We start from the raw sequence: 110596 nt of genomic DNA on the forward strand, positions 1-110596 counted from the left end.
TACGAACCGAACCGCATTCGCATCTTTCGATGCTCATGTGTAAAGAATTTTCGAGAATCGTATGTGTTTCACTGTTTAGTTATCAAGGTTGCCTGTCTTTGTGACAGCTTGTTTATTTTATCATGTTGTTTTTAACTTGTCAAGAACTTTTTTAAGTTTTTTCAAATTATTTTTTCAACATGTTTGCTGTTCATCAGCAACTCGTTTACTTTATCATACGTATTCGAGTTTGTCAAGAACTTTTTTATTTATTTTTACATTTTTTTGTAAAAATAACGGAGAAGGAGGGATTTGAACCCTCGCGCCGCGTTAACGACCTATACCCTTAGCAGGGGCACCTCTTCGGCCTCTTGAGTACTTCTCCCGACTCCGAACTAATAGTCATATATTAAATTCGAATGCGCTTTTTCACAAGTGCATGTGTTATTATAAGTAAAAAAAAGTATTTTGTCAACAGTTTTTTTATCTTTTTTTATTTATTTTTTCAAAGACTTTTCTTTATTCATTATACTTTTCTTTTCACATCAAAAAACAGCCGGTTTCCCGACTGTTTTTTTGCTTATTCACCTTTGGGTTAATCCCACTTTCCAGATTTCTTAATAGTTTCTTCAATACGGGTTTTAACTTCCAAAGCCAGTTCTGTAGTTTTCATGTCTTTATATTCATCATAATACATCGGTTCCAGAAAATGCACCTGTACAACCATCTTTTCGATAGATCTGGTGTCAAAAGCTTTATAGGAATCTATGAGAGCTACCGGAACAATCGGACATCTGGACTTAGTGGCAGCCTTAAAGCTTCCACCTTTAAACTCATGAGGTCTGTTTTTATCTTTATTTCTGGTTCCTTCTGCAAAGATCAGATAATTTCTTCCCTCTTTCACTTCTTTGATTACCTGAAGGATAACCTGCATAGACTGCTTAATATCCTCCCTGTCAATCATAAGTGCTTTCATACACGCAAAAACCTGTTTAAGAAAAGGAACATCTGTAAGCTCTTTTTTGGCGACTACAGAAAAGGGAACCGGACACACCTGAAGGATTGCAAGTACGTCAAACAATCCCTGATGATTCGGAAAGAACATAAATCCATTTTCCTTTGGGATATTTTCCAGCCCATAAGCTTCTATCTTAATGTTTCCTCCACGTATTGCTCTGTTATCTATATATTGAAGCAATTCATATCTTTCTTTTTCACTGTATCTGTCTACATGAGCTGCACACCAGCACAGTTTAAACCATCCATAAGGAACCCATATGAGATTTCTAAATACCATTAATATTATTCTCTTCATTTTTGGTCCTCACTGCGATCAGCTTATTTTTCCTGAAATTTTATCTTCATAACCAGGATTTTTCTTTATAAACTTCTCATATGCCTTGGCATAATCTTTATAAACATCTTTTGTCATAAAATCTGCATAATCCGTTGCAGCCTGTGTTCTCATATCATCTGTAATCTGAGATGGTGGAAGAATATAATAGCTTTTATCCTTTTTACCAATCATATAAGTGCCAATACACGGATACTCCTGGTCATCCTCCAGAACCATATTATATGTAATATATACATAAGTATACTTATCATTTTCTGAAATGATATCGCATTCCTGTATATTTACCTTCTTTGTATTATGCGCCTGGAAATACTTTATGGTTGCCGTAATCTCAGATTGCAGGCTGTCTTCGGTATCCTTCTTTTCATTGTAACAGTCTTTTACCTTTTTCTCTTTGCCATTTGCATAAGCATTGATCAATTCTTCTGTTACCTTTTCCGGAGATTTATGACTGACACCACCGCACCCTGTCATGGAAAAAATAAGCAGAACTGTTACCCCAACAATGAAATACTTCATCCATCTTTTCATAATTATTCAGTTTCCCCTCTATTTTCCTCTGGTGTTTCCTGTGTTTCCTCGTTATCTGCTGCAGATTCTTTATTATCCTTCTCTTCTTTATCCCTTACTTTGGCAACACCTGCCACAGTTACACCTTCTGTAAGATTAATCAGTTTTACACCTGATGTAATTCTTCCAAGGACAGAGATGTCTGAGCATGCAATACGGATAATAATTCCTTCTGTGGTAATAAGCATTACTTCATTGTCTTCATTTACCGCTCTGGCACCAATGACATTTCCGGTTTTCTCTGTGATCTTATAACATTTCACACCTTTACCGCCACGGTTCTGACAGGTAAATTCACTCATTGAAGTTCTCTTTCCCATACCATTTGCAGACACGATCAGCAGACAGTCTCCCTGAGAATTCAGCTGCATGGCAACAATTTCATCATCTTCCAGATTCATTCCTCTTACACCCATAGAGGTACGGCCTGTACTTCTTACATCAGTTTCTTTGAATCGAATACACTGGCCATTCTTTGTAATCAGAATAATGTCTTTTTTATCATCTGTCAATTTTACTTCTATCAGCTGGTCATCATCTCTGAGCGTAATTGCCGCTAATCCGGTCTTACGCACATTTGCATAGTCACGAATCGGCGTTTTCTTTACCAATCCATTTCTTGTCGCCATCATCAGATAACCTGTCTCTTCAAATTTTCGGATTGGGATTACTGCTGTAACAGATTCGCCCGGCATAAGCTGTAAAAGGTTAATGATTGCTGTTCCTCTGGCAGTACGTCCTGCCTCTGGAATCTCATATGCCTTCAGACGATATACCCGCCCTGTATTTGTAAAGAACATCAGATAATGATGAGTGGTAGTCATCAGGAGTTCTTCAATATAATCATCCTCCAGAGTCTGCATACCCTTAATTCCACGACCGCCTCTGTTCTGGCTTCTGAAATTATCCACTGTCATTCTCTTGATATATCCACGTTTGGTCATTGTTATCACTGTATTTTCTCTTGGAATCAAATCCTCTGTAGAAATATCATACACATCATAACCAATGGAAGTCTGTCTGTCATCTCCATATTTCTCGGCAATTGCCAGGATTTCTTCTCGGATTACTCTGAGAAGGAGATTTCTGTCTGCAAGAATGGCTTCGTATTTACGTATTTTCTCCATAAGATCTGCATATTCTGCTTCCAGCTTCTCTCTTTCCAAACCTGTCAGAGCACGAAGACGCATGTCTACAATAGCCTGAGCCTGTACATCCGTTAATTCAAAACGCTCTATCAATTCCTGTTTGGCAATCTGTACATTCTGAGATGCCCTGATAATCCGGATAACCTCATCAATATTATCCAAAGCCTTTAACAGACCCTCTAAAATGTGAGCACGTTCTCTGGCTTTGTTTAAATCATATTTTGTTCTTCTTGTTACAACATCTTCCTGATGGGCCAGATAATACTCCAGCATCTCTTTCAGATTCAGGACTTTAGGCTCCAGACTTCCATGATTAGGGATCAGAGAAAGCATATTAACACCGAAAGTATCCTGTAGCTGTGTATGTTTATAGAGCAAATTCAATACTACATTTGCATTGGCATCTTTGCGCAGATCAATACAGATTCTCATACCTTCACGGCTGGAATGGTCATTCAGATCTGTAATTCCATCAATTTTTTTATCTCTTACCAGCTCCGCAATTTTGGAAATCAGACGCGCCTTATTTACCAGATAAGGAAGCTCTGTAACGATAATTCTTGATTTACCGTTTGGAAGTGTCTCAATCTCGGTTACCGCACGCACACGGATCTTACCCCGCCCTGTGCGGTACGCTTCCTCGATGCCTCTTCTGCCCAGAATTGTAGCTCCTGTTGGAAAATCCGGTCCTTTTACAATTTCCAGAATTTCCTCTATCGTAGTTTCTCTCTGCTCTTCAATTGTATTGTCAATGATCCTGACAACAGCATTAATAACTTCTCTCAGGTTATGAGGCGGAATATTGGTAGCCATACCTACCGCAATACCGGAAGTACCATTTACCAGCAGATTAGGATATCTGGATGGAAGCACAACCGGTTCTCTCTCTGTTTCATCAAAGTTTGGCTGGAAATCAACGGTATCCTTGTTGATATCTGCCAGCATTTCCATAGAAATTTTGCTGAGACGTGCCTCTGTATATCGCATAGCAGCCGCCCCATCACCATCTACAGATCCAAAGTTACCATGGCCATCTACCAATGGATATCTGGTAGACCATTCCTGTGCCATATTTACCAGTGCTCCATAAATTGAGCTGTCACCGTGAGGATGATATTTACCCATTGTATCACCGACAATACGCGCACATTTACGATGTGGCTTGTCAGGACCATTATTCAGCTCGATCATGGAATACAGAACACGACGCTGAACTGGTTTCAGACCATCTCTTACATCCGGCAATGCTCTGGAAGCAATAACGCTCATAGCATAGTCAATGTAGGAGTCTTTCATGGTTTTTTCCAGATCCACCTCGTGGACTTTGTCAAAAATATTATCTTCCATTCTCTATTCTCCCATTATCAGATATCCAAATTCTTCACAAATCTTGCGTTCTCTTCAATAAACTCACGTCTTGGCTCTACCTTATCTCCCATCAGTGTGGTAAACGTCAGATCTATTTCTGAAGTTGCCGCCTCATCCATAGTTACACGAAGCAGAATTCTCTTCTCCGGATCCATGGTTGTCTCCCAGAGCTGCTCAGCATCCATCTCACCCAGACCTTTGTAACGCTGTATTTTGTTATTACTATCACGACCGATCTCTGTAAGAATTCCATTCAGTTCATTATCATCATAAGCGTACCATACCTTTTTATTCTTCTCTACTTTATAAAGAGGTGGCTGAGCCAGATATACATATCCCTGTTTGATCAGTTCCGGCATAAAGCGATAGAGGAAAGTCAGCAGCAATGTAGCAATATGTGCGCCATCAACATCGGCATCTGTCATAATAATGATCTTATGATATCTTAATTTTGTAATATCAAAATCTTCATGAATCCCTGTTCCAAATGCTGTGATCATTGCTTTGATCTCTGCATTGGAATAAATTTTGTCCAGACGGGCCTTCTCTACATTTAAAATTTTACCTCTCAAAGGAAGTATTGCCTGTGTCACACGGTTTCTGGCAGTCTTGGCAGATCCACCGGCGGAATCTCCCTCAACAATATAGATTTCACAATTTTCAGGATTCTTATCTGAACAGTCAGCAAGCTTACCCGGCAGAGACATATTGTCAAGAGCAGATTTTCTTCTGGTAAGATCTCTGGCCTTACGTGCCGCTTCACGGGCTCTCTGGGCAAGAACAGATTTTTCCACGATTACCTTTGCTACAGATGGATTCTCCTCCAGAAAAATCTCCAGTTGCTTGCTTACCACATTATCTACAGCACCTCTGGCTTCACTGTTTCCAAGTTTCTGTTTTGTCTGTCCCTCAAACTGAGGTTCTTCGATTTTAACACTGACAATGGCAGTCAGTCCCTCCCTGATATCATCACCACTTAAATTTGGTTCACTTTCTTTGAGCAGCTTATTCTTATGGGCATAATCATTAAAGGTCTTGGTAAGTGCATTACGAAAACCTACAATATGGGTTCCTCCCTCAGGGGTATTGATATTATTTACAAATCCATAGCAATTCTCTGTATATGAATCATTATGCTGCATGGCAACTTCCACAGATACTCCGTTCTGCTGCCCTTCGCAATAAATAATTTCCGGATAAAGCGCTTCTTTGCTTCTGTTTAGATAACTTACGAATTCCCGGATACCACCCTCATAATGGAAGATTTTTTCTCTTTCCATTCCCTCTCTGCTGTCTTTGAGAATAATCTTTAATCCCTTAGTCAGAAATGCCATTTCACGGAGACGCTGTTTCAGAATATCATAATCATATACTGTTTCTTCAAAAACTTCGCTGTCCGGAAGAAATACAACTTTTGTTCCTGTCTGTTCAGGATCACACTCACCTACCATCTTCAGTGGATACATGGTTTTACCGCGTTCATATCTCTGCTGATATACTTTACCTTCACGGCAGATTGTTACCTCCAGCCAGGTGGAAAGTGCGTTTACAACTGACGCACCTACACCATGAAGACCACCTGATACCTTATATCCTCCACCGCCAAATTTACCGCCGGCATGCAGAATAGTAAAAACAACTTCTACTGCAGGAATTCCCGCTTTATGATTAATACCTACCGGAATTCCACGTCCGTTATCTATAACTGTGATTGAATTATCCTGATTAATGATTACCTGAATTTCCGTACAAAAACCAGCCAGTGCTTCATCTACCGCATTATCCACGATCTCGTAAACCAGATGATGAAGTCCTCGGCTGGATGTACTTCCGATATACATACCCGGCCTCTTACGTACAGCTTCCAGACCCTCCAGAATCTGGATCTGATCTGCGCCGTATTCCGTATTCTCTCCGCCCATGTTATTCCTCCTGTTTATATTTAATTAAAATGTAAGGCCAAACGATCTTTTGACCCTAATATCATAAAATCAAAATATATTTGAAAATCAAATCTGTAATTTGCAAATATATTCTGATCTTTGGACATAATAACACAAATTTATTATAGCACAAAAATTATCGTTTTACCATAAAAAAACTGCTGTAACGCGGATTTTATCTGCGTTACAGCAATCTATTTTCCTTACACAGTTATTTTCAATGACTGATCAGATACTGATAAATATCTCTCTTTGTCACTCCTCTGTCATTGGCCACAAGCTTCATTGCTTCTTTTCTGGAATAACCTTTTTCTTCATAAATTTTCATATGATCTTCAATCGTTATTTTTTCCCAGGATGCCTGCTGCTCCTCCTTCATCTCCTGATGACTTTTTCCCTCTACTACAAGTACACATTCTCCCAACGGTTTCTCTGTAGTATAAAAAGTAATCAGAGCCTCTATTGTGGTATGAAATGCAGTTTCATGCTTCTTTGTCAACTCTCTACACAAAGTCATTCTGCGATTTCCCAGAGCTTCCCTCAGTTCCTCCAATGTTCTCACCAGCCGGTGGGGTGCCTCATATATAATAATTGTCCTGGTTTCATTTTTCAGTTCTTCCAGGATCATCTTTCTCTCTTTCTTATCTGCCGGCAGAAAAGCTTCAAATGCAAAACGCCTGGTAGACAAGCCTGATAATGTAAGTGCTGTGATACATGCTGCCGGTCCCGGAAGAGAAGTAACTTCAATTCCTGCTTCACAGCACATAGCAGCCAGTTCCTCTCCAGGATCTGAAATCCCCGGAGTACCTGCATCTGTAATCAAGGCAATATTCTGTCCTTCTCTCATTTTATTGATAAGAACATAAGCTTTATCAATCTTATTATATTCATGATAACTGGTCATAGGAGTTTTGATATCAAAATGATTCAGCAGCTTAATACTATTTCTGGTATCTTCAGCAGCGATCAGATCCACTTCTTTCAATGTACGGAGAACTCTTAATGTAATATCCTCCAGATTACCTATGGGCGTAGCACACAAATACAATTTTCCGCTCATATCCATTCCTCCCTGACTTTATAATACCATAGTTTGTTTCCTGTCAATTTTTTGTAACTTTGTTCCACCTGATATTATATCATATCGTAAATTTTAAGAATATTTTCTGTATAGACTCCGGGCTCTTTATATACAATCAACGGCGGCTCCACTGTAATTCTGGAATTTCCACCCTTGAGAGCCTCTATCAAAACCATATTAGGTTCTCTGTCTATGTAAGGATATACCAGCTGCATTCTTTTGGGCTCCAGATGATATTTCGTCAGTACATTCATAATTTCTGCCAGTCTGAACGGTCTGTGAACCATATAAAATCTGCCTCTGTCTTTCAGTACTCTGGAAGCCTGGCTTATCACATCCTCCAGATTACAAAGCACCTCATGTCGTGCAATAGCTTTGGGCATATCCGGATTTCTCAATCCATGTTGTCCTATCATATATGGAGGATTACTTGTTACCACATCAAAAGAAGCCGCTCCAAAAATATCAGCAGCCTCTTTGATATCTCCCTGTACAATCTCCACATCTTCTTCCAAATGATTATACTTTACACTGCGACTGGCCATCTCTGCACATTCCTTCTGAATCTCCAGACCTGTAAAATGCTTTCCCTGAGTCTTTGCTTTCAGAAGAATCGGAATAATACCGGTTCCTGTACCCATGTCCAACGCAGTTTCACTCTTTTTTACTTTTGCAAAGCCAGAAAGAAGAACAGCATCCATACCAAAGCAGAATTTATCCGGATCCTGTATTACATAATAACCATTCTGCAGATCATCGACCCGCTCTTTTTCCCTGACCAGCTTCTCATCCATTTAATTTGGAATCTCCCTTTTTATCCTCTAGATCTCCAAGTTCCTTTAATTCTTTATCAGAAACCTTTACTTTTTTCCTGCGTGGTTTAAATTTTAATTCCTCCACAGGAAACTCCTGGATTTCTTTTTCATCATTAATATCTACAATAACCTTCACTCTCTGACGAAGCACATTTACACTTTGTACAGATCCCTGCAGTCCATCCGGAGTAGTAACCATATCTCCGATTCCCGGAAGTCTTTTATTTAATTCCTCATATGTTTCCTGTTCATTTTTTAAACAGCACATCAGTCTGCCGCAGACTCCCGAAATCTTTGTCTGATTCAGAGATAAATTCTGTTCCTTCGCCATTTTTATAGATACCGGAACAAATTCTGACAAATAGGTATGACAGCACAGACATCTGCCGCAAATGCCAATCCCACCCAGAATTTTTGTCTCGTCACGGACACCTATTTGGCGAAGCTCAATACGTGTTTTAAAAATAGATGCCAAATCCTTAACCAGCTGTCGAAAATCGATACGGCCATCTGCAGTAAAATAAAACAGTACCTTATTATTGTCAAAAGTATATTCAGCATCAATCAGTTTCATTTCCAGCCCATGCTCTCTGATTTTCTTCTGACAGATTTTAAAAGCATTTCTTTCCTTACTTCTGTTCTGAGCTTCTCTTTCATCATCATCTTTTGTTGCCACACGAAGTACTTCCTTAAGCGGATGTACCACACTGTCATCGCTTACCTCTCGTGGTGCCAGTACAACTTTTCCATATTCAATTCCACGGGCGGTTTCCACAATTACATGATCACCTGTTTTAATCTCATAATTCTTTGGACTGAAATAATAAATTTTACCAACATTACGAAATCTCACACCAACTACTTTTGTCATTCTATTTCTCCCTGATTGTCAGGAACAGCAATTCAAGAGCAAGCTCAAAATTAACATTTGCCTTCAGACGAACCTTTGTCTTCTGGATAGAATCCAGAATTTTCTCCAGATTCTCATAAGAACGCACCTTTGCCTGTTCCTTTATATAATTTATTTCCTGTTTAAATACCAGATTATCAATTTCCCTGGTGGCTTTGAACATCAGCACATCTCTGAACCAAAACTGAAAGATATCCAGATAATCATTAATATTCTGCTTTTCTGCTGAAAGATTTTTTATTGCATCAGACAGCTCATATACTTCCATGGTATTGGCATATTTCAGAATCCTTAATGCATTCTGCGTCATCTCTGCAAATTCCTGCGAAGTAGCCGCTTCCTTTGCCTTTCCAATGCTTCCCTGAGCAAAAGATGCATCAATTTCCGCCTGATAATCCGGCACATGAAGATGCTCCATAAGATATTTTTTTACCAGACCATCATTTACAACCTTCAGATCAAGGCGTACACATCTTGACTGAATAGTAGGCAGCAAACCACCTATATTATTGGTCAGAAGCATGATCACTGCATATTCCGGCGGCTCCTCGATTGTCTTGAGAAGTGCATTCTGAGCCTGGGGAGTCATCATATCTGCATCTGCTATAATATATATCTTGTAAGGACTATAGTATGGTCTGATGTCCACATCGTGGATCACCTGATCACGGATTTCATCAATTGTAATTGTTCCCGGTTTCTCATGGTTTACCATAATAATATCCGGATGATTCTTTCCCATCGCTTTCTTACAGGAATCACATTTCTGACAAGGTTCTGTACCGCCTGCCTCACATTGAAGCGTAGCCGCAAAGGTTCCTGCCAAAAGCTTTTTGCCAGATCCCTTTTCCCCCGTAAAAATATAAGAATGAGATATTTTGCCAGCTTCAATGGCATTCTTTAAATGCCTGATAATTTCTTCGTGCCCTATAATATTGTTAAATCCCATCATAAGAATCACCCCTTCAGTCCATTTTGTGATGATATTATATCATAAAAGACATTCTATTGCATAGATTTAATATAATTTACAATTTCTTTCACACAAATATCTAAATCTTTATTCTGGAATCTTTTCTCAATCCCTGCGCTCTGAATATTCTCCTCCGAAAAATCTGACTGATCAGCAATAAATCTTCTGCACATTTCCTCGTATTTGGGATTCTCCTGTTCTTTTTCCCTCTTTAATGCTCTGGAAAGCCGCTCGCCATCCTCCACCTGTATATAAACAGGACAGACTGCATTTTCTCCATAATACTTCTTCAGCTTCATAAAAGATTCCAGTGTACCTATTCCCAGATAATCCGATTCTGTCAGATTCACCTGACCGTCATCTGCTGTAAAATATGTCCAGATTCCATATACGGTATGATAAGAACGCTCTTCTATTACATTTCCATTTTTTCTAAATTCATTCAATTTTTCATCACTTACAAAATAATAATTTTTTCCGTTCTCTTCTCCATCTCTGATCGGCCGGGTAGTATATAAAACCAATGTTTTCAGTTTCAGTTCTCTCTGATCTTCCAGAAGAGAATATATCCTGTCTTTTCCGGAAGCACTTTTTCCCATAATATAAAAAATCTTTCCCATTACCTGCTATTCCTTTACCGGACTGTCTATAACTGCACAGATTGTTTCATTACTACTGTCACTGAGTCCCTGTAATTCCAGTCCCTGTTCCATGTATCTTCTCATATTTCGCACAAATTGTCCAGTAATCTGTTCTCCGGGCACAATAACAGGAATCCCCGGAGGATACAGATAAGCAAATTCACCACTTATTTTTCCAACACTTTCTTCCAGGTAAAATCTCTTCTGAGGTGCATCCATAGCCTGAGAAATTGTCATAAATGCTTTCATTTTTGCATAGGAAACATTCTTCTCCGTTTTCTCCTGAACAGTTTCCACCTGTGTATCAATATACTCAATTGCTTTACACAGTCTGTCTAATCCTTCTTTTGTGTCTCCCACAGAAGCAATTCCCAGGACATATTTTTCCGCTTCCATTTCCATTTCTATATGAAACTCATTTCTCAACCGTCTGTGTAGTTCTGTCCCATTAATAGAAGTTCCTACTGTAGAAAACAACAGTTTTGACCGGTCAAAGTCATACACACCGGTACTGTTTATCATTTCCGGAGTTATCAGCCTGATATGTCCGCATTTCATCAACCGCTGTCTGGCTTCCTCCAGCTGAGAAGTAAATTCTGCAAACATCTTCTTCCCTGTTGTATGATTCATTCTATCCATGCAGGCATCCATACTGGCCATAAGAATATAGGAAGGACTGCTGGTCTGATAGATACCCATAAATCTTTTTATTTTTCCCACATTTACTCTGTCACTACACACATGAAGAACTGCCGTCTGTGTAAGGGCCGGAAGTGTTTTATGAAAGCTCTGGACAACAATATCCGCTCCAAGCTCTGCTGCAGATACAGGAAAATAATCTGAAAAATGAAAATGCGCTCCATGTGCCTCATCTACAATCAAAGAAATTCCATATTTATGTACAAAACGGGCAATACTTTTTACGTCTGATACAACTCCGTCATAGGTAGGGGAGGTAATCAGAACTGCTTGTATATCCTGATTTTCTTCAATATATCTTTCCACACAAGAAGGTGAAATTCCTCCGTTTATCCCCAATCTGGAATCTTCATGTGGATAAATATATATGGGATGCAAGTCTCTTATATATAATCCATGATAAACAGCCTTATGACAATTTCGCGCCATAAGGATTTTGCCTCCTTTATCTACACAGGCACTGATTGCTGCCAGAAGTGCTGCCGTACTTCCATTTACACTAAAAAAACATCTCTGGGTTCCATAAATCTGTGCTGCATATTCCTGCGCATCTCTAATCACGCCTTTTGCATGATGAAGATTATCAAACCCATGAATTTCTGTAATATCCCAGTCAAAAGGAAATGAGGCTGCAGAAGAATCCATATTTCTCTTATGTCCGGGCATGTGAAAGGGATAATAATCTGACTTTCCGTATTCTTCCAGCTTTTTATATAATCTATCCATATTTTCCTTTCTGATTTTTCTTTGATCAGACCTTAAACCTGTAACCTACACCCCAGATTGTTTCAATATATTGAGGTTTGGCAGTATTAAATTCAATCTTCTCACGGATTTTTTTAATATGTACTGTTACTGTAGCAATATCTCCTACTGATTCCATATCCCAGATTTCCCTGAAAAGCTCCTCCTTAGTAAATACTCGGTTAGGATTTTCTGCCAGAAATGTAAGAAGATCATATTCTTTGGAAGTAAAAGTAGTCTCCTCCCCATTTACCCACACACGACGGGCAGTTTTATCAATTTTTATACCGCGAATCTCTATAATATCATTTTTCTTTACATTGGAACCGACCAGACGATTATATCTCTCCATATGTGCCTTTACTCTTGCCACCAGTTCACTTGGACTGAAAGGCTTAGTCATATAATCATCTGCTCCCAGTCCCAGACCACGGATTTTATCAATATCATCTTTTTTAGCCGACACCATAATGATCGGTATATTTTTGGTCTGACGTACCTGACGGCAGATATCAAATCCATCTACTTCCGGCAGCATCAGATCCAGGATGATCAGATCAAATTCCTCATTTAATGCTCTGACCAGTCCTGTATCCCCTCTGTTACATATCTCAACCTCAAATCCGGAAAGTTCCAGATAATCTTTCTCCAGATCTGCAATAGCCTCTTCATCTTCTATAATTAATATTCTGCTCATTTCATTGGTACCTCCTGATATTTTCTGAGAACAAAATACATAATTGTGCCGATTCCCAGCCTGCTGGTAGCCCATACCTTACCACCATGATCCTCCAGAATCTTCTTTACAATAGAAAGTCCGATACCACTTCCACCCTTGGAAGAATTTCTGGATACATCGGTTCTGTAAAATCGATCAAAAATATAAACAATATCCTTAGCAGCAATACCTTTTCCATTATCTTCGATTTCTACCTGGATAAAATCTCCTACATCCTTGATACGGATCTGAATAATTCCTTTGGGCTTGTCCATATATTTAATAGCATTACTGATAAGATTATGAATTACACGGCGGATCTGCTCTCCGTCTGCGATCACCTGCACACCACTTTCCACATAATTGGCATAAACCAGTTCAATTCCTCTGGTTTCCAGTTCCAGACCTACTTCTTCTGCACAATCACTAAAATAATCCTCTACGTTCAGCTTACTAAAAGTGTATGGAATACGATTTGTATCAATCTTGGAATAAAAAGTCAGTTCATTGATCAGATGATCCATTTCATTGGTTTTATTATAAATAGTTTTTACATAACGATCCATCTTTTCCGGAGTATCCGCCACACCATCCATGATTCCTTCCACATATCCCTTTACAGCTGTAATAGGCGTTTTCAGATCATGTGAGATATTACTGATCAGTTCTTTATTTTCTTTATCCAATATTATTTTTTCCTCTGCAGATTCCCTCAGACGCTTTCTCATTTCCTCAAAATCCTGACATAGTTCTGAAAATTCATCATTCCCCTCTACGTCCAATACAAAATCAAGATTTCCTTCTTTTATATTTTGAGTTGCTTTCTTTAATTTTACTAAAGGTGTTGCTATACTTCTGTATATCCATAAGCCTATGGACAAAGCTGTAAATACAAGAATTACTGTCGCTGTAAACAGAAGATCTCTGGCAATAAGTTTTACCTGCGTCTTGCTGTTGGCAGACACTCCCATGGAAATATCATAGACAATTTCTGAAGAATCTGAATTATGTTGTGCCAGTTTTGTATGACTTAATCCGTATAATGATGCAGAAAACAATAAAAGGGGCACTAATATGATCATGGCAAATCCAACTATGATCCTTGTTTTTAATTTCATTGAAACCATCCTTTTCTCTGAGCCAATTTTTTTCATAACAAGATTATACCATAAAGTCTGTTTTCAATATCTAAATTTTCTATAAAATGCTGACGCCAACGTCGAAAGTATATTCTGCCAAAGCACCCGGACAATAAAAAAACAAACAAACATCCCACACAAAAATATGCAGGATGATTGTTTGCTTTTGTTTAAAGATAACTTTTTCTCAATTATGCAAGATATTTTTTCAGATCATTTACCTTATCCAGATGTTCCCATGGAAGATCTACATCTGTACGTCCGAAATGTCCGTAAGCAGCTGTCTGTTTGTAGATTGGGCGTCTCAGATCAAGCATTTTAATAATTCCTGCCGGACGGAGATCAAAATTCTCACGGATAATCTCAACCAATTTGGTATCTGAAAGCTTACCTGTACCAAATGTTTCCACATGGATAGATGTAGGACGTGCAACACCAATCGCATAAGAAAGCTGAATTTCACACTTATCAGCCAGGCCTGCTGCTACAATATTTTTTGCAACATAACGTGCTGCATAAGCTGCAGAACGGTCTACCTTTGTGCAGTCCTTACCGGAGAAAGCTCCGCCGCCGTGACGACCGGCTCCGCCATAAGTATCTACAATGATCTTACGTCCTGTAAGTCCGCTGTCACCGTGAGGTCCGCCGATTACGAAACGTCCTGTAGGATTGATAAAATATTTTGTATTCTCATCCACCATATTTGCCGGAATAACCTCATCAAAAACATATTTTTTAATATCTTTATGAATCTGCTCCTGTGCAACATCAGGATCATGCTGAGTAGAGCATACAACTGCATCAATACGTACAGGTTTTCCAGCTTCATCATATTCTACAGTAACCTGTGTTTTTCCATCTGGTCTTAAATAGTTTAATGTACCATCTTTACGGATTTTTGTCAGCTGACGAGCAAGCTTATGGGACATATTAATAGCATATGGCATATATTCCTCTGTTTCGTTGGAAGCATAGCCAAACTGGATTCCCTGGTCTCCTGCACCGATAGCATCAATCTCGTCTTCTCCCATTTTAGCTTCCAGAGCTTTATCTACTCCGAGAGCAATGTCTGCAGACTGTTCATCAATTGCAGTGATTACCGCACAGGTATCTGCATCAAAACCATATTTACCACGTGTATATCCGATTTCACGTACTGTATCTCTTACAATCTTCTGAATATCCACATAAGCGTTTGTTGTAATCTCACCCATTACCATTACAAGACCTGTAGTTACAGCTGTTTCACATGCAACACGGCCCATTGGGTCTTTTTCCATAATTGCATCAAGAATCGCATCAGAAATAGCATCGCACATTTTGTCCGGATGGCCTTCAGTTACAGATTCAGAAGTAAATAAAATTTTCTCCATTTTGTTCTCCTTTTTTTCATTTCATAGTATATTTTTATACAGATAATAAAAAGAAACAGCCCGAAGTAATCGGACTGTCTGAATGAATGCTTCAACAATCCTCTTATTGTTCGATCACTCGCTCAGGTTGGCACCTTCCTCCGCATAAAAAGGGGTTGCCGTGGCTTCTCAGATCCTTTGTATCTCCACCACTCTGAATAAAAGGCTATTACTAATTATTAACTTTTCTGCACAACTTACAATATACTCAACCCTTTGTAATGTCAAGCATAAATTCTATTTTTATAGAAATTTTATAATCATCCAACTCTCAGACGGAACTTCTGAATTTCCTTTTCGCTGGAAACTCTTTCAATCTCAGCTCCCAAAGCTCTAAGCTTCTCTTCGAAATTCTCATATCCTCTCTGGATGTATACAATATCATCTACTACCGTAATACCATCAGCTGCCAGACCTGCAATTACAAGAGCAGCACCTGCCCGCAGATCAGGAGCACTGACTCTGGCACCTGTAAGCTTATTTACACCATCAATAATTGCAGAGTTGCCCTCTACTTTAATGTTGGCTCCCATACGTGACAGCTCATCTGCATATTTGAATCTGTTTTCAAAAATACTCTCTGTTACAATACTGGTTCCTTCTGCAAGAGCCAGGGTAACAGCAATCTGCGGCTGCATATCTGTAGGATATCCCGGATAGGGAAGAGTTTTTACATGAGTACGATGAAGTCTGCCTGTAGCACGTACACGTACCGCATCATCAAATTCCTCAACCTCACATCCAATTTCCTCAAGCTTGGCCGTAGTTGCTTCCAGATGTTTGGGGATTACATTCTTTACTGTAACATCTCCACCTGTTGCTGCTGCAGCAAACATAAAGGTACCAGCCTCAATCTGATCAGGAATAATAGAATATTCTGTTCGATGAAGCTTCTCTACACCTTTGATACGGATCACATCTGTTCCTGCACCCTTAATGTTGGCACCCATACTATTCAGGAAATTGGCTACATCTACTACATGCGGTTCTCTTGCTGCATTCTCAATAATTGTACGTCCAGGTGCAAGAGAAGCAGCCATCATAATATTGATTGTTGCTCCCACAGATACAACATCAAGGAAAATATGGCTTCCATGAAGATTCTTAGCCTTTGCTACAATAGCTCCATGTAAAATATCCACATCTGCCCCCAGCGCTCTGAATCCCTTCAGATGCTGGTCAATGGGACGGCTTCCAATATTGCAGCCTCCCGGAAGAGGTACTTCTGCATGCTTATATTTACCAAGAAGAGCTCCAAGCAGATAGTAAGAAGCTCTGATTTTCTTAATATACTCATAATCTACGCTTACATCACCAATGGTAGAGCCATTGATCTTAACTGTTGACTTATTAATACGGTCTACCTGTGCTCCAATGCCGGCGATTGCTTCAAGTAAAACATTAATGTCTCTTACATCAGGCAGATTCTCAATTAAAATAGTCTCATCAGTCATAATTGCTGCTGCAAGAATTGCCAGTGCTGCATTCTTTGCACCTGCGATTTCCACTTCACCTACTAAAGGATTTCCACCTTTTATTACATATTGTTCCATAAATACACCTCTGTAATTATTTTCACTCCCTGTGCGGAGACGAATAAATTATTCTCAAATGATCGTCTGTTTTTAAGTCAATTGTATATTATAGCATATATTTATCATTTGTAAACAAAAATATTATCTCACTGGTTACTATGCCCCGGTATTTATTATTTCCAAAACTGCAGCAAGACTCTCTTCCAAATCTTTCCCTTCTTCATCTACAACAATATCAGCGTATTTTTCATATAAGGGAACTCGCTCTTCATACAGATCTTTTAAAGTCTGTCCCTCTTTCAATAAAACACCCCGTCCCCTCAAATTGCCAAGACGTTTTGAAAGTGATTCCAATGATATTTTCAGATAAACTACTTTTCCTATAGATCTTAAATGTTTCATTGCTTCTTCGCAATAAATAACACTGCCTCCAGGAGCAATCACTGTTTCTGTCACATCTACAGAAGCATTAACCTTATTTTCTATTTCCTTGAATCTCTCCGGTCCTTCCTGAGCAATAATCTGTGAAAGCTTTCTTTTCTCCTGCTTCTGAATCACAAGATCAGTATCCAGAAACTGATATCCAAGTGCTTTTGCTAAAATTACTCCTATGGTGCTTTTTCCTGAACCAGGCATTCCTATTAACGTCACATTATTCATTGTTATTCCCTTCATTTTAGCATATATGATCATCAGGTGTAAATACTAACGTTTTTTCCCTGTTCCAAGATATTCTCCATGGGAATATACCAGCATTTTGGCATCATTCAAATGAAATTTCTTTTTTTCATCCATATATGCAGGATCCGCATGGACAGCCAGTACATCTGCCAGAAACATATGATGGGAACCTAATTCCAGCACCTGTTTTACCCTGCATTCAATACTGACCGGTGATTCCAGGATCATAGGCGCTTTCACAAAATCAGCCTTCTCCCGGGTAAGCTTCATTTCTTTAAATTTATCAACATCACGGCCGGAGCGCACTCCACAATAATCTGTTGCATATGCCAGTTTCTCTGTAGTCAGGTTGATTACAAATTCTCCTGTTTTCTTTATCATTTCATAGGAATACCGGGAAGGACGCACTGAAATAGACACCATTGGCGGATTTGTACATACGGTTCCAGCCCATGCAACTGTCAGTATATTATCATTTCCCTCTCCATCTGTAACACTGACCATCACTGCCGGCAGCGGATAAAGCATATTTCCGGCTTTCCAGGTTTCTTTTGCCATTTATTTCTTCCTGTCCTTAATTATAATCATTCTGTCCTGCCTGTGCAGCTTCCATAAGTGCCGGAATCAGCTGTTTCTTACGAGAAACTACACCCTTCAGATCAAATACACCATCCGTTGGTTCCATATGAAATGCTGTGCTGGCCATTTCTTCACTTCCCTCACCATAATAGAGAAGCTCTGTAGACTCCTCAATGATGTTCGTCAGCATAAAGAATACACGGGATACGCCGTGACGTCCACATTCACTTACCATAAACGGAATCAGACGTTCTTTGATTTCTGTCAGTTCATCGCTGTCCATGGAACTGATCTGACCAACACCAAAGCTGATCTCATCTTCAGCAATAAATTTTTTGTAATCCTGATAGAAAATCTCTTCCGGTGATTTATCCTTCAGATTACTTCCTGCCTTGAACATTTCCCTGGCAAACTGCTCAATATTAATTCCTGCAATAAGTGCCAATGCTCCTGCTGCCATTTTATCTGATAACGTGCAGGTAGGAGAACGGAACATCAATGTATCTGAAATAATTGCAGCACAGAGAAGTCCGGCAATATTTGGCGAAATTTCCAGTTTTTGCTCTCCATACATCTCGTACAAAATTGTAGCTGTACATCCAACCGGTTGATTTCTGAAGGAAATCGGACTTATGGTCTCCAATGAACCAAGTTTATGATGATCTATAATTTCTACAATCTCTGCTTTGTCGATATTATCAACTGCCTGATCTTTTTCATTGTGGTCTACAAGTGCTACTTTCTTTTTATGCATATCCAGAAAATTTCTTCGGGAAATTGTTCCGATACATTTTCCCTTTTTGTTAATTACAGGGAAGGCACGATGACGATGTTTGATCATCTCATTCTGAATATCATCTGTAAAATCTTCTGTACTGAATGTAACCAGATTATCTGTTTTCATAATATATCTTACAGGAATACTCTGGTTAATCAGTCTTGCAATCGTAAAAGTATCATAGGGAGACATAATAATTGCAATTTCTTTTTCATGAGCAAGCTTGATCACCTTCTCAGTTACTTCAATTCCCATTCCCACAATAATACAGCTTACATTCTGGGCAATTGCCTGAAGATGATCCTCTTCTCTGTCTCCCATAATAATAAGGTCATCCTCTTCAATATAGGCTTTAAGCATTTCCGGATTTGCAGTTCCCACCAAAACTTTTCCCTTTGTGAAATATCCATGCTCATTTCCCTCAATCACAGTACCTGCAATTGTTTCAGCAATTCTTCTGTACTGTGTTCTTGCTCTGGACAGAAGATAACTGTCAGTGGTATCCATGTAGGTCTTTGCAATATCCCCAATTGTAATAAGACCTTCCAGCTGGCCTTCCCTGTCTCTGATTGGAAGGGAAACGATACTTTTCTCCATCATCAGATCCCATGCATTTTTAAGAGACATACTTTTATCTGCATCAGGGCTCATACGGATATCCATATCCTTTACCTGGGTTCCAATATTAGACATATATCCCGGCGGCAGCATTCCAAAACGATTTAATACATATTCTGTTTCTTCATTGATCTGTCCCGCACGCTTAGGAATATATTTTACTTTCTGGGAAGTTCTGTTTTTAATGTCTGCATAGGCAATTGCTGAACAGATTGAATCTGTATCCGGATTTTTATGACCTATTACAAATATTCTTTCCTGATTTCTCATACAGTTTTTAACCTCATTAATCTAACTTAATATTTGCAAAAAGTGCACCTAACGATGTACTGGCTTCTTCCTTTGAATCCGGAAGTTCTATCACTTCTTCTTCGATTTCCTTTGCCATCATATCTGATGCTTCTTTGATACTGAGACTTAATTTTCCATCCTTTACTGCAGTTACCTTTACCTTAACCTGATCACCAACAGCAAGAACTTCTGAAGGCTTTTTAATTCTCTTTTCACAGATCTGTGAAATATGGACAAGTCCTGACAGGCCATTGCCCATATTTACAAAAGCACCATAAGGCTGAAGACTCTCAACAGTACCCTCTGTCACCAGTCCGACCTGTACATTGGACACTTTATTTTTTCTTTCTTCTTCTGCCTTTTCTCTTAATATTTCCTTTGCAGAAAGAATTAATCGGTTCTTTTCTTTATCTACATCTATTACCTGAACCTGAATTGGTTTGTTCAGATATTCATTTGTATCCTCTACATAAGTCAATGCAAGCTTGGAAGCCGGGACAAATCCACGGATTCCTTCTACATATACGATTACGCCTCCATTGACAACACCTTTTACTGTTACATCCAGAATTTCACCGGATTCTTTTAATTCTTTTAGTTTGTCCCAGGAAAGTACATCTGATGCTTCCACTCTTGATAACAGAATATTTCCGTTTCCGTCATCTTTTCTTACCACAGTTGCAGAAACCTCATCTCCCACTTTAACTTCCTCTTTCAGTGAAAATCCAGGCTCTCTGCTGTAATCTTCAGCAGGAATGATTCCTTCTGCATAATATTTAAGATCTATTACTACTTCTTTTTCATCTACACTGATCACAGTTCCTGTAAGGATATCCCCTTCTTCAATTTTCTTGAAAGAAGCTTCAAGCTCTGTCTCATAATCTTTCATTGATTCAGCCATATCTTTTTTATCTCCTTTATTTTTTTATTTTATTTTCACAACATAAAATTTCAGAATTAAAAATAATTTTTAAGAATAGCAACCATATTATATCACATCACCTATAATAATGGAAATCGCAATTTTCAAAAGAAGCTTTATATGCTATAATAAACTTGTACTTTTTTCATACAGAAAGGATATTATTCATGAATTATGATTCCGTTCCTTTGAGAGATTTCAAAGAAATTGATAACTGGGATACTGTTATGTTCGTATATCATTCTGCCCTGAAGCAGATTGAAACAAAAATAGACATTATGAACGATGAATTCCAGCACAGACATAAATATAACCCTATCGAGCATGTCAAATCCCGGATCAAAACTCCGGAAAGCATTGTCAAAAAGCTTAAACGCCATAATTACGAATCCAGCACAGAAAATATGATCCGCTATGTAAATGATATTGCCGGAATCCGAATCAGCTGTTCCTTTACTTCTGATATCTATCTGATTGCAGATATGATTTCCAAGCAAAATGACCTGACGATCCTGGCCAGAAGAGATTATATGAAAAATCCCAAAAAGAGCGGCTATCGCAGCTATCACATGCTGGTAACCACTCCTGTCTTTCTTTCTGACAGCATTATTGATACAAAAGTAGAGATTCAGATCCGTACTGTAGCACAGGATTTCTGGGCTACTCTGGAGCATAAAATGCATTACAAATTTGAAGGGGACGGCCCGGATTATATCACAAAAGAATTACGGGAATGTGCACGCTATGTTGCAGAACTGGATGAACGCATGCAGGAGCTAAACAATGCAATACAGAAATATGGAAAAAATCTTGAATAAGTTATAAAAAATAGTCCCGCAATTGCGGGACTATTTTTATCTCTAAAGCGAGGAGTGCCCCGGTAGTGGTTTACCGGGGCTATTATTATGAAAAAAATTTATGTGTAATGATAACACATTACAACGTCTTTCGTAGGTTCTTTCGAACTGTTTATATAATAGCAATTGGTTATGAACAAATCATGAACTCAAAATGAACTTTTCGTTTATTTGCACAATTTTTTTTATTTTTTTATTGTTTTTTTATAAATTTAACACATAGCTTTTTATTCTATTTTTCTACAGCTTTATCATTTTTGTACATTATCGTTTTAATTCATTAAAGTTTTTTTATTTAATCCTTTTAAAAGTAATACACTTAAAAATGATTACTCTAAAATATTTTTTGCAAATTCTATCAGTTTTTGAAGAATTCCCTTTACTTCCTTTTTTCCGATTCCCATTTCTTCCAGCTTATCGTATACCTTGTTTACAGTACTTCTCAGCTGTTCCTCATTAATATCAGCATTTTTGATTTCTTTTACAATATTTATAAGTTTATTTTCTTCCTCTTCTGTAAGTGTAACTCCTGCCGTCTCCTCTCCTGCCTGAATGATTTCTCTGATCTGCTCATCGGAAATATCCTGCTCTGCCACCTTGTCCTTTGCGTACATAATAATATCAACTACCTTATCAGGATCAGAAACCAGAGAATCAATCTCGTTATCTGTAATAATTTCCTGCACAGTTTCAGTTGCATCAGATGCCATGACTGTTGCTGCCGGTGATGTGCACATAAGTGTTCCTGCAATCATAAGTATTCCTATTTTCTTTATTTTCATGATCAATTACCTCCAGATTATTCTGCTAAAATCTGTTTTCTGTTACCGGGCTATTATAACATCTCCCCTCAACCGTCTGTAAAATAAATTTCCTTTTGGTTTCTAGTACTATATACCTTGGTTCTCTATGTCTTTATCTTCATAATTCTTTTGACATTTGTTCAATTTTTTTTCACATCTTAAACAAAATTCCATCATAATTTGCCTATATAATAAAATCATAAAAATAATAAATCAAACATTATTTTTATAATTTTCTTTTTCATATGTTGATTGTTTTAAAAACAATCGACTCTCCTTCCTTTTAAAAATAAATTTGAACGTAATGTAAAAAGCATCCGTCCAGCCATCGGATGCTTTTTATTTATAAAATTATTTATCCAATTCTCTGTCCCTTACTATCAGAAACCCTGTTTTTCAGAAAACATATTTGCCAGCTGTGCAAACTGCTCCAATGTCAGAGCCTCCCCCCTTATAGTCAGAGGTAATCCACAGGCAAGAATTGCTTTTTCAATAGTCTCTTTGTCAAATGAAAGCTCCTGTGAATTCTTCAGTCCGTTAACCAGCGTCTTTCTTCTCTGATTAAAAGACGCCCGGATCAGACGGAACATCAGCTTTTCATCCTTAACCTGAACCGGCGGCTTCTCATATCTCTCCAGTCTGATCACTGCACTTCCCACTTTGGGTCTTGGCATAAAACAATTTGGCGGAACATTTGCCACAATCTCCGGTCTGGCATAGTACTGGACCGCCAGCGATAAAGCTCCATAATCCTTAGTTCCCGGACCTACCTGCATTCTGTCCGCAACTTCCTTCTGAACCATAATGGTAATAGAATCAATAGGTACCTGATTTTCAAACAGTCCCATAATAATAGGGGTTGTAATATAGTATGGGAGATTGGCTACTACCTTAATAGGACATCCTTTATTTTTTTCCAGTGCCAGCTTTCGGATATCTACTTTCAGAATATCATCATTGATCACTGTTACATTATCCCAGTCCTTCAGCGTATCCTTCAGAATCGGAATCAAAGTATTATCAATCTCCACAGCAGCCACTTCTCTGGCTGCCTCTGCCAGATATTGGGTCATGGTTCCGATTCCCGGACCGATTTCCAATACAAAATCATCTTTCGTAATTTCTGCAGAAGCAATAATTTTCTCCAATACATGCGTATCTATAAGAAAATTCTGACCAAACCTTTTCTGGAATGCAAAATTATACTTCTGCAGCACTTCTATGGTATATTTTGGATTGCCGAGATAGGGTCTGGTCATAATCATTACTTCCTTTTCTTTTTATTTCTGTTTTATTATTTACTAAAATCTTTCTCATAAAGAACAATATAGCCGTCTCTGTCTATACGTTTCTTTGAAATGTTTCTCTTAAATTTACGGATTCCTCCCTGAGATTTAAGAATGGCGGTATCAATCAGATTCTTTACTGCCCCTATATTCATAGGCTGATCCTCTTTCTGATTAATTCCAATCAGATTATACAATGCGAGCATTCCCATCTGATCAATGGTATATCCGTTTTCTTTTGTATAAACTCTTGCAAAATTAACCAGTTCATCATTTGTAAAGACCGGAATGTTGATCATAGATGTAAATTTCTTCACAATTTTAGGATATCTGGCAATAAATTTGCGCATTCCTATTTTTTCATCCTCTATGATAACAGTCAGGCCATCTGTTTCCTTTTCCATTGCCTTATCCAGCATTTCCACTGTTTCCTGGGTCAGCTGGTTAGCATTCTCAATTACAAGAAAACCTCCGGAAAGCTTTTCAAAAATCTGATCTATCGGTTTACCATTGATCTGATCTGCAAATACATAAGCAACCTTTGAAGCTTCCAGATTCAGCTCTTTACATATTGCAGGAATCAAACCGGATATCAATCTGGTCTTACCGCACTCTTTTCCCCCCATAACAATAATATTGCCTGTCCTGGAGGTCTTATCTGCTGCTGCCTGTTGTACATCACACAGGGTATTGAGCAACTGTTCCCTCATACCCGGAATTTTTACAAAATATGTAAAAAGCTGCTTTTCATCATCATTCAGTATTTTTTCTCTTGGAATGATGTCTCTGGGATCTTTTTCATCCTTGGGCTGGATCGACTCTATAAATCTTTCCAGTTCTTCTTCCTCTGACAAATCTTCATTGTCTTTCGGATTCTGCAAAACATTAATGGTTTCTTCATCCTGGTCAGCAGGAGCATCCATATCTTCCAGATTATAATCTGCATTCAAATCTTTTTTTCCTGAAGGACCATGGAGAAATTCTTCCTCTGCACTCTTAAGATCCTCTTCTGTAACATCATCCTCTTCTTCAAATGGCATGATATTTGGAACCTTAAGGTCTCCGGCTTTTACCTCTATATGGTCACCAAAAGAATCACTGGTCAGAAAATCCGGCTTTTCCAGATCATCTGAAAGTTTTTTATCTTCTCTCTCTTTTTCCTCTGGTTTTTCTTCCTTTGTAGATTCTTCTTTTAAAGGTTCTTCCTTTGGAATTTCAATCCCCTGTGCACTTGCAGCTGCCAGAATCGTATCTTCAAGATTAAATTCCTTACCTGATTTTTCCATTTCTGCAAAATCAACCTTTTGAATATCCTCAATCTTAGGCGCACTGCTTGGCTCCATATTTTTCATGGAGTCAGGAATTTTCAATTCCGGAAGTTTCATCGTTTTTCCAAAATCTTCTTTTTCTTCCTGATTTTCGTTTACTTTCTGGCTTTCCGGCTGTTTATTAATAACAGGACTTTCTCCGGGTTTTGCTGGTTCTGCTTCCAGTTCCGGTACATTTTCAGGTTCTTTTTCTGTACTATCTGTCTTTATAATTTCTTCAGGAATCTGATCTTCTTCAGTTTCCGTCACTTCCTCTGAACTTTCTTTTTCTTCATTCAGTTCTTCATCCGCTTTCTTTCTGGCTCCTCCAAAAATATCCCGGATTCCTTTTGAAATTTTATCCTGAATGCTCTCAGCCCCATCGTTTTCTCTGCTATTCTTTTCGATTCTTATAATCTCCGGCTGTTCTTCCTCTTCTGTGGATTTTTCTGAAGTTTCTTTTTCCAGGTCTTTTTCTTCTTCAGAATCTTCTGGTCTATCCTGCTCTGCCTTTTTAATATTTCCGGCTTCTTCAGGTTTGATCAGCTTTGGAACAAACTGTTTCTCATATTTTGCCTTCTCTTCTCCTGTCAGTTCTCCCATACGCTGTTTCAGGTCATATGCTTTCATTACATATTTTCCTTCACTGAACCAGAGAATAATCTCATTACACAGCTCAAGACTCTTTTCTTTTTCCCCGGCTTTATAATATAATGCAGCCAGTTCATAAGACCATTTTTCTGTAAATTCGTGTTCCTTGTATTCTTCCAGGATTTTGATCTGTTCGTCCAGTGAAATATTCTTCACTCTGGCAATTTTATACTGAAGAATATATTGAGAGCTGTCATTTGGTGCCACCTGTTTATATTCCTCATAAAACTCAGTAGCCTCATCAACATTTTTCATTTTCAAAGAAATCTCAACCAGTCGATACAGGATATTTTTTCCAATAGATGCTTTATGATATGCCAGTAAAAATATTTCCTTACTATCCTCATATCTTCCATTGGCTGCATATATTTCGCCAACTACACATAAGGTACGGACATTCTTTACCCGACGCCAGTCTATACTGTCCACAATGTTCATCGCACCTTTATAATCCTTATTCTGAACCAGCTTATTTATCTCTTCAAGCTTGATTCGAAATTCTTCCTTGTCCAATGTTTTCACCAACTTTCCATAATTGTTTCCAGTGTAACATAAGCCTATAACCTTGTCAAAAACTTCATTCACAAATACTTCCGTTTACGACCTGAAATATTTTGTTTATATGAAATCTGTGACTTATAAAATCATCCAGTCCTGTACAGGTTATCATGGTCTGTATATCATGTATACTATCCAGCAGATAAGTCTGTCTGCTGCTGTCCAGTTCAGACAATACATCATCCAGAAGCAGAACCGGCGTATCTTTTATTGTTCTTTTTACAATATAAATCTCAGATAATTTAAGTGAAAGTGCTGCTGTTCGCTGCTGTCCCTGAGAACCATACCTGCGGATATCAATTCCATTGACCTCCATACACAGATCATCTCTGTGTGGGCCGACTGATGTTATCTTCATCCTCATATCTCTTTCCCTGTTTTCAGAAACAGTTTTCTCCAGTTCCTGCCCAGGACAGCTCGGCTCATAAATAACCCTTAGATTTTCTGTTCCCCCTGTAAGATTAAAATGAATATTCTGGATGATCTCATTCAGTTCTTCCACAAATCTTTTTCTCTTTTCAATAATGCGCCTGCCATATTCCACCATCTGCATATCCCAGATATCAAGAGTTCCCTTCAATCCCGGCTGCACATACATATCCTTCAATAATTTATTTCTCTGATTGACAATATGATTATAAGATGCCAGATCCTTCAGATATATTTTATCCAACTGACACAGTTCCATATCCAGAAAACGTCTTCTCTCTCCAGGTCCATTTTTGATAATATTCAAATCTTCGGGAGAAAAGAACACCATATTTACCACTCCAAATAATTCACTTGCCTTTTTGATGGGCAATCCATTTATGGCAACTCCCTTAGCTTTATTTTTTCTGAGATGCATATCTATTTTGTAATTAATCTGGTTTCTGTTTACCATCATCCGGATATGTGCTTCTTCTTCTCCGAACTTAACGATTTCCTTGTCCTTGCTTCCTCTGTGAGATTTGGTTGTTCCGCATAAATAGAGGGATTCCAGAATATTAGTTTTTCCCTGTGCATTATTCCCATAAAAAATATTGGTTCCTTTGTCAAAGGTAAGCTCCAGTGAATCATAATTTCTGAAATTTTTCAACTGAACAGATTCAATATACATTTATTCACCTGACTACTTTAATTTCTTTTCCGTCATAGGAAACAATATCTCCTTCATAAACCTTGCGTCCACGACGTTCATCAACTTCACCATTAACCTTTACCAGGCCATCTGTGATCACATACTTTGCCTCTACTCCATCTTCTACCATAGAAGCAAGCTTCAGTAATTGTCCCAGCTTTATAAATTCATCTCTTATTTTGATCTCTTCCATTTTCATTTACTCCCTATCTTGTCTGATTCTGGTTGATATTAACAGGCAGGATCAGATATGTGTAATTTTCATCATCATCCCGGATAAAACATGGTGCTTTTGGATTTACCAGGTAGATACTGATGGTTTCATCATCAATAACCTTAAGGGCATCAATCAGAAATCTTGGATTAAATCCAATCAGAATGTCCTTTCCTTCCTTGATGATATCAATATTTTCATCCATGGAACCCATTGCAGAATCGATGCGCAGCTCCATTGTATTATCTGAAATCTCAATAATGATTGGTTTCTTTTCTCCCTCACGTACCAGAAGGGTTGCACGGTCAATACAATCCAGAAATTCTTTTTTATTGATAGAAATTTTAGTTTCATAATCGCTGGATAACATCTGATCAATACGGAAGTATTCTCCTTCGATCAATCTGGATACCACGATTGTCTGATCAAATTCAAAGAGGATGTGATTCTTTGAAAAATAAATATTTACCAGATCATCAATTTCACCTGAAAGAATCTTGCTGATTTCATTTAAAGTTTTACCAGGCACTACAACCTTACGATCTGAATAATCTTTTTTAAGTTCCATTCGTCTTATAGCAATGCGGTGGCCATCCAGGGAGACAATTTTCAGACAATTATCCTTGATTTCAAACAGTTCACCAGTCATTAATTTGTTGGTTTCGTTAGCTGCAATTGAGAATATTGTCTGACGAATCATCTCCTTTAAAGTAAATTGAGAAACAGTAAGGCATTCTTCTCTTTCAATTATTGGGAGATATGCAAAATCTTCTCCGGATTTACCAGGAATCGTAAACTTTGCTTTTTCACATGTGATAAAAGCTGTAAGTTTATCGTCTGTTTTTATAGTAACATCGTTATCCGGAAGTCTTCGAATGATTTCATAGAGAATTTTAGCATCCAGAGCAATCATTCCTTTTTCTTCAATAGTACCTTCAACAATAGTTTCAATACCTAGTTCCATATCATTGGTAGTAAATTTAATTTGATTTGTAGTTGCATCTATAAGAATACATTCAAGAATAGGCATTGTTGTTTTAGAGGGTACTGCTTTCAGGGAGATACTTACACTTTTGAGTAAGCTGTTTTTGGAGCATATGATTTTCATAATGTGTATAACTTCCTTTCTGTTGAGTGTGTGTTTTTTATAGATAAATATTTAAAAGAAATCCGTCGTATCCGCCGTAGGGGATGTGAATATGTGAAAAACTATATTTAAGGCAGTAAATAAAAGGGTTTGAAGTATGGATAACTTCGTGTAAAAACAAGGTTGAAGTATGTGAATAACTTGTGTAAAACTCAAATCAAAAATCTGGCGAAAAAGTTTTACACATTTATACACATAACTTCAACATTTTATACACATTGTATTCCACAGGTTATCCCCATATAGTAACTTATTAAATTTATGTTTGTGGATTAATTTTTTTCTTTAAGGTTTCAATTGTGTTTTTAAGGTTATCGTCAGAGACAATTTCTTTTTCGATTTTGTCAATTCCATGCATGATTGTAGTATGATCACGGTTGCCGAGACATTTACCTATGGATTTAAGAGGTGTGGATATGATTTCCCGGCAAAGGTACATAGCAATCTGACGTGGCATTACAATTTTGGAATTTCGTTTATTTCCGTACAGGTCTTCTACAGAAACATCAAAGTGTTCTGCAACCATTGATATAATATATTCTGGTGTGATCACTTTCTTTTCGTTTGGAGATATGATGTCCTTCAGTGCCTGTTCTGCAAGTTCTAAGTTAACTTCCCGCTGCTCCAGTTTTGCAAAAGCCATAACCTTATTAATAGCTCCTTCCAGCTCACGGATGTTGGATTTAATATTATTGGCAATGTATTTGATGACTTCCTCATTGATATCATAGCCATCCATTTCTTCTTTTTTATGGAGGATAGCCATTCGGGTTTCATAATCAGGCAGTGTGATATCTACAATAAGACCCCATTCAAAACGTGAACGGAACCGCTCTTCCAGGATTTCCATATCCTTTGGTGGTTTATCTGAAGAAATAATGATCTGTTTTCCTGCACTGTGCAGACTGTTAAAGGTGTGGAAAAATTCCTCCTGTGTAGATTCCTTTCCTATAATAAATTGAATATCGTCAACCAGAAGAACGTCAATATTTCTGTATTTTTCACGGAATTTGGTCATTGCAGTATTGTTTCCGTTACGGATGGTCTCAATCAGTTCATTTGTAAATTCTTCACTGGTAACATAGAGAACCTTACTGTTTTCGTCATGATCTATAATAAAATGTGCAATGGAATGCATCAAATGGGTTTTTCCCAAACCTGCTCCACCATAGATAAAAAGTGGATTATAGGCATCCCCTGGTGATTCTGCTACAGCAAGAGCCGCAGCCTGGGCAAATTTATTATTGCTTCCCACAACAAAAGTATCAAAAGTATATTTGGGATTCAGATGAGCTTCTTCACATCTTGTATCCTGAGACTGAACCTTTGGTGCTGCGGCTTCCTTTTTGGGTACATCTTCCGGCAGGATAAAGTTTATTTCGCAATTTTCCATACCAGTGACTTCGCTGATAGTAACCTGAAGGGGTAATTTATATTTTTTACTGATATAGTTCAGTCCTACTTGTTCAGATGGAACGATAATAGTCACAATATTTCCTTCAACCTGATAAACAGTAAGGGGTTTCAGCCAGGTTTTGAAAGAAACATCGGACAGATCATGTTCTGTTTTGACGATTTGCAGGATTTCATCCCATTTTTCCACAACTTTGTTCATTTTTGGTTCTCCCGGTTCCTTCTAAATTATATATAATAATAAAAGATATTCTATAATCTCTAAAATGGACATAAATATCCATATATATATTATAATAGAATATTGGTTTTAGCAATGAATATTTGAGGGAATTGTGGAAAAAAAAGTTATCCCCAATTTTTATGTGGATTAGTGTGGATAACAGTGTATAAAAGTAATTTGGTTACCATAATGTGACAAAAGGATACAAAATTCTCCCTAAATATGTGTATAAGTTTATACACTGTCGAAAAAGGTATAAATAAAGGATTTTTATTTTGAGATGTGTAAAACACTGTCGAAAAAAGTGGATATATGTTGTGGTATTCCACAAGTTATCCACAAGTTATCCACAAAATGTGGATAATATTACGTAAACCAATTTAATAATCCACAATTTACTGAAAAACCTTAAAAATCTTTATAGAATTAGTACTTGACGAATTGGTGCTTTATGAATATAATTGAAATGATGTTCTAATAAGTAAAATTAATATGGAAAATAGATAAAGGAGGTGCTTTACCTATGAAAATGACATTTCAGCCGAAAAAAAGATCCAGAGCGAAAGTCCATGGTTTTAGAGCTCGTATGAGTACAAAGGGTGGACGCAAAGTTTTAGCTGCAAGAAGATTAAAAGGAAGAAAGCATTTATCAGCTTAAGAATAAGACCGCAGTTATTGTGGTCTTTTCTTCTATAAAAACGGGAGGATTCTATGAAAAACTCAGAGTCCTTAAAAAAGAATCAAGATTTTCAAAAAGTATATCGAAATGGAACATCAAAAGGTAATCGGTATCTGGTGATGTACGTACTGAAGAATCGGTACATGAAGAATCGTCTGGGAATATCAGTAAGTAAAAAAGTAGGGAATAGTGTGGTTCGCCACAGACTCACCAGGTTGATAAGAGAAAGTTATAGATTAAATGAAATGGAATTCGACAATAGTTTGGATATTGTGGTGGTGGCCAGGCCTCAGGCTAAGGACAGAAGCTATCAGGAGATAGAGAGTGCCCTTATGCATTTGGCAGAAAAGCATCACATAACAGGTAAGAACAATGATGAAAAAATTTCTGATCAGGATAATTAGGCTCTATCAAAAATATTTGTCACCGATGAAGAGAACAAAATGTCCTTATATTCCCACATGTTCTCAATATGGTTTAGAAGCAATTGAAAAATATGGTGCGTTAAAAGGGGGCCTCCTTGCGGTTTGGAGGATTCTGAGATGTAATCCTTTTTCTCATGGAGGCTATGACCCTGTACCATAAGGCAGGGTAAACCTGTCACCTATGGATTCTAGGAGGAAAGAAACTTGGAAATGATTTTAGCGACAAAGAGCGGTACTCCTATTATCGGTCAGCTTGCGACCGTCATGGGATGGATTATGGATGGTATTTACAAACTTCTGAATATATTTGGAATTCAGAACATTGGCCTTTGTATTATTATCTTCAGTATCCTTATTTATGCTCTTATGACTCCGCTGCAGATCAAACAGCAGAAATTTTCTAAATTAAGTGCTGTTATGCAGCCGGAACTTCAGAAGATTCAGAAGAAATATAAAGGAAAGAACTCAGATCAGGCTGCAATGCAGAAAATGCAGGAGGAAACACAGGCTGTATATCAGAAATATGGTGTTTCTCCTACCGGAAGCTGCGTACAGCTGGCAATTCAGTTTCCTATCCTGATGGCATTGTATCAGGTTATTTATAAAATTCCGGCATATGTAGGAAGTGTAAAAAATATTCTCTCAGCTGCAGTTACTAATATTACAGCTGTAAACGGATATACAGATATTTTACAGAATTTTATTAAAGATAATAAAATGACCAGAGTCCAGCTTATTATGGATGGAAGTAAGGCTACCAGTAATTCTGTGACAGACTTTTTGTATGCGCTGTCTCCTTCCCAGTGGAAGAGCCTTGCTGAGACAAGTCAGTTTTCAGGTTTTTCTGATACACTGAACAGCACAGCAAAAGAGATTTCACATGTGCAGGATTTTCTTGGACTTAATATTGCGGATCAGCCTCTTACTTATATAAAGGCGGCATTTGTAGGCGGATCTATTATTCTTGCTATTGTTGCGATTCTGATTCCGATTCTTGCATGGGCCACACAGATGCTTAACATCAAGCTGATGCCTCAGGCAGCGCAGCAGGGAAATGGAGAATCACAGCAGGATGCAATGATGAACTCTATGAAGACCATGAATATGGTAATGCCTCTGATGTCTGCAGTATTTTGTTTTACGTTCCCTGTAGGTCTTGGTATTTACTGGGTAGCCAGTGCAGCAGTGAGAAGTGTACAGCAGTTTGTCATTAACAAAAAAATGGACAAAATTGATATTCAGGTTCTGATCAATGAAAATATGAAAAAGATGGAAAAGAAGCGTGAAAAAGCAGGACTTCCACCTCAGAAGATTACGAATCAGGCTCATCAGAGTGTAAAAAATATCAACAAGATTGAAAAAGGCAGCAGCAATACAGATGTTCAGTCCAGAGCCAAGAAAGTAGAAGAAGCTTACCAGAAAGCTTCAAATGCAAAAGCAGACAGTATTACAGCCAAGGCAAATATGGTAAAAGCATTTGATGAGAGAAATAAGAAGAAGTAGCAAAGAACGGAGGGGTTGGCATGGAGGATTTTATCCAGTTTTCAGCGAAAACAAAAAGTGAAGCAATTACAAAAGCATGTATCGAGCTTGGCGTATCCAGTGACCAGCTTGAAATTCAGGTAGTAAGTGAAGGAAAAAGTGGTTTATTCGGAATTGGAAGCAAACCGGCTATCATTAAAGTAAGAAAATCCGAACCTGTTTCTGAAGAAGAGGAAATTAAGGAAATTGTAGAAACAGTAAAGATTGATTCTCTTAAAGAGGAAAAAGCCATTAAAGAAGAAATTTCCGTAAAAGAAGAAAAGAAACCAGAACAGGTAAAAAAAGCTCCGAAAGATGCTAAAAAAGAAGTAAAAGAGCCTAAGGCTGCAGCTCCAGAGCAGGATAAACCAAGACAGCCAAAGCCTGTAAAAGAGAGAAAAGAGAAAATCTCAAAAGAACCAAAGGAAACAGTAGAAAAGCCGGCAAAAGAAAAAGCTGTAAAAACAGGAAAGCCTGTTGAGATCATTACAGATTCTGAAGAAATCAAAGAAGTTGAAGACAGAGCAAGGGTTTTTCTGCATGATGTTTTTGCTTCTATGAATCTGGGTGAAGTAGAAATCACTTCGAAATATAATACTGCAGATGGAAGTCTGGAGGTAGATTTTGAAGGAGAAGATATGGGAATCCTTATTGGTAAAAGAGGACAGACTCTTGATTCCCTCCAGTATCTTACAAGCCTTGTGGTAAATAAAGGAAAAGCAAATTATATTCGTGTAAAGCTTGATACTGAAGATTACCGTAAACGCCGTAAAGAAACATTAGAGAATCTTGCCAGAGGGATTGCCTATAAGGTTAAGAAAACCAGAAAGACAGTTGTGCTTGAGCCGATGAATCCTTATGAGAGAAGAATCATTCATTCTGCTCTTCAGGGAAATAAGTTTGTAGAGACTGTCAGCGAAGGTGAAGAACCATATCGTCACGTAGTGGTTAAGTTAAAGAGAAACTGATAAGCCGTATTTATACAGGTTTAATCTTGAAATAAAAACTTTATATTATCATAAAAAAATGTTATTCTAGGTGAAAGCGTGAATAATACGTAAGGTACGTATATGCTTTTTTCGGAGTAACATTTTTTTTTAAGGAATTTTGAATTATTGGAGGAAATCAGATGGAAACAACAATTGCGGCGATTTCCACGGCAATGAGCGCATCTGGAATCGGAATTGTCCGTATCAGCGGAGAAGATGCCATGGAGGTAATTTCCCGTATTTATAGATCTAAGGGCGGAAAAAAAAGGATTAAAGAAGTTCCAAGCCATACCATACATTATGGATATATTTATGACGGAGAGGAATTGATCGATGAAGTTCTGGTGATGATCATGCGTGCACCTCGAACCTTTACAGGGGAGGATACAGTAGAGATTGACTGTCATGGTGGTGTTTTTGCCATGAAGAGAGTGCTGGAGACTGTGCTGAAAAATGGTGCAGAGATTGCCGGTCCTGGTGAGTTTACCAAAAGAGCCTTTCTTAATGGAAGAATGGATTTGTCCCAGGCAGAAGCAGTTATGGATGTGATACAGGCCAAAAATGAATATGCACTTCGAAGCTCCATAGACCAGTTAAAGGGATCGGTACAGAAAGCAATCTGTGATATAAGGGAAAAAATCATTTACCATATTGCATATATAGAGTCTGCGCTGGATGATCCGGAACATATCAGTCTGGAAGGTTATCCTCAGGAGCTGTTGGAAGTGGTGGATAAAGAGCAGCTGGAAATAAAGAAATTGTTGAAAAGTTCCTCTGATGGAAAAATGATACAGGAAGGAATACAGACGGTTATCCTTGGAAAGCCTAATGCCGGAAAATCTTCTCTATTAAATCTGCTTTTGGGAGAAAATCGTGCGATTGTTACTGATATAGCAGGAACTACCAGGGACATATTGGAAGAATATATCACTCTTCATGGGATTACCTTAAAAATTGTGGATACAGCAGGTATCCGTGAAACAGAGGATATTGTAGAAAAAATAGGTGTGGACAGAGCAAGAGAAATGGCACAGAAAGCAGATTTGATCCTCTATGTTGTGGATTCATCAGTTCCGCTGGATAGTAATGATGAAGAAATTATGTCCATGCTCAATGGAAAGAAGGCAATTATCCTGTATAATAAAACTGATCTGAAAGCCGCAATTGAAATAGATAGGTTAAGAGAAAAAGCGGGACACCCGGTAATTCCCATTTCAGCCAAAGAAGAGACTGGAATTACAGAGCTTGAGGAAAAAATAAAAGATATGTTTTTTGGCGGAGAACTTTCCTTTAATGATGAGGTCTATATTACGAATGAACGACATAAGGCTGCGCTGGAGGAAGCTGATAAAAGCCTGGATCTGGTGAGAAACAGTATTCTGGGAGGATTGCCGGAGGACTTCTTTTCCATAGATTTGATGAACGCTTATGAAAATCTGGGTAAGATCCTGGGAGAATCTGTAGGAGAGGATCTGGTGAATGAAATATTCAGCAAATTCTGTACTGGTAAATAACAGCTGATTTAACCGAATCAAGTAAGTCCCCTGCTTTAATTGCGAAAAGCAATAAGCAGTTATTCGGTTATGAGCAAGTAGCGAAGCGGATTGCGAATATCCGCTTGATTATAAAAAGGAGATCCAATGAAGAATTTAGTGAAGAATTATGACATTGTTGTAGTTGGAGCAGGTCATGCAGGATGTGAGGCTGCCCTTGCAGGTGCCCGTCTGGGACTGAAAACCATTATGTTTACAGTCAGTGTGGAAAGTATAGCATTGATGCCCTGTAATCCAAATGTAGGTGGAAGCTCTAAAGGTCATTTAGTAAGAGAGCTGGATGCACTTGGCGGAGAAATGGGGAAAAATATTGATAAGACCTTTATCCAGTCAAAGATGTTGAATTGTTCAAAAGGTCCTGCGGTTCATTCCCTTCGTGCACAGGCAGATAAGCGGGCATACAGTAATGCCATGCGGAAAACTCTGGAGAATACAGAAAATCTGACTATTAAACAGGGAGAAGTAACAAAGCTTCTGGTAGAAGATGGACATATAACAGGTGTAAAAACTTATTCAGGTGCCACATATAATTGTAAAGCAGTAGTTCTTTGTACAGGAACCTACTTAAAGGCAAGATGTATTTATGGAGATGTAAGTAATTATACAGGTCCTGACGGACTTCAGGCAGCAAATTATCTCACAGATTCTTTGAAAGAACTGGGGATTGAAATGTTCCGTTTTAAAACAGGAACTCCGGCACGAATTGCCGGAAATACCATTGATTACAGTAAAATGGAAGAGCAGTTTGGTGATGAGAGAGTAGTGCCGTTTTCTTTTTCCACAGATCCGGAGGATGTACAGATTGAGCAGAAATCTTGTTGGCTGACTTATACCAATGAAAAAACTCATGAGATCATCAGGGCAAATTTGGACAGATCGCCTCTTTATTCCGGTATGATTGAAGGAACAGGACCTAGATACTGCCCATCTATTGAAGATAAGGTGGTTCGTTTTGCAGATAAAAACCGCCATCAGGTATTTATTGAACCTGAAGGACTTTACACAAATGAAATGTATATTGGAGGAATGTCCAGCTCTCTGCCTGAGGATGTACAGGAAGAAATGTATCATTCCGTACCTGGACTGGAGAATGCAAAAATCGTAAAGAATGCTTATGCAATCGAATACGATTGCATTAATCCGCGGCAACTTTATCCTACTCTTGAATTTAAGAAAATTAAGGGATTATTCAGTGGCGGTCAGTTTAATGGAAGCTCCGGATATGAAGAAGCAGCGGCACAGGGTCTGATTGCAGGAATTAATGCAGCTTTGGAGATAAAAGGGCAGGAACAGCTGATCCTGGATCGTTCAGAGGCATACATCGGGGTGCTGATAGATGATCTTGTTACAAAGGAAAATCATGAACCATACAGAATGATGACCAGCCGCGCGGAGTACAGACTTCTTCTCCGTCAGGATAATGCAGATCTGAGATTGCGGAAAAAAGGCTATCAGGTGGGTCTGGTCAGTGAAGAAGATTATCAGAAGCTTCTGACAAAAGAGAAAGAGATTAAAGCAGAAATTGAACGTCTGGAGCACACGAACATTGGAAATACAGAACCTGTGCAGAAACTTCTGGAACAATATAAAAGTACACCGTTGAAGTCAGGGACCACATTGGCTGAGCTGATCCGGCGTCCGGAACTTTCCTATGAAGCGATAGAGTCTCTTGATAAAGAACGCCAGGAATTACCATGGGATGTAAAGGAACAGGTGGATATTAACATTAAATACGATGGTTACATCCGCAGACAGTTAAAGCAGGTAGAGCAGTTTAAAAAACTGGAATCCAGGAAAATACCGGAAGATCTTGACTATGAACAGATAGGCAGCCTGCGTATTGAAGCCAGGCAGAAACTGGAAGCCTATCGTCCTATCTCAATCGGTCAGGCATCACGGATTTCAGGAGTATCCCCGGCAGATATATCTGTATTACTGGTATATTTATCAAGTAAATAAGATAGGAAATGCAAAAAATTTTTAATATAAAAAACAGAGGAGAAGAAAAGTATGTCATACGATCTCACAACCCTGGAAAATGGATGTCAGGAATTAGGAATCCAATTAAATGGACAGCAAAAAGAACAGTTTATTAAATTTTATGAATATCTGATTGAAAAAAATAAAGTTATGAATCTGACAGGAATTACGGATTTTGAAGAAGTGCTTACCAAACATTTTCTGGACAGCCTCTCCTGTGTTAAAAGCATAGATATGACAAAGGTAAAAACAATGATAGATATAGGAACTGGAGCCGGATTTCCGGGAGTTCCGTTAAAAATCGCATTCCCACATTTACAGGCCTGTTTATTGGACTCTTTAAAAAAACGTGTGAATTTTCTGGAAGAGAGTTTCCAGCTTTTAGGACTTACAGATATTACAGCAATTCATGGAAGAGCTGAAGAATATGCCAGAAATAAAGAATATCGCGAGCAATATGATCTTTGTGTATCCAGAGCTGTTTCCAATCTGGCTACGTTGTCTGAATATTGTCTCCCCTATGTAAAAAAAGGAGGAAGTTTTATCTCCTATAAGTCCGGAACAGTTCAGGAAGAGACCAGACAGGCGGAAAAGGCTATAAAAATACTTGGTGGGGATTTGCAGGAAATCACTTATTTTAATCTTCCTGATACGGAAATATCTCGCTCCTTGATTCCTGTCAAAAAAATAAAATCAACTCCAAAGGCTTATCCGCGCAAAGCGGGTACACCACTAAAAACACCGCTTTCATAAAAAAATTCAGAAAAGAAATAAAAATATAGGATAGTTGAATAAAGTTATCCACATAAACATCACAAAATAAACACATTTTCAACCTATTTTCATCACAACTTCGTCATAAACTATTCTCCATAGAGATGTCCTCGGGTTCCCCCATTCTCTGTTTCACCTGAGGACATTCTCTATTTATTGAATAATAAGGAGGAGAGTAATTTGATTGAAGTAAACAATCTGGTCAAAAAATATGGCGACCATACGGCAGTTGACCACCTTTCTTTTAAAATAGAGAAAGGAAAAATCTACGGATTTCTGGGCCCTAACGGTGCAGGAAAATCAACTACAATGAATATGATCACAGGATACATTGCATCTACAGAAGGTACGGTTACTATTGATGGACATGATATACTGGATGAGCCTGAAGAGGCAAAAAAATGTATTGGTTACCTGCCGGAACAGCCACCTCTCTATTTCGATATGACCGTTCTGGAATATATGAAATTTGTGGCAGATCTTAAGAAAATTCCCAAAGATAAAAAAGCATCTATGATAGAAGAAGTAATGGATATGGTAAAAATATCTGACATGAGAAATCGTCTGATCAAAAACCTGTCCAAGGGTTACCGCCAGAGAGTGGGGCTGGCAGAGGCTATTATGGGATATCCAGAGGTGATTATTCTGGATGAACCTACAGTAGGTCTTGATCCTAAGCAGATCATAGAAATAAGAACATTGATTAAAAATTTGAAGAAAAAACATACTGTGATCCTTAGTTCACATATACTTTCAGAGGTAAGTGCAGTATGCGATTATGTATTGATCATTTCCCATGGAAAGCTTGTGGCAAGTGATACACCTGAGAATCTTGGCAAGCTTGCAGAAGGTTCCAATACCCTTGATATGCTCATTAAAGGTGATAAAACAGCTATTGAGCAGGGCTTAAAGGAGATAGAAGGAATTGATACAGTATCTCTGAAGCATGATGATAAACAAAATCTCTGGAATGTAAATATTTCTACAGAAGAGCAGAATGATGTGAGAGAAAGTGTCTTCTATAAGATGGCACAGCTGAATTGTCCTATTTATGAAATGAAGTCAAAGAAAGTATCTCTCGAGGAAATTTTCCTTGAGCTTACAGCATCTGATAAACCGGTATCTGAGGTGTCTGAAAGTGCGAAAGAGGAGATTCATAATTCAGGGGATGATGACAAAATAAAGACAGAAGCTGTGGAAAAAGATACACAGAAAAAAGATGAAGGGGGAAAAGAATCATGACAGCAATTTATAAAAGAGAGCTGAAAAGTTACCTGACATCAATGGTTGGATATCTGTTTATCTTTTTTATCCTGGTGTTGACGGGAATTTATTTTTCAGCATATCAGCTTTCTGCTGCATATCCTAAATTTGAATATACATTAAGTGCGGTTACATTTGTATTTTTGATCGGAGTACCGATCCTGACTATGCGTGTACTTGCTGAGGAAAGAAAACAGAAAACAGATCAGCTGCTTCTTACAGCTCCTGTTTCTGTAGGTAATATTGTAATTGGCAAGTATCTGGCGCTGGTAACGGTCTATGCAATTCCCATCCTTGTAATGTGTATTTATCCGTTAATTATGTCAAAATTTGGCACGGTAGCTTTTGGATCTGCTTATACGGCAATCCTTGGATTTTTCCTTCTGGGATGTGCGAATATTGCGATTGGTGTATTTATGTCAGCTCTGACAGAAAGCCAGGTCATTGCAGCAGTACTTACATTTGTACTTTTGTTTGCTTTTTATATGATGAATGGTATTTCTTCCTTTTTCTCCAAAACATCTATGTCTACCTGCGTTACTTTTGGATTGCTGATTCTGGCAGCAGCGATCATTCTTTATACGATGATCAAAAATGCACTGATTTCAGCAATTGCAGCTGTAATAGGAGAAGTAATTCTTGTTGTTATATATGTAGTTAAATCAAGCGTGTTCGAGGGTGGAATCCAGAAAGTATTAAATATATTTAACCTGAGTGGACACTTTGATAATTTCACAAGTAATATTTTTGATATTAAAGGTATTGTATATTTCCTTTCAGTGATTGCAATCTGCTTATTCCTTACAATGCAGTCTATATCAAAGAGACGTTGGAATTAGGAGGTGACAGGAATGAAACTGAAGGAAAAAATGAAAAACAAAAACCATAACAAATTTGATAAGAAGAAACTGATAGGAACGATCAGTAAAAAGCACATAAAAAATGGTTCGTATACCATGGTTATGTCTGTGATTTTTATTGCAGTTGTTATTGTTATAAACATGATTGTAAGCACGATTCCATCTAAATATTCAGAAATTGATATCAGCAGCCAGAAACTGTACAGTATCGGTGATGAGACCAAGAAAATGCTGAAGGACCTGGAGAAAGACGTAACGATTTATCAGATCGCACAGAGCGGATCTGAAGATGAAAATATCTCCAGTCTGCTGAAAAAATATGAAGATGAATCCAAGCATATTAAGGTAGAGCAGAAGGATCCGGTAGTAAATCCTAAATTTGTTTCACAGTATACCAGCGATGATCTTTCTGCTAACAGTCTTATTGTTGTTTGTGGAGATAGAAATAAGGTAATTGATTATAACAATATTTATGAGACATCTATTGATTATCAGACTTATAGCTCTCAGACTACAGGCTTTGATGGTGAAGGTCAGATCACAAGTGCAATAGGATATGTAACCTCAGAAAATCTGCCTGTTTTATATACAGTAGAAGGCCATGGTGAGAAAGATATGGATTCTTCTATTAAAGAGGATATTGAGAAGGCAAATATGGATATTAAATCCTTAAATCTGCTTACAGAGGGAAGTGTTCCGGATGATGCAGACTGTCTCTTTATTGACTCACCTTCTACAGATTTTTCCTCTGACGAGAAGGATGCGATTATTGAATATCTTGAAAACGGCGGAAAAGCAATAATTTTCTCCGATTATACAACAGAAGATATGCCAAATTTTGATGCAATCCTGGAAAACTATGGTGTACAGAGAACAGAGGGTGTGGTATTTGAGGGAGACAATCAGCATTATGCAATGCAGATGCCATATTATCTGGTTCCGACTATTAACAGTACAGATGCAAGCTCTGAGACTGCTTCTGCCGGTTACTATGTACTTGCACCATATGCGCAGGGCATTAAACAACTGGATGATGTACGTGATACAGTGAAAATAGAAAGTATACTGACAACTTCTGATCAGGCATATTCAAAAACTGATCTTAACAGTAATACCATTGAAAAAGAGGATGGAGATGTAGAAGGCCCATTTGATCTGGGTGTTAGTATTACAGAAAGTCTGGATGATGACAAAGAGACACAGATCGTCTACTATTCTACTTCTAATCTGATGGATTCGCAGACAAATCAGATGGTATCCGGCGGAAATGAGAAACTGATCATGGAGTCTTTGAAATGGATGACAGATACAGAGGAAAGCGCCAGTGTATCAATTCCTTCCAAGAGCCTGGAAGTATCTTACCTGACAATTACTGATTATGATGCAGCATTCTGGAAGATTTGCACCATTGCATTAATTCCTGGAATCTTCCTTGTTATTGGATTTGTTGTTTGGATAAAGAGGAGAAAGGCTTAAATGAAGAATAAAACTGTTAAAATGATCATTGCAGTTGCTGTTCTTGCTGTCTGCTGCGGCGGCTACGCAGGTGTTAAAACCTTCGTAGCCAAACAGGAGGCAAAAGAAGAATCAGAAGAGGAAAGCGAGAAAACAAGTGTTTTTACAGCATCAGCAGATGATATTAAATCTTTGGATTTCTTAGTGGATGAGAAAGAAACTACTTTTGAAAAAAAGGATGACGACTGGGTTAAAAAGGATGAAGAGGATTTTCCTGTAAACCAGACTACTCTGTCAGATGCAGCTTCTGCATTGACATCGATAGAATCAGACAGAGTGCTTAGTGATGTGGATGATCTGGCAGAATATGGTCTGGATTCACCCTCCAATACCATAAAGATTACCTGTGAATCAGAAAAATCAGAGGATAAAGAAACTGAGGAAAAGACAACTACGTTATATGTAGGTGATGAAAATTCATCCACAAGTCAATATTATGTATATAAGGATGATGATAAGAGTACAGTTTATATGGTGGAATCCTCTTGTATAGAGCCTTTTACAAAAACATTATATGATTACGCACAGATGGAAGATTTTCCGGTGATATCTGATACAGATAATATAAATAAAATCACTGTAAAAGGTGATAAGTCCTATGAACTTTCTAAAAATACGAATACAAATCTGTGGACAGTTAAAGGGGATGGAGATGAGGAAAAAGCAGATACAGCCACTGTTAGTTCTCTGACAACCTCTTTTGGAAGCATGGCATATAATTCTTTCGTAGATTACAAGTGTAAAGATAAGAGCACTTATGGATTGGATGATCCATATGCGGTTATCACAGTTGATTATACGGAAGAGCAGGAGGATGCAGATTCTTCTGATACATCAGCGGATAGTTCAACTGAAACAACAGATGAGACTCAGGGTGAGGCTGCGGATAGTGAAGATACATCAGATGATACAAATGCATCGGATTCTGAAGAGTCAGAAAAAAATGTAGAGAATAAGCAACTGGTGATTGCGGTGGGTAAAGAGGCAGATGACAGTAACAGATATGTGATGGTAAATGATAGTGATCAGGTTTACACTATGTCTGATGATACTTTATCTGCACTTACAGATAAAGCCGAGGAAGACTTCTGGGATATGACAGTAAATTATGTTTCAACCAATGATCTGAAAGAAGTGAAGGTAAATTATAAGGGCAGTGATTATGATGTAAATGTTTCACGTGAAACATCTGAAGATGATGATGGAAATGAAAAAGAGACTGTTACTTATAAACTGGATGGGTCAGAAGTGGATGAAACGCAGTTTACAACATTTTATAATAAACTGATTAATCTGGCTGCACAGAAGAGACTTACAGACGAATTTAAGCCTGAAACAGATCCGGAAATGACAGTTACATTTATAAAAGAAGACGGAAATAAACTGGAAGCAGAGTATTATAGCTATGATACGAATTATTATGCAGTAAAGGTAGACAGTAAGATATATCTGGTAAATAAGATGACAGTGAAAGAATTGTTTACAGCATTTGAAACACTGACAGGTACAGAAAATTAGAAAAAAAGATCCCCTGACAAATAAGTCAGAGGATCTTTTTTTAAAAGAAAATCAGAATCTGTTCCAGAAATTCTTCGGGATTTTCAATCTGAGGAATATGTTTGGATTCATTGATAATTGCAGTCTCAATTGCAGGATTATCTGTGAGATATTCATTCATAATTGATTTTCCATTTGGTTCGGATTCACCTTCCACGATATAAATACTGTTATCCAGAGATTTCACTGCATGACTGATATTTATATTCATATATTTAGAAATCATGCTAGAATAAAAATATTTGGCATAACAGCCACCGCTGTGAGATGCTTCATAATAAGCATCTTCCATCTGGGTATTTACATGAAATGGATTATAGTACATCTTTTCGACAAATAAATTGGCTACATTTTCCTTTGAGACAATCATATGGTAGATTAAAGTTCCAAAAACAGGAATCTCAAGAGCCAGTTTTAATAAATGATCTCTTCTTGTTGGCATCTGTCTCAGGCAATCAGGGCTTGGTGGATTTACAAGCATAATTTTGTTAAATAATTCTTTTTCGTTGTGACAAGCCATAATGACAAAGGAACTTGAAAAGCCACTGGCAATAATATCGGTTTTTTGCCCGATTATTTTTCTGATAAAGTCACAGATCATCTGCACATATACAAAATTAGTATAAGTGATTCCTGGTTTGTCAGAACGTCCGCAACCTAAAAGATCAACGGTATATACAGTATGATCTTCAGCCAGTTTTTCTTCGATTTCAGACCATTCGTAACCGGAGGCACCAGGTAATGTATCATGAATTAACAGAATTGGTTTACCATCACCTTTTTTTGTATAATAAATATTTCCAAAACGCCATTCAAAATATTTACTGTGGGTAATTCCGAGCAATTGTTTTAATTGTGCCGCAGCTGCAATTGTACGGTTTATAAAATGAATCACAATAGTGGCAACAGTCATAAGAGCAGCAAATGTTATAATTTTGTGCTTGTTTTTATTCATAGTCTGCCTCCTTTATATGGGCATTTGCTTTGTGTGACAAATATAAAAATATAAATATATTATACGCCAAAAACAAAGAATTTACAAGTTAATATAAGATTCTATGTGATGAAAAAATGTTACATTTATAAAAATTAAACTATATTTTTTATGTTTCACGTGAAACATTATGTGGCATGATTATAGTAAAAGTGTTATAATGAATCTGCATAATGTACAAAAGTATGTTATAACAATAACCTCATAAAGGAGGAATACAATTGGGAAGAATTATAGCAGTTGCCAATCAGAAAGGCGGAGTGGGAAAATCTACAACTGCAATTAATCTTTCAGCCTGCCTCGCAGAAAAGGGGAAAAAGGTACTTACAATTGATATAGATCCTCAGGGGAACACTACCAGTGGATTGGGTGTGGATAAAAATTCCCCAGAGAATACATTGTATGAACTTTTACTGGGAGAAGCAGAAGCAAAGAATACAATTATTAAAGATGTAGTAGAAAATGTAGATCTGATTCCGTCCAATGTTAATCTTTCCGGTGCAGAAATCGAATTGGTAGGCATTGATAACAAAGAGTACATATTAAAGGGGATTACGGATAAGCTAAGACGTAAATATGATTATATTATTTTAGATTGCCCGCCATCCTTGAATATGTTGACAATCAATGCTCTTACAGCAGCTACCTCCGTGTTAGTACCTATTCAGTGTGAATATTATGCATTAGAGGGACTTTCACAGCTTATTCATACCATAGATTTAGTGAAGGAAAGATTGAATAAGCGCCTGAAAATGGAAGGTGTTGTATTTACCATGTATGATGCCCGTACAAATCTGTCACTTCAGGTTGTTGAGAATGTGAAAGAAAATCTCAATCAGAATATTTACAAAACAATTATTCCTAGAAATGTCAGACTGGCGGAAGCTCCCAGTTATGGACAGCCTATAACAATTTATGATCCCAGATCATCAGGAGCAGAAAGTTATCGCCTTCTGGCAGAAGAAGTTATCAACAGGGAGGACGATTAATGGCAGGTAGAAAAAATGGGCTTGGCAGAGGCTTGGATGCATTATTTCCGGAAAAAACACCTGTCAGTAGAGAAAATGTAAGGAAACCAGTCACTAAACCCACTAAAAAAACAGAAATGTCTGTAAAAGCGGACCAGAAAAACGAATCATCAAATCAGAAAAAAACAGCAATGATGGTAAAGATATCAAATGTGGAACCAAACAGGGATCAACCACGGAAACAGTTTGATGAAGATGCATTATTGGAACTTTCAGAGTCCATTAAACAGTATGGGGTACTTCAACCACTACTAGTGTCCGATAAAAAAGACTATTATGAAATTATTGCAGGCGAAAGACGGTGGAGAGCTGCAAAGCTTGCCGGCTTGAAAGAAGTACCGGTTATAGTAAAAGAATTTTCTGCTCAGGAACTGGTTGAAATTTCTCTGATTGAAAATATACAGAGAGAGGATCTGAATCCTGTTGAAGAGGCAATGGCATATAAAAGGCTGATGGATGAATTTCATTTGAAACAGGATGAAATTGCTGACAGAGTAGGAAAGAGCCGTACAGCGGTTACTAATTCCATGCGTCTCTTGAAACTTAGTGCAAAAGTTCAGCAGATGTTGATAGATGAAATGATCACTGCCGGACATGCCAGGGCAATATTGGCTATTTCTGATAAAGAAAAGCAGGAAACAGTAGCAATGAGGGTGTTTGATGAAAAATTAAGTGTGCGTGAAACAGAATCATTGGTAAAACGCATTCTAAATCCTCAAAAAGAAAAGAAACAGAAAACAACTACTGCTGAAGATGCAATCTATGAAAGCCTGGAAGAAAAAATGAAGGGAATCATGGGAACCAGAGTGCTGATTCACAGAAAGAAAAATGATAAAGGCAAAATTGAGATTGAATATTATTCCAAGGATGAACTGGAAAGAATTATAGATCTGTTTGAGTCTATAAATTAAGGAGAGTCAGTGATATGAGTAGTATTTTTGACAACCTGGGGATTGATCCTGGAATTATTATTATCATACTGCTGGTTTTGACTATTTTTCTGCTGGTAAAAAGTGCAAGCAGCAGTATGAGGCTGAGCCGCCTGGAACGAAAATATAAAACGTTTATGAAGGGCAGTGATGCACAATCCCTGGAAAAAATATTTGTGAGAAAATTTGCCCAGATTGATAAGCTCTATGAGGCAAAGGAAGATCATGAACACGATATCCTTTTTATCAAGAAAAATCTGGAGAAAATGTTCAGTAAATATGGTGTGGAAAAGTATGATGCCTTTGATGATGTAGGGGGAAAACTAAGCTTTGCTCTTGCATTACTGGATAAGGATAATACGGGATTGATTTTGAATGCAGTCCACAGCCGTGATAACTGTTTCCTTTATCTGAAGGAAATTGTAAAAGGTGAGTCTTATGTTATGTTAAGCCAGGAAGAGGTAGAGGCACTTAGAAAAGCTGTAAACTTTGGCCTGGGAGACATGGAAGAGAATTGATATATTGTTTAAAAATAAGAAAAAAAGAAATAATAAATATGAATAGTTACATATTTACAGGAGGAACAAAATGTTAGATATCAAATTTGTGAGAGAAAATCCGGAGATTGTAAAACAGAATATCCGCAATAAATTTCAGGATAACAAGCTGGAGTTGGTAGATAAGGTTCTGGAACTGGATAAAGAAAACAGAGAGATTAAACAGGAAGTAGAGGCACTTCGCGCAGAGAGAAATAAAACTTCCAAACAGATTGGTGCATTAATGGCACAGGGAAAGAAAGAAGAAGCTGAAGAAGTAAAAAGACAGGTAGCTGCTTCCGGAAGCCGTATTGAAGAGCTTTCTGCCAGAGAGAAGGAAGTAGAAGAAGAACTTCTGAAGAATATGATGGTAATCCCGAACATTATTGATCCATCTGTACCGATTGGTAAGGATGACAGTGAAAATGTGGAAATTGAAAAATTTGGAGAGCCGGTAGTTCCGGATTTTGAAGTTCCCTATCATACAGAAATTATGGAAAACTTTGATGGCATTGATCTGGACAGTGCAAGACGTGTGGCTGGTAATGGATTCTATTACTTAATGGGAGATATTGCAAGACTTCATTCTGCTGTTATCTCTTATGCCCGTGACTTCATGATCAACAGAGGATTTACTTACTGTGTACCACCGTTTATGATCCGAAGCAATGTTGTAACAGGTGTTATGAGCTTTGCAGAGATGGATGCTATGATGTATAAAATTGAAGGAGAGGATTTATATCTGATCGGTACCAGTGAACATTCTATGATCGGTAAATTTATTGACCAGATTATTCCTGAGGAAGAACTTCCAAAGACTCTGACCAGCTATTCTCCTTGCTTCCGTAAGGAAAAAGGTGCTCATGGACTGGAGGAAAGAGGCGTTTACCGTATTCACCAGTTTGAAAAACAGGAAATGATCGTAGTCTGCAGACCAGAGGAGAGCCCAATGTGGTTTGATAAATTATGGCAGAATACAGTTGATCTGTTCCGTTCTCTGGACATTCCGGTACGTACACTGGAATGCTGCTCCGGTGACCTGGCAGACCTTAAAGTAAAATCTTTGGATGTAGAAGCATGGTCTCCACGTCAGAAGAAGTATTTTGAGGTAGGAAGCTGTTCTAACCTGGGTGATGCACAGGCTCGTCGTCTGAAAATCCGTGTAAATGGAAAAGATGGCAAGAAATATCTTGCTCACACATTAAATAATACAGTTGTAGCACCGCCAAGAATGCTGATCGCTTTCCTGGAAAACAATCTGAATGCAGATGGTTCTGTAAATATTCCTAAGGCACTTCAGCCATACATGGGCGGAATGACAAAAATTGAGAAAAAGACTCGTGCCTAATAAGAAGGAGCCTTTTGAGGAGGTGTTCTTATGCACAGTTACCTGAGAGCAATCGGCTTTTCTAAGATCACCAAAAGAAGCAGTATCAGGCAGATTATCATGGATGTAGTAGAAAACTACGATGAGAAAAAAGTAGTAGAAAATTATACGGATGGTATATTTGCCGAATTTAAAAAAAATTATGGATGTGATTGTGGAATTACAGTCTGTGGACAGTATGATGAGGATGATGTGTTCCACGTGGATTATTATTTTCCTTATTTCAGAGGATCAGGTATTACTACACAGGAAAGCGTATCTGTTGAAAAACATGCAGATAAAGAATCTTTTGCAGCTGCCTGTGATGATCTGAGAATAGGAGTCACATTAATTTTTTATCTTCAGAATGCTGCCGAATATATGCAGTGGCAATATGAAGGCAGTATGCTTCCCAACAGCCAGCCTTTAACCCTTTCCGGGCTGGCGAGGGAAGGAAAAATTCTGTTACCTGTGGAAAAAGATAAAGAAGCAGTAAAAATAGAACGGGAATTGACCAAAAACAGAAATCATCTCATTGCAGCAGCCAGAAATGGCGATGAGGAGGCTATGGAAAGTCTCACAATGGAGGATATGGATACATATTCTATGATTTCGCAGAGAATAGTCACAGATGATATTTTTACGATAGTGGATTCTTATTTTATGCCTTATGGGATGGTATGTGATCAATATAGTGTAATGGGTGAAATCCTGGATTATATGCCGTTTAAGAATATTATTACAGGAGAAGAAATATATCAGCTGACTCTGGATTGTAATGATATGCAATTTGATGTCTGCATTAACAAAGAAGATCTGTTGGGAGAACCACAGATTGGCCGGAGGTTTAAGGGCGTTATATGGCTGCAGGGAGAATTACATTTCTGAAAAAGTATCTGTAATGATTAAGTAAAAAACATAAATGTTTCACGTGAAACAATTCACCTGGAGATGTTTCACGTGAAACATCTTATAAAATATACTTGTAATTTATAAAAAAATATAGTAATATACTTTATGTGTCCTTTAGATAAATGAACACAAGAGTTTATAGTATGTGTCGTCATAGCTCAGCTGGATAGAGCACTCGCCTCCTAAGAGAACGAGGAGCGGACACCTTTTGGGGAGGACCCCACCTTAAAACTTCATATACGTCTCCGTAGCTCAGCAGGATAGAGCATCCGCCTCCTAAGGGGGGACCTGTACTGAGAACTATTGAAAAGTACTCAGGTGTCGATGGCAATTCGGTACTGAGAATTTTGATTAGAAAAGCCAAGTGCTACAGAGGACGCAAATAGCATTTTCGCCGAAAAAAATATCGGCTGAAAATAGAAAAAATCGGTCACCGATCCGGGAGGCCGAAAAGGCTGAAAAACCTTGATTTTAAGCCAAAAATCGTATGTCGGCATAGCTCAGCTGGATAGAGCATTCGCCTCCTAAGGTTACGTTACAACGCTCACCTTGGAAAAACCTTAGTTGGGAGCTGAGTCCGATAATTACGGAGGCTGACAAAAAAATTAAATACGTCCCAATAGCTCAGTTGGATAGAGCACACGCCTCCTAAGCGTGGGGTCGGAGGTTCAAGTCCTCTTTGGGACGCCAGCTAACAACGCCGAAAGCCTTTGTTTTCAAGGGTTTTCGGCTTTTTTTAACAAATTCCAGTGTGATTGCTGAGACGAAATAATGTTTTCAAATTTTACTTCAAATTCTGATTTTTGACAAGCCCTAAAAAATCGAACTGCTGTGATAAGACAAAAATTTCTGCTAATCATTAGCAGAAAAAGGGCCGTTTTTGCTAATGAAAATGCGCTTCCAGCTAATTAGGCGAAAAAACGTGCTAAAAACCTTGCTAATTCAAAAGGCGGATGTTCCGAGTGCTAAGCCGTTATAAGAAATAAAATTGAATACTACCATGTACATAGAGCGTCTATTTGCCCCTGTATCGGGGATGGATAGACGCTCTTTTTTTATGCCCAAAATTCATGGGTAAATCTGAAAGATTGGAGGTTTGATTTTTGAGTAAAATCGTCTATTCCCCAGACAAGCCAAACGACTGCCGCTACTGTCATTTTTGGAAAAACAATAAAACGGGCTGCTGTCTGGGCGAAGAAAATTGTTACTACTTAATCTCCGTATCCCCAAAGCCGAAGTCGGAATGTGAAGGTTGTCCTTATGGGCGGGATCATCCCTGCATCGGCTGGTGTACCAGGAAGATTATGAAGGAAGTGGGGGTGCGTTGATATGTATGAGTATGAACGCAATCGCCGTGACAAGCCGAAATGTTGCAAAGACTGCGAGTATTATCAACCCCGATGGAAGTACCGCTTCTGCTATTTTGTCAGATGTCCGTATAAACTGAAGGATACGACTTTCCGCAGAACCCCTCTGAAAAAAGAGTATTTCCCGCAGAAAGAGGTGGTGAGGATGAGTGACGTATGATTATTTCTATGGGCAGCAAGCGGAGATGTTCGCATTCTACCGTGTTCCGAAGGTGCTATTCACCGAGGATTGCTTCTGGAATGTATCAACCGATGCCAAGCTGCTTTACGGTATTCTGCTTGACCGCATGAACCTCTCAGCCCGGAACGGTTGGCTGGACGAGGAAGGCCGTGTCTATATCATCTTCACGATTGAAGAAATCAAAGGTGCGTTAGGCTGTGCTGAAAAGAAAGCGGTGAAGCTGCTGGATGAGCTGGAAAAGAAATGCGGTCTGATAGAACGCAAGCGACAGGGACTTGGGAAACCGAACCTGATCTATGTAAAGAACTTCATTTCCGGTTCTGTGGAAAGACAATTCTTGAATTGTCAAAAGGACAATTCTGGAGTTGTCAAAAACACAATTCAAGAACTGTCAAAAGCACAAGGTAATAATACTGATACTAATTATATTGATTTTAGTGATACAGATCCTTTCTTTCCTTCCGGTTTTTGTGGAAAGGAAGTCGATGAGACTGACGAATTTACCCGATATTATCAGTATTTTTATGAACAGCTTTCTATGGACTATCTGAAACAGGATTATCCGTATGACCATGAGATACTCGATCTAATTCTGCATTTGATTATTGAAGTCATGTGCAGTAATCGGAAGCAAATACGAATTGCCAGTGATGATAAGCCCATTGAAATTGTCAAAAGCAGTTTTATGAAGCTGGATTCTGAACACATCAGATTTGTAATGAGTTCTTTCAAAGAGAACACAACCGATGTTCGCAATATCAAGCAGTATTTACTTGCTTCGATATACAATGCCCCCTACACCATAAGCGCCCACTATGACGCAAAGGTCAGGCATGATATGGCTTCGGGGAAACTTGGAGGGAGGTGGTAATCAATGCAGTATACACAGAATAGAAAGCGAGGTAAAGATATTTGTCGAAAAAAGCAACCGTCATTGCCGTAGTCAACCAGAAAGGCGGCACGGGCAAGACCACAACCACGGAAAATTTGGGTGTGGGACTGGCGATGGAGGGCAAAAAGGTTCTGCTGGTAGACACAGACCCGCAGGCTTCTTTAACAGTCAGTCTGGGAAATCCGTACCCGGATACCTTATCTTCCACCCTTTCCGACATGATGGGAAAGATTATGATGGAAAAGCCGATTGCCCCCGGCGAAGGCATTCTTCATCACCCGGAAGGTGTGGACTTGATGCCCGCCAATATTGAACTGTCAGGCTTAGAGGTTTCCCTGGTCAATGCCATGAGCCGGGAGACCATTCTCCGTCAGTACCTGGATACGGTCAAGCAGAATTATGACTACATTCTTCTGGACTGTATGCCCTCTTTGGGTATGCTGACAGTCAATGCTTTGGCAGCTGCCGACAATGTGCTGATCCCTGTTCAGGCGGCATATCTTCCGGCAAAGGGCTTGGAACAGCTGCTGGAAACCATCAACAAGGTCAGACGACAAATCAACCCAAAATTGAAAATCGAGGGTATTCTTCTGACGATGGTGGACAGCAGAACCAATTATTCCAAGGACATCAGCAATCTGATCCGGGAAAGTTATGGAGGAAAGCTGAAAGTCTACAAGACAGACATTCCCCGTTCTGTTCGTGCAGAGGAAATCAGTGCCGAAGGAGCCAGTATCTTTAAGCACGATCCCAAAGGAAAAGTCGCTGATGCCTACCGGGTTCTGACAAAGGAGGTGTTAAAAAATGCAGAAAAAAGGCGCAAACATCAGCTTGAAGGGGTACGATGATATTTTCTCTACCGACCAGTCACGAGCCGAAGCCCAGCAGGAGCGGGTGCAGGAAATTCCGCTTTCTGAATTGCACCCCTTTGAGGGACATCCCTTCCGGGTGGTAGACGATGAAGATATGATGAAAACGGTTGAAAGCGTCCGTGACTTCGGTGTTCTCACCCCGGCGATTGTCCGTCCCGACCCGGATGGCGGTTATGAGATCATCTCCGGTCACAGGCGGCACCGTGCATCAGAGCTTGCCGGGAAAGAAACCATGCCCGTTATCGTCCGTGATATGGATGATGATGCCGCCATTATTTTGATGGTCGATGCGAATTTGCAGAGAGAAACCATTCTGCCGAGTGAAAGAGCCTATGCTTATAAAATGAAGTTAGATGCCCTGAAACATCAAGGTGCAAGAAGTGATTTAACTTCTGCCCAACTTGGGCAGAAGTCGTGGGCAGTAAATCAAGTTGCTGAACAGAGCGGCGATAGTCGTGTACAAGTGCAACGCTATATTCGTTTAACCGAGCTTATCCCCGAACTTCTGGATATGGTGGATAACGGTCAGATTAAATTTAATCCGGCGGTGGAACTTTCTTATCTGGCAAGAGAAGAACAGCAGGATTTTCTTTCTGCTATGGACTTTGCCCAGGCTGCGCCTTCTCTTTCACAGGCACAGAGAATCAAAAAACTGGCACAGGAGGGCGAGTGTACTCTGGATGCCATGTGCGAGATTATGAATGAGGTCAAAAAGGGCGAGCTGGACAGGGTGACATTCAAAACCGACTCCCTGCGGAAATACTTCCCGAAGTCCTACACCAGCAAGCAGATGGAGGATAAAATCATTCAGCTGCTGGAGCAATGGCAGAAGAAACGAGAGAAATCTATGGAAAGGTAAGGTGAATCCCGATGTTTAACGAAAGAGAAATGAGTAAAGCAATCGACTGGCTGTTTGAGCTGTTTTCCCCCGAAGATTATGAGGGGTATGATGAAGATGAGATCGGCTATGCCGGTGGTTTGTGTCTGCCGGAGGTTTGCACCGCATTGAGAGGTGCGGCACAGACGGTATATCAATATTCCGTAGCCGGCGGCTATGAGAAATGCTTCAATTACCGTGGCATGGAACTGTTTGACCAGCGTGCCTGCCTCATTATTTCCGATGTGGAGCAGGCGGTTTTGGATGAAATCAAAACCACCTATGAAACCGAACTGTGGCTTATGGAGGATATGAACTTTGCCATTGTCCGCTGTGTGTCAATGCTGATCGGCTCTGATGATACCGGCTATGTGACGGAGTACCGGGCTTTCAAAAAGATTTTGAAAAGTGCGGAGGATTTGTTCTTTTCCCCAGAGGAACTGATCGAGGAACTGGAATCTATGTGTGTCCCCCAGTGGGAACATGAAGCGACTATTTATGAACTGTAACAGGTTCGTGGATGGTCGCTTTTCTTATGTCTGACGAAATGGAGGTAATGAAGTTTGAAGGAATACGATGTAAAGATCACCGAGACACTGGAAAAGACGGTAACGGTGGAAGCCAAGTCCCGTGCTGATGCAGAAGAACAGGTCAGAACAGCCTACTACAATTCCGAGTACATTCTGGACTCCGAGAACTTTACCGGCGTTGAGTTTGGCACTACGGAGGAACGTGAGATTCAGCAGGAACAGGCAGAAACCATGACGGTGCTTCTGGTAAAGCCCTATATGTATCCCCAGCAGGTTCAGATCGGTTGCGATTTGGAGGATTTGCAGAAAGCTGTCGGTGGCGACATTGAAGCTGTTTATCCTTTTAATGAGCCTGTCGCATTGGTGATGCACGATGAGGGAAAAATCATGGGGAAAGACCTGAATCGTGCGTTGCGGGACGGAGACGGCGAGATCTACGACATCATCGCCGGTGACTTTCTGGTTGTCGGTTTGGGTGAGGAGGATTTTTCCTCCCTTTCCCCGGAGCTGATGAAGCAGTTTGAAGAACATTTCCATCAGCCTGAAACCTTCGTTCGCATGGGGCGCAGTATCATGGCTTTGCCGTTGCCCGATGATATGGTCAAAAAAGAAGATGCGCCTATCAAGGCTGACCCCACCCCACGCAAGAGCAGCCCTGATCGAGATACGCTGTAAGGAGGCATCATGGAAAGAAGCTCAACGATTGCAGAATTGATGGAACGCCGCAGGATACAGGCAGGAGCCAAGGAGTATCAGGGACACACCTATATGGACCTGGCAAGATTCGATGAAGCCACAAAGCATATGATTATCTTTGATGTGCTGACCAATGAATCTCCTGTTGGCTGGAAAGGCGAAAGAAACCGTCTGTATCTGAGCGAAGCCGGGTATCAGAAAGCTCTGGATAACCAGAAAGCCGGGAACATCAAGATTATCAGTCATGCCAATGTTGCCAGAGGAAATCTGTATTACGACCGCAGAGATATGGCACGATGACCCTCACTCTACTGCTTGCAGGAGGTGATGATTCATGCAGGAAGAAGTTGAAAACAGGACGATAAATCTGGCAATCAGCACGACAAGGCTGACTGCTCGAAGTATCATTGCCGGTATTCGCAAATATTTGCAGCACCGGGAAAAGGTCAAGGCGAGAAAAGGAACCAGAGATACGGCGGTTCACGGAAAACAATCCGTGAAACAGCTGCTGGGACAGAATCAGGGTGCCACCAATGTGGAAATTGATAAAGATGGCATCCGGGATTTTGAAAGGCTCGCCAGGAAATACGGTGTGGACTTTGCCGTGAGAAAAGATAAGTCCGTTGATCCTCCCCGTTATCTTGTCTTTGTCCGTTCCAAGGACGCAGATGCCCTGGATGCTATCTGCAAGGAACATCAGGCAAGGTCATTGACGAAGGATAAGAAACCGAGCGTTCTGGCACAGCTGAAGAAGTTCAAAGAAATGGTAGCAGCTATCCCCAGGAAGGTTCGGGAAAAGAAACAGGAGCGTGATTTGTGATGAGCAAAATCAATTTGAAAAAGCTCCTGATTCTGAACATCCCGTATATTCTGGTGGGATTGTTTGCAACGAATTTTGGAGAAGCATGGCGGTTGGCTGAGGGTACAGATTCTTCTGCAAAAATCCTCAGCTTTTTTTATGCCCTTCCGGTTGCCCTGGGCAATCCACTCCCCAGCTTTCATCCGCTGGATTTGCTGGTGGGAATTGCCTGTGGCGCAGGGCTTCGGCTTGCGGTTTATCTGAAAAGCAAAAACGCCAAGAAGTACCGGCACAATGTGGAGTATGGTTCTGCCCGTTGGGGTACAGCCAAAGACATTGAGCCGTTCACCGCTCCAAAGTTTGAGGACAATATTATCCTAACGAAAACGGAACGGCTGATGATGTCCAACCGACCGAAGAATCCTGCCAATGCCAGAAACAAGAATGTTCTGATTATCGGAGGTTCAGGTTCAGGAAAAACAAGGTTCTGGCTGAAACCGAATCTTCTCCAGATGCACTCCAGCTATGTTGTTACAGACCCGAAAGGCAGTATTGTCATCGAGTGCGGCAATGCTTTGTTGAAACATGGTTACAACATCAAGATTTTCAACACCATTAACTTTAAGAAGTCGATGCACTACAATCCGTTCGCCTATATCCATTCAGAAAAAGACATTCTGAAGCTGGTGACGACATTGATTGCCAATACCAAAGGCGACGGGAAAGCCGGTGACGAGTTCTGGACAAAAGCAGAGACCCTTCTGTACTGCGCCTTGATTGGGTATATCCACTATGAAGCGCCGGTTGAGGAACAGAACTTCTCCACTCTGATTGAGTTCTTAAACGCAATGGAGGTGCGTGAGGACGATGAGGAGTTCCAGAATCCGGTTGACCTGATGTTTGAAGCACTGGAAAAGAAAAAGCCAAATCATTTTGCGGTACGCCAGTATAAGAAATACAAGCTGGCGGCAGGCAAAACAGCTAAGAGTATTCTGATTTCCTGTGGTGCAAGGCTTGCTCCCTTCGATATTCAGGAAGTCCGGGATATTACAGCCTATGACGAATTGCAGTTAGATACTCTCGGAGACAAGAAAACAGCACTGTTCCTGATTATGTCGGATACGGATGCGACTTTTAATTTCCTAATCTCCATGATTTATACCCAGCTGTTCAATCTGCTTTGTGAGAAAGCAGATGATGTGTACGGCGGCAGACTTCCGGTTCATGTGCGCTGTCTGATTGACGAAGCGGCAAATATCGGTCAGATTCCCAATCTGGAAAAGCTGGTTGCGACCATCCGAAGCCGTGAAATATCTGCCTGCCTTGTCCTTCAGGCGCAGTCTCAGCTGAAAGCCATTTACAAGGACAATTCGGACACCATCATCGGCAATATGGATTCCCGTATTTTCCTCGGCGGTTCTGAGCCTACCACACTGAAAGAGCTGAATCAGGCGCTGGGGAAAGAGACCATCGACACCTACAACACCTCAAATACCAGAGGCAACAGCCCATCCTACGGCATGAATTATCAAAAGCTGGGGAAAGACCTTGCGACCGTGGATGAGCTGGCAGTTCTGGATGGTGGTAAGTGCATCTTGCAGCTGCGTGGTGTGAGACCGTTTCTGTCTGACAAGTACGATCTGACACAGCATCCGAACTATAAGTACACATCAGACTTCGACAAAAAGAATGAGTTCAACATCGAACAGTTTCTGAGCCGCAGATTGAAATTAAAGGCAGGTGATGAATTTGTAGTAGTCGATGCCGATTAAAGGAGGGCCTTAATGGAAAAAACTCCCCAATTCAATATTGAGGAAACATTCTGTGAATACCTGTCCAAGTATTACAGAGGTTCCAACAATCCGGTTTCAAGTAAAACGCTTGAAGCCGTTTTTCATGTAAAAGGGTCAGAAATCAGAAGAATCGTCAATTCCCTGCGAAGCAAAGGTGAACCTATTTGCAGCGATTATGATGGCTACTTCTATGCGGACAATCAGCATGAAATCAATGCAACGATTGCCCAGCTGACAAGCCGCATCCAGAAGATTGCAAAAGCAAGGGATGGTCTGGTGAATCGCACCGGCAAAGATGGTTGACCCTATTTCCCTTGAAAGGTGGTGGTGATAGATATGATTGCAGTTGAATAGTCTCGTTGTCTCTGCCCTCCGACCGGTTCTCCGGTATTGTGGAGGGCTTTTTTCATTTCAAAATCCATTTCAAATATCAGGAGGAAACGTATATGGCATTTTTCAACAGCGCAGTAACCGTTCTTCAGACTCTCGTTATCGCTCTCGGCGCAGGTCTCGGCATCTGGGGTGCAATCAACCTGCTTGAAGGCTACGGCAACGACAACCCCGGCGCAAAGTCTCAGGGTATGAAGCAGCTCATGGCTGGCGGCGGTGTCGCTCTCATCGGAACCACCCTTGTACCCCTGCTTTCCGGTCTCTTTGGTTAATCCGTAAAAAAGGAGGTAATCGCCTTTGGACAGCATACTCCAACAGATAACAGACTGGCTGAAAGAAATGCTCGTTTCAGCCATCATGGGAAATCTGTCGGGGATGTTTGAGTCCGTCAACAACCAGGTTGGCGAGATAGCAACCTCCGTTGGCATGACCCCGGCGAATTTCTCGCCGGGTGTCTTTGCCATGGTACGCAACATCTCCGAGTCAGTGATTATCCCGATAGCAGGCTTGATACTGACATTTATCGCCTGTTACGAGCTGATTCAAATGATTATCGACCACAACAATCTGGCGAATTTTGAGACATGGATTTTTTTCAAGTGGGTGTTCAAGACCTTCGTTGCGGTCGTGTTAATCACAAACACATTCAATATCACAATGGCTGTGTTTGATGTGGCACAGCACGTGATCAATGCCAGCGCCGGTATCATTGCGGGAGACACCGCCATAGATGCGGCGGCGCTTGAAACAATGGAAGATACGCTGATGGCAATGGATCTCGGTCCGCTATTAGGGCTGTTCCTGCAATCCCTGATTGTTCAGGTCACAATGTCGGCATTGGCAATCGTGATCTTCGTTATTGTTTACGGACGAATGATTGAGATTTATCTCATGGTCAGCCTTGCTCCGATTCCTTTTGCTACCTTCGGGAACAGAGAACAGAGCAGCGTTGGACAGAACTATCTGAGGTCACTCTTTGCAATCGGGTTCCAGGGTTTCCTGATTATGATCTGTGTCGGTATCTATGCGGTTCTGGTGCAGTCGGTCGCTTTCAGTGAGGACATTATCGCTTCAATCTGGGGTGTCATGGGATACACGGTTCTTTTGTGCTTCACCCTGTTCAAGACCGGTTCTCTTGCAAAGGGCGTGTTCTCTGCCCACTAAAGGAAGGAGGTTTTCAGTGGCAGCATATATCCCCGTACCCCGTGACCTGACGAGGGTAAAAACAAAGGTGTTCTTCAATCTGACAAAACGACAGCTGATCTGTTTCGGCTCTGCGGCACTCATTGGGGTGCCGATTTTCTTTTTGGTCAAAGGAACAGGAAATGTAAGCCTTGCGGCACTGACCATGATGATTGTCATGCTTCCCCTGTTCTTTCTGGCTATGTACGAAAAGGACGGTCAGCCGCTGGAAGTCATTGCAGGACATTTCATTCAGGCAAAATTTATTCGTCCCAAGGTTCGACCTTATCAGACGAACAACTATTACGACGCTCTGGTGCGTCAATATCAACTTGAAAAGGAGGTTGAGCGAATTGTTTTTCAAGAAGAAACCGCAGGCAAGGGAAATAAAAATGCCTGCAAATCTGAATCGAAAGCAGCAGAGAGAAATTAAGGCTGTTGTAGAACGGGCAAAGAAAGACAATGGGATTCCCCAGACCGCCCAGCAGTCCATTCCCTTTCAGAGAATGTTCCCGGACGGTATCTGCCGGGTCACAGACAGCTACTACACCAAAACCATTCAGTTTCAGGACATCAACTATCAGCTGGCACAGCAGGAGGATAAAACCGCCATTTTCGATGAGTGGTGCAGTTTCCTGAATTTCTTCGACAGCTCTGTTCAGTTTGAGCTGTCCTTTATGAACATGAGTACCGATGCGGAGAGCTTTGAAAAGAGCATCCGTATCCCGTTCCGAAAGGACAACTTCAATGCTTCCCGTGCCGAGTACAGTCAGATCCTGAAAAAGCAGCTTTCTCAGGGCAATAACGGTCTGACCAAGACCAAGTATCTGACCTTCGGCATCGAAGCAGAGTCCATGCGTCAGGCAAAACCGAGATTGAACCATATCGAGAATGACCTGCTCAACAACTTCCGCCGTTTGGGTGTGATGGCATCCACGATGAACGGCAAGGAACGGCTTCGTCTGATGCACTCCATGTTCCACATGGGTGACAATGATAAGTTCTTCTTTGACTGGAAGTATCTTGTGGAATCCGGTCTGTCCGTAAAGGACTTTATTGCGCCGACAGCGTTTGCCTTTCAGAACAGCCGTACCTTCCAGATGGGCAGCATCTACGGTTCGATGTCCTATCTGCAAATTATCGCTTCTGACCTTTCCGACCGTATGCTGGCTGACTTTCTGGATATGGAATCCAGCCAGATCGTGACCATGCACATCCAGTCGGTAGACCAGACGGCGGCAATCAAGACCATCAAGCGAACCATCACGGAGCTTGACCGTTCCAAGATTGAGGAACAGAAAAAGGCTGTCCGTTCCGGTTATGACATGGACATCATTCCCTCTGACCTTGCCACCTACGGCAAAGATGCAAAAGCACTTCTGAAAGAATTGCAGAGCCAGAACGAGCGGATGTTCATGCTGACCTTTCTTGTGATGAACACCGGCCGCACCGAACAGGAGTTGGAAAACAATGTGTTCCAGGCACAGAGTATCGCCCAGAAGCACAACTGCAATCTGCGCCGACTGGATTTCCAGCAGGAACAAGGCTTGATGAGCAGTCTGCCGCTGGCACAGAATCTGATTGAGATTCGTCGTGGCCTGACTACCAGTTCCACGGCTATTTTTGTGCCGTTCACCACACAGGAGCTGTTCCAGAATGGTGCCGAAAGCCTGTATTACGGTCTGAATGCCTTATCCAACAACCTGATTATGGTGGACAGAAAGAAACTGAAAAATCCCAATGGGCTTATCCTTGGTACGCCTGGTTCCGGTAAATCCTTCTCCGCAAAGCGTGAGATTACCAATGCGTTCCTCGTGACGGATGATGACATTATCATCTGCGACCCGGAAGCAGAATATGCGGCGCTGGTTCACAAGTTTGAAGGTCAGGTAATCAAGATCAGTTCTTCCAGTACCAACTATATCAATCCCATGGACATCAATATCAACTACTCTGAGGATGATAACCCTGTTGCCCTGAAAGCAGACTTCATTCTTTCCCTCTGCGAGTTGATCATGGGAAGTAAGGACGGCTTGCAGCCCATTGAAAAGACAGTTATTGACCGTTGTGTGCATCAGATTTACCAGAGATATTTTGACAATCCGGTTCCTGAAAATATGCCTGTCCTTGAGGACTTGTATAACGCACTTCTCAAACAGGACGAGAAAGAAGCCCATCATGTGGCGACTGCACTGGAAATCTATGTGAAGGGTTCTTTGAAGCTGTTCAACAATCGAACCAATGTGGACATCAATAACCGCCTGGTCTGCTATGACATCAAGGAGCTTGGCAATCAGCTGAAGAAAATCGGTATGCTGATTGTTCAGGATCAGGTTTGGGGTCGTGTGACAGCCAACCGAAGTGCCGGTAAATCCACCAGATACTACATTGACGAGTTCCATCTGCTTTTGAAGGAGGAGCAGACAGCAACCTATTCCGTAGAAATCTGGAAGCGATTCCGTAAATGGGGCGGCCTGCCCACCGGCATCACCCAGAATGTCAAAGACCTGCTTCGTTCCCCGGAGATTGCCAATATCCTCGAAAATTCCGACTTCATTTATATGCTGAATCAGGCAAGCGAGGACAGAGGGATTCTGGCGAAGCGTCTGAATATCTCTCCCCACCAGCTGTCCTATGTGACCAATTCCGGCGAGGGCGAAGGGCTTCTGTTTTATGGCAATGTGATCCTGCCGTTCATTGACCGGTTCCCGACCGATACGGAACTCTACCGCATTATGACCACGAAGCTGAATGAGGTGGTGGCAACAAAGGAGGCGTAAGGCATGGCGAAGAAACCGACACGACTCCGCTTCACCGAAGATGACCTTGCGGATTCTCAGGTGAAGAAAGCTGCTGACCGTGCGGATAAAGCGGCTGACAAAGCAGAAAAAGCGGTAGATAAGCTGGCTTCCAAAAAGAAGGCAACCAAGCTGCGTCAGGAAACGGATGCCGCCGGTTCCCGGAAGGCAAAGCTCCGTTTCGGCAAGGCGGACAACAGCGTGGCTACGGATCGCCCATCTTCGGCAAAACAGCTTGCTACCCGTGGTACGGCTGTGACCCTCACATCCAAGGTGCATCGGGCGGTATCGGAGTATGAAGATGATAATGTCGGTGTTCAGTCCGCACAGGAAACGACAAAGGCAGTGGAATCCACTGCCTACACCGTCGATCACGCCATCTACAGCCACAAACTGAAAGCCCATGATAAGGCCGATAAGTTGGTGCAAAAGTCAGACAAAGCCAATGTGGATGCCCTTTATGAAAAGTTCAAGAAGGATAATCCCAATGCAGGTTCCAACCCGTTTTCCCGCTGGCAGCAGAAACAGGCAATCAAGAAAGAATATGCAGCTGCCAAAGCCGGTAACAGTACGGCAAAGACAACAGCTGCCAAGGGTGCGGAAAAAGCAGCCCAGGGAGCCAAGACAATCACAGAAAGAGCCACGGAGTTTTGCACCACGCACTCCAAAGTCATTCTGCTTGTTCTGGCGGCGGGACTGCTTTTTATGCTTATTTGCAGTATGTTCTCGTCCTGCACTGCCATGTTTCAGGGAGGGACGCAGGTGATTCTGGGGACTTCCTTTACTGCCGAGGACGAGGACATCATCGGGGCAGACAATGATTATAAGGCGATGGAAGCTGCCCTGAGAAATCAGATCAACAACATCGAGCGCACTCACAGCGGTTACGATGAATACCGTTATGACCTTGATGAGATCAACCACAATCCCTATGAGCTGGCGGCATATCTGACTGTGAAGTTTGAGGATTACGCCCGTGAAGAAGTGCAAAGCACTCTGCGGTGGCTGTTCGATCAGCAGTATGAGTTAATTTTGACAGAAGAAGTGGAAATCCGAACCCGTACAGAGACCCGTACCGGCACCTCGACATCCACAGACCCGGAAACCGGCGAGACCACGACGGAGGAATACGAGTACGAAGTTGAGGTTGAGTATGAGTATTATATCCTGAATGTGAAGCTGGTAAACAAGGGATTGAACCGTGTGATCGGAAGCTCCGGTCTGACAGAGGATGAATTGGAGCGATACCGTGTACTCCTCCAGACAAGCGGGAACCGCCCGGACATCTTCGGGGACGACATTTATGCAGTCACCGGCGAATACACCGACTATGATATTCCGGGCGAAGCTCTGACGGATACCCGCTTTGCCAACATGATCCGGGAAGCTGAGAAGTATCTGGGATACCCGTATGTCTGGGGTGGAAGCAGTCCCTCCACTTCCTTTGACTGCTCCGGTTTTGTTTCGTGGGTCATCAATAACTGCGGCAATGGCTGGAGCGTTGGCAGATTGACCGCAAACGGTTTGATGGGTGTATGTGATATTATCCCTCGAAGCTCTGCAAGGCCGGGAGACCTCATCTTCTTCCAAGACACCTATGATACCTCCGGTGCATCGCATGTTGGTATTTATGTCGGCAATGGGATGATGATTCACTGTGGAAACCCGATCTCTTATGCTTCGATTGAAACAAGTTACTGGCAACAGCATTTTTACTGCTTCGGCAGAATCCAAAATTAAGGAGGACATTCTATTGGGTGCCAAATTAGACAGAATCGGTGCAGACCTTGAGAAAGCCCGCAGGAAACGGGCTGAATGGGATGCCAGAGTAAAAGACCTGGAACGCAGATACCGTGAGGAGGAAAACTCCGAAATCCATGAAATGGTTCACGCTGCGAACCTGACCCCTGACCAGCTTTCTGAGCTGCTCCGTATGTTTGCTGCGGATATGGCTCCGAAGCCTGAGACAATCAACGCTATGAACGAGGAGGAGATGCAGAATGAAGATTAAAAGACTGTGTGCCGCTTTTCTGGCGGCTGTGCTTTGCATGAGCGTGTTTTCGACAACCGCTTTCGCCTATACGGATGAGACAGCGGCTTCCAGTATCGAAACCGTGGAAACTGCCCCTGCGGAAACCACGGTTCAGACTGCGGAAGAGCTTCCTTACAGCGTATCCGTAGATGAAGATGGTACTGTGGTATTTTCTTTCAACGGCGAGGACTGGAAGTATGATGCCGGGAAAACCGAGGACGATGGCATGGGAACCGGCAAGGTGGTCACGAACGGTTCCCGGCTAAATGTGCGTACCGGTGCAGGCATGGATTATGAGATCATCGACCAGCTTCGTCCCGGCGAGGAAGTAAAGGTGATCGGGACCGAGGGAGACTGGTATGAAATCACCGTTCCCGAAAAGCATGGCTATGTACACGGTGACTATCTGGAGCTGATTGAGGAAGCCGAGCAGAACAGCGAAATGGATATGGCACTGCTTATGATGTTCATGAATATGTTCATGCAGAATATGGACACCGGGGCGGATGCCAGCGAATCTGCCCTCACTCCCGATGGCAACCTGACACTGGTTGATGATGTCGGCTCGCCTGACAAAACCGGCAAACAATTCATTACTGCGGTCACAAAGAACGGCAATTACTTTTATATCATCATCGACCGTGACGATGAAGGAAACGAGACCGTTCACTTCTTGAATCAGGTGGACGAAGCCGACCTTTTGATGCTGATGAGCGAGGAAGAAGCTGCCAAGTATACCGAACCTGTGGTTGGAACCACTCCAGAACCGACCGAGACGGAACCGGAGCCTGAGGTCACAGAGCCTGCGCCTGAGGAGAAGCCTAAGACGAATATGATTCCGGCTATCCTTGCTCTGCTTGCCCTTGCTGGCGGCGGTGGTTTCTTCGCCTTTAAGAAGTTACAGGAAAAGAAGAAAGAAAAAGAAGCTGCGAAGCCTGACCCTGATGCGGACTATGTAGACGATGATGAGGACTACGGCTACAGCGAGGAATTTGAGGACGACGATGATGTTGACTTTGCCACTGATGAGGAGGACAACGAACCGGTATAATCCGTAACAGGCATGATGCCTGGGGCAATCTTCGGATTGCCTTTACATAGCTCTTTTATTTGGGTTTGATATTGGGAGACAAACCGCTATAATAAAAGAAAGCATAGAATAATATGAGGTGCAAAGTCATGGAAAGGATAGAAAATGTAAAAAAGAAACATCATTTTGTTTTTCAAGCTTACTTATCAAAGTGGAAAGAAAACAATGCAGTATGGGTGCTGAGAGATAGAAAGAAGCTATTTCCGACTGGAACTGAAGCCATTGCCTTCAAAAATTCATTTTATACAATCAACAGCTTAAATTTAGACGAAAAAAAGCTATTGGATTGTTATTTGCAAACTATGAGTCCAGTTGTTCGTGGGCAGATGGAGTTTTTCATTGAGACTTATCTTCTCCCGATTGAAAATCAAAAAATTCTTGATGTAATGAAACAGGCTGCGATAAAGCGATTTGGAACGGAAAATAATATTCCTGATGATTTGCATCATGAAATCTCTAAGTGCGAACAGATTATCCGTGTTCAAAAGAATAACAATATGGAAGATTTTTATTGTGATATAGAGGGTGAATTAGTTCAGTATTTCAGAATAATAGATGAGCAGGGAATAGGATTCTACTATAATCTGGATAGAAATGACCGGTTCAACTTTTTGAGTGATATATGTATCCAGTATTTCAGAACATTGCCATTAAAAGAGCGCTGGATGAAGCAGTTTGGGGATTCAATCAAAAAACTCGATTTTGCAAAAGTCGGAATTGACTTAAGTAAGGTGAATTTAGAAAACCTGTCGATATTTTTCTTTTGGCATATTCAAACATCGTTGGCATATTCGTTGATGAGCAAAGAGACTACGATTGCACTGCTTAATAACAATACAGCAATCCCGTTTATCACATCGGATCAACCTATTATTAACCTCAAATGTGATTACGATAATGATTTAGCTGAGACAACTGAGCTGACATTTTTTTATCCTATATCACCTACAAAAGCACTGGTGATAAACGGAGATAATACAGAGAGACAGATTGATGTTTCGGAGGAAGCTGTAAGAGAATACAATTCTGCAATAGCCAGATCATCAAGTCATTTGATAATCGGAAACGAGAAAGAAATACTGAGACAATACATTAAATAAGTTTCATACATAGCAGTCATGCACTACGGTGTGTGGCTGCTTATTTTTTTGGAAAGGAGCAGATGCGAATGAAATTAGTATTGGCTGAGAAACCCTCAGTCGCCCAGAGTATCGCAAAGGTGCTTGGGGCAAACAAGCGTGAAGATGGCTACCTTGAAGGAAACGGCTATGTGGTCAGCTGGTGTGTCGGTCATCTGGTGGAGCTGGCACAACCCGAAGCCTACGATGTAAAATACAGCAAATGGGCGTATGCTGACCTGCCGATCTTCCCGGCGGACTGGCGGTATGAGGTTTCTTCCGGAACCAAGAAGCAGTTCGGTATCCTGAAAAAACTCATGGCCAGAGATGATGTCGCCAGCCTTGTGTGTGCGACAGATGCCGGTCGTGAGGGCGAACTGATCTTCCGACTGGTGTACCATAAAGCCGGGTGCAGAAAGCCCTTTGAGCGGCTTTGGATTTCTTCCATGGAAGATTCCGCTATCCGGGAGGGCTTTGAAAATCTCAGGTCTGGAACTGAATATGATGCTTTGTATGAAGCAGCCCTGTGTCGAGAGCGAGCTGACTGGATTGTTGGCATTAATGCTACTCGACTTTTTTCGACCCTTTATGGGCAGACCCTGAATGTTGGTCGAGTCATGACTCCCACCCTTGCAATGGCAGTCATGCGTGAAGCTGCCATTGCCGCTTTCAAACCGGAACCCTTCTATACGGTTCAGATTGGACTGGATGGGTTTACGGCAGCAAGCGAACGCTTCAAAAAGAAGTCGGATGCCGAAGCTGTCAGCAAAGATTGTTCTATTGCTGCGGTCACAAAGGCGGAACGCAAGGAGAAAAATGAAAAGCCACCTTCGCTTTACGATCTGACCAGTTTACAGAGAGATGCCAACCGTGTGTTTGGCTATACGGCACAGCAGACCTTGGATTACACCCAGAACCTCTATGAAAAGAAGCTGGTCACTTATCCTCGTACCGACAGCAGATACCTGACAGACGATATGGCACACAATCTGCCAGACCTCGTAAATATGGCTTTCCACACATTCCCCGCCCCAGGTGTGGATAAAGTACCTGTACATGCGGAGCAGGTTGTGGATAACAAAAAGGTCACAGACCACCATGCCATTATCCCTACCAGAGAATTGCAGAAATGCAATCTGAATGAGTTGCCCAAGGGCGAGCTTGCAATTTTGCAGTTGATTTCCACCCGCCTTTTCGTGGCTGTGGGAGATCCGCACCGATACGCAGAGACAGTCATTGAACTGGACTGCGGCGGCACAGCGTTCTCTGCCAAGGGAAAAACCATCCTGCATAATGGCTGGAAAGCACTTGCCAGAAAAAGTGGTTCGACAAAATCTGACGAAAAGGAACAGGTGCTCTCTTCCGTTTCCGTTGGCGATGAAATGGCTGTCATCAGCACGGAGATTAAGGAGGGAAAAACCTCTCCTCCGAAGCACTACACCGAAGATACGCTCCTGCAGAGCATGGAAACTGCCGGGGCGGACGAGATGCCCGATGAGGTGGAACGCAAAGGTCTGGGAACCCCTGCAACCCGTGCCGGTATCATCGAAAAACTGGTGCGTATCGGTTTCCTGGAACGGAAAGGCGATAAGAAAACTAAGCATCTGATTCCGACCCACAAGGGTACGGCTCTGGTAACAGTCATGCCCGAACAGATTCAGTCCCCGTCTATGACAGCGGATTGGGAGGAAAAGCTGTTGCTCATCGAGAAAGGCGAATACGCCAGCGAGGATTTTATGGATGAGATCAAAGATGTGATTGCCGGTCTGATTCGGAATTACGAGGTCATTCAGGACTCTGAAGTTCTGATGTCAAAGGAAAGCAATGCCGTGGGGAAATGCCCTGTCTGCGGCAGTTCTGTGGAAGAAAAGGCGAAAGCATTTTTCTGTTCCAACCGAAGCTGCAAGTTTGCCCTCTGGAAGAACAACCGCTACTTCGAGAGTATCGGCAAGAGCATGACCAGTGCCACGGCACAGAAACTGCTTGGCTCTGGGAAAATCAACCTGAAAGGCTGTAAATCAGCTAAGACCGGAAACACCTTTGATGCCACGGTCTATATGGAGGTATTCGAGGACGGAAAGACCAGGTTTAACATGGAATTTGATAACGGAGGAAAACGCAAATGAGGAATGAGTATAACCCGGACGGCAAGGACATCCGATTTATTGACAGCCACTATAAGGACTTGTTCCGTATTCCGGACGGTGGCTGTGTCCAGATTCACTATCCCGATGAAACTGTCGTGAAACCCTGCAAATTCATCGACGAGTACCATACCCAGGTTGGTTACAATGTGTTCCACATCTGCCAGTTCGCAGAAATCATGGAGCGCAACGGCGCAACCTATATGGCAGAGCCTGAAATCATGGGTGATGAAGCCGCATGGAAGGTCGGTCGGGACAGAATCCTGGCGGTGCAGACCTGTGAGGATGGCTACGATTACACTCTGTTGGATGAGAACTACAACGAGATAGATGGCGGTCAGCTGGATAACCCGGATTTAACTATGATCGAAGCCAGAAAAGAAATTCTGGAATCCTTTGGCCTGGAACGCAGGGAGCTTCGTGCCATGGTCTATGAAGATGTGATGGAACAGGCTTTTGAGGTTGGCAGGCAGGCGGTTGTGGTAGATTCCCCTGCAAGGAAAGAATCTGTTATGGAGAAATTGGCGCAGGCTACGGAAAAAATCGCCCCTGCAACGCCCTCGCATAAGTACAAGGAACCGCAACGATAAGGAGGTCGCCTATGAAAATTGAAAAATGGGATGATGTTCATGGAAATACCACTTCCGATGACAGAATGGTAGCGTTTCTGGAAAGCTCTACGGACTCTTACGCAGTCCTTCAGCTGAAACACATTGATGAGACCGACGAGTTTCGTTTTATGCCCTATTGGCACATTCAGAAGCTGGAAAATCAGCCGACCATTGACCATTATGAGGTGGTTTACAATGGTCCGATTGAGCAGTCCGCCGGTGCTGCCGAGCAGCTGGAAGCTCTTTATACCAGGTTCAATATTGACCACCCGGAGGACTTCCGTGGTCACAGTATGTCGGTCAGCGACATCGTGGCGCTCAAGGTCGCCGGTGAAGTATCCTGTTATTACGTTGATGCCTTCGGTTTCGTGGAGCTTCAGGACTTTATGAAACCCGAAAACTATCTGAAAAATGCAGAGATGGCTATGGAGGACGATTATGGGATGTTGGATGGCATCATTAACAACGGGAAGGCTCCCGCTGCGGAAGATCGACCTTCCGTGTTGGAACAGCTGAAAGAAATGTCGGTTTTCGATACACCCCACAAACCACCCAGAAGCCACCCGGAAAGGGATATGGAATGATGAATTTCACACAAGATGAACGGAACTTGATGATGCTTTACAGCCCTGGCACAAAGTCGGGGCTGTGCGAAGCACTCATACAGATGAAGGAGCAGCTTTCCGAGGAGGAAGCCGAGCTTAGTGCCCTGGCTGATTCTGTTCTCAATAAGTTGTCCGGTATGGATGATGAGACTTTTGATAGGCTGAATCTTTATCCTGATTTTTAAGGATTGGAGGGAAATGATGAACGCAAAAGAGCGATTTTATTCCGGGTTGGCAAGAGAGACCATCGGAAAAATCACATCGAACAAGGATAACTGGACTTCCTTTCTGGTAACGATGTCCCGAAACTATGAGTTCACTTATCCGGAACAGGTGATGATTTATGCCCAGCGCCCCAATGCCACCTTCTGTAAGCCTTATGACGAGTGGAACGACGAGAAGTACCGCAGATATGTCAGACGAGGTTCCACCGGCATCGCACTGTTTGTGACCAACAGGGATAAGCCCTATCTGCGGTATGTATTCGATGTGGCTGATACTGGTGTCCGCCGTTCATCCCCTGAACTGAAACCGTGGGAAGTCACAGAGGAAAACCGTGCGTATGTGATGGAAGCTATGGAGCGTTCCTTTGGCGTTGCCGCAGATGGACTGTTGGAGGCGCAGCTGGAGGAGATTGCGCTGTCTCTTTCTGCGGAGTATTGGGAGGATTACAAGAAGCCGATCCTCGACATCGTTGCCAATAGCTTCCTTGAGGAGTATGATGAACTTAACATCGAAGTGGCTTTCAAGAGAGCGGTTGCAAACAGCGTATCCTATGCGATGTACTGCCGACTGGTTGAGAACCCTGATAACTACTTCGAGCATGAGGACTTCCTGAATGTCTTTGATTTTAACACCCGCCAGACGGTAAACACCCTCGGCACGGCAGTCAATGCAATCAGTTCACGGATGTTTCAGGAGATCGAGAAAGCGATTGGTGAATACGAGCAGAACAGAGCTGCTGAAAGGAGCGCAGATTATGAGCGAAATGACTTACAGACAGGCCGGGGATTACAGAATCCCGAACATCAGGTTGGAGAACAAGGAAACAAGACCTTTGGGCAAATATGGCAGGATGCGCAGAGCGTTTCTGGAGCAGAACAATCCGATGCTCCTGAACGACATGATTCTGACGGAGAGCCTGTTCCCCCACCTGTGGGAGATCGAGGAGACGGCGAAAGCCAGAGTGGAACTTCTGATGAACCAGTATCTGAAGAACAACCCGGCACCGGAGAAAGAGACGGATCAGCTGGGCTGGGCAAGACACATGAGCAGCCTGAAAGCGCAGGCGGAGGAAATCGTGATGACGGAGCTTATCAACAGCTGACCCTGAACCTTTTCCTCACAGAAGAACAGCAAATCCGATTTATCGACGAAGCAGAGAGCCGAAAGCCCTCTGCTTTTTCTTTTTCTCAGGAAGAAATCGACCATTTTCTCCTGCTTGGCAGTAATACCGATGATGCAAGGAAAATCGTAGTGCTGGACTATATGAAGCAGAAGCCGGTGGAAGAAATCGCACAGACCTTGAAGCAGGTCTACCATGGTGGTTTTGGTCTGAAGGAGGACAGCGGCAATATTTCCGCATGGTATTCCGGGGACGGCATTCACCTTGCCAAAGGTTCCTCTGCCATTGACAGCCCCAGGGCGCAGATCATCCCATGGGAGGATGTCGCAAAGCGGATTGGAGAGTTGCTGGAAAACGGTCAGTACGCTACCAATGTGGAACTGGTGGAAGCTCCCGGCTTTGAGCGTGAAAAGATGGCTCAGTCCATTTGGTATCTTTACCATGACCTATCCGATGAAGCAAAGGCAATGGGATTCTTCCCCTCTTTGTCGGAAATCCGCAGCAATGGTTTTCCGGAAGAAACCGCATGGCTGGCAGAACAGCTCAAACAGCCTGAGTTTTTAGCGGCAATGAAAGAGGAGTATCGTGGGTTTATGATTGCCCATGATGCTGACCGTTCTCTGCTTCGCTTTCATTATCACAAGCTGGATGGCATTGAAAAGCGGTTGAATGAACTGGATGCCCCTGTCAGGGAATATCAGAGCGATATGATGCAGATGCCCCTTGTCCGTCAGTTCATTACCGATGATGAGGTCAATGCAGACCTGACCCGTGGCAGCGGCTTCGCCGGTGGAAAGCGCCGTATCTATGAATATTGGCAGGAAAATCATTCTGTTAAGGACAAAGCCGAGTTTCTGAAGCATGAATACGGCACCGGCGGTCATTCCCATGCCTGTTCCGGTGCAACCCACAGCGGTCAGGATCACGATGCCAAGGGCGTTCGCTACACCAAAAGCGGCTGCGATAAGGTGCAGATGTCCTGGACACAGGTGGCACAGAGAATTGATGCTCTGATGAAAAAAGGTCGCTTTCTTACCCCTGAGGAGGAAGCCGAGCGGCAGGCAATCGAAGATGCCAAAACAAATCCTCTGGAAGATGTCTATGAGCGTTTTGCTGTGGTCGATACCGAGGATGGCGAGTATGCCATCTGGGACGAACAGACCGGAACCTACTATGTAGACCATGAGGGCGTTACGGAATACTTCGACGATGAGTGGCTTGCCAATGACTACCTGGAGGAAGTCCGTCAGACTGTGGCGGCGATGGAAGCAGTACAGCCCGAAGAATCCGCAGATAATATCGCAGAGCCGGTTGAGGAAACACCGGTGTGGAATTATCAGGTTGGAGATACGGTCTATCTGGACGACACCGCTTTTCTTGTGGAGCAGATCACCGACCGGGAAGTGCAGCTGAGAGACCCCTCTCTGCTTTATCCGATCTTCCGTGCAGAAAGCCGTGAGAATTTCGAGCGTTTGCTTTCTCAGGACGAAAGAAACCATGCAGTAAGGGGTGATGCCTATACCGAAAAAAACTCCGTTACAGGGGAAAATCAGGGCGAAATCCGCACCGAAACAGCACAGCCGGAACGTCGTTATCTGGTTGCCGCTTATCATCACTTTGAAAACGGCTTTGATGATAAACTGGATTACTACACTCTGGAGGAAGCCGAAAAAGCTGCCCAGGGCTATGTAGACGGAACTATGGAGGATGACGGGTTCAAGTATGACGGTGCTGCCGTTTACGATCAGCAGGAGCATAAGTGCATCCGTATCTATGGTGACTATCCTGATGAAAAGGCACAGGCACAGGTATATGGCATTGCCGAACCGGTACAGCAGGAACACTTCATTGACCACTTCTATGTAGCAGAGGACATCCAGAAGCGTGGTGCGCTGGACATTAAGGAATACAGTTCCTTTGAAGATGCCCTGAGAGCCTATCACGCCCTCCCTTCCACCCAGGCAAAGGCTCTGGGTGCAATGAATACCGGGCGACCGTTACCGGGCAGTCTTGACCTCATTCATTGCAGGGACGGTCAGGACACCATCGTTCGGGACTATACCAAGGTGGACGGCTGGCAGAATCCTGAGGTCATCGACATCATCGCTCAGATTGAGCAGTCCATTACGACCAGAGAAGTTCCACCCGTTCCTGCGGTGAACTTCCACATCACAGATGACCACATCGATGAAGGTGGACCGAAACAGAAATTTGTAAGAAATATGGAAGCCATCAAGACCCTGTTCCAGCTGGAGAGCGAGAACCGAAACGCTACTCCCGAAGAACAGGAGATCTTGTCGAACTATGTCGGCTGGGGCGGTCTGGCAGATGCCTTTGACCCTGATAAGGGAAATTGGGCGCAGGAGTACACCACGCTGAAAAATCTGCTGTCCGAGGATGAATATGCTGCGGCAAGGGCTTCCACCCTGAATGCCCACTATACCAGTCCTACGGTCATTCGCTCCATCTACGATGCAGTCGGCCAGATGGGCTTTGAGACCGGCAACATTCTGGAACCTGCCATGGGTATCGGTAACTTCTTCGGTATGCTGCCCCCTGAGATGCAGAGCAGCCGTCTGTATGGTGTGGAGCTGGATTCCATCACCGGAAGAATCGCTCAGAAGCTCTATCCCAACGCAGAAATCAAAGTCGCCGGTTTTGAAACGACAGACCGCAGAGACTTCTACGATCTGGCTGTGGGCAATGTACCTTTCGGTAACTACAAGGTATCCGATAAGCCTTATGATAAGTTGGGATTCTCCATCCACAACTATTTCTTTGCCAAAGCTCTGGATCAGGTTCGTCCTGGCGGCGTGGTCGCTTTTGTAACAAGCCGTTATACCATGGATTCCAAGAACTCGGATGCAAGGCGGTATCTGGCACAGAGGGCGGAACTGCTTGGTGCCATTCGTCTGCCAAACGATGCCTTTAAGAAAAATGCCGGTACGGAAGTCGTGTCCGACATCATCTTCCTGCAAAAGCGTGACCATCCGATTGACATCGTTCCTGATTGGGTGCATCTGAACCGCACTGAAGAAGGACACACCATGAACAGCTACTTTGTCGATCACCCGGAAATGGTTCTGGGCGACACGGTTCTGGAAAGTACCCCTTACGGCAAGGATGATATTACCGTCCGTCCGATTCCGGGTGCGGAGCTGTCCGATCTTCTGAAAGAGGCGGTTTCCCACATTCAGGGAACCTATCAGGCCGTGGAGCTGCCGGTTGAAAACAGCAAGGGCAAGGAAGCGGAAACCATTCCAGCTACTCCAGATGTAAAGAACTATTCCTATGCCGTAGTGGACGGCGAAGTGTACTTCCGTGAAAACTCCATCATGCGCCATGTGGAGCTGAACGAGAAAGCAAAAGACCGTGTGAAAGGCATGGTGGAACTCCGTGGTATCGTCAATGAGCTGATCGAATATCAGCTGGAGGATTACCCGGATGAGATGATTTCTCAGAAGCAGGCAGAACTGAATGATGCCTACGATGCGTTTACCGCAAAGAACGGTCTCATCAACAACCGTGCAAATGGGCAGGCTTTCTCTGATGATTCCTCCTATTACCTTCTGTGTTCTCTGGAAAATGTGGATGAGGACGGCAACTTAAAGAGCAAGGCGGATATGTTCACCAAGAGAACGATCAAGCCGGAACGCAAAGTGACCAGCGTGGATACCCCATCGGAGGCTCTGGCAATCTCTATTGGTGAGCGTGGTAAAGTTGATCTTCCTTTCATGGCACAGCTTTTGGGAACCCAGGAGGATTACGAAGCCATTCAAACGGAACTGCGTGGGGTGATCTTCAAAGACCCGATGGCACCTGATGATGTGGAAGCTGGTTGGCAGACTGCGGACGAATACCTTTCTGGTGATGTGAGAAGCAAGCTGCGTATCGCACAGATGGCGGCGAACCGTGATTCCGCTTTCAATATCAATGTGGAGGCACTGCAAAAGGCACAGCCGAAGGATTTGGATGCGTCTGAGATTGATGTCCGTCTGGGTGCCACATGGATTGATGCAGACTATATTCAGCAGTTCATGGAGGAAACCTTTGAGACCCCATACTACCTGCGCCGTTCCATTGAGGTGAAATTCTCCGAAATGACCGCAGAGTGGCGTATCAATGGGAAAAGCTCTCCCAGCTACAATGATGTGGCGGCATATGTGACCTACGGTACTGACCGTGCCAATGCCTATCGGATTCTGGAAGAAACACTGAACCTGAAAGACATTCGTATCTATGACACCATCGAAGATGCGGACGGAAAGCAGAAGCGTGTCCTGAATAAAAAGGAAACCACTCTGGCACAGCAGAAACAGCAGGCAATCAAGGATGCGTTTCAGGATTGGGTTTGGAAAGACCCTCGCCGCCGGGAAGCACTGGTTACGAAGTACAATGAGCTTTTTAACTCCACCAGGCCCCGTGAGTATGATGGCAGCCATATCCGCTTCGGCGGTATGAACCCGGACATTACCCTCCGTGAACATCAGAGAAACGCTATCGCTCATGTGCTTTATGGTGGAAATACCCTGCTCGCACACGAAGTTGGTGCGGGCAAAACCTTTGAAATGGCAGCGTCAGCGATGGAGAGCAAACGACTTGGCCTGAGTCAGAAGTCCATGTTTGTGGTTCCGAACCACCTCACCTTGCAGTGGGCAAATGAGTTCCTCCACCTCTATCCGAGCGCCAAGCTCCTTGTTGCCACGAAGAAAGATTTTGAAACCGCAAACCGAAAGAAGTTCTGCGCTCGTATTGCAACCGGCGACTATGATGCCGTTATCATCGGTCACAGCCAGTTTGAGAAGATTCCGCTGTCTGCCGAGCGGCAGGAACGGCAGTTGCAGGAACAGATTGATGAGATCGAGGGTGCAATCGCAGAACTGAAATATCAGCGTGGCGAGAATTTTACCATCAAGCAGATGGAGAAAACCAGAAAATCTCTGGAAGCCAGACTGGATAAACTTCTTGCCGCCGACAGAAAGGATGATGTCATCACATTTGAACAGTTGGGTGTTGACCGGCTGTTCGTGGACGAGAGCCATGCGTTCAAAAACCTGTTCCTCTACACAAAAATGAGGAACGTGGCAGGTCTCTCCACCTCCGAAGCCCAGAAATCTTCGGATATGTTTATGAAATGCCGCTATATGGACGAGATCACCGGCGGTCGTGGCGTTATCTTCGCCACCGGCACTCCGGTCAGCAACTCCATGACTGAGCTTTACACGGTCATGCGCTATCTCCAGTACGGTACGCTCCAGAAGAAAAATCTGACTCATTTCGATTCCTGGGCATCCACCTTTGGCGAGACAACGACGGCCATTGAGCTGGCTCCTGAAGGAACCGGCTATCGTGCCAGAACCCGATTCGCCAAGTTCTTCAACCTTCCTGAACTGATGAATATGTTCAAGGAAGTAGCCGACATCAAGACCTCAGACCAGCTGCATCTTCCGGTTCCCGAAGCGAAATTTGAGACGATTGTGGTGCAGCCCTCTGAGTATCAGAAGGATATGGTTGCTTCCCTTTCCGAAAGAGCTGCGGATGTTCATGCCGGTATGATTGACCCGTCTGTGGACAATATGCTCAAGATTACCAGCGATGGACGGAAGCTGGGACTGGATCAGCGGCTGATGAACCCACTGTTGCCGGATGACCCGAACAGCAAGCTCAATGCCTGTGTGGGAAATGTCCTCCGTATCTGGCAGAAAGGTCAGGCAGACAAGCTGACACAGTTATTGTTCTGCGACCTTTCGACACCAAAAAACGATGGCACCTTCAATGTCTATGACGACATCAAAACCAAGCTGATGGCAAACGGTGTACCTGCCGAGGAAGTTGCCTTTATCCACGATGCGGATACTGAAGCAAAAAAGAAAGAACTCTTTGCCAAGGTTCGTACCGGACAGGTGCGTGTGCTGCTTGGCAGCACACAGAAAATGGGCGCAGGAACCAATGTGCAGGACAAACTGGTGGCGGTTCATCATCTGGATGTGGGCTGGCGTCCGTCCGATATGACCCAGAGAAACGGTCGTATCATCCGTCAGGGCAATCAGAATAAAGAGGTTCAGGTCTATCAGTATGTGACTGAGGGAACATTCGACGCATATCTGTATCAGACCCTGGAGAATAAGCAGAAATTTATCTCTCAGATCATGACCTCCAAATCTCCGGTTCGTTCCTGTGACGATGTGGATGAGCAGGCACTCTCCTATGCGGAGATCAAAGCACTGTGCGCCGGTAATCCGCTCATCAAGGAAAAGATGGACTTGGATATTGATGTAGCAAGGCTGAAAGTGCTGAAAGCTGACCACCAGAGCCAGCAGTACCGCATGGAGGATAAGCTCCTGAAATACTTCCCGGCTGAGATTGAAAAGCAGGCAGGCTATATCCATGGCTTTGAAGCGGACATCAAGACCGTGGAGGCACATCCGCAGATCTCCGAGGGATTCTGTGGTATGGAAATCATGGGCAGACATTATGCGGAAAAAGCCGATGCCGGTGAAATCATTCTTGCCGCCTGCAAGGAGACAAAAAGTGCTGATCCGGTTCCGTTGGGCAGCTACCGAGGTTTCCGGATGGAGCTTTCCTATGACAGCTTCCGAAGTGAGTTTGACATCGTTCTGAAAGGGGCTATGAGCCACCGTGTAGCACTTGGCACGGATGCCAGGGGAAATATCACCCGACTGGATAACGCACTTTCTGGCATTCCTGAGCGGTTGGAAAGAGCCAATGAACAACTGACCAATCTCTACAATCAGCAGGAAGCGGCAAAAGCAGAACTTGGAAAACCATTCCCCCAGGAAGCGGAACTTGTGGCAAAAAGTCAGCGGCTTGCGGAGCTGGATGCGGCACTCAATATGGAGGACACGGTGGAAAGCCGTGCTGAAAAAGGAGAAGCGGAACGCCCCTCTGTTCTGGCTGATCTGAAATCTAAGTCCGAGCATATCCCGCCGGCAAAACGCTCTGAGGGCTACGAGGAGGTGTTGTAATGGCAAAGCGAGACCAGGATGTTCATTTCCTGGCATCCAAGGAGGAGGTCGAGCGAATCCATCAGAAGATGGACGAGCTTGGTATCCGCAGTATGGGGGCATATCTGAGAAAAATGGCTCTGGACGGCTACTGTATCAATCTGGATTTGCAGGATGTGAAAGCACTGGTTTCGCTTCTGCGAATCTGTTCCAACAACCTGAATCAGTACGCAAAACGAGCCAATGAGACCGGCAACATCTATGAAGCCGACATTAAGGACTTGCAGGAACGTCTGGAAGAAATCTGGACGGACATGAAAGAAGTCCTTGTCAGGTTGTCCTCCATTCAGTAATCCGATAATTTGTCGGGAAGTCGCAGTTTTGACTGCGGCTTTACATAGGGAAAAACAACCGTGTTTAGCTGGTAGAATTATTCATATCCATGTGCTATAATCATGGCAAGTAGAGAACTTGATAGTTCGATCAATCGTTGTTTGGCAATTTGGTAAATCCCGATAAACTAATTTTATAGGGAACAGAAACTTTGAATTTTACGGTCAGTAAGGAATGAGTAAAGTTATATGATTGTATTATAAGCGATTTGTTAAATTCTTGTAACCACTTGTATTTGCCTGCGATTTATGGTATAATGTTTTGAAATTTAGAAAGAGGTGGAAAGATGATTAACTTTTCTTGCAAATAAAATCAAAATATGCGGTAGTGCTATACTTTGGCATTATTGTGTCTATTGCAAGAAAGTTATATGTCTATCTTACTCAATATAGTGCTGTTGCCACTTTTGCTTAGTGGTGTTATTATGCTATGACGAGCTGCAAGGATAAACTTTCTTGCGGCTCTTATTTTGTTTTGGAGGTGCTTTATGAATAGTGCAGAACAGATAGTTACACATGATTCACTCCGTATAGTGTCGGTTCCTTTTGGTGAAATCTATACGGAGTAAACATTCACCGAACCGACTTTGTATCGTATGACACGCAAAGGAGGATAATATTTATGTCAATGATTAAAATTGAAAACCTTACGTTTTCATATCCGACAAGTTATGATAATGTTTTTGAAAATGTCAGTTTCCAGGTTGATACCGATTGGAAGCTTGGTTTTGTGGGCAGAAACGGACGAGGTAAAACAACCTTTCTGAATCTTCTGCTTGGGAAATATGAGTATAGCGGAAAAATCCTATCATCCGTACAGTTTGATTATTTTCCTTATCCCGTTTCAGATAAGAATCGTATTACAGAGGATATATTGCAGGAGGTTTGCCCACTTGCGGAAGAATGGGAACTTATGCGAGAACTTTCTTATCTTGATGTTGATGTCGATGTGCTTTGGCGACCTTTTGAAACACTTTCCAACGGAGAGCAGACAAAGGTTTTGCTTGCCGCTCTTTTTCTTAATGAAGGGCATTTCCTACTGATTGATGAACCTACCAACCATTTGGATGCCAAAGCGAGAAAAAGTGTGGCGACATATCTGAAAAAGAAAAAGGGATTCATCTTAGTTTCTCACGATCGTCGCTTTCTTGACGATTGTGTTGACCATATTCTATCGATTAACCGAGCGAATATCGAAGTGCAAAGAGGAAACTTTTCATCATGGATGTCAAATTTTGAGCGACAGCAAGAATTTGAACTGGCTCAGAACGAACGTTTGCAAAAGGACATCAGACGATTACAGCAGTCGGCAAAACGCTCTGCAGTATGGTCTGAACGTGTAGAAGCTTCCAAAATTGGGGCAGCAGATAAAGGTTATGTCGGTCATAAAGCCGCCAAAATGATGAAGCGTTCAAAATCTATAGAAGCGAGACAACAACAGACAATCGAACAAAAATCAGCATTGCTGAAAAATATGGAAACCGCAGAAGCACTCAAGATACAACCGCTTAATTACCATACAGATTTGATTGCATCATTATCGAATGTAGTAGTTTGTTATGATGGCATTTCAGTTTGTGAACCCGTTTCGTTTGAAATAAGACAGGGAGAACGCATTGTGCTTGACGGGAAGAACGGCAGTGGCAAAAGTAGCCTATTAAAGTTGGTAGTCGGGCAGTCCATAGATTATACGGGTACAGTAACACTTGGCTCTGGGCTTGTAATTTCTTATGTGCCACAGGATACATCGTATTTATGTGGAACCCTTTCCGAGTTTGCAGAAGAAAACAACCTTGATGAAAGTCTGTTCAAGGCACTTCTTAGGAAAATGGACTTTGAGCGTGTACAGTTTGAAAAGGATATTAAAGACTTTTCTGGCGGGCAAAAGAAGAAAGTCCTAATTGCGAAAAGCCTTTGTGAAAAGGCACACTTGTATGTATGGGATGAACCGCTCAACTTTATTGATGTGTACTCACGTATGCAGATTGAACAGCTCATAACGGAGTTTGCCCCGACCATGCTCCTGGTAGAACATGATAATGTTTTTCGAGATACTGTGGCAAGTAATATTGTGAATATCTAAATTAATGTCTGCTGAATAATTGAAAAATCCTTGCAGTGCAAGCTGTTGAGGCTGATTCGTGATATAATAAGAGTATCGAAAAACGCAAGAATCAGGCAAAAGCCTTGCACTTGGAGGACAGCTATGTATCGTTACAGCAATGGTCAGATCAGCTTGGCGGATTTCAAACAGCCAGTGGGCATGAATCTAAAGGAAAGCAACCGTTGGGTAAAGAAAGCCCAGACGATCCCCTGGCTGGAGATTGAGAAGCGGTACGCCGCTCTGTTTACCAACCGCAAAGGTAATGTAGCCAAACCACTGCGGCTGGCCCTGGGCGCCTGCATCATTCAGGCGGAGTATGGCTACTCCGACGAGGAGACTGCACTTCAGATCCAGGAGAACCCGTATCTTCAGTACTTCTGTGGGTATCCCGGCTATGATGACGAAAAGCTGCCCTTTGATCCATCCCTGATGGTGTATTTCCGCAAGCGGTTGACGCCGGAAGTTCTGGGTGAGATCAATGAGATGATCGTGCGGGACGCAAAGGAGCGTCAGGCAAAAGATGCAGAATCCGAGGACGACAATGATGACTCTGATGACCACCCAGGAGCTGGCGGAAACAGCGGCACAATGATCGTGGACGCCACCTGTGCACCGTCCAATATCCGTTACCCCCAGGACGTTTCTCTGCTCAATGAGGCCAGAGAGAATGCCGAGAAGATTCTGGATGTTCTCCATGATCCCGCAGATGGGAAGAAGCCCCGGACTTACCGCCAGCGTGCCCGGAAGGATTACCTGAAATACACAAGATGCCGCAAGCATACCGTCAAGATGACCCGCAAAGCAATTGGAAAACAGCTGACTTATCTCCGACGTGACCTCGATGCCATAGATGGCAAACTGACCCTTGGGAAATCTCTGACCACGCGACAGATGGAACGTCTGGATACGATCCGCACCATCTATGAACAGCAGAAGTACATGTACGATAACCGCACCCACAGCGTGTCTGACCGAATTGTCAGTATAAGTCAGCCCTTCGTTCGTCCCATTGTACGGGGAAAAGTGGGAAAGCCAGTGGAGTTTGGTGCGAAGTTGGACATCAGTGTTGTGGATGGGTGGACACGGTTGGAATGCTGTTCCTTTGATGCTTACAATGAAGCCGGGAATCTGCAGGAGATGACGGAACGGTTCCGGGAGCGGGAAGGGCATTATCCCAGCCGCATTCTGGCGGACAAGATCTACCGAAACCGTGAGAATCTCAGTTATTGCAAGGAACACGGAATCCGGCTATCCGGTCCGGCACTGGGTCGCCCAAAGAAGGGCGAAACCAGAGATAAGGCGCAGGATTACCGGGATGAGTGTGAGCGTGTAGAAGTGGAGCGCAGATTTAGCTTGGCGAAGCGCAAATGCGGCATGGGGCTGGTGACCGCAAAACTGCGGGAAACCGCTGCCCATGTGATTGCTATGTCCGTTTTGGTGCTGAATCTCCGCAAGATTCAGTGCGTCTTTTTGAAGCTGCTTACATATCTGCTGGCTATTTTCGTGCCCGCCGAAAAATGGGCTATTGTTCAGTAGCCATTAAATTAAAATAATTGTATGGGTTAATTCCAGTTTTACAGAGACTCAAATTTCAGTTTGTCGAACTGAAAACAGATTGAACGGGACGCATTGGTTCACAAATAGCCAGTGCGCCCTTTTTTATGCTCAACGCTTTTTGGCTGTTACATAGGTGGTGACATCATTGCAGTTCGTCACTTCTCAATGTACAATATGGTCAAAAGAAAGGGGTTGTTCCTATGAAGATAGTATTGAAAGTATTGGCACTGCCGTTGTTGTTCATTGTAACTGTTGCTTGTATCCTCGGAAATCTGATCACCAACATTTCCTCTTATGTGATCGCTCTGTTGCTCCTGGTGATTGCAGGCTGCTCCATCTACTGCATCGTAAAGGCACTGTGGACTTCCCTGGCTATCCTTGCCGGTATGGGATTAGCGGCAATCCTTATAATCTTTCTGTTGGTATGGGCGGTTGTAAAACTTGAAACTTTGGGAAATCATATCAAGGAATTTATTTGTTATTAAGATGGGAGAAACGGATGGACAGAGGATTTATGGAGCATTACTTTGATGTTACTTTTAATGATGCCATCGGAGAGATTGCCGGAAATGATGAACGGTATGCAGAACTGCAAAGTGTGGCAGATGAAGCTGTTCATACTTTGGCTGGTATCGTGGGAAAATCGAATACAGCCCTTTGGGAACAATGCGAACACACCATAAACAGCCTGTATACCCTTCAGCTGCATCTGGTAAAACTGGCATATCTGCGTGGTGCGGAAGATCGGGAAAAGATGCTTAGATAATTTTGAGGAAGTCACCTACGGGTGGCTTTTTCTTTCGGAAAGGACGGTGAATGAATGGCAGCTACAAGGCTGATTGCACTCCATGTAAACAAAGGCAAATCGGTTGCTCAGTGTCTGGCTGATCGTACCGACTACTCCCAAAACGCAGCAAAGACCAACAACGGCGAATTTATCAGTTCCTATGAATGTGATCCCAAGACTGCTGATGAGGAATTTCTGCTTTCCAAACGGCAATATCAGCACATCACGGGCAGACAGCAGAAGAACAATATCATCGCTTATCAGATTCGCCAATCTTTTAAGCCCGAAGAAATAACACCGGAAGAAGCAAATCAGGTTGGCTATGAGACGGCGATGCGCTGGACGAAGGGTAAACACGCTTTTATTGTGGCAACCCACATTGACAAAGCCCATATACACAATCATATCATTTATAATTCTACTTCCGTTGATTGCTCCCGGAAGTTCAATAACTTCTTCCTTTCCGGGCTGGCAGTACAGAAACTGAGTGACCGTGTTTGTGCGGAGCATGGACTTTCCATTATCACGCCGAAGCCCTACCGGGAGCGTCAGAAACGGACGGTTTTCCCAAAAAAGCGAACCCAGCGTGACGAGCTTTGTGAAGCTATCGACTCGGTACTCAAAGAGAAGCCCAAGAGTTTTGAGAATTTCGTTCAGGCTCTTGCTGATATGGGATTCGAGTATAAGGATGGAAAGCAGCCAGCGTTTCGGGGAAAGGAACAGAAGCGGTTTATTCGTCTGCGTTCTCTTGGCGAGGGATACAGTGAAGAAGAACTCCGTGCCGTTATCTCCGGGAAAAGCCTGCACAAGTCTAAGGGTGGTTTCCGGGAGGCTCCTGAACAGAAGCAGTTCCACCTTCTCATTGATATTCAGTCCAAGATGGCGGAAGGAAAATCTGTTGGCTATGAGAAGTGGGCAAAGAAATACAACCGTAAAGAAGCTGCCAGGACAGTCTGCCTTCTGAAAGAAAAAGGTGTGGACAGCTATGAGGACTTGGTCGCTCTCACAGACAAGCTGACCACTCGATTCTCTGAACTTTCCGATTCCATTAAGGTGGCTGAGAAACGAATGGTTGAGATTGGAGCATTGCAGACCCACATCAACAATTACTCCAAGACCAGAAAGACCTACGAAGCGTATCGCAAGTCCGGGTACAGCAAAACGTTTTTTGAAGAACATCGTGATGAGCTGATGCTGCATAAAGCGGCGAAGCAAGCCTTTGACCAGCTGGATGGAAAAAAGGTTCCTTCCCGTCAGGTTCTGCATGAGGAGTTTAACCGGCTCCTGATTGAGAAAAAACAAGCCTATGCGGAGTACCGTCAGGTGAAGAAAGAAATGCAGGAATATCTGATCGCCAAGCAGACGGTTGAAACGATTCTGAATATCGACAAGAAAAAAGAACAGGAAAAAGAGGAAAAGAAACCTCTCCGGTAAATCAAAATGCCACGGTCTATGCTCCGATTGGAGTGTAGATCGTGGCGTCTTTTTGCTATTTTTGACAATATTCATTCCTTTTGGGACAGCCTTTTCACAGCGGAAGCAATATCCATGTTTATTAAAATGGACTGATTTTCAATTTGAGGAATCATCATATTTTCGAGATTGATGCTCGCATAAATTGCGTTCGGATTTTGCAGAGTCATACGCCAGAAGGGATATTTAATAATGGCTGGCGTATTATTCCCAACACCTAACTCCAGATACAAGATTTTTCCGCTCCTATGCTGCTTTACAAAGTCAGAATATCGTTCTGCGGCGGCATACCATCCCTCATCCTGTACGAAAGTATCATCGCATCTGAGATTCATTATCATTGGCGCTCCGCATACCGGACAATGGGGAATCAATTCTGACGGGATTTTCATATCCTGCTGCTGTTCTACCATCCGACGGACAGAAGATTCATTGTCATACGTTTTATTATGACAAGCCTTTGAGCATTGCCACAAGCCATAGTCTCCCTGTGTATAAAACAATCGCTGTTTGTCAAAGCCGGCTTTCTGAAACTGATGATCCACATTTGTGGTCAGCACAAAATAATCTTTGTTTTTCACCAGTGACAGAAGCACCTGATATACTGGTACAGGTGCATCCGCATAGCGGTTGTAAAAAATATGACGGCTCCACCATGCCCAATATTCTTCCAGCGTGTCATAAGGATAAAAACCGCCGGAGTACATATCAGTGATTCCATATCTCTGATGAAAATCCGAAAAATAGCGTTCAAAACGCTCTCCGCTATAAGTAAGTCCTGCGGAGGCAGATAACCCCGCACCGGCACCAATCAGGACAGCATCCGCTGTTCCCAGCACCTGCTTCAGACGGTCAATCTGTCTGGAGCAGTTCTCTGTAAATTCGTTCATCCTGTTCTTTGAAAACATTAAATATCACCTCGATCCTGCTTCCGGTTTTCTTCTTATATTCCCGCACAGTTCGCACAGCAATCTCCGCTGCCTTGTCATTTGGGAACATAAAAACACCGGTGGAGATACAGCAGAACGCAATACTACCCACGCCGTTTTTGTCCGCCAGTTCCAGACAGGAACGATAGCAGGAATTCAAAAGTTCACAGTGCTGCCGTGTCAATTCTCCCCGCACGATGGGACCTACCGTGTGAATGACATAATTGCAGGGAAGGTTATAAGCAGGCGTGATTTTGGCCTGTCCGGTGGGTTCTTCATAGCCCTGCTGTTCCATGATCTCAGCACATTTCAGGCGAAGTTGAAGCCCGGCATAGGTATGGATACAGTTGTCAATACAGTTGTGGCAGGGTTGGTAACAGCCAGTCATACCGCTGTTGGCCGCATTGACGATTGCTCCGCATTCCAGCAAGGTAATATCTCCACGCCAAAGGTAGATGCTATCCTGTATCGGTGACAGATCGGACAGCCGGGTAATTCCTTTTCTCTTTACTTCTTCCTGCAGATAGGCGTCCTGTACTTCCAGGAAGTGACGGCTGACAACGCTCGGCTGCCGGACATTCATTAGCCCACGCAACAGCATCTTCTGGAAGTCTGGTTCTTCCGGTATCTCCTGACGGCGGCAGGAAGGACGTTCTCGTAACAGTTCTTCAATTAAAAATCTTCTTCTATCGTCTTGATTCATGACATTATCCCCGTTTCACAATAGCTCTGGCTGGACAGATCTCATAGCAGTTACCGCAATGCAGGCAATTTTCCTGATGAATGACCGCAGGCTTTTCGGAAATATCAATGCACCTTTGAGGACATTTGGAATAGCAGAGCTTGCAACCGATACAGGCATCTGTGATAAAATAACCTTCCCGCACTTCCTCTGCGCTGCCAAAAGTAAAGCTGGCACGCTCAATCGGCTTTTTGGACAGGTCAAACCATTCCCCGCTTCCTTCGTAAATGACAAAAACGGTCAACGCATTTCTGGACGCTGCATCCGGATATATTTCATTCATATAGGGATTTTTTTCAAACAGTCTGGGAAGAAACTCACTGCCTAATTCCCGCACCTTTCCCCGAATAGAAAGCGCAGCGCAGTGCATGGTGTCTTCGCCCTTCATGCCGGTCAAAGCCAAAGCCCCACGCTTTTTCAGCCTGTCATAGAAACCCTTCCCCTTTGCGGTCAGAAAATAAACACCGTTTTCATCAGCATCCATCATATCAATCGCAGCTGTAACCGGCAAACCCGAATCATCTACTGTTGCGACTACGGTGGTGTGTATTTCTTCAACGAGATAGGACAAATATTTATTGCTTTCCATTTCGGACCCCTCCTTTCAGACCGCACCTTTTAACACTGGGCGCAGCCTTTTATAGACTAACATCGTAACAGAACTGATTACAAGCCCTTTCAGAAAATTGAAAGGGAACGCATTATAAAGAACCACATCCAGTTTGGTATGGATAAATGGAATAAATTCTCTAAAAGTAGCAATCAACTGTTCCAGAGGCATAAACTGTTCAAATAATGGAAGAAGAATAAAATAGTTTGCAGCAGCGGCTACGATTCCCATCACAATACTGCCGACAATCCCGGCAATCCATGCACCTTTTTTCCTTTTATGATATTGATAAATCAATCCGGCAGTAAAAACAAAAGATGCGCCCATGAGAAAGTTTGCAAATTCTCCGATTCCTCCTGTGGAGGTGGAAAGAAGCTGCAATGTATTCTTTACAAGCTCAATCAGTGTACCAACTATTGGCCCAAAAGCAAAGGCTCCGATCAAAGCTGGAAAATCAGAGAAATCCATTCGGGCAAAAGCTGGCGACAGAGGAATCGGGAACTCTACGAATGCAAGAATATAGGCAATCGCAGACAAGAGTGCAGTCATGGTAATGGTGCGAACAGAAATTTTGGCATTGGTAACGTTACGCATAATTCTCCTTGAGAGATATGATTTGGATTTAAGACAAAACCCCGCAGATGGATTTATCATCTGCGGGGTAAGCCTTATCACATCTTCTTTCATCCGGACTATACCGTCGGCTACGGAATGTCACCGCATCAGCGTTTCTGCTCGCAGGCTTTTACTGCCGGTCAGGAATTTCACCTTGCCCCGAAGATTATTGTTTTCGGTTCTTCTTAGAACTCGTAAGGAGGATTGCCGGAGAAGTCGGCAATCACGCCGTGGGGATCTTCCAGATAGAACACCTCGAAGATAGGGTTATCGGCAGTCTGGTACTGACCTTTGACAATCGGGTTGTTCATGCAGCCTTCCTTCACAGCCATGTTGTTTTCAAACACTGCCTTGCCACTCAGACGAATCCATTCATAGCTGGGACTGGATACAGAAACCTCCACATAGGGATTTTCCTGCATATCCTTGTAAACGTCCTTGGTGTTGTTGGTGCAGAACCACAGCTTTCCGTCCTGCTCAAAGCAGAACATGAAAGGACGGCATTTGGCCTTGCCATCACGACCAACGGTAGCAAGATACTGGACAGGGTTTGCCTGTAAAAATTCAACGACTTTGTTCATGGTGATTACCTCCTGAATGCTTTCTTTGGAAAGATTGCTTTTTTCTTTCGCTGATATTATAATAGCGCTGTAAGGATAATTCGTAAAGTAAGCACAATATTGTGCCGTAGTTACTAAAAGGAAACTATTGGAGGTAATACAATGGATGAGCAGAAAACGACCGTTTCTTTGGAAAAAGATTTGCCGGCTTGCCCGGTGGAAACAACTTTAACGCTGATCGGGGATAAATGGAAAGTTTTAATCCTGCGTGATCTGATGCCTGGTACCAAACGCTTTGGTGAATTAAAAAAATCAATCGGTCATGTATCTCAAAAGGTTCTGACTGCTCAGCTTCGAGATATGGAGGCAAGCGGACTGGTAAACCGAAAAGTTTATGCAGAAGTGCCGCCTCGTGTGGAGTATACATTAACCGAATTAGGGTACAGTCTAAAACCCATTCTGGATGCCATGTGGTCTTGGGGGGAAAACTACAAAGCACAATATAGATAGTATGGTTAAGAAAGAGCCACCGCTATTGCTCCATTAGATGTGAGTGACAGTCGTGGCTCTTTAACATTTATTCTTCATCTACAAGTTCGGCACTTTTGGCCATTTTGATAATTTCTGAATCATCAATTTTGCTTGGAGTGTATTCCAGAACATAAGTAACTTCTGGAGAATACGTCCAGCACAGAAATGCCGTGTCGCCCTTCTTATATAGAGCGCCGGGCCAGTCCTGAATCATCATTTCCTCACAGCTGTCCATACTGTCAACCGGGAAAAGCGCTCCCAGGGCTTCCGTATGTAATCCGGTGATTTCTGCCGGGTCTCCCTCGTAAAAGGTGGTTTTAAGGATACGGTAGTAAATGTTATTATCCTTGTCGTTTTGATCTCCGTAGGTAAGTGTGGCTGCGAGTTCTGTTTTGGAGACCTTCTTTACATCTTCTCCAAGAACTTCTTCTGCGCTCTTTTCAAAACGGTCAGCAAATTTATCGAAGTCCATTTCCTTTTTCTGATGTGAAGTCACAGCAATAATAATTCCAACTGCCACAACAATAATGACAGCAAATAAAATGGCTATTCGTTTCTTTTTATTCATGTTCTTCCTTTCCGAGAAAAATAATGCGAAAGTCAACGAGGTACATCTGGCAGATTCATAATCTTTGCCCCTGCCTTTTTTGCATATCGCATGGTCTGATAAGCTCCGCCAGAATCGTGTTCGACACAGAAAATAACCAAATCCGAACGGTCAACCAGGGACCGATTTCTGACTTGATGGGCGGACTTGAAGTGTTTTTCTGCGGATTCGACACAGATTTCGATTTCATCATAATACTCATGAAATGACTGTTCATTGTTCCGGTATTCTGCCGTCATATATGGCAGTACAAGAACGAGAGAACTGTTGTCATCCCGGATCGTTCGCTTGCATCTGCGGATCGTTGATGAAACAAGCTGGTCAAATTCTCCGTCTCGCCCTACAAGGAACTCGGCATATTCTTTGGCAAGAAGCAGCTCACGGATGATTGCTTCTAATTGTCGTTCAATCACAAACGGATCATCAACTTCTCTGTGTCCAAAGAAACTGACAGCGAATAAATTCATAAAAATCTCTCCTTTGGAGATACTTCATACTGGTATCGCCAATCAAAACCCGATATTGGTAATTATATCACCAATACAAGAAAGGATAAAGCGAAAATTCATTTTCTTGCTACCAACACTGCCTTCCAATTCATACTACAATAATTGAGGAAGGAGGGACAGAAGTGGCCAACACGCAGTATGATGAATTTATTCGTATCAGAATTACTGAACTGAGAATAGCAAAGAATATTTCCGAACACAAGATGAGTTTGGATTTGGACAAGAGTGGCTCATACATTCGTGGTATAACCAGCGGAGCGGCCTTGCCGTCTCTCAGGGAACTGTTCAATATCATCTCGTATTTTGATATGACACCGGCAGAATTTTTCGCTCCACTGGACGATGCAAAAACCCCGTATCGTGAATTATGCGAGAAGCTGAGAACCATGAATGAGGAGGATCTCGAAAAGGTCAGTACCTTTATTGGCTGGATTGAGAAGTAAGAATAATCAAATGGAATTAAGATTATAACCTGGATGCCAAATAATGAGGTGTGATAGCGATAGCGGCAAAAAGCTAATAAAATCAATGGTTTTGCGGACAGCGGATAGACAGGGAATGTGTTAAAAACTGAATACGCACACAAACGGCGTTACCTTAACCCCTTTGGGGGAGAAAGTAACGCCGTTTTTTTATGCCCGCAGGAAAGGAGGTGCAGCCGGAATGTATTTCACAAAGGGCAAGCAGCGGGCGTTTGAATTGCTCATGCAGCAGAAGCCGGGATTTGACCGCTATCAATCCGGTTGTGCCGGAGATGATGAAGATTGCGGCACTTGCCGTTTCTACCGCCCCGGGTGGAAATATGAGTTTTGCGTTTTCAAAGAGTGTCCCTATTGCCCCGGCAAAAGGACGCGGAAAACGCACGCCAGCATGGACAAATAGACGGGCAAAAGCCCTTGTGCCATGCGGCTTTGCAGACGCGAAAACGGCAAAGGGCATATTGCAATACCAAAACAGCCGAAAACGGCTTTCTAATTGTCCACGCATACCAAGAGAGGAAGTGAGGAAATATGGCAGTTTTCAGAGTGGAGCGAAATACGGGATATACCGTTATGAGCAACCACCACTTGCGAAACAAGGAATTGTCCTTAAAGGCAAAGGGCTTGTTGTCGCAAATGCTTTCGCTGCCCGAAGATTGGGATTATACCCTTGCGGGCTTATCCCATATCAACCGGGAGAAGATCGACGCAATCCGCGAAGCGGTAAAGGAACTCGAAAAAGCCGGATATATCGTGCGCAGCCGGGAGCGCGACGAAAAGGGACGCTTGCGGGGCGCAGATTACGTCATATACGAGCAGCCGCAGCCGCGAGAGCCGGAAGCAGCTACCAGCGGCGGACAGCCGCCTATATTGGATTTACCTACATTGGAAAATCCAACATTGGATAATCCAACGTTGGAAAAACCTACGCAGGAAAAACCTACGTTGGAAAATCCAACGCAATTAAATAAAGATATATTAAGTAAAGAACAATCAATTACTGATTTATCAAGTACCGATTCCATTCCTTTCCATTCCCTAAACCCCTTGCCCTTTGCGCATGGCGAAGCGGCTACGCCGCCGGAAAGGAAAAGAACGGAAGCGAAAAGCAATAGCGCAGTAGAGATTTACAGGGAGATTATCAAGGACAATATCGAATACGACCATCTCATTCAAAACTGCAAAATTGACAAAGACCGTTTGGACGAGATTGTTGACCTTATGCTGGAAACCGTCTGCACAGCCCGAAAGACAATCCGTATTGCCGGGGACGACTACCCCGCCGAATTGGTGAAATCCAAGTTTTTGAAGCTGAACAGCAGCCATATTGAGTTTGTTTTGGATTGCATGAGGGAGAACACAACCAAAGTGCGCAACATCAAGCAGTATCTAAAAGCGGTGCTGTTCAACGCGCCGAGTACCATTGACAGCTACTATACCGCCCTTGTCAATCACGACTTATACGGCGGCGAATGAGCATAGCCGCACTTTACCGGGAAAGGAGTTGATACCTTGCAGGAGGAAGTAACCCAAAAAACGATTGCCCTATACGTCAAAGTGGGAAAAGGCGCGGCGCGGCTTACCGAACAGGCGTTACAGAAAGCAATCCAAAAGTTTTTGGAGCAGAAAAGCAAACCCGCGCATGGGAAACAGACCATGCGGCAGCTTATGAAGCAGAACGCGGGTGTTTCCAACATCGAGATCACCGACAGCAATATTAAAGCCTTTGAGAGTACGGCGAAGAAATACAACATAGATTTTTCGCTAAAAAAGGTTAAGGGCGAGCAGACCCGTTACCTTGTGTTTTTCAAAGGCCGGGACGCGGACGTTATGACCGCAGCGTTTCAAGAGTTTTCCGCAAAGAAGCTGAACCGGGAGAAAAAGCCCTCTATCCGCAAAGCCCTTGCCGCTGCAAAGGACAAGGCGAAGCAGCTTAACGCCGCCCGCGACAAGGTAAAGAAAATGGACAGGGGGCGCGAGATATGAAGCAGATCAACTACAAAAAGCTGATACTTCCGAATATCCCCTATGTGTTCTTTGTCTATCTCTTTGATAAAGTCGGACAGGCGGTGCGGCTTGCCCCCGGCGCGGATATTTCTGCAAAGATACTGAATATCACACAAGGATTTTCCGCAGCCTTTGAAAACGCCTTGCCGAGCGTTTACCCGTTGGATTTGCTTGTCGGCATTGTCGGTGCGGTGATTATCCGCTTGATAGTCTATGTCAAAGGGAAAAACGCGAAGAAATACCGCAAGGGCGCGGAGTACGGCTCTGCCCGATGGAGTGCATAATCTTAAGTGTAAAGAACTCTACATGGACGCACAGGAGGATATGCACATGAATGATTACAACAAAATCACAGCCCTTTACTCCCGCCTTTCCGTAGGCGACGAGGACAGGGACGGCGGCGAAAGCAACTCCATACAGAACCAGAAGAAGTTTTTGGAAAGCTACGCCAGACAGCTAAAATTGACGAATATCCGGCACTACATTGACGACGATGAAAGCGGCAGATTTTTCGACCGCTCCGCCTACTCCCGCATGATAGAGGACGTAGAAAACGGTAAAATCGGCGTGTGTATTATGAAAGACATGACCCGCTGGGGGCGCGACTATCTCCAAGTCGGCAACGCTATGGAGATATTCAGACGGAACAATGTGCGCTTTATCGCGGTCAACAACGGGATAGACAGCGAGAAGCCCGACACATTGGAGTTTGCGCCCTTTATCAACATCATGTCGGAGTGGTACGCAAAGGACATCAGCAAGAAAGTAAAGACCGGCATTAAGACGAAGGGCATGAGTGGAAAGCCGATTGCCACCGAAGCTCTCTATGGCTATGTCAAATCCCCGGACAACAAGGATTTTTGGATAATCGACGAGGAAGCCGCCGGAGTTGTCCGTTTGATTTTTCGCCTGTTTCTGGACGGGAAAAACCGCAACCAAATCGCCGTATATCTGACGCAGGCGCAAATCCCAACGCCCACATTCTACATGAAAGAGCGCGGGCGGGGAACGTGCAAAAACAGGGCGCTCAATGAGGATAACCGTTACAAGTGGAACAAAGCCACTTTGACCCATATCCTTACACGGCAGGAGTATTGCGGCGATGTAGTCAACTTCAAGACTACAAAGCATTTCCGGGACAAGCGGAACCACTATGTAGACCGGAGCCAATGGCAGATAACCGAAAATGTGCATGAGCCGATTATTGACCGCGCCGACTTTGAAACCGCACAGCGGATTTTGGAAAACGCGCCCGTCAGACGCCCCAACGGGGACGGGGAAATCCACCCTTTGTCGGGCTTGCTTTTCTGTAAGGATTGCGGCGCAAAATGCACATCCGCATAGATTACAGAAACGGCGGCAAGCGGCACGTTGCCTATTGCAGCGAGTACCACAAGGGAAAAGCCAAAAACCCCAAATGCCATTCCCCGCACATCATTGACGCGGACTTGCTCATGCAGACCGTCGCGGAAGTGCTGAAGAAAATCGAGGACTATTCTATCAGCAACCGGGCGGAGTTTGAAGCCTTAGTGAAAAAGAACCTTGCCATGCAGCAGACCGACCAGACCAAAAAGCAGCAGAAGCGTATCCCACAAATCACGACGCGCCTTGAACAGATCGACAAGGTGCTGAACAAGCTCTATGAGGACAACGCCCTCGGCACTATCCCGCAAGACCGCTACGAGCAAATGTCGCAGAAGTATTCAGAAGAATACTACGCATTGAAAACGGAGCTTTCCATACTCCAAGAGCAGCTATCCGCTTATGAGAACGCGGGAGGACGGGCGCAGAAGTTTTTGAAGCTGACGGAACGCCATGCCGCCTTTACTGACCTCACCCCCGCCATTCTCAACGAGTTTATCAGCAGGATTGAAGTGCATGAGCGCGACCAGAAAAGGGCGAGATACGCAATCCAGCACATCAGCATATATTTCAACTATATCGGCAGATTTGAGAACGAAGTAACGCAGCTTGCAGAGCCGACAGAGCAGGAAATCCGGCAAATGCGGGAAGAAATCGAAGAAGCCAAAAAGGAAAAGAGCCGCGCCTACCACCGGAAGTATTCAAGGGAGTACCGGGCGCGAAACCTTGAAAAGCAGCGGGAGTATGAGCGTATCAAGGCGCGGGAATACCGGGCAAGGAGAAAGGCGCAGACCGCCGCCGCACAGCCCGCACAGTAAAACAGAATAACCGACAACCAAGAGGGATTTTCCGGCTACGGGAAGTCCCTCTTTTGTGCCCGGAGAAAGGAGCTGCCTATGGCAGAACAGACCCCCGACAGTATCATCACGACGCAGAGAAACGGGCAGACTATTGTTGCGGAGTTATTTTTCAATCACAGCAGCACAGAAACATTCCGCGACAAGCTGCTCAAGACGATACTTGCCGACAGTTCGTGTTTATCTGCGTCTGACGGTCAAGAGCCGGAAAAATCGGAAATCTTGCGATAACAGCCGCCCCGACGATACATTCCACGTCCGGGCGGTTTTTATCGTCAAAAACGCCGTTTTCTCCAAGTCAAGAGCCGGAGAAAACACCCGAAAAATGCCCCTATTGCGTAACAGGGGCACAGAAAGGAGTTTGCATGAGAACAGGGCTTACCAAGCAGGAAAAGACCACCGATATTTGGTTTGACGAGAAAGACCCCCTTATCCATATCCGCACCCACAACACCGCCTTGAAAAAGCGTCTGCTTGCATACAGCCGCCGTTATCCGGCGATCTGCCAGCAGACTGACGCAGACCCGGAAACGGGCTGCATGGAGTTTGACATTGAGAAAGGCCGCTTCTCTTTCCGTCTGACCGCCCCATACAGCGAGGAACGGCGGGAAGCGGCGCGGCGGTATGCCAGAGAGAGCAACGTCGCCGACAGGCTGAAATAGAGTTGAAATGTTCATAGTTTTGTGCTATACTTTTTCTAAAAGCAGAGTAATACTGCGGAATTGATTGGAGGACAACACAATGGTTACATTTATGAGATTAAGATAAAACCGCGAGTTATGTTGCGGTTATCCGTATGGCATAACTCGCTTATTGAAGCAGAGATGTAATTACGGAGGAAAAACAAATGAATAATAATTTATCACGCTTTGCAGACAGCAAGGTTTATTTTCAATGCCCAATTTGCACAAAATCAATGGATATACAAGGCAATAGCCTAATTTGTAGACATGGACATTGCTTTGATATTTCAAGATATGGGTATGTAAATTTGTTGTTAAAATCATCGCCCAAAACCAACTACAGCAAGCGGTCTTTTGACAACCGGCACCAAATTTTGGAGTATGGCATGTATGATGTTGTGTTGGAGAAAATCATACAGTTTATTTCTGATACGCCATCTATAAGAAACATTTTAGATGTTGGTTGCGGCGAGGGTTTCTATGCAAGGCAGATACAGCAAAGAACAGAACGAAACATCTTTGCCTTTGACTTGTCAAGGGAGGCAATACAGATTGCATCAAAAAAAGACAAGCGCAAAGCAGTGAAGTGGTTTGTTACTGACTTATCAAAAATCCCTTTGAAAGACGGAAGTATGGATTGTATTTTAGACATATTTTCGCCTGCACACTACAAAGAATTTCAGCGATTGCTATCTCCTAACGGATATGTTGTGAAAGTAATTCCTACGAAAAATCATTTGAGGGAAATCAGGACTAAAGTGCAAGCACACTTGAAAAATCCAGATTATTCAAATGAGTCTGTCGTTGAATATTTTGAGAAATATCTTAAAACCATTTCAAGAGAAACGGTTTCAGCCACCGTACAGTTGTCATCAGAACAAAGAATGTCGTTTATTGAAATGACGCCGCTTCTCTTTTGCGTTGAAAAAGATTGCGTTGATTGGCGTACTCTCACACATTTGACAATCGAAGCTGATGTTTTAATAGGAATGTATTAAAGGGCGTATTGATATTTAATATTCCCATTTATTGAGCAGAACGGAGTAAACCAAACACCCTAATCAAAAGGACAGCCGAGGAAATCGACTGTCCTTTTTCTATGCCGACAGGTAGAAAGGAGTGACCACCCATGACGAAACCGAGAGAAAAAAAACGCGAGGAATTGCAAGCCGAGATTGAGGACGGGAAGAAGAAAATCCGGCAGCTTGAAAATCGGGAAAAGGTGTTGCGGCAAAAGTTATCCCAAGAGGAACGCCGGACGCGCAGCCACCGGCTGGTCGTCCGAGGCGCAGTCTTTGAGAGCATTGTGCCGGAAGCCAAGACCATGACCGATGAGGAAGCCGCCGCCTTTCTCCGGCTTGCCCTGACGAGCGAGGAAGCGCGGGCTTATCTGAAAAAACGCACCGAGGGCGGGAAAAGCGAATAATCCCTTTGGAACAAAGGGCGCACTTATACACCCTTGCGGGCGTGTGCGCTCTGCCGAGGGCGTATCTCCGCACAGGGAACTTTCCCCGCGCTCCGATATGGCGGCTTTGCCGCAACAAGGGGCTGCACCCCTTGCGCCGCTTACGCGGCTATCCCTGCACACCCACAAAAACAGTACACCCGCCGTTGGCGTCTGTACCATTTTTGCGGGTTTGGTTATCCTATCCGGGAGGTGATACCCATAGCCATTTACCATTGTAACATCGGCATTGTGAGCCGAGGAAAAGGCAAGTCAGCCGTTGCCGCAGCCGCCTATCGAAGCGGCGAGAAAATCACAAACGAGTGGGACGGAATGACCCATGACTACACCCGCAAGCGCGGCGTTGTCCATACGGAAATCCTACTGCCGCCCCATGCCCCGCCCTCTTTCTCTGACCGTTCAACCTTGTGGAACAGCGTGGAGCTTTACGAGAAAGCCGGGAACGCCCAGCTTGCCAGAGAGATTGACGCAGCACTCCCCATAGAATTATCCAGAGAGGAACAGATCCGGCTTGTCCGTGAATACTGTTCCTCTCAATTTGTTTCAAGAGGAATGTGCGTTGATTTTGCCATTCACGACACCGACAGCGGCAACCCCCATTGTCATATCATGCTTACCATGCGCCCCCTTGACGAGCGCGGCGCATGGGCGGCGAAGTCCAAAAAGGAATATGACCTTGACGAGAACGGCGAGCGCATACGCTTACCAAGCGGCAGATACAAGACACACAAAGTTGACCTCACAGGCTGGAACGACAAGGGCAACGCGCTTTTATGGCGCAAGGCATGGGCGGATATTTCAAACGCCTACCTTGAACGCGCCGGACACCCGGAGCGTATCGACTACCGCAGCAACGCCGAGCGCGGCATTGACGAGCTGCCCACCGTCCACATGGGCGTAGCGGCCTGTCAAATGGAGAAGAAAGGCATAGCCACCGAGAAAGGCGAGCTGAACCGGAATATCCGAAAGGCAAACCGCCTTATCCGGGAAATCAGGGCGCAGATTGGAAAGCTCAAAGAATGGATTGGCGAACTGTTCAAGGCGCGGGAAACCGCCCCGGAGCAGCCCCCGCAATCCCCCGGCCTTGCAAATCTGCTGATGAAGTATTTAAGCGTTCAGAGAGAAAAGAGCCGGAAGTATTCGCAGAGTTGGCAAAGGCAGCACGCCGCCGATGAACTGAAAACCGTTGCAAAGGCGGTCAACTATCTTTCCGAGCATGGTATTTCTACCCTTGCGGAGCTGGACGCTGCCCTTTCCTCTGTCAGCGACCAAGCCGACGCTATCCGGGAGGGCATGAAAACCGCCGAGAAGCGCATGAAAGAATTGCAGAAATTGATTGAATACGGGAAGAACTACACCGAGTACAAGCCCATTCACGACGAGCTGAAAAAGCTGAAAAATGGCTGGACGAGCAAGCGTGACAAGTACGAGGAAGCCCACCGCGCCGAGCTTACGCTATGGAACGCAGCGAGCCGCTATCTCCATGCAAATCTGCCGAAAGGGACAAAGACCTTGCCTATCTCTGAATGGGAAAAAGAGTACGCCACTCTCAGCGGGCAGAGAACAGCGGAATATACCAAGCTGAAAGAAACCCGCGCCGAGGTTGCCGAGCTGCACAATATCCGCAAGTGCGTTGATATTGCACTGAAAGCCGACCAGCCGGAGCAGACCCGCGCCAAGCGGCACGACTTAGAACGATGAATGGAGTTGAGATTTTTGTACTACACCCAAGAACAGATAGACCGGGCGAATCAAGCCGACCTTGTTTCTTTCCTGCAATCACAGGGCGAGCAGCTTACCCGCGCCGGGAATGAATACCGCTGGAAACGGCACGACAGCTTGACCGTCCGGGGAAACAAATGGTACAGGCACAGCCAGAGCAAGGGCGGCGGCCCCGTTGATTTTGTTATAGAGTTTTTCGGCAAGAGCTTCACCGAAGCCGTGGAACTTCTCACAGGAGAAAAGGGAGCCGCACCGCCGCCGGACAGACCTTGCCCCGCGTCCCTTTCCGACTTCCGGCTACCACCCCCAAACAGCGACAACCGAACAGCGAGGAACTACCTCACAGCAGCCCGCCGCATTGATGAAGATGTGACGGGCTTTTTCTTTGCCCGCGGCGATATTTACGAGGACGCAGCCCACCACAACGCCGTATTTGTGGGGCGGGACGAGGACGGAATACCGCGCTACGCCCACAGCAAGGGAACGGCGGGAAACTTCCGGCTCGATGTGAAAGGCAGCGACAAAGCCTTTAATTTCTGTTACCGGGGCGAGGGCGACAGGCTTTTTGCCTTTGAAGCCCCCGTTGACCTGCTCTCTTTCCTCTGCCTGTTCAAAAAGGAATGGCAGAAGCAGAGCTATTTGTCATTGGGCGGCGTGGGAGAAAAAGCCCTATTGCGTTTCCTTTCTGACCGTCCGAACATCAAGACCGTTTACCTCTGCCTTGACAGCGACCAAGCCGGAAACGACGCTTGTAGCCGCCTTGCGGAGCTTGTGCCGGAGGGCTTGACCGTCCACCGCCTTGTGCCGCTGTTTAAGGACTGGAACGAGGTATTGCAGCACCGGGCAGAAATCACAGACGGGAAGTATATCCAGGAAGCAGTTTACGGCCTGAAAGAGCCGCCGCAGGAAGAAACCGTCGAGATTATCCGCATGAGCGAGGTTGACACGCAGACCGTTGAATGGCTATGGGAGCCGTATATCCCTTTCGGGAAAGTAACCATTGTGCAAGGCAACCCCGGCGAGGGCAAGACCACCTTTGCCCTACGCCTTGCCGCTGCCTGCACCACCGGGGGAACGCTGCCGGGAATGAAGCCCCTGCCGCCATTCCAAGTGATTTACCAGACCGCCGAGGACGGGCTGGGCGATACCGTCAAGCCCCGCTTGATAGAAGCCGAAGCCGACCTTGACCGCGTGCTTGTGATTGATGAAGCCAAGCGGGAGCTTACCCTCTCCGACGAGCGCATAGAAAAGGCAATCACGCAGAACGGGGCGCGGTTGATTATCCTTGACCCAATACAGGCGTACATGGGCGAAAAGACCGACATGAACCGGGCAAACGAAGTGCGCCCCATGTTCCGCCGTCTTGCCGATGTTGCCGAGCGTACCGGGTGCGCCGTTATCCTTATCGGACACTTGAACAAAGCTGCCGGAGGGCAGAGCGCATACCGGGGCTTAGGTTCTATCGACTTCCGCGCCGCAGCAAGGAGCGTCCTGCTGATCGGGCGCGTGAAGCGGGAGCCGAATGTGCGTGTTATCGTCCATGACAAATCTTCCCTGGCGCCGGAGGGCAAGCCCGTTGCCTTTTGCCTTGACCCGGAAACAGGCTTTTCATGGATAGGCGAATACGACATAACCGCCGACGAGCTGCTATCCGGCGCGGGCGGGAACACCGCCACCAAGACCGAACAAGCCGAGAAGCTGATACTTGACCTGCTTGCAGACGGGAAAGAGCTTGCCAGCGAGGACATTGTAAAGGCCGCAGCCGAAGCCGGAATATCCGAGAGGACGGTACAGAACGCCAAGCGCAACATGGGCAGCATTTTGGGCGCAAGGCGTGTCGGCGGTCAATGGTATAACTTCATCAAGAAGAAGCAGCCGCCCGAACCCGCAAGCTGAAAGTGCAAAACGCAGACCCTTTGCACTTTGCACTTTCACAAGAATTTGCGTCAATAACTCAAAAAAGCACTTGACAAAACGCTTCATGGGGAAACGCCGAAGATATAAAGCCCTACATAGACCCGGATTTCCAAAACAACATCATTTTGACGCAGACGGAACGGCTTACCATGAACAGCCGCCCGAAGCAGCCGAAGTACGCGAGAAATAAGAACGTCGTCGTGATCGGCGGCAGCGGCAGCGGAAAAACAAGATTTTTTGTCAAACCTAATCTAATGCAGCTTCATTCCTCTTACGTCTTAACCGACCCGAAAGGTACGGTTTTGATTGAGTGCGGGAAGCTGCTGCAACGGGCGGGCTACCGCATTAAGGTACTGAATACGATTAACTTCAAAAAATCTATGCACTACAACCCCTTTGTGTATATCCGCAGCGAGAAAGATATTTTGAAGCTGGTAAATACGTTGATAGCGAATACCAAAGGTGAGGGAGAAAAAAGCGCGGAGGATTTTTGGGTAAAGGCAGAACGGCTTTTGTATTGCGCGTTGGTGGGCTACATCTGGTACGAAGCCCCCGCCGAGGAAATGAACTTTATTACCCTGTTGGAACTTATCAACGCCAGCGAAGCCCGCGAGGACGACGAGGAATATCAAAGCCCCGTCGATTTGCTGTTTGCCGACTTGGAAGAACGCGACCCCGACCATTTCGCGGTGAAGCAGTACCGAAAATATAAATTGGCGGCGGGCAAAACCGCAAAATCAATCCTCATTTCTTGCGGTGCGAGGCTCGCTCCTTTTGATATAAAGGAATTGCGCGATCTTATGTCCTACGACGAATTAGAACTTGACACGTTAGGCGACAGAAAAACAGCTTTGTTTTTGATTATGAGCGATACGGACAGCACGTTTAATTTTGTTATCGCTATGCTGCAATCGCAGTTATTTAATCTCTTGTGCGACAAGGCCGACGACGAATACGGCGGCAAGCTGCCGGTTCATGTTCGCTGCCTGTTAGACGAGTTTGCAAACATTGGACAAATCCCGCAGTTTGAAAAATTGATTGCCACAATCCGCAGCCGGGAAATCTCGGCTTCTATCATTCTGCAATCGCAGAGCCAGCTAAAAGCCATTTACAAGGACGCGGCAGAAATCATACTTGACAATGCCGACAGCACCTTGTTTTTGGGAGGGCGCGGGAAAAATGCAAAGGATATTTCGGAGAACTTGGGACGTGAAACAATCGACAGTTTCAACACTTCCGAAAATCGCGGCACGCAGGTTTCTCATGGCCTCAATTATCAGAAATTGGGAAAGGAGTTGATGACACAGGACGAAATCGCAGTTATGGACGGAGGAAAATGTATTTTGCAGTTGCGCGGCGTGCGCCCCTTTTTCAGCGATAAGTACGATATAACGCAGCACCCGAACTACAAATACCTTTCCGACTTCGACAAGAAAAACGCTTTTGACGTTGAACGGTATATGTCCACCCGTCCGGCAATCGTAAAGCCCGACGAACCCTTTGACATATACGAAATAGATTTGTCCGACGAGGACGCAGCCGCCGAATAAAAACGGCGGCATTTTTATTTCCAACAACATTTTTTGAGCCGTTTTAGCGGCAGAAAGCGAGGTTTATATGGATTTTTTCAACAGCGCAGTTGACGTATTGCAGACTTTGGTAATCGCGCTTGGCGCAGGACTTGGCATTTGGGGCGGCATTAACCTCATGGAGGGGTACGGCAACGATAACCCCGGCGCGAAGTCGCAGGGCATGAAACAGTTGATGGCGGGCGGCGGCGTTGCCCTTATCGGCCTTACCCTTGTCCCGCTGCTCTCCGGCCTGTTTGGATAATGCCACAAACTAACACTACCCGCCGCGCTCTCCCGCTTCACGCGGGAGGGCGCGGGAAAGGAGGGATTAGCTTTTGATATGGCAGATGATTGAAGATTGGTTTCGCGGCATTTTGACAGACGGAATACTCTCTAATCTCTCCGGGCTGTTCGACAGCGTAAATACAGAGGTTGGAGAAATCGCAACGCAAGTCGGCACAACCCCCGCCGGGTGGAACGCGGGCATATTCAATATGATACGCAGCCTATCGGAAAACGTCATTGTGCCGATTGCGGGCGTTATCATTACCTTTAGGTCAGTTTACAAGGAACTACACGCAGACCGTGAAACGGGCTGCTGACAACAAACGGCGCTATGCTCCCGGCTGGGTGCATAGCACCTGTTTGTTGCGGGGGTTTCCAAAGGGGGCAGCGCCCCATTTGGCACACGACTTTGCGGAGCAAAGTGTAGTGTGTTATACGCTCTGTCGGCGTTGCCCTGAAAATACCGTTGCCGCCGGGGAGGGCAAGGGCATTTGACGCGGCAGGAAAGCAGGGCTTTGTTTGGGGCTGGTAAGCCGGAAACAAAGGGCTGATTTCAGCAGCAGACAGGGCGTATTATGAAAGCCCCCGTCCCTCGTCCTCCGCCCCCGGCCTATGGGACAAAAAGTCCCAAAGCTCTGGACACCGTGACCAGATGTGTGGCCACACTCCGGGAAAAGTAGCAGGACGGCAGGAAACCGTCAAGGCTGAAATGAATGGGCTGACGCCCGGCCTTGACCGTTCCCCGCCGCCCCGCTGGATGGGTGGACAAGGTGGCCAATCCCTAAAAGTGTTTGGCCGCACTCGTTCATTTTGGGGCCTTTCTTCTCCCAAAATTGAAATGGGCGGGAAAGCCCTAAAATGGCTTTCCCGCCTTGATTACCCATTAGCAAAGACGGGCGAGACTGTCAACGGCGGCGCTGAAAGCGCCGTTCATCTTGACCGTTGACTGGCTCGCCTGGCTTTGCTACTGCCCGTAAGAGATGGAAAAACAAGATGGAAAACAAGGTTAAAAATGGTTGACAAGTCTATCGGATGTGTGTTATACTGTGCGACAGTTTGAGATTGGAAGGAGGCTTACGTGTGTTAATTTGTGTACGCTAATAAGCAATAAAAAGTAGAAGTACCTTTCCACATGATGGTGGGCTTTTTTTGCGTGCGTATGCAAAGGAACACGTAGGTTTGACACGAGCAGTCTTTGAACTGTATCGTGGTGTTTTTTCGTGCTTTGTTGTTATGCAGGCGTCTGCCCTCTCTGTGGGACAACGCCTGCTTTTTATTGCAGAAACAAAGGAACAATGCAATAAAAAAGGAGGTTCGCATTATGACCCAAAACAACAATTCATGGAGAAAAACTTATTTTACACTTCTTGCCGGACAAGCAATATCCTTTATTAGCAGCGGTATTTTGCAAATGGCCATTATCTTTTATTTGGTTGCGAAAACTAATTCTGCAATCATATTGACGGCGGCAACACTGATTGGATTTTTGCCGCAAGCCTGTTTAGGCCCGTTTGCAGGTGCTTTTGTTGACCGGCACAGCCGTAAAAGCGTAATGATTGGTGCGGATTTGATAATTGCCGCCGCTGGCGGTATTCTGGCGCTGGTGGCGTTTTACATGGAATTGCCCGTATGGTCTATTATGGTTGTCCTGTTAATCCGAAGTGCGGGAACTGCTTTTCATTCTCCAGCATTCAGCGCAGCAACACCTATGATTGTGCCAAAAGAGGAACTTACAAAATGCGCTGGTTACACGCAGACCATGCAAGCAGTAAGTGCGATTATCAGTCCAGCTGCCGCAGCGTTTTTATATGCTGTTTGGCCTCTTAATGCAATTATATTGTTAGATATTGTGGGTGCAATCCTTGCCTGTGTGACTGTTGCGATTTCGTCCATACCAACGCCTGAACTATGTCCAGAAACGAAAAGACAACAGTTTTTACAGGATATGAAAGAGGGGTATGTGGTATTAAAGCAAAACAGGGGCCTCTTTGCTCTGCTCTGGATTGGTGTAATTTATATGTTCTTTTATATGCCAATCAGTACGCTTTTTCCTCTCATCTGTATGTCATACTTCAAAGGAACACCGGCCCATGCCTCTGCCGCTGAAATTGCTTTTGCGGTTGGTATGCTGCTTGGCGGAGTCATTCTGAGCATTTGGGGCGGTTTTAAGAAACGGCGGTACACCATCGGTCTTTCCGTTCTCCTGATGGGCGTTAGCAATATGCTCTCCGGGCTTTTGCCGCCAGACGCATTTCTTGTCTTTGTTGTGTGCTGTACTGTTATGGGAATTTCCGCTCCATTTTACGGTGTGCAAAATGCGATTTTTCAAGAAACGGTCAAACCAGAATATCTGGGGAGAGTTTTTTCTCTACTGACAAGCGCCGCTTCCCTCGCCATGCCGTTTGGCCTTGTCATTTCCGGGCCTCTGGCGGAGCGGCTGGGAGTTGAGAAATGGTTTGTCATTTGCGGAATTGGCATTATCATCGTTGCGCTTGCCGTATTTTTACTACCCGGTTTGAGAGAGATTGACAATACGCAATATATTGGATAAAATGTCCGATTTGTAACGGAAAGACGAGAGTTCAAGTATTTCATAATACTGTATTAAAAGATTTTCCTCTTTTCTGCCCTAAATGCAAATTGACGCATATCATTGATGTAGAAAAATTAGAGATTGTAATCAAAAATACAGAAAAACAAACTTTTATTATTTAGAAGAAAGGATATAAAAATGAAACGTTTACCTAAATATACGCCTGCGGAAGTACGGAATGATCCATACGGATTTACTTACAAAGAAATGTCGGAAGTTATTGGCGAGAATGAAGCAAAAGCCTTATATGAAGAATTATATAAGCAATTACCACGCAAAAAAAATCTATCAATGTTGGTAAAAAATATTTGCAAAAGCAGTGATACTGAAAAGTATGTTTACGAACTGAAAGACAACAAATACATTGAAACGGTTTTTATCAAGCGGCGAGATGGTGGAACTGTTTGCGTGAGCACACAAGTCGGTTGTCCTGTTGGTTGTATTTTTTGTGAGTCCGGGCGAAATGGCTTTGTTCGTAATCTAACATCGTCAGAAATCGTACAACAGATTATATTGTTGCGTCGAAAAGTAAACCGTATCGTTTTTATGGGTATGGGAGAGCCTTTATTCAATTATGACAACTTGATAAAAGCAATCCATATTCTCCGAGATAGATATGGGCTCAACTTTCCAACCGACGGCATTACCATATCAACAGTTGGTCCGGTCGATCAATTAAAAAAATTGCGCGAGGAACATCTTAAAATTCAGTTGACAATATCTTTACACGCAGCAACACAATCTGCAAGAAATCGTATTATTCCTCACATGCGCATATATGCTATTGAAGATGTTGTTAAGCAAGCCTTATCCTATTCTGAAAGGCATAATCGCAAAATTGTCTTTGCGTATTTGCTTTTACCGGGTATAAATGACCGGCCCTCAGATGTAAGACAACTTGCAAAATGGTTTCGGGGCAAAAAAGTTATGATTAACGTGTTACAATACAACCCAACAAGCAATTCAAGAATTAAAGCACCACAGAAACGGGAAATAGTTGCATTCAAACATCAATTAGAGCAAGCAGGACTTGAAGTTACTATGAGAGTTTCTCATGGCAGAGAGATTAACGCGGCTTGTGGACAGTTAGCTAACACATATAATAAATTCAAAAAAAATGATTAAAAGTGCCAGACGCATAGACGCAGAGCCGATAACGCATTAGGTCAAAAAACCTATGTGTTATCGGCTTTTTTATTTAATATTGCGCAAAAGCCGCTGTTCCCTATTATAGAATGGATTGCGGGTAGTGTATTAAAGTCGCCCTTTTTTAAGGATACGGCGGTATCGGGGAGGTATCGCCGTGTCCATTTTTATTTACTGTAACCCGCCTAATGCTTTGCGGTCAAAAAAAGCTATGCTCCGCAAGCGGGATATTCCGGCTATGAATGTGAACTGTCAATACATTTAGCTACTGCTTACATTTCCTTTGCGCCCGTCCGCGTCTTGCGGACGGGCGCATTTTGCTTTTTTCAACTTTTTTCTGAAAAGCGCACTCAAGAGCCATCTCCCGAACGGGTACGGAGCGAAAGGGGCAGAGAGGACAAGCCCTTAACTCCCGTCCTCTACTCCACGCGGGAAGGAGGTGAACTCTATGGAGCTATCTTCTTCCGACAAGGAAAGAATACAACATCAGTACGACGCATTAGCAAAGAAAACTTTGGTCGGCGAAGCGAAAAGCCACCGCCGCACTCTTGCGAAACGCGCAGCACGCGAAGTTACTTTTTCGGATTTGAGCGAAAGCGAACTCGCGCAGCTTTTCACAACGGACGAATACGAAAGCGATTATTTCCGTTTTCAAGTGTCCGGCTTTGATGTACTCGTCAAAAATGAACTGCTTGCCGAAGCCCTTAACGCTTTGCCCGAAAGGAAACGCGACATTATCCTTTTGTCCTACTTCTTGGATATGAGCGACGCGGAAATTGGCGAACTGCTGAATGTTGTACGCACGACGGTTTTCCGGCACAGGAAATCCGCGCTTGCGAAAATCAAACAGTATTTGGAGGGAAAAGCAGATGATGAATACCGTTAGGAAGTCTGAAAATCTGTTGCCGTTCCCTGTCATTTCCGCAGCGGCAAACGGCGACACAACCGCCATGTGCGCGATCTTGAAGCACTACGAGGGTTACATAGCGAAACTTTGTACCCGCACGCTGAAAGACGACGCGGGCAATACCTATTCCTATGTGGACGAGGAAATGCGTAACAGGCTGCAAGTGCGCCTTATTACCCGCACCCTTGCTTTTCATGTAGGATAATCTTTTAGCCCATGCGGGGAGCGTGTCCCCTTTCCACGCTTCCCGTTATGGGCTATTTGTCGTTCCGCAAAAGCATATCCGCTGTTGATGTGCTTTTGCAGGCCGACAAAGCCTATTGTTCTTTGACAAAGAAAGCGGCCTTTGGTGCGCAGCATAACAGGCAAACGGGTACATTCCGTCTGTACCGAGCCAGTCGGCGGGTACGCCATGACAGCTTTTCCCCATAGGGGAAAAGCCGAGCGAGAACTACCGCGCCGTAAAACAGGTTTAGCAGCTTGTGGGCGACGACATACAAGGCGGCACAATGATACTCCCGCGTTGAACACCCTCAAAGTATTGCGCGGCGCACCCATAAGCATGGGCCGGGGTGAAACTCCCGTGAGGTTGCAGCTAACAACCGCCCGTTTTTGCCTTTTGACGAATATAGTTTATCCATACAGGAAAAGGAGGTTTTTCTAATGGATAAAAAACAGACAATTACAACCGAACGCAAAATAGGGAAAATCACCTATCTTGTTCAAGCGTTGCCGAGTGAAAAGGCAACCGATACAATCCATAAAAAGATTGAGAAACTCATTGTAAAGGATTTGCAGAAAAAGCCCGGAAATCCGGGATTTTTAGCGTCCGAGTAGTGCATTAGGCGGCGGGATATGGTATAATGATAGCAACACATTATACCTGTTTATTCGGCTGTCGGAAAGGAGGACTAATGTTACAGTCGAATAAAATCACCGCCCTTTACTGCCGTTTAAGTCAAGAGGATATGCAAGCCGGAGAAAGCGGAAGCATACAGCACCAAAAAATGATACTTCAACGCTATGCGGACGAACACCATTTTTTGAACACAAAGTTTTTGTGGACGACGGATTTTCCGGCGTGAGTTTTGAGCGCGAGGGGCTGCAAGCGATGTTGCAGGAAGTGGAAGCCGGACGAGTGGCGACGGTCATTACCAAAGACCTTTCCCGTCTTGGCAGAAACTATCTGAAAACGGGCGAACTCATAGAGATTGTATTTCCCGAAAACGGAGTACGCTATATCGCGATCAACGACGGAGTTGACACAGCGCGGGAGGATAACGAGTTTACCCCCTTGCGGAACTGGTTTAACGAGTTTTACGCCCGCGACACAAGCAAGAAAATCCGCGCAGTTAAACAGGCACAGGCGCAAAAAGGCGAGCGCGTCAACGGGGAATATCCATACGGCTATATCCCAGACCCGAACAACCGCCACCACCTTATACCCGACCCGGAAACCGCGCCGATTGTCAAACAGGTTTTCGCTATGTTTGTTAGCGGCGTGCGTATGTGCGAAATCCAAAAATGGCTTGCGGAAAACAAAGTCTTGACGATTGGAGCGTTGCGCTATCAGCGTACAGGACAGGCGCGGTATCAGCGGGCAATGATCGCCCCCTATACTTGGCCGGACAAAACGCTCTATGACATATTAGCAAGGCAGGAATATTTAGGGCATACCATAACCGCGAAAACTCACAAGGTATCCTACAAGTCGAAAAAGACCCGGAAGAACGAAGAAGAACAACGCTATTTCTTCCCAAACACCCATGAGCCGCTTGTTGACGAGGAAACCTTTGAACTTGCGCAAAAGCGGATTGCTACCCGCCACCGCCCGACAAAAGCAGCGGAGATTGATATTTTTTCCGGCTTGCTGTTTTGCGCTGGTTGCAGACATAAGATGTATTACCAACAGGGCGTAAATATCGAGCCGCGCAAGTTTTCCTATTCTTGCGGCGCATGGCGCAACAGGGCAAGGACAGGCAGCGAGTGTACCTCTCATTATATCCGCAAAAACGTACTTCTTGATTTAGTGCTGGAAGATATGCGGCGGGTTTTGCGGTATGTTAAGGAACACGAACAGGACTTTATCTGTAAAGCTACCGAGTACGGCGACATGGAAGCGAGAAAGGCATTAGCGCAGCAGCAAAAGGAACTTTTCAAAGCACAGGCGCGTATGACCGAACTTGACACGCTTTTCCGCAAGCTGTATGAGGACAACGCATTAGGCAGACTGACAGATGAACGGTTTGTGTTTCTAACTTCCGGCTATGAGGACGAAAAGAAATCCCTTGCCGCAAGGATAGACGAGTTACAACAGCAGATCGCAACCGTTACCGAGCGAAAAAGGGATATATCAAGGTTTATTCAGATTGTCGGGAAATACAGCGACATACAGGAATTGACCTATGAAAACGTCCATGAGTTTATCGACCGTATTTTGATACATGAATTAGACCGGGAAACCAACACCCGGAAAATCGAAATCCATTATAGCTTTGTCGGACAGGTTGATACCGAGCAGGAGCCGACGCAAGTTGTCAACCATGACCGCCGCAACATGGTAGATGTAAAAAGTATCGCTATCTAACCCCAGCAAATGGTAGTCCAGGTTTTTTCTTTCTCCAGAAAGCGTTCAGAATGAACGAGTAGCCGGTATCGCAGATACCGTTCAAAGGGGATTGGGGATGCTTCTCCAACAAGCAAATTTGCGAAGATTGCACCGGAGGGAAAATCGAGAAAATAAGTGAACCTGTACAGGTTTACACTGCTTGCCAATTTGTGAGACTTCAAAAAACTCTTTCTCCTGCTCAATTTAGGCCAAATATGCCGTTGCATTCAAAAAATACAAAAATAACTTTGAAGTAGAAAATAAAAATGTAGTTATAACTCACTTCTGCATTGAATTTGTCGAAGAAAATGATATAATTTAGATAGAGTTACCTCGCAGACGGGAAGTTTGTATGAAAGGATTGGTGAAGTGATGGCTGTCAGCTATAAAAGACTTTGGAAATTGTTGATTGATCGAGATATGAAGAAAAAGGATTTGGCTGAGAAAGCAAATCTCAGCAATTATACAATCAACAAAATGAATCGTGGAGATAATGTGACTACGGACACACTTGTGAAAATTTGCACCGTCCTCGGTTGTACATTTGACGATATTATGGAAATGGTTCCAGACGAAAAATGATGTCCGTTTTATGGGACAGCGCTCTTGATATACTGCATACTGAGAGAACATAGGGAGAATTGGGAATGGAGCTAATTAACAATACAACAAAAACACTTCGAGATGATTTGGCTGCTGAGATCAAGCAAGGAAGTAAACTTTCTATCGCAGCGGCTTGTTTCTCAATTTACGCTTTTCAAGAATTAAAGAAAGAACTTCAGGGCATAGATGAGCTGAGATTTATTTTCACGTCGCCCACCTTTACAACAGAAAAGACGAAAAAGGAAAGACGAGAGTTTTACATCCCTCGTCTCAATAGAGAGCGCAGTTTATATGGAACAGAGTTTGAAGTTAAACTTAGAAATGAACTGACGCAGAAAGCTATTGCAAAAGAATGTGCGGAATGGATTCGTCAGAAAGTTACTTTCAAGTCGAATGTAACTAACGAAAACATGATGGGCTTTATCAATCTGGACGATAAAAACTATATGCCTATCATTGGCTTCACTACGGTAGATTTGGGTTGTGAGCGTGGTAATAATGCCTATAACATGGTTCAGAAAACCGGAACCCCATTTGCTACAGCATACATTGCGAGTGTGAAATGAGAGAAAACTATGAATAAGAAAACCTATAAAACCATTGCAATCATTGCATTGGTAGTATCCATAATTGGATTAGTGTCTTTTGTTGGGGGTATCAAGCCTGTCAACATTGGTGCGTTTGTTTTCCCTCTGTTAGTTAGTGGTATTTTCTTTTGGCTTTACAAAAAGAAGTAAGCCAATTCCAATTAGTTGAGGTGTTATCGTGTATAGAGAATTGATTGAAAAATTGATAGAAGGACATAGTTGGGCGAAGTTACAAGCTCCTTGCTCCGAAAAGGATATTACAAAGGCAGAAAAATTTGTAGGTTTTTCATTTCCAGAAGAATTGAAAGCCTTGTTGCGAGAAACAAATGGAGACCGTAATTTTCTGCTTTCAGCAGAAGAAATCATCAGTAACACAAAGAACAACAGAGAGATTTTTCCCGAATTTCTTGAAGCAGAAGAATATGAAGAAAAGGTAAATCGGTTTGTTTTCTTTGCAACAAATGGTTGTGGTGATTATTACTGCTATCGTGTTCTTGCGAACGGAGAAACAGACGCATCGGCAATCTACATTTGGGAACACGAACTGTTTGAAATTCGTGAGGTTGCAAAAGACATTGCTGAATTGATAACCAAGTATTATAACAACGAAGTATAATAGATAAATTCGTAACAGTTAAACAAATCGGAATTGAACAAAATCGCTGCGCGATGGCCTGCCGAGGCTGTGGCGCAGCTTTCTTTTCTCAATAATAAAATAGGCAATGGCAATTCTTACCATC

Annotated in this window: 107 protein-coding genes, 2 tRNA genes, 3 pseudogenes and 2 riboswitches; of the genes and pseudogenes, 77 read left to right on the forward strand and 35 right to left on the reverse strand. The window is 43.3% G+C overall.

The features are described 5' to 3' along the window. Positions 1-276: 276 nt before the first annotated feature. The 19 genes from ACTNC6_RS11840 to ACTNC6_RS11930 form a co-directional block, all read right to left on the reverse strand. Positions 277-364, reverse strand: a tRNA-Ser gene (locus tag ACTNC6_RS11840). 210 nt (positions 365-574) lie between these two features. Beyond that, a complete protein-coding gene (locus tag ACTNC6_RS11845) occupies positions 575-1294 on the reverse strand; it encodes a lysophospholipid acyltransferase family protein (RefSeq protein ID WP_303243312.1) in 720 nt (239 codons plus the stop codon). 18 nt (positions 1295-1312) lie between these two features. Continuing rightward, a complete protein-coding gene (locus tag ACTNC6_RS11850; protein WP_441036009.1) occupies positions 1313-1867 on the reverse strand; it encodes a hypothetical protein in 555 nt (184 codons plus the stop codon). A 2-nt stretch (positions 1868-1869) separates the two neighbouring features. Then, complete coding sequence (gyrA, locus tag ACTNC6_RS11855) at positions 1870-4401, reverse strand: DNA gyrase subunit A (RefSeq protein ID WP_441044200.1); 2532 nt, start codon at positions 4399-4401, stop codon at positions 1870-1872. Between the two features lie 17 nt (positions 4402-4418). Beyond that, entirely contained in the window at positions 4419-6344 is a 1926-nt protein-coding gene (gene gyrB / locus ACTNC6_RS11860; RefSeq protein WP_441036006.1) for a DNA topoisomerase (ATP-hydrolyzing) subunit B, read from the reverse strand. Positions 6345-6582: 238 nt separating this feature from the next. After that, positions 6583-7425 carry a 16S rRNA (cytidine(1402)-2'-O)-methyltransferase gene (gene rsmI, locus ACTNC6_RS11865; protein WP_441036005.1) on the reverse strand — a complete coding sequence of 281 codons (843 nt, stop codon included), beginning with the start codon at positions 7423-7425 and terminating at the stop codon, positions 6583-6585. A 74-nt stretch (positions 7426-7499) separates the two neighbouring features. Continuing rightward, positions 7500-8240: a tRNA1(Val) (adenine(37)-N6)-methyltransferase gene (locus tag ACTNC6_RS11870; protein ID WP_441044201.1), complete on the reverse strand. Its 741-nt coding sequence runs from the start codon at positions 8238-8240 to the stop codon at positions 7500-7502. Further along, on the reverse strand, positions 8233-9132 hold the full coding sequence (locus ACTNC6_RS11875; protein WP_441036003.1) for a PSP1 domain-containing protein: 900 nt from the start codon (positions 9130-9132) through the stop codon (positions 8233-8235). Before ACTNC6_RS11875 ends, ACTNC6_RS11870 begins: the two co-directional genes overlap by 8 nt. A 1-nt stretch (position 9133) precedes the next feature. Next, the gene (gene holB, locus ACTNC6_RS11880) at positions 9134-10123 is read right to left on the reverse strand and encodes a DNA polymerase III subunit delta' (RefSeq protein ID WP_441036001.1); all 990 of its coding nucleotides are present in this window, start codon (positions 10121-10123) and stop codon (positions 9134-9136) included. 53 nt (positions 10124-10176) lie between these two features. Then, positions 10177-10764, reverse strand: coding sequence for a guanylate kinase (locus ACTNC6_RS11885; protein ID WP_173743906.1), 588 nt, complete (start codon positions 10762-10764; stop codon positions 10177-10179). Positions 10765-10770: 6 nt separating this feature from the next. Next, positions 10771-12210 carry an aminotransferase class I/II-fold pyridoxal phosphate-dependent enzyme gene (locus ACTNC6_RS11890; RefSeq protein WP_441044202.1) on the reverse strand — a complete coding sequence of 480 codons (1440 nt, stop codon included), beginning with the start codon at positions 12208-12210 and terminating at the stop codon, positions 10771-10773. 25 nt (positions 12211-12235) lie between these two features. Next, on the reverse strand, positions 12236-12925 hold the full coding sequence (locus tag ACTNC6_RS11895) for a response regulator transcription factor (RefSeq protein ID WP_173743904.1): 690 nt from the start codon (positions 12923-12925) through the stop codon (positions 12236-12238). Beyond that, the gene (locus tag ACTNC6_RS11900) at positions 12922-14073 is read right to left on the reverse strand and encodes a sensor histidine kinase (protein WP_441035997.1); all 1152 of its coding nucleotides are present in this window, start codon (positions 14071-14073) and stop codon (positions 12922-12924) included. Before ACTNC6_RS11900 ends, ACTNC6_RS11895 begins: the two co-directional genes overlap by 4 nt. Positions 14074-14276: 203 nt before the next feature. Then, positions 14277-15458 (reverse strand): methionine adenosyltransferase, encoded by a 1182-nt coding sequence (gene metK, locus ACTNC6_RS11905; RefSeq protein ID WP_441035995.1) that lies wholly within the window; start codon positions 15456-15458, stop codon positions 14277-14279. A 100-nt stretch (positions 15459-15558) separates the two neighbouring features. Next, positions 15559-15662: riboswitch (SAM riboswitch) on the reverse strand. Positions 15663-15757: 95 nt separating this feature from the next. Then, positions 15758-17050, reverse strand: coding sequence for a UDP-N-acetylglucosamine 1-carboxyvinyltransferase (locus ACTNC6_RS11910; RefSeq protein ID WP_173743901.1), 1293 nt, complete (start codon positions 17048-17050; stop codon positions 15758-15760). Positions 17051-17188: 138 nt separating this feature from the next. After that, on the reverse strand, positions 17189-17692 hold the full coding sequence (locus ACTNC6_RS11915; protein ID WP_026077108.1) for a shikimate kinase: 504 nt from the start codon (positions 17690-17692) through the stop codon (positions 17189-17191). Between the two features lie 45 nt (positions 17693-17737). After that, positions 17738-18271, reverse strand: coding sequence for a flavin reductase family protein (locus ACTNC6_RS11920; protein WP_441044203.1), 534 nt, complete (start codon positions 18269-18271; stop codon positions 17738-17740). A 16-nt stretch (positions 18272-18287) separates the two neighbouring features. Next, positions 18288-19958, reverse strand: a complete 1671-nt coding sequence (locus ACTNC6_RS11925; protein WP_441035992.1) for a putative manganese-dependent inorganic diphosphatase — start codon at positions 19956-19958, stop codon at positions 18288-18290. 16 nt (positions 19959-19974) lie between these two features. Then, the gene (locus ACTNC6_RS11930; protein ID WP_173743897.1) at positions 19975-20880 is read right to left on the reverse strand and encodes a 30S ribosomal protein S1; all 906 of its coding nucleotides are present in this window, start codon (positions 20878-20880) and stop codon (positions 19975-19977) included. Between the two features lie 188 nt (positions 20881-21068). On the opposite strand from ACTNC6_RS11930, the gene ACTNC6_RS11935 reads away from it, so the two are divergent. Then, positions 21069-21719, forward strand: coding sequence for a GTP pyrophosphokinase (locus ACTNC6_RS11935; RefSeq protein WP_019163350.1), 651 nt, complete (start codon positions 21069-21071; stop codon positions 21717-21719). 368 nt (positions 21720-22087) lie between these two features. Here the strand turns inward: ACTNC6_RS11935 and ACTNC6_RS11940 are convergent, their stop codons facing one another. From ACTNC6_RS11940 to dnaA, 7 genes are all read right to left on the reverse strand, one after another. After that, on the reverse strand, positions 22088-22540 hold the full coding sequence (locus ACTNC6_RS11940) for a DUF1002 domain-containing protein (protein ID WP_441035990.1): 453 nt from the start codon (positions 22538-22540) through the stop codon (positions 22088-22090). Between the two features lie 401 nt (positions 22541-22941). Further along, the gene (gene rsmA, locus ACTNC6_RS11945; protein WP_303243320.1) at positions 22942-23820 is read right to left on the reverse strand and encodes a 16S rRNA (adenine(1518)-N(6)/adenine(1519)-N(6))-dimethyltransferase RsmA; all 879 of its coding nucleotides are present in this window, start codon (positions 23818-23820) and stop codon (positions 22942-22944) included. Between the two features lie 35 nt (positions 23821-23855). Continuing rightward, complete coding sequence (locus ACTNC6_RS11950; RefSeq protein WP_441044204.1) at positions 23856-26390, reverse strand: tetratricopeptide repeat protein; 2535 nt, start codon at positions 26388-26390, stop codon at positions 23856-23858. Continuing rightward, positions 26383-27462, reverse strand: a complete 1080-nt coding sequence (gene recF / locus ACTNC6_RS11955) for a DNA replication/repair protein RecF (RefSeq protein ID WP_441035986.1) — start codon at positions 27460-27462, stop codon at positions 26383-26385. The genes ACTNC6_RS11950 and recF overlap by 8 nt, the downstream gene beginning before the upstream one ends. Positions 27463-27466: 4 nt before the next feature. After that, the gene (locus ACTNC6_RS11960) at positions 27467-27676 is read right to left on the reverse strand and encodes an RNA-binding S4 domain-containing protein (protein ID WP_019163345.1); all 210 of its coding nucleotides are present in this window, start codon (positions 27674-27676) and stop codon (positions 27467-27469) included. A gap of 13 nt (positions 27677-27689) precedes the next feature. Next, positions 27690-28805: a DNA polymerase III subunit beta gene (dnaN, locus tag ACTNC6_RS11965; RefSeq protein WP_303243322.1), complete on the reverse strand. Its 1116-nt coding sequence runs from the start codon at positions 28803-28805 to the stop codon at positions 27690-27692. Positions 28806-29103: 298 nt separating this feature from the next. Then, positions 29104-30459 carry a chromosomal replication initiator protein DnaA gene (gene dnaA, locus ACTNC6_RS11970; protein WP_019163343.1) on the reverse strand — a complete coding sequence of 452 codons (1356 nt, stop codon included), beginning with the start codon at positions 30457-30459 and terminating at the stop codon, positions 29104-29106. Between the two features lie 544 nt (positions 30460-31003). Between dnaA and rpmH the strand changes: the two genes are divergently transcribed. From rpmH to ACTNC6_RS12030, 12 genes are all read left to right on the forward strand, one after another. After that, positions 31004-31138, forward strand: a complete 135-nt coding sequence (gene rpmH / locus ACTNC6_RS11975) for a 50S ribosomal protein L34 (protein ID WP_008708004.1) — start codon at positions 31004-31006, stop codon at positions 31136-31138. Between the two features lie 53 nt (positions 31139-31191). Further along, complete coding sequence (gene rnpA / locus ACTNC6_RS11980) at positions 31192-31563, forward strand: ribonuclease P protein component (protein ID WP_173743892.1); 372 nt, start codon at positions 31192-31194, stop codon at positions 31561-31563. Next, positions 31535-31744, forward strand: coding sequence for a membrane protein insertion efficiency factor YidD (gene yidD / locus ACTNC6_RS11985; protein WP_081584418.1), 210 nt, complete (start codon positions 31535-31537; stop codon positions 31742-31744). The genes rnpA and yidD overlap by 29 nt, the downstream gene beginning before the upstream one ends. 50 nt (positions 31745-31794) lie before the next feature. After that, positions 31795-33087 carry a membrane protein insertase YidC gene (yidC, locus tag ACTNC6_RS11990; RefSeq protein ID WP_303243336.1) on the forward strand — a complete coding sequence of 431 codons (1293 nt, stop codon included), beginning with the start codon at positions 31795-31797 and terminating at the stop codon, positions 33085-33087. 20 nt (positions 33088-33107) lie between these two features. Further along, on the forward strand, positions 33108-34073 hold the full coding sequence (gene jag / locus ACTNC6_RS11995) for an RNA-binding cell elongation regulator Jag/EloR (RefSeq protein WP_441044205.1): 966 nt from the start codon (positions 33108-33110) through the stop codon (positions 34071-34073). A gap of 161 nt (positions 34074-34234) precedes the next feature. Further along, positions 34235-35608, forward strand: a complete 1374-nt coding sequence (gene mnmE, locus ACTNC6_RS12000; protein WP_441044206.1) for a tRNA uridine-5-carboxymethylaminomethyl(34) synthesis GTPase MnmE — start codon at positions 34235-34237, stop codon at positions 35606-35608. A 126-nt stretch (positions 35609-35734) separates the two neighbouring features. After that, a complete protein-coding gene (mnmG, locus tag ACTNC6_RS12005; protein ID WP_441035978.1) occupies positions 35735-37606 on the forward strand; it encodes a tRNA uridine-5-carboxymethylaminomethyl(34) synthesis enzyme MnmG in 1872 nt (623 codons plus the stop codon). Between the two features lie 51 nt (positions 37607-37657). Continuing rightward, on the forward strand, positions 37658-38380 hold the full coding sequence (rsmG, locus tag ACTNC6_RS12010) for a 16S rRNA (guanine(527)-N(7))-methyltransferase RsmG (RefSeq protein WP_303243326.1): 723 nt from the start codon (positions 37658-37660) through the stop codon (positions 38378-38380). A 201-nt stretch (positions 38381-38581) separates the two neighbouring features. After that, the gene (locus ACTNC6_RS12015) at positions 38582-39643 is read left to right on the forward strand and encodes an ABC transporter ATP-binding protein (RefSeq protein ID WP_441035976.1); all 1062 of its coding nucleotides are present in this window, start codon (positions 38582-38584) and stop codon (positions 39641-39643) included. Further along, positions 39640-40503 (forward strand): ABC transporter permease, encoded by an 864-nt coding sequence (locus ACTNC6_RS12020; protein ID WP_441035975.1) that lies wholly within the window; start codon positions 39640-39642, stop codon positions 40501-40503. The genes ACTNC6_RS12015 and ACTNC6_RS12020 overlap by 4 nt, the downstream gene beginning before the upstream one ends. Before the next feature lie 12 nt (positions 40504-40515). Then, a complete protein-coding gene (locus ACTNC6_RS12025) occupies positions 40516-42000 on the forward strand; it encodes a GldG family protein (protein ID WP_441035973.1) in 1485 nt (494 codons plus the stop codon). Further along, a complete protein-coding gene (locus ACTNC6_RS12030; protein WP_441044207.1) occupies positions 42001-43557 on the forward strand; it encodes a DUF4340 domain-containing protein in 1557 nt (518 codons plus the stop codon). Between the two features lie 40 nt (positions 43558-43597). Here ACTNC6_RS12030 and ACTNC6_RS12035 read toward each other — a convergent pair whose 3' ends face one another. Beyond that, the gene (locus tag ACTNC6_RS12035) at positions 43598-44551 is read right to left on the reverse strand and encodes an alpha/beta fold hydrolase (protein ID WP_303243331.1); all 954 of its coding nucleotides are present in this window, start codon (positions 44549-44551) and stop codon (positions 43598-43600) included. Positions 44552-44811: 260 nt separating this feature from the next. Here ACTNC6_RS12035 and ACTNC6_RS12040 point away from each other — a divergent pair, with 260 nt between their 5' ends. The 29 genes from ACTNC6_RS12040 (at position 44812) to ACTNC6_RS12180 (ending at position 69523) form a co-directional block, all read left to right on the forward strand. Next, positions 44812-45579 carry a ParA family protein gene (locus ACTNC6_RS12040; protein WP_173743882.1) on the forward strand — a complete coding sequence of 256 codons (768 nt, stop codon included), beginning with the start codon at positions 44812-44814 and terminating at the stop codon, positions 45577-45579. Then, complete coding sequence (locus tag ACTNC6_RS12045; protein ID WP_441044208.1) at positions 45579-46529, forward strand: ParB/RepB/Spo0J family partition protein; 951 nt, start codon at positions 45579-45581, stop codon at positions 46527-46529. The genes ACTNC6_RS12040 and ACTNC6_RS12045 overlap by 1 nt, the downstream gene beginning before the upstream one ends. 14 nt (positions 46530-46543) lie before the next feature. Further along, positions 46544-47065, forward strand: coding sequence for a DUF4446 family protein (locus tag ACTNC6_RS12050; protein ID WP_441035968.1), 522 nt, complete (start codon positions 46544-46546; stop codon positions 47063-47065). 70 nt (positions 47066-47135) lie between these two features. Beyond that, positions 47136-48431: a serine--tRNA ligase gene (gene serS, locus ACTNC6_RS12055; protein ID WP_173743880.1), complete on the forward strand. Its 1296-nt coding sequence runs from the start codon at positions 47136-47138 to the stop codon at positions 48429-48431. 30 nt (positions 48432-48461) lie between these two features. After that, positions 48462-49337 carry a DUF3881 family protein gene (locus ACTNC6_RS12060; RefSeq protein WP_019163326.1) on the forward strand — a complete coding sequence of 292 codons (876 nt, stop codon included), beginning with the start codon at positions 48462-48464 and terminating at the stop codon, positions 49335-49337. Positions 49338-49974: 637 nt separating this feature from the next. Further along, positions 49975-50051 (forward strand) — tRNA-Arg (locus tag ACTNC6_RS12065). A 413-nt stretch (positions 50052-50464) separates the two neighbouring features. Then, positions 50465-50689, forward strand: a complete 225-nt coding sequence (locus ACTNC6_RS12070; RefSeq protein WP_075671634.1) for a hypothetical protein — start codon at positions 50465-50467, stop codon at positions 50687-50689. Between the two features lies 1 nt (position 50690). Beyond that, positions 50691-50888 carry a hypothetical protein gene (locus ACTNC6_RS12075; protein WP_075671632.1) on the forward strand — a complete coding sequence of 66 codons (198 nt, stop codon included), beginning with the start codon at positions 50691-50693 and terminating at the stop codon, positions 50886-50888. Beyond that, positions 50878-51780, forward strand: coding sequence for a DUF6017 domain-containing protein (locus ACTNC6_RS12080; RefSeq protein ID WP_112116316.1), 903 nt, complete (start codon positions 50878-50880; stop codon positions 51778-51780). The genes ACTNC6_RS12075 and ACTNC6_RS12080 overlap by 11 nt, the downstream gene beginning before the upstream one ends. Before the next feature lie 41 nt (positions 51781-51821). Continuing rightward, on the forward strand, positions 51822-52649 hold the full coding sequence (locus tag ACTNC6_RS12085) for a ParA family protein (protein WP_441044209.1): 828 nt from the start codon (positions 51822-51824) through the stop codon (positions 52647-52649). Beyond that, the gene (locus tag ACTNC6_RS12090) at positions 52606-53532 is read left to right on the forward strand and encodes a ParB/RepB/Spo0J family partition protein (RefSeq protein WP_112116313.1); all 927 of its coding nucleotides are present in this window, start codon (positions 52606-52608) and stop codon (positions 53530-53532) included. The genes ACTNC6_RS12085 and ACTNC6_RS12090 overlap by 44 nt, the downstream gene beginning before the upstream one ends. An 11-nt stretch (positions 53533-53543) precedes the next feature. After that, complete coding sequence (locus tag ACTNC6_RS12095) at positions 53544-54059, forward strand: hypothetical protein (protein WP_087016723.1); 516 nt, start codon at positions 53544-53546, stop codon at positions 54057-54059. A gap of 54 nt (positions 54060-54113) precedes the next feature. Beyond that, the gene (locus ACTNC6_RS12100) at positions 54114-54755 is read left to right on the forward strand and encodes a DUF3846 domain-containing protein (RefSeq protein WP_441044210.1); all 642 of its coding nucleotides are present in this window, start codon (positions 54114-54116) and stop codon (positions 54753-54755) included. Between the two features lie 9 nt (positions 54756-54764). Continuing rightward, complete coding sequence (locus tag ACTNC6_RS12105; protein WP_112116307.1) at positions 54765-55076, forward strand: DUF5720 family protein; 312 nt, start codon at positions 54765-54767, stop codon at positions 55074-55076. A gap of 34 nt (positions 55077-55110) precedes the next feature. Next, entirely contained in the window at positions 55111-55596 is a 486-nt protein-coding gene (locus tag ACTNC6_RS12110) for a PcfB family protein (RefSeq protein WP_112116305.1), read from the forward strand. After that, the gene (locus ACTNC6_RS12115; RefSeq protein ID WP_441044212.1) at positions 55596-57347 is read left to right on the forward strand and encodes a VirD4-like conjugal transfer protein, CD1115 family; all 1752 of its coding nucleotides are present in this window, start codon (positions 55596-55598) and stop codon (positions 57345-57347) included. The genes ACTNC6_RS12110 and ACTNC6_RS12115 overlap by 1 nt, the downstream gene beginning before the upstream one ends. A gap of 12 nt (positions 57348-57359) precedes the next feature. Beyond that, entirely contained in the window at positions 57360-57671 is a 312-nt protein-coding gene (locus ACTNC6_RS12120; protein ID WP_441044213.1) for a hypothetical protein, read from the forward strand. 143 nt (positions 57672-57814) lie between these two features. Beyond that, positions 57815-58030, forward strand: a complete 216-nt coding sequence (locus tag ACTNC6_RS12125; RefSeq protein WP_002576404.1) for a Maff2 family mobile element protein — start codon at positions 57815-57817, stop codon at positions 58028-58030. A gap of 25 nt (positions 58031-58055) precedes the next feature. Then, positions 58056-58922 (forward strand): VirB6/TrbL-like conjugal transfer protein, CD1112 family, encoded by an 867-nt coding sequence (locus ACTNC6_RS12130; protein WP_441044214.1) that lies wholly within the window; start codon positions 58056-58058, stop codon positions 58920-58922. 16 nt (positions 58923-58938) lie between these two features. Further along, positions 58939-59373 (forward strand): PrgI family protein, encoded by a 435-nt coding sequence (locus ACTNC6_RS12135; protein WP_168934192.1) that lies wholly within the window; start codon positions 58939-58941, stop codon positions 59371-59373. Next, positions 59333-61720, forward strand: coding sequence for a VirB4-like conjugal transfer ATPase, CD1110 family (locus ACTNC6_RS12140; protein WP_441044229.1), 2388 nt, complete (start codon positions 59333-59335; stop codon positions 61718-61720). The genes ACTNC6_RS12135 and ACTNC6_RS12140 overlap by 41 nt, the downstream gene beginning before the upstream one ends. A 3-nt stretch (positions 61721-61723) precedes the next feature. After that, positions 61724-63478 (forward strand): C40 family peptidase, encoded by a 1755-nt coding sequence (locus tag ACTNC6_RS12145; protein WP_441044215.1) that lies wholly within the window; start codon positions 61724-61726, stop codon positions 63476-63478. Positions 63479-63491: 13 nt separating this feature from the next. Then, a complete protein-coding gene (locus ACTNC6_RS12150; protein WP_168934190.1) occupies positions 63492-63749 on the forward strand; it encodes a DUF4315 family protein in 258 nt (85 codons plus the stop codon). Then, on the forward strand, positions 63739-64821 hold the full coding sequence (locus ACTNC6_RS12155) for a CD1107 family mobile element protein (protein WP_441044216.1): 1083 nt from the start codon (positions 63739-63741) through the stop codon (positions 64819-64821). The genes ACTNC6_RS12150 and ACTNC6_RS12155 overlap by 11 nt, the downstream gene beginning before the upstream one ends. 128 nt (positions 64822-64949) lie before the next feature. Further along, on the forward strand, positions 64950-65960 hold the full coding sequence (locus ACTNC6_RS12160) for a DUF4238 domain-containing protein (protein WP_441044217.1): 1011 nt from the start codon (positions 64950-64952) through the stop codon (positions 65958-65960). A gap of 68 nt (positions 65961-66028) precedes the next feature. Continuing rightward, positions 66029-68104, forward strand: coding sequence for a DNA topoisomerase 3 (locus ACTNC6_RS12165; protein WP_441044218.1), 2076 nt, complete (start codon positions 66029-66031; stop codon positions 68102-68104). Beyond that, positions 68101-68712 (forward strand): LPD16 domain-containing protein, encoded by a 612-nt coding sequence (locus tag ACTNC6_RS12170; RefSeq protein WP_441044219.1) that lies wholly within the window; start codon positions 68101-68103, stop codon positions 68710-68712. Before ACTNC6_RS12165 ends, ACTNC6_RS12170 begins: the two co-directional genes overlap by 4 nt. Positions 68713-68723: 11 nt before the next feature. Then, positions 68724-69317 carry a YodL domain-containing protein gene (locus tag ACTNC6_RS12175; RefSeq protein ID WP_173876994.1) on the forward strand — a complete coding sequence of 198 codons (594 nt, stop codon included), beginning with the start codon at positions 68724-68726 and terminating at the stop codon, positions 69315-69317. Next, positions 69314-69523, forward strand: coding sequence for a transposon-transfer assisting family protein (locus tag ACTNC6_RS12180; RefSeq protein ID WP_321041360.1), 210 nt, complete (start codon positions 69314-69316; stop codon positions 69521-69523). The genes ACTNC6_RS12175 and ACTNC6_RS12180 overlap by 4 nt, the downstream gene beginning before the upstream one ends. Before the next feature lie 328 nt (positions 69524-69851). Here the strand turns inward: ACTNC6_RS12180 and ACTNC6_RS12185 are convergent, their stop codons facing one another. After that, complete coding sequence (locus ACTNC6_RS12185; RefSeq protein WP_321041359.1) at positions 69852-70163, reverse strand: hypothetical protein; 312 nt, start codon at positions 70161-70163, stop codon at positions 69852-69854. A 163-nt stretch (positions 70164-70326) separates the two neighbouring features. On the opposite strand from ACTNC6_RS12185, the gene ACTNC6_RS12190 reads away from it, so the two are divergent. The 8 genes from ACTNC6_RS12190 to ACTNC6_RS12225 all read left to right on the forward strand — a co-directional run bounded on the left by ACTNC6_RS12190 (position 70327) and on the right by ACTNC6_RS12225 (position 83922). Beyond that, positions 70327-70665: a TnpV protein gene (locus tag ACTNC6_RS12190; protein ID WP_441044230.1), complete on the forward strand. Its 339-nt coding sequence runs from the start codon at positions 70327-70329 to the stop codon at positions 70663-70665. Positions 70666-71672: 1007 nt separating this feature from the next. Further along, on the forward strand, positions 71673-77669 hold the full coding sequence (locus tag ACTNC6_RS12195) for an SNF2-related protein (RefSeq protein WP_441044231.1): 5997 nt from the start codon (positions 71673-71675) through the stop codon (positions 77667-77669). Beyond that, positions 77669-78001, forward strand: a complete 333-nt coding sequence (locus tag ACTNC6_RS12200) for a plasmid mobilization protein (RefSeq protein WP_441044220.1) — start codon at positions 77669-77671, stop codon at positions 77999-78001. The genes ACTNC6_RS12195 and ACTNC6_RS12200 overlap by 1 nt, the downstream gene beginning before the upstream one ends. Before the next feature lie 661 nt (positions 78002-78662). Continuing rightward, complete coding sequence (locus ACTNC6_RS12205; RefSeq protein ID WP_441044221.1) at positions 78663-80123, forward strand: Lsa family ABC-F type ribosomal protection protein; 1461 nt, start codon at positions 78663-78665, stop codon at positions 80121-80123. A 123-nt stretch (positions 80124-80246) separates the two neighbouring features. Continuing rightward, entirely contained in the window at positions 80247-81680 is a 1434-nt protein-coding gene (locus tag ACTNC6_RS12210) for an IS5 family transposase (RefSeq protein ID WP_441044222.1), read from the forward strand. Between the two features lie 221 nt (positions 81681-81901). Further along, positions 81902-82186, forward strand: a complete 285-nt coding sequence (locus ACTNC6_RS12215) for a hypothetical protein (RefSeq protein ID WP_177968901.1) — start codon at positions 81902-81904, stop codon at positions 82184-82186. 14 nt (positions 82187-82200) lie between these two features. After that, the gene (locus ACTNC6_RS12220; protein WP_441044223.1) at positions 82201-82467 is read left to right on the forward strand and encodes a hypothetical protein; all 267 of its coding nucleotides are present in this window, start codon (positions 82201-82203) and stop codon (positions 82465-82467) included. A gap of 54 nt (positions 82468-82521) precedes the next feature. After that, positions 82522-83922: a relaxase/mobilization nuclease domain-containing protein gene (locus ACTNC6_RS12225; protein ID WP_441044224.1), complete on the forward strand. Its 1401-nt coding sequence runs from the start codon at positions 82522-82524 to the stop codon at positions 83920-83922. Positions 83923-83993: 71 nt separating this feature from the next. On the opposite strand, the gene ACTNC6_RS12230 is transcribed toward ACTNC6_RS12225, so the two are convergent. The 5 genes from ACTNC6_RS12230 to ACTNC6_RS12250 form a co-directional block, all read right to left on the reverse strand. Then, positions 83994-84869, reverse strand: coding sequence for a Sir2 silent information regulator family NAD-dependent deacetylase (locus ACTNC6_RS12230; RefSeq protein WP_320865033.1), 876 nt, complete (start codon positions 84867-84869; stop codon positions 83994-83996). Beyond that, positions 84814-85593, reverse strand: coding sequence for a protein-ADP-ribose hydrolase (locus ACTNC6_RS12235; RefSeq protein ID WP_320865032.1), 780 nt, complete (start codon positions 85591-85593; stop codon positions 84814-84816). The genes ACTNC6_RS12230 and ACTNC6_RS12235 overlap by 56 nt, the downstream gene beginning before the upstream one ends. 4 nt (positions 85594-85597) lie before the next feature. Further along, a complete protein-coding gene (locus tag ACTNC6_RS12240) occupies positions 85598-86221 on the reverse strand; it encodes a 4Fe-4S binding protein (RefSeq protein WP_320865031.1) in 624 nt (207 codons plus the stop codon). 15 nt (positions 86222-86236) lie between these two features. Further along, the gene (locus ACTNC6_RS12245; RefSeq protein ID WP_320865030.1) at positions 86237-86836 is read right to left on the reverse strand and encodes an ECF transporter S component; all 600 of its coding nucleotides are present in this window, start codon (positions 86834-86836) and stop codon (positions 86237-86239) included. Between the two features lie 77 nt (positions 86837-86913). Beyond that, positions 86914-87028, reverse strand: a riboswitch (FMN riboswitch). 14 nt (positions 87029-87042) lie between these two features. Continuing rightward, on the reverse strand, positions 87043-87438 hold the full coding sequence (locus ACTNC6_RS12250) for a pyridoxamine 5'-phosphate oxidase family protein (RefSeq protein WP_320865029.1): 396 nt from the start codon (positions 87436-87438) through the stop codon (positions 87043-87045). A 141-nt stretch (positions 87439-87579) separates the two neighbouring features. On the opposite strand from ACTNC6_RS12250, the gene ACTNC6_RS12255 reads away from it, so the two are divergent. After that, complete coding sequence (locus ACTNC6_RS12255) at positions 87580-87927, forward strand: winged helix-turn-helix transcriptional regulator (RefSeq protein ID WP_320865028.1); 348 nt, start codon at positions 87580-87582, stop codon at positions 87925-87927. A gap of 67 nt (positions 87928-87994) precedes the next feature. Here ACTNC6_RS12255 and ACTNC6_RS12260 read toward each other — a convergent pair whose 3' ends face one another. Next, positions 87995-88516, reverse strand: a complete 522-nt coding sequence (locus ACTNC6_RS12260; protein ID WP_320865027.1) for a DUF4367 domain-containing protein — start codon at positions 88514-88516, stop codon at positions 87995-87997. Positions 88517-88548: 32 nt separating this feature from the next. Beyond that, a complete protein-coding gene (locus ACTNC6_RS12265; RefSeq protein ID WP_320865026.1) occupies positions 88549-89022 on the reverse strand; it encodes a hypothetical protein in 474 nt (157 codons plus the stop codon). A gap of 164 nt (positions 89023-89186) precedes the next feature. Between ACTNC6_RS12265 and ACTNC6_RS12270 the strand changes: the two genes are divergently transcribed. From ACTNC6_RS12270 to ACTNC6_RS12395, 26 genes and pseudogenes are all read left to right on the forward strand, one after another. Then, positions 89187-89507 (forward strand): helix-turn-helix domain-containing protein, encoded by a 321-nt coding sequence (locus ACTNC6_RS12270; protein ID WP_441044225.1) that lies wholly within the window; start codon positions 89187-89189, stop codon positions 89505-89507. 220 nt (positions 89508-89727) lie between these two features. Further along, positions 89728-89946 (forward strand): hypothetical protein, encoded by a 219-nt coding sequence (locus ACTNC6_RS12275; RefSeq protein ID WP_002604486.1) that lies wholly within the window; start codon positions 89728-89730, stop codon positions 89944-89946. A gap of 128 nt (positions 89947-90074) precedes the next feature. Then, positions 90075-91019: a DUF6017 domain-containing protein gene (locus ACTNC6_RS12280; RefSeq protein ID WP_002604485.1), complete on the forward strand. Its 945-nt coding sequence runs from the start codon at positions 90075-90077 to the stop codon at positions 91017-91019. Positions 91020-91055: 36 nt separating this feature from the next. After that, complete coding sequence (locus tag ACTNC6_RS12285; protein ID WP_002604484.1) at positions 91056-91529, forward strand: PcfB family protein; 474 nt, start codon at positions 91056-91058, stop codon at positions 91527-91529. Next, positions 91526-92894, forward strand: a pseudogene (locus tag ACTNC6_RS12290) (recombinase family protein). Before ACTNC6_RS12285 ends, ACTNC6_RS12290 begins: the two are co-directional and overlap by 4 nt. Continuing rightward, on the forward strand, positions 92879-93730 hold the full coding sequence (locus tag ACTNC6_RS12295; RefSeq protein WP_441044226.1) for a DUF4368 domain-containing protein: 852 nt from the start codon (positions 92879-92881) through the stop codon (positions 93728-93730). Before ACTNC6_RS12290 ends, ACTNC6_RS12295 begins: the two are co-directional and overlap by 16 nt. A 78-nt stretch (positions 93731-93808) precedes the next feature. Further along, entirely contained in the window at positions 93809-94000 is a 192-nt protein-coding gene (locus ACTNC6_RS12300) for a transposon-encoded TnpW family protein (protein ID WP_002592869.1), read from the forward strand. A gap of 134 nt (positions 94001-94134) precedes the next feature. Beyond that, positions 94135-94431 carry a hypothetical protein gene (locus ACTNC6_RS12305; RefSeq protein WP_002592868.1) on the forward strand — a complete coding sequence of 99 codons (297 nt, stop codon included), beginning with the start codon at positions 94135-94137 and terminating at the stop codon, positions 94429-94431. A 185-nt stretch (positions 94432-94616) separates the two neighbouring features. After that, positions 94617-95450, forward strand: coding sequence for a methyltransferase domain-containing protein (locus tag ACTNC6_RS12310; protein WP_002584969.1), 834 nt, complete (start codon positions 94617-94619; stop codon positions 95448-95450). A 131-nt stretch (positions 95451-95581) separates the two neighbouring features. Then, positions 95582-95878, forward strand: a complete 297-nt coding sequence (locus tag ACTNC6_RS12315; protein WP_002592867.1) for a DUF3847 domain-containing protein — start codon at positions 95582-95584, stop codon at positions 95876-95878. Between the two features lie 231 nt (positions 95879-96109). Beyond that, complete coding sequence (mobQ, locus tag ACTNC6_RS12320; RefSeq protein ID WP_038286028.1) at positions 96110-97618, forward strand: MobQ family relaxase; 1509 nt, start codon at positions 96110-96112, stop codon at positions 97616-97618. Between the two features lie 15 nt (positions 97619-97633). After that, complete coding sequence (locus tag ACTNC6_RS12325; protein WP_002592865.1) at positions 97634-99535, forward strand: AAA family ATPase; 1902 nt, start codon at positions 97634-97636, stop codon at positions 99533-99535. Between the two features lie 77 nt (positions 99536-99612). Beyond that, positions 99613-101106 (forward strand): annotated as a pseudogene (locus ACTNC6_RS12330) (VirD4-like conjugal transfer protein, CD1115 family); the annotation flags it as partial. 67 nt (positions 101107-101173) lie between these two features. Beyond that, a complete protein-coding gene (locus ACTNC6_RS12335; RefSeq protein ID WP_002604482.1) occupies positions 101174-101389 on the forward strand; it encodes a Maff2 family mobile element protein in 216 nt (71 codons plus the stop codon). A gap of 73 nt (positions 101390-101462) precedes the next feature. Further along, positions 101463-101729: a VirB6/TrbL-like conjugal transfer protein, CD1112 family gene (locus ACTNC6_RS12340; protein WP_441044227.1), complete on the forward strand. Its 267-nt coding sequence runs from the start codon at positions 101463-101465 to the stop codon at positions 101727-101729. Between the two features lie 1004 nt (positions 101730-102733). Then, positions 102734-103963 carry an MFS transporter gene (locus tag ACTNC6_RS12345; RefSeq protein ID WP_441044228.1) on the forward strand — a complete coding sequence of 410 codons (1230 nt, stop codon included), beginning with the start codon at positions 102734-102736 and terminating at the stop codon, positions 103961-103963. Between the two features lie 8 nt (positions 103964-103971). Beyond that, the gene (locus ACTNC6_RS12350) at positions 103972-104127 is read left to right on the forward strand and encodes a cysteine-rich KTR domain-containing protein (protein WP_441044232.1); all 156 of its coding nucleotides are present in this window, start codon (positions 103972-103974) and stop codon (positions 104125-104127) included. A 16-nt stretch (positions 104128-104143) separates the two neighbouring features. Further along, entirely contained in the window at positions 104144-105130 is a 987-nt protein-coding gene (gene rlmN, locus ACTNC6_RS12355) for a 23S rRNA (adenine(2503)-C(2))-methyltransferase RlmN (RefSeq protein ID WP_006774449.1), read from the forward strand. Positions 105131-105599: 469 nt separating this feature from the next. Beyond that, positions 105600-106037 carry a sigma-70 family RNA polymerase sigma factor gene (locus ACTNC6_RS12360; RefSeq protein WP_002604474.1) on the forward strand — a complete coding sequence of 146 codons (438 nt, stop codon included), beginning with the start codon at positions 105600-105602 and terminating at the stop codon, positions 106035-106037. Continuing rightward, positions 106021-106263, forward strand: a complete 243-nt coding sequence (locus ACTNC6_RS12365) for a helix-turn-helix domain-containing protein (RefSeq protein ID WP_002604473.1) — start codon at positions 106021-106023, stop codon at positions 106261-106263. Before ACTNC6_RS12360 ends, ACTNC6_RS12365 begins: the two co-directional genes overlap by 17 nt. Before the next feature lie 458 nt (positions 106264-106721). Then, positions 106722-106895, forward strand: coding sequence for a transposon-encoded TnpW family protein (locus ACTNC6_RS12370; protein ID WP_002604472.1), 174 nt, complete (start codon positions 106722-106724; stop codon positions 106893-106895). 77 nt (positions 106896-106972) lie between these two features. Further along, positions 106973-108645: pseudogene (locus tag ACTNC6_RS12375) on the forward strand (recombinase family protein). A 393-nt stretch (positions 108646-109038) separates the two neighbouring features. Beyond that, entirely contained in the window at positions 109039-109248 is a 210-nt protein-coding gene (locus tag ACTNC6_RS12380; protein WP_164811748.1) for a helix-turn-helix domain-containing protein, read from the forward strand. Between the two features lie 65 nt (positions 109249-109313). Beyond that, positions 109314-109835, forward strand: coding sequence for a hypothetical protein (locus ACTNC6_RS12385; RefSeq protein ID WP_331674170.1), 522 nt, complete (start codon positions 109314-109316; stop codon positions 109833-109835). 9 nt (positions 109836-109844) lie between these two features. Beyond that, positions 109845-110006 (forward strand): hypothetical protein, encoded by a 162-nt coding sequence (locus ACTNC6_RS12390; protein WP_320855157.1) that lies wholly within the window; start codon positions 109845-109847, stop codon positions 110004-110006. 28 nt (positions 110007-110034) lie between these two features. After that, positions 110035-110472, forward strand: a complete 438-nt coding sequence (locus ACTNC6_RS12395) for an SMI1/KNR4 family protein (RefSeq protein ID WP_164811722.1) — start codon at positions 110035-110037, stop codon at positions 110470-110472. The last annotated feature ends 124 nt before the right edge of the window (positions 110473-110596 follow it).

This window comes from Blautia sp. HCP3S3_C4 (assembly GCF_052064095.1).
GTDB lineage: Bacteria > Bacillota > Clostridia > Lachnospirales > Lachnospiraceae > Blautia_A.

Excerpts from the sequence above, each read along its gene's own strand:
- ACTNC6_RS11960 (WP_019163345.1), bottom strand. The coding sequence starts at position 27,676 with ATGGAAGAGATCAAAATAAGAGATGAATTTATAAAGCTGGGACAATTA.
- ACTNC6_RS12145 (WP_441044215.1), top strand. The coding sequence starts at position 61,724 with ATGGCGAAGAAACCGACACGACTCCGCTTCACCGAAGATGACCTTGCG.
- ACTNC6_RS12360 (WP_002604474.1), top strand. The coding sequence starts at position 105,600 with ATGGAGCTATCTTCTTCCGACAAGGAAAGAATACAACATCAGTACGAC.
- ACTNC6_RS12025 (WP_441035973.1), top strand. The coding sequence starts at position 40,516 with ATGAAACTGAAGGAAAAAATGAAAAACAAAAACCATAACAAATTTGAT.
- ACTNC6_RS12255 (WP_320865028.1), top strand. The coding sequence starts at position 87,580 with ATGGATGAGCAGAAAACGACCGTTTCTTTGGAAAAAGATTTGCCGGCT.
- ACTNC6_RS12380 (WP_164811748.1), top strand. The coding sequence starts at position 109,039 with ATGGCTGTCAGCTATAAAAGACTTTGGAAATTGTTGATTGATCGAGAT.
- mnmG (WP_441035978.1), top strand. The coding sequence starts at position 35,735 with ATGAAGAATTTAGTGAAGAATTATGACATTGTTGTAGTTGGAGCAGGT.
- rsmG (WP_303243326.1), top strand. The coding sequence starts at position 37,658 with ATGTCATACGATCTCACAACCCTGGAAAATGGATGTCAGGAATTAGGA.
- ACTNC6_RS11850 (WP_441036009.1), bottom strand. The coding sequence starts at position 1,867 with ATGAAAAGATGGATGAAGTATTTCATTGTTGGGGTAACAGTTCTGCTT.
- ACTNC6_RS11900 (WP_441035997.1), bottom strand. The coding sequence starts at position 14,073 with ATGGTTTCAATGAAATTAAAAACAAGGATCATAGTTGGATTTGCCATG.
- ACTNC6_RS12275 (WP_002604486.1), top strand. The coding sequence starts at position 89,728 with ATGTATTTCACAAAGGGCAAGCAGCGGGCGTTTGAATTGCTCATGCAG.
- metK (WP_441035995.1), bottom strand. The coding sequence starts at position 15,458 with ATGGAGAAAATTTTATTTACTTCTGAATCTGTAACTGAAGGCCATCCG.
- ACTNC6_RS12370 (WP_002604472.1), top strand. The coding sequence starts at position 106,722 with ATGGATAAAAAACAGACAATTACAACCGAACGCAAAATAGGGAAAATC.
- ACTNC6_RS12045 (WP_441044208.1), top strand. The coding sequence starts at position 45,579 with ATGGCAGGTAGAAAAAATGGGCTTGGCAGAGGCTTGGATGCATTATTT.
- ACTNC6_RS12140 (WP_441044229.1), top strand. The coding sequence starts at position 59,333 with ATGCCTGCAAATCTGAATCGAAAGCAGCAGAGAGAAATTAAGGCTGTT.
- ACTNC6_RS12060 (WP_019163326.1), top strand. The coding sequence starts at position 48,462 with ATGCACAGTTACCTGAGAGCAATCGGCTTTTCTAAGATCACCAAAAGA.
- ACTNC6_RS12265 (WP_320865026.1), bottom strand. The coding sequence starts at position 89,022 with ATGAATTTATTCGCTGTCAGTTTCTTTGGACACAGAGAAGTTGATGAT.
- yidC (WP_303243336.1), top strand. The coding sequence starts at position 31,795 with ATGATTTTAGCGACAAAGAGCGGTACTCCTATTATCGGTCAGCTTGCG.
- ACTNC6_RS12050 (WP_441035968.1), top strand. The coding sequence starts at position 46,544 with ATGAGTAGTATTTTTGACAACCTGGGGATTGATCCTGGAATTATTATT.
- rsmA (WP_303243320.1), bottom strand. The coding sequence starts at position 23,820 with ATGACCAGACCCTATCTCGGCAATCCAAAATATACCATAGAAGTGCTG.
- ACTNC6_RS11890 (WP_441044202.1), bottom strand. The coding sequence starts at position 12,210 with ATGGATAGATTATATAAAAAGCTGGAAGAATACGGAAAGTCAGATTAT.
- ACTNC6_RS12110 (WP_112116305.1), top strand. The coding sequence starts at position 55,111 with ATGCAGGAAGAAGTTGAAAACAGGACGATAAATCTGGCAATCAGCACG.
- ACTNC6_RS12250 (WP_320865029.1), bottom strand. The coding sequence starts at position 87,438 with ATGAACAAAGTCGTTGAATTTTTACAGGCAAACCCTGTCCAGTATCTT.
- yidD (WP_081584418.1), top strand. The coding sequence starts at position 31,535 with ATGAAAAAATTTCTGATCAGGATAATTAGGCTCTATCAAAAATATTTG.
- ACTNC6_RS12240 (WP_320865031.1), bottom strand. The coding sequence starts at position 86,221 with ATGGAAAGCAATAAATATTTGTCCTATCTCGTTGAAGAAATACACACC.
- ACTNC6_RS12155 (WP_441044216.1), top strand. The coding sequence starts at position 63,739 with ATGAAGATTAAAAGACTGTGTGCCGCTTTTCTGGCGGCTGTGCTTTGC.
- ACTNC6_RS12315 (WP_002592867.1), top strand. The coding sequence starts at position 95,582 with ATGACGAAACCGAGAGAAAAAAAACGCGAGGAATTGCAAGCCGAGATT.
- ACTNC6_RS12180 (WP_321041360.1), top strand. The coding sequence starts at position 69,314 with ATGATGAATTTCACACAAGATGAACGGAACTTGATGATGCTTTACAGC.
- ACTNC6_RS11920 (WP_441044203.1), bottom strand. The coding sequence starts at position 18,271 with ATGGCAAAAGAAACCTGGAAAGCCGGAAATATGCTTTATCCGCTGCCG.
- ACTNC6_RS12390 (WP_320855157.1), top strand. The coding sequence starts at position 109,845 with ATGAATAAGAAAACCTATAAAACCATTGCAATCATTGCATTGGTAGTA.
- rnpA (WP_173743892.1), top strand. The coding sequence starts at position 31,192 with ATGAAAAACTCAGAGTCCTTAAAAAAGAATCAAGATTTTCAAAAAGTA.
- ACTNC6_RS12235 (WP_320865032.1), bottom strand. The coding sequence starts at position 85,593 with ATGAATCAAGACGATAGAAGAAGATTTTTAATTGAAGAACTGTTACGA.
- holB (WP_441036001.1), bottom strand. The coding sequence starts at position 10,123 with ATGATGGGATTTAACAATATTATAGGGCACGAAGAAATTATCAGGCAT.
- ACTNC6_RS12105 (WP_112116307.1), top strand. The coding sequence starts at position 54,765 with ATGGAAAGAAGCTCAACGATTGCAGAATTGATGGAACGCCGCAGGATA.
- ACTNC6_RS12335 (WP_002604482.1), top strand. The coding sequence starts at position 101,174 with ATGGATTTTTTCAACAGCGCAGTTGACGTATTGCAGACTTTGGTAATC.
- serS (WP_173743880.1), top strand. The coding sequence starts at position 47,136 with ATGTTAGATATCAAATTTGTGAGAGAAAATCCGGAGATTGTAAAACAG.
- ACTNC6_RS12035 (WP_303243331.1), bottom strand. The coding sequence starts at position 44,551 with ATGAATAAAAACAAGCACAAAATTATAACATTTGCTGCTCTTATGACT.
- ACTNC6_RS12075 (WP_075671632.1), top strand. The coding sequence starts at position 50,691 with ATGTATGAGTATGAACGCAATCGCCGTGACAAGCCGAAATGTTGCAAA.
- ACTNC6_RS11885 (WP_173743906.1), bottom strand. The coding sequence starts at position 10,764 with ATGGGAAAGATTTTTTATATTATGGGAAAAAGTGCTTCCGGAAAAGAC.
- ACTNC6_RS12030 (WP_441044207.1), top strand. The coding sequence starts at position 42,001 with ATGAAGAATAAAACTGTTAAAATGATCATTGCAGTTGCTGTTCTTGCT.
- ACTNC6_RS11910 (WP_173743901.1), bottom strand. The coding sequence starts at position 17,050 with ATGGAACAATATGTAATAAAAGGTGGAAATCCTTTAGTAGGTGAAGTG.
- ACTNC6_RS11930 (WP_173743897.1), bottom strand. The coding sequence starts at position 20,880 with ATGGCTGAATCAATGAAAGATTATGAGACAGAGCTTGAAGCTTCTTTC.
- ACTNC6_RS12200 (WP_441044220.1), top strand. The coding sequence starts at position 77,669 with ATGGCAAAGCGAGACCAGGATGTTCATTTCCTGGCATCCAAGGAGGAG.
- ACTNC6_RS12385 (WP_331674170.1), top strand. The coding sequence starts at position 109,314 with ATGGAGCTAATTAACAATACAACAAAAACACTTCGAGATGATTTGGCT.
- ACTNC6_RS11870 (WP_441044201.1), bottom strand. The coding sequence starts at position 8,240 with ATGGATGAGAAGCTGGTCAGGGAAAAAGAGCGGGTCGATGATCTGCAG.
- ACTNC6_RS12190 (WP_441044230.1), top strand. The coding sequence starts at position 70,327 with ATGACTTACAGACAGGCCGGGGATTACAGAATCCCGAACATCAGGTTG.
- ACTNC6_RS12215 (WP_177968901.1), top strand. The coding sequence starts at position 81,902 with ATGAAGATAGTATTGAAAGTATTGGCACTGCCGTTGTTGTTCATTGTA.
- jag (WP_441044205.1), top strand. The coding sequence starts at position 33,108 with ATGGAGGATTTTATCCAGTTTTCAGCGAAAACAAAAAGTGAAGCAATT.
- rpmH (WP_008708004.1), top strand. The coding sequence starts at position 31,004 with ATGAAAATGACATTTCAGCCGAAAAAAAGATCCAGAGCGAAAGTCCAT.
- ACTNC6_RS12310 (WP_002584969.1), top strand. The coding sequence starts at position 94,617 with ATGAATAATAATTTATCACGCTTTGCAGACAGCAAGGTTTATTTTCAA.
- ACTNC6_RS12260 (WP_320865027.1), bottom strand. The coding sequence starts at position 88,516 with ATGAATAAAAAGAAACGAATAGCCATTTTATTTGCTGTCATTATTGTT.
- ACTNC6_RS12305 (WP_002592868.1), top strand. The coding sequence starts at position 94,135 with ATGAGAACAGGGCTTACCAAGCAGGAAAAGACCACCGATATTTGGTTT.
- rlmN (WP_006774449.1), top strand. The coding sequence starts at position 104,144 with ATGAAACGTTTACCTAAATATACGCCTGCGGAAGTACGGAATGATCCA.
- ACTNC6_RS11915 (WP_026077108.1), bottom strand. The coding sequence starts at position 17,692 with ATGAATAATGTGACGTTAATAGGAATGCCTGGTTCAGGAAAAAGCACC.
- ACTNC6_RS12115 (WP_441044212.1), top strand. The coding sequence starts at position 55,596 with ATGAGCAAAATCAATTTGAAAAAGCTCCTGATTCTGAACATCCCGTAT.
- ACTNC6_RS11925 (WP_441035992.1), bottom strand. The coding sequence starts at position 19,958 with ATGAGAAATCAGGAAAGAATATTTGTAATAGGTCATAAAAATCCGGAT.
- ACTNC6_RS11935 (WP_019163350.1), top strand. The coding sequence starts at position 21,069 with ATGAATTATGATTCCGTTCCTTTGAGAGATTTCAAAGAAATTGATAAC.
- ACTNC6_RS11845 (WP_303243312.1), bottom strand. The coding sequence starts at position 1,294 with ATGAAGAGAATAATATTAATGGTATTTAGAAATCTCATATGGGTTCCT.
- dnaA (WP_019163343.1), bottom strand. The coding sequence starts at position 30,459 with ATGAACAAAGTTGTGGAAAAATGGGATGAAATCCTGCAAATCGTCAAA.
- recF (WP_441035986.1), bottom strand. The coding sequence starts at position 27,462 with ATGTATATTGAATCTGTTCAGTTGAAAAATTTCAGAAATTATGATTCA.
- ACTNC6_RS12245 (WP_320865030.1), bottom strand. The coding sequence starts at position 86,836 with ATGCGTAACGTTACCAATGCCAAAATTTCTGTTCGCACCATTACCATG.
- ACTNC6_RS12125 (WP_002576404.1), top strand. The coding sequence starts at position 57,815 with ATGGCATTTTTCAACAGCGCAGTAACCGTTCTTCAGACTCTCGTTATC.
- ACTNC6_RS12020 (WP_441035975.1), top strand. The coding sequence starts at position 39,640 with ATGACAGCAATTTATAAAAGAGAGCTGAAAAGTTACCTGACATCAATG.
- ACTNC6_RS12280 (WP_002604485.1), top strand. The coding sequence starts at position 90,075 with ATGGCAGTTTTCAGAGTGGAGCGAAATACGGGATATACCGTTATGAGC.
- ACTNC6_RS11940 (WP_441035990.1), bottom strand. The coding sequence starts at position 22,540 with ATGAAAATAAAGAAAATAGGAATACTTATGATTGCAGGAACACTTATG.
- ACTNC6_RS11895 (WP_173743904.1), bottom strand. The coding sequence starts at position 12,925 with ATGAGCAGAATATTAATTATAGAAGATGAAGAGGCTATTGCAGATCTG.
- dnaN (WP_303243322.1), bottom strand. The coding sequence starts at position 28,805 with ATGAAAATCATATGCTCCAAAAACAGCTTACTCAAAAGTGTAAGTATC.
- mnmE (WP_441044206.1), top strand. The coding sequence starts at position 34,235 with ATGGAAACAACAATTGCGGCGATTTCCACGGCAATGAGCGCATCTGGA.
- ACTNC6_RS12345 (WP_441044228.1), top strand. The coding sequence starts at position 102,734 with ATGACCCAAAACAACAATTCATGGAGAAAAACTTATTTTACACTTCTT.
- ACTNC6_RS11875 (WP_441036003.1), bottom strand. The coding sequence starts at position 9,132 with ATGACAAAAGTAGTTGGTGTGAGATTTCGTAATGTTGGTAAAATTTAT.
- ACTNC6_RS12170 (WP_441044219.1), top strand. The coding sequence starts at position 68,101 with ATGAGGAATGAGTATAACCCGGACGGCAAGGACATCCGATTTATTGAC.
- gyrA (WP_441044200.1), bottom strand. The coding sequence starts at position 4,401 with ATGGAAGATAATATTTTTGACAAAGTCCACGAGGTGGATCTGGAAAAA.
- ACTNC6_RS12185 (WP_321041359.1), bottom strand. The coding sequence starts at position 70,163 with ATGCTCGAAGTAGTTATCAGGGTTCTCAACCAGTCGGCAGTACATCGC.
- ACTNC6_RS12160 (WP_441044217.1), top strand. The coding sequence starts at position 64,950 with ATGGAAAGGATAGAAAATGTAAAAAAGAAACATCATTTTGTTTTTCAA.
- ACTNC6_RS12295 (WP_441044226.1), top strand. The coding sequence starts at position 92,879 with ATGCACATCCGCATAGATTACAGAAACGGCGGCAAGCGGCACGTTGCC.
- ACTNC6_RS12090 (WP_112116313.1), top strand. The coding sequence starts at position 52,606 with ATGCAGAAAAAAGGCGCAAACATCAGCTTGAAGGGGTACGATGATATT.
- gyrB (WP_441036006.1), bottom strand. The coding sequence starts at position 6,344 with ATGGGCGGAGAGAATACGGAATACGGCGCAGATCAGATCCAGATTCTG.
- ACTNC6_RS12165 (WP_441044218.1), top strand. The coding sequence starts at position 66,029 with ATGAAATTAGTATTGGCTGAGAAACCCTCAGTCGCCCAGAGTATCGCA.
- ACTNC6_RS12365 (WP_002604473.1), top strand. The coding sequence starts at position 106,021 with ATGATGAATACCGTTAGGAAGTCTGAAAATCTGTTGCCGTTCCCTGTC.
- ACTNC6_RS12175 (WP_173876994.1), top strand. The coding sequence starts at position 68,724 with ATGAAAATTGAAAAATGGGATGATGTTCATGGAAATACCACTTCCGAT.
- ACTNC6_RS12230 (WP_320865033.1), bottom strand. The coding sequence starts at position 84,869 with ATGTTTTCAAAGAACAGGATGAACGAATTTACAGAGAACTGCTCCAGA.
- ACTNC6_RS12095 (WP_087016723.1), top strand. The coding sequence starts at position 53,544 with ATGTTTAACGAAAGAGAAATGAGTAAAGCAATCGACTGGCTGTTTGAG.
- ACTNC6_RS12120 (WP_441044213.1), top strand. The coding sequence starts at position 57,360 with ATGGAAAAAACTCCCCAATTCAATATTGAGGAAACATTCTGTGAATAC.
- ACTNC6_RS12300 (WP_002592869.1), top strand. The coding sequence starts at position 93,809 with ATGGCAGAACAGACCCCCGACAGTATCATCACGACGCAGAGAAACGGG.
- ACTNC6_RS12225 (WP_441044224.1), top strand. The coding sequence starts at position 82,522 with ATGGCAGCTACAAGGCTGATTGCACTCCATGTAAACAAAGGCAAATCG.
- ACTNC6_RS12205 (WP_441044221.1), top strand. The coding sequence starts at position 78,663 with ATGTCAATGATTAAAATTGAAAACCTTACGTTTTCATATCCGACAAGT.
- ACTNC6_RS12220 (WP_441044223.1), top strand. The coding sequence starts at position 82,201 with ATGGACAGAGGATTTATGGAGCATTACTTTGATGTTACTTTTAATGAT.
- ACTNC6_RS12210 (WP_441044222.1), top strand. The coding sequence starts at position 80,247 with ATGTATCGTTACAGCAATGGTCAGATCAGCTTGGCGGATTTCAAACAG.
- rsmI (WP_441036005.1), bottom strand. The coding sequence starts at position 7,425 with ATGAGCGGAAAATTGTATTTGTGTGCTACGCCCATAGGTAATCTGGAG.